This is a genomic window from Pseudomaricurvus sp. ABR4_320, from assembly GCF_056159445.1.
Genome location: NZ_JBSWVF010000004.1, coordinates 288,357 through 403,699, shown reverse-complemented (window position 1 = coordinate 403,699; position 115,343 = coordinate 288,357). Strand labels below are relative to the sequence as shown.

Sequence of the window (115,343 nt, the reverse complement as noted above, 5' to 3'; positions counted from 1 at the left end):
AAGCTCGCATACGCGATACCGGATTAACCATGGTCGCCTAACCCTTCAATGAATTCGCCATGAACATCATATTTTACATGACACCCGGTTCCTGCAGCACCGGCATTCATCTACTGCTCGAAGAATTAGAACTTATCTTCGAAGTTCAGCTTGTTAACCTCCTCGCTGGCGATCAACGCCAAACTGAATTTCTCGCAATCAATCCTAAGGGAAACATTCCGGTTTTAATTACCGATACCGGTGAACCTCTGACGGACTTTGTTTCTATCTGTTGGTGGCTCGCAAATCGCTACCCTAAAGCGAACCTTATTCCCGACGATAAACTGGCCCAAGCGAGGACTCTTGAACAAATTACCTACGCCGTCTCTTATCTTCACGGGGAGGGCTTTACTCGAATATTCACGCCAGAACGCTATCTGTTTCACGAAGAGGATCGCGAACGCCTCGAAAAACAAGGCAGGACAATCGTTAAAAAGGGTCTAACTTGGTTCGATACTATTTTACAAGACAGAGAATATTTAAGCGGTGATTTCGGCATTGCCGATGCTGCTCTCTTTTATAACGAATTCTGGGCCAACCGGATGAAGATACCTTTGCCTTCTGCTTGTGAGAGGCATTTCCAACGCATGCTGTCACGCTCAGCGGTGCGTCGCGTGATGGCCGAGGAAGGCTATCACTCAATACTATAAAGGATGAAATAAGCCATTATGCAACTCAGAGAACTTCTCAGCGATTTACCTTTTAAAGAAATGGACGTTGTTCCAATGGCACTGCAACAGCTTTTGCAGCAACCGCTGGACGTATACCAAGATAAACACCGAACTGAGCGGCTGCTTAAAGATGCACGACTGGCCTTTCCTGAACGCCTGGAACTCAGTGTTGCCCTGTTCAAACTCTACGCGTACAACAACCGCTTTGCTGAAGCTTTGGAATTGATTGATGACGTACTGCACAAAACCGCACTGGTCATCGGTTGCCCCACCAACTGGCGGCAACACAAACTCGATCGCCATCTATGGGACAACGCATCAGGAGCACGACGACTTCACCTTTATACCATGAAAGCGTGCGGCTTCGTAAACCTTCGCCGAGGAGACCTTGGGACTGCGGTCGAAGTGCTGGAAAAACTTGCCCATCTAGATCCCGATGATCAGGTTGGTGGATCTGTGGTATGGGAAATGGCTGAGCGGCTAATGGAATCAGACTATTAACCACATGTATAAATGCACCTATGGTTACTGACGGGGCCAAGGTGCTGCTCGCTAGCACCGCTCTAAGCCCCGTAGCCCTTTTTAGAACTCTCTCAAAAAACTTATCAGGAGTTGCCCTACTGAGTAGATTCCGCCGTATCAAACTCAATGGCTCTGAATTTAGCACAATGCTCGAAAACGTCCATCGTCGGCGATTGCTGCCGAAACTCACAAAAACGTGCCACCAATTTCGCCAGACCTTTAATATCACGACCGCTGGTATCAGGAAAATGCATCGCGAGCTGAGCCTTTAATTCAGCAGTGATCGGCAAACCAAATTGCGCCGCCATAACAGACCAGATTTGTTGCCGCTCTTCGACATTAGGCTGTTGATACCGAATCATCGCAATACAACGGGAAATAATCGCCTCATCAATATCATCGATCCGATTTGTGGTCATAAATAACAGACCATTAAAATACTCAAGCACTCGCAGGAATACACCGACAACGGCGTTCATCGTTAAGTTGTCATCACGGCGCTTGATATAAACGTCGGCCTCATCGATGAGCATCACAGCCCCCCACCGCTGCGCACGGATCAGCACATCCTTTAGACGAGTTTCCATCTCCGCGACACTGAGACCGAGCTGGCCGGAGTGAACTCGATAAAGCGGCCTCCGAATAATTTCCGCGTAGACCTCGGCTGTCAATGTTTTACCCACTCCTGGAGGGCCGCTGCACAGTACGGTGGTACCACCGGACTTGCCCTCTACAATATCTTCGACCAACAGCTCCATTTCAGCGGTGAGAATATCGATTAATTCAACATGCTCTTGTGGAAGGACCAGCTTATCTTTGAGTTCTGGCTGATACTCATAGGGCTCAATATTATCCACATGTACCCAGACGTGATGATGCAGTTCAAGATGAAACATCAGAATAAAACCGTGCACAGGAATATCTGCACACACATCTTTTGCCATGGCGTCCGCCAGCTTCAGCAACGCTCGCTCGGTCTCCAGCTCGAATGGCGATGTCCGATCGATCTTCTTCAGTATGGGGCGCAGAACCGAGGAACTCTGCCTAAGAGTCAGCTCGCGATTCTCAATAATACCTTCATCATTGACCAATCTTGCAGGCGTACCTGACGTAGAAAGAATGATGCGAGGCTTCTTTGTCCAGTCTGTATTACGCTGATTGGATGCAGGGTCTTCGGCATAAATGCCTGTTCCCAGTCCGGAAAATTGCTCCCCACTATTCGCGCGCCATTCTTGGTATCGCTCACCGGAAAGATCAAATTGCTCAAGTAATAGGCGGGTTTCCCGCAGATACCCCTTACTGGCGAGCAATTCAACGGCCGTCACTTCAGCCAGTTCTTTATCGGTAAAAATAATCTGTCGGGTCGTCAGCTTTCCGCGACTGTTTGCTTTTATTTCAATCATGATACGTGCTTGATCTTCACCGCTCGCGCCGGAGAAATCGATTCGACTGATTGCGAAAGGTAACAGACTGCCGCCTGCATCGACACTGAAAAGCCAACCACGGCTCACACCCAACAGCAGGTAATTTGAGAGAAACAGGAGCAAACTTTCCAAATCCTCGCCGTTGAACGTCGGTGCTTGAAATGTCTCTAAAAGCGCATTGATAACGGCGTATTTATTGGGGTTGGTTTGAGCGTAACAATCCAACAGAAATCGCAATTGCTCCTGAGAACACTCCTGAAAACCAATTTCCAAGCGCCCTGCCAACTTGAGCTGCTCCTCAAACCGTTGGGTTTCCGGGTAGGCACTCATGAGTGCCAAAGCAACCTCCCGCTCGATACGCAATTTCATACCAACTGCTCCATGAAGTTCGATTAGATTCAATAGTCAATCAGCAACCTTCACACCAAGATAGTCAGCAAAGAAAGATGCACAATCTTGTAATTAACTCTTACGAAAATCACTCGGCACAACAGGCGGCATCTTGAGATCAAGCTGCAGTAGAATAAGAACTAAAAAAATTCCGACATTGCAACGTCCATTGGCCTGTTGCTTGATTTGTCTCAATACTGACAAAATTGTATGAACTGCACGCCACAGATTCGCCCAAAGCAGCGATAGTCACTGGATACAGCCAGGAACAGCATTTGCTACCTCCCCTAGGTGGAATGCGTCACCACCAGTTTATTCCTAAAGACTACAGCACTCGACGAGCGCCAGCCGTCTGCATCAATCGCTAATGAAAGGAGCAAAGCATGGCCATCACTTTTGAACTGAAAACTAATGAAGGCATTTTTCAGTTTGACACATTGGATAAAGACGGCAATTTACTACTGACGAGTGCCGAATTCGCCAGTCGTAGCGAAGCCGATCAAGCCATTCAAGATGTTCGCATTGGTTCGATGATGAGCCAACAAATCGCCGTAGGGGAAAGTAACGAGGGTGAGAAGTTCTTTGTCATCAAAAGCATGGCTGGTCAGCCTCTTGTAAAAAGCGTTCCCTTTGCCTCTGAAATGACCTTCAACAATGCCCTGCACTCGTTTCGCGAAGGTGCCTGTATCGCAAAAATTACAGACTTGACATAAAAGTTAAAGCCAGTAACGGCCGATTAAATTACATTTCTCTATTCCGTCATCAAAGACCTGAACAGTGCTCACAGCACAAAGAAATGGATCAATAAATCATGGGAACCGAGTTTAATATTCTGAAGGAATTATCGACAATTTGCGCCACAGCCAGTGAGCTAAATGCCTGCCAACAACTCATTTTGGAAGAGATCACGACGGCAGATTTTGGCGATAGTTTCCGTGATCTTATGGACGATATTCTCGACAGCTACCTAGTCGTCACCGAGCGCCTGACGCCATTCACAAAACTGGGAGACGAACACATATTTCAAGAGCAATTTGTTCCTTTAGCGCGGCGATTTTCTGAATCATACCTCTCAGATATCGCCAAACCCAGAGCCAATGCAGAGGAAACCTATCACAAGTATTTGGAATTCTCGAAACGACGCGAAGTGAAAACCAGCTACCCTTTGCTTAAAAAAACCTTCGCTCGACTCCATGATTACAAGGATAAGTGGCTTGATAATGATATCTATTTGGCGATGACTATTGATATCCTCTTCAAACTTTGGCAGAGGTATTGCACTGACATTCAAGATCTAAACAGCAAAGACTCTGAACAAGCTTGGCAATTATTTCACAGTACGACAGAGACCATTAAACCGCTGCTAAAGTTGCTTAAAGATCATATCGGGGCAATGCAACCAACATCATCAACCTTGTGTATATCGGGCCAAGCGCAAGCGTAGCCTTCGGTTATCACGCTTCAAAAGATCTATCTCCTGCAACAGGGTCAATGCCAATGCCACACCTGGCCAGTCGACATGCAGCTGTCGGTGCAACGAGACCGCCCGTCTTGTCACCAGCAGCATATCATTATCAAAACGCCAGCTGTCTTGCCCCCAACCGATAGGTGCGACGATTCCCTCCTCAACGATGGCAACCAATTGGTCTTGGGACAACTTAAGCAGCTGGCATATCTGCCAAGAGCTGAATTCGTGGGTATCACTCATCGCCCTTACCTCCATTGATGCCGAGGATCAAAATCCGTTGCCGAAGAAAGCTGTTGCCAATACCCGCGCGCCTCTTCAGGAAGCGTTTTCGGCATAACAATTTTTATATCCGCCAACAAATCGCCTCGACTACCGTCTTTTTTCCGCAAACCTTTACCTTTCACGCGCAGCCGACTTCCGGTAGAGCTACTTTCCGGAATGGCCAGACGAATATCTCCATCGAGAGTCGGCACCGTAATCTTGCCACCGAGAGCCGCCTCCCACGGTGCAACAGGAACCGTCAAAATCAGATTATCACCATCCACATCGAATACTGGATGGGGCACCAACTTGATATTGACATAGAGATCACCTGCCAGGGCGTCACCAACACCAGTCAAGCCCTGGCCGCGTAAACGAATTTTCTGCCCATCACGAACACCCGTTGGCAGCGCCACTTTTAACTTTTTACGTTGAACGCCACTCGCTGTCGGCAAGTCATATTCCAGGTTTTTTTCGGTGTTGCTTAAGGTTTCTTCCAGGAAAACAGGAAGAGTGATTTCTACATCTTGCCCTCTTTCAGAAAATCCGCCGCGGCTGTTAAAAGCGTGTTCTCTCCCCCCGAAAATCGAACTGAAAAAGTCCGAGAAATCGCCTTCAGAGTAGTGACTATAGCTATCACCTGAAGCCTGCTGTCGTCCCCAGTTCGGAGCCCCCTGAAACTGCCCCCGGGCATTCAACTGACGCAATTGATCGTATTCTGCACGTTTTTCTTTGTCGTGCAGGACGTCGTAGGCTTCCGAAACCTCTTTAAAACGATCCTCAGCGTTTGCTTCCTGGCTGACATCGGGATGATATTGCCGCGCCAGCTTACGATAAGCGACTTTGATTGCTTTGTCGTCGGCTTCAGGAGCAACGCCAAGGATTGCGTAGTAATCTTTAAACTCCATCGCCAATCCTCATTAACCGTCAACTCACCCTATAGATATGAGGCCTTTTGAAGAAAAAACAATCTGCGGTTGTTCACACAAGCTGTACCAATAACAGATTCCGGGCTATAAAAAAATGCCTCCGGTTGGAGGCATTACTTGTAGGTTTTATTGATTTGTCGCGCGTAACATCCACGCTGTTTTCTCGTGAATTCGCATTCTGTCGGATACCAGCGAGGCGGTGGATTCATCATCCGCCTCCTGAGCCATTTTCAAAACCTCTCGACAAGTTTTAACGACTTGCTCATGTCCTTTTGTCAAAATATCAACCATCGCCTGGGCGGAAGGAACACCGTCGACCTCTTCAATTGCGCTTAAACTGGCGAATTCTTTGTAGGTCCCTGGAGCAGCAACGCCCAATGTACGAATTCGTTCAGCAACCTCATCAACCGCAGTTGCCATTTCCGTATACTGTTCTTCAAACATCAAATGCAGTTCTCTAAAGCTAGGACCGGTGACATTCCAGTGAAAATTATGGGTCTGCAGGTAGAGCGTGTAGGAATCCGCCAAAAGGCGTTTTAGAGCGTCAGCAATAGCGACGCGACTGGTTTCATCAATGCCAATATCAATACGACGTGTCATAACAGTGACTCCTTTAGTCAATGGTCTTCGCTGAACACCTCGCTTGGGCGCAGCCTATTCACAGGAGTTACACTACAATGGGCGCGAAAAGCCCACCAATTAAACCTGTCTATAAGCTCTATAGATTTCCTTTTCCGGCGTACCAATCCAGGTATTCACTACCTCGTTTTCATAGGAATGATGCGCTTTAGGCCCGTCGATAATCCTTGCTGTAAATCAAGACCAAAGAGTTATTCGCGAAATATTTTATTTAAGCTAGCCTCACTATGGGAAATAACTCGTATAACAGACCGTTGTTTTTGGTTATATCTTCACCATCAGGAGTGAATATGAATAAATTACTGGTCGTACTTGGCTGTTCCGCGGCGCTTTATGGCTCCTACTCCCATGCGGAAATCGACGCGTGGAAGATCAAACCGGGGTTAAGAGCGCTTTACTATGATGATGTCGGACGATCGCTGGAGGATGAACAGGTCCGAGGCTCTCTAGGCCTGGAATACCAAAAAAATCACTGGGGTATAGAGCTTCAGTATTGGCAGGATGACACCAAAATCGACCCGACTCGTGAAGAAGTCGATGTTCAGGGTGGATTTCTAAACGGCTATTTTTATGTGAACCCGGAGAGCAAGTTCACCCCTTATTTTGTCTTTGGTGCTGGCCACGCTGATTTTGACAGCAGCGCCTATGACGCGGCGGAAACTCAAGCCAATGTCGGTCTCGGTTTTCAACATAAGTTTCACGACAATTGGGCTTGGTGGGCCGATATTCGTGAAGTGCATGGCTTCGACGACTCCACCAATGATACGGCGCTGGGACTCGGCATTACGTTCATGTTTGGAGATACGGGGTCATCAGAGCCCGTTGCTGCGGTCGCAGCACCGGTCGCCGATACTGACGGCGATGGCATCAATGACGACCTGGATCAGTGCCCAGGATCCAGCCCAGGCGCGCGCGTTGATAGCCGCGGCTGTGAGTTGGACGACGATGGTGACGGCGTTCTTAACACCCAAGACCAGTGTCCTGGCACAGCTTCCGGTATTGGCGTGGACAGCACAGGCTGCCCAATGGACAGTGACGGAGATGGCGTCATCGACTCTTCTGATCAGTGTCCGGATTCAGAACCAGGTGAAATGGTCGATACCGTTGGCTGCAAGGTACAATCCACACGCGTAGAGGAAATTCGGCTGGAAGTTCTTTTTGCCAGCGGCTCCACAGATCTTCAATCGCAGTATTTACCCGAAGTTGAAAGGCTGGCGGACTTTATGAATGCCAATCCAGAACTCAACGTCGTCATTGAAGGCCACACGGACGACACCGGACCCGAAGCGCTGAACGAGCGGATCTCCAAAGCCCGAGCGGATGCTGTCGCCGCAGCACTCATCAGTGAATTCGGCATCGACGAAGGTCGTGTCAGTACGGAAGGCTACGGAGAAAGTCAGCCTATTGCCAACAACGATACAGCTGAAGGGCGTCGCGAAAACCGGCGAGTGGTTGCCGGCCTGACGAAGACCGTCACAGAGTAATACCAAAACGCTAGACAGTGGACAGTTGCTATAGCTGACCACTGTCTATAAACAGCCTCTGGAAACGATTATTCGTCTGGATCAACCTGAGGCTTCTCGTCATCCAGCTCTGATGCTGCAATGCGAAGGCAATTGCGTCCGGCATTTTTGGCATCGTAGAGGGCGCCATCAGCCTGTCGCAGTAATTTCCCCAAAGAAACACCATGCCGAGGAAAAGAGGCCAAGCCGAAGGACAACGAGATGGAGACGTCTTCGTCCTCAACAAACGATAAAGCGAATCCCTGCAAACGGAGCTGTATTCTGCGAATCATGGCATAGGCTTCGTCGAGATCACTTTCCGGCATTAAAAGAAGAAACTCTTCGCCACCATAACGACAGACGGTATCGGAAACACGCGCCTCTTCTATCAACAAGTTAGCGACTTCGACCAGCACTTCATCACCCGCAATATGCCCCCAGGTATCGTTAAACGCCTTAAAATAATCGATATCGCAAAAAATAACGTTGAAGCAATGGCCGTAACGCCGAGACCGCTCAATCTCTTCGAGCAATCGGCTTTCCATATACCGTCTATTAAAGAGACCGGTTAAACTGTCACAGCGAGCCAAACGCTCTAACTCTTGATTCGCGGTGAGGAGCTCTTGCGTAATTGCGTCGGTAAAATGCTGAAATCGCGACAAAATTCGCGCCTGTTTTAGCTTGGCGGTCCCCGGAGAAGGCAAGCATGTGATAGCCGGCGCTTGCGAGACCGCCCCCTCATCGTCAGATAGCGTTTCTTTAAATCCAACCAACACTAATGTCGAGTTCAATACCGTGCTAAACGGACCGGCATTGAAAATTTCTCCGAAGGTAAAAAAGCCCGCTGTTTCCGCCAGAGTCTGTAAGGGAGCTAACTCCATGGCGACATCATCTCCCAGGAGAAAATATCGCACGCCACAGGAATAACACAGGATTCCCTGCGGACCAAACGCTTGCATGGTTGACGTCTCTTCATCAACGTGAGAGGCAAAGGATTCAAGATTCGCATAACCAAAACTGATTGCCTCCCCCTCGCGAATATCTCCGAGAAACTGAACGCTCAGGTCTTCATTCACCAAGTAGGGTACTCGGGCTATCGTGATCCCCTCTCGCTCCACCAGCAGGGGGAACTCCTGGGCATCCTCAAAAAAATACCCCTCATTGGTTAACCCCAGATATCGGTGATAGATATCAAACGCCGGACGACCATCTATGGCGTAGACCTTGCGGTTGTCCGTAGACGTCGCTTGCAATTGCTTGCCTAATCGCTCCCAACCGAGAAACATACTTCGAGTAATATGCAAGTGCTCACTACAGAATGCGACAATCACCAAGCCTTCCGTGAGTAATTCGCGCCCGTGCAGCACCCAATAGTGATCCTGGTAGTTATGGTCCCCAGCGAGCCCACCAAACAAAGGTAATTCTGGATCGGCCCGATGTAGCGCAGCGAGCAAGCAGCCAATATCAAAGTTGCGTGACGCGGCCAGCATCAACAGACCTTGCAAAGAATCAAACGGAGCGAGAAAGCGAGTGATTTCATCGACCACAGGCGCTTCTTGCTGATGAGAAATATGAATACTTTGGCTAGCCAAACGTGTGGCTTTAAACACCATCAGAGATATAGCCAATGACGCCTGTGCGGCCCTTCCGGCAGAAATTTCCGCATATGACGAAGCACCAACGATCACAGCATCGGGATAGAGTTCAAGCGTACTGGTAACCGCTTGCCCACTTAATGAGTGATCGGAATTACTGCAGAAAAGCTGGACCAAGACAGCGCTGGCGCCACAGCACGCGTCTTTGACGTCACGGCTATTGAAAAACGCGCCAAGCTGATCGTCGGCCGTAATAATGGCGGAAAAATGCTGCATAGGATGGCAAAAACGCCTCAACAATCGAAATCACACCACCTACCGTGAAATCAAGGCGACGTTTAACTTTAGGGCGCAACAGGAAAAGCGTCCTGCCTCAACCTATAGCCTTTGTTCGATAACAGGATATTCATCCTTATAGTGTAGTGCTCAATGGTAATAATGCCATTGACGCGTGAGGCAACATAAAAACCAGAATCCGCTCGAAACCACAACAAAACCCTCTACCGATCTCGAATGTCTTCCTAAATTCAGGCTAATGGCTTCCTTAATTTAGGCTAATGACGAGCCAATGCCTGTAGGATTTTTTCCAGCGTCAATGGCTTAATAAAATGCTCATCAAAACCGGCTTGCTCTGCCTTGGCAATGTCTTCACGGCTCCCCCAACCCGATTGGGAAAAAAACAATCTCTGGTTTGCTCCCGGCTGTGACCTAAGTATTTTACAGAGATCAAAACCGTTTATGTCTGGTAAACCGATGTCCAAGAAAACGACCTGAGGTTGAAACTGTTGATATTGCTGAATCGCATCATTGCCATTACTTGCGACTTCTACCTCAAAGCCCGCATGGGTTAACAGCATACTGTACAGAGATAAAATATCTTCATTATCATCCACAAATAATATTTTTTTAACGCTGCTCTCTGGTACAAAACCAAGATCAGGCTTTCCATTTGAGCCAGTATTTACGACGGGGAATCGCACCGTAAATTCACACCCCTTACCGAGCCCGTCACTTTTTACAGAGACCTGGCCCCCATGCAACTTGACCAGTTTGCTGACTAGGGTCAACCCAATCCCCAAGCCACCTTTGGTATGCGCAGCATGATCTTTTACCTGAGAAAACATGGTAAAAACATCGTCGATTTTATGAGCAGGAATTCCAAGACCATTATCGCGAATGCGAACGACAGCCTCCCCCCCTTCTCGCTGTAGCGAAATGTGAATTTCACCGCCGGGATCCGTGTATTTCACGGCATTCTGCAGAATATTCGCGAAGACTTGAGAGACACGGCCTCGATCGCCTTCAATCGTCATAGGCTCTTCCGGCAAGTCAAAGGTAACTCGATGCTCCCGTTCTTTAACGCCAGCATCAATAACTTCAGCCGCTTGCTCCATCGCCTCTTGTAGCGCGAAGACCTCCTTCGCCATCTGTATTTTTCCACGAGTGACACGGGCGACATCCATCAGGTCGTCGATGAGTTTCGCCATGTAACGGGACTGCCTTCGCAACGTGGTCAATACCTGTCGCCGAACCTCTTCGCTGACCGGACTTTCCAGAACGTTAATGCCTGCTTCAATGGGAGCGAGCGGATTGCGCAGCTCATGAGCTAGAGTCGCCAGAAACTCATTTCGGTTCTTATCTTGCTGCTTTAACTCTAGAAGATGACTGTGCAGCCTTTCCTGCTGATCGAGAGAGTGGACTAAAAACATGCGATTAAGTCGGCTGGCCATATCGATGTCGTATTTGTCGAAAGGAAGGCTGCGTCCTACGACTTCTCGCACATTCACCTGAAAGGATGCTCTTGGCGTTAAACGCTGAGACTTCGACGACTCTGCGTCATCCTCTTTAGGTAAGCCAGCCCACTTCTGACGCTGCCGCTTTTCTCGACGAAACCAAGCCGTGAAGTAATTCTTTCTCTCCGCCAGAGGAATAACCATGATGCCTGCTATACCGTTTAGATTCCCAACCGGATACTGCTCTTGCAATTGTTCATTAATATAGGGAAAAGAACCTTCTTGGTTGGCGAGCCTGAATATTTCTTTTACGGTATCAAAGTCAGGACTGTCTCCGAGGACAATCGTCTCCTGTTGCGAATGGTAGATAAAACCATGGGATTGCATGGCTTCGAGAATTTCACCGTCCGACTCCTGAAACACTTTTACAATCGGGTTAGTCGGTGTGACCTTTTCCAGCATACGATTTATTGCCAGGTCAGTACTGTCTTTCTTCTGCTTGAGAATTTCTTCTTCTTTGGCAAGCAAATGCCAACTGAATAACTGACTCAGATTCTCGCATTGCAATCGAATATCCTGAGGTAAATAGGTCGGCTGACGACTGTGACAGGATATTAAACCCCACAGACGATCGTGCGTGACAAGCGAAATAGAGAAAGACGCCTGCAGTCCCTGATTGCGTATGTACTGTAAATGGATCGGAGACATACTGCGCAATAATGAATGCGTAAGATCCAAAGGATCTCGCCCCACATCCGACGCCTGAGGAAACAACGGAGACGCATCCAGATCGACATTGGGCGTCAAGCGAACCCAATTTACCCGATACAGTTCTCGCGCCTGGGCGGGAATATCAGACGCGGGATAGAAGAGATCCAGATAGGACTCAATGTCTTCGTTCTTGGCTTCAGCAATGACCTTACCCGAGTTGTTGTCATTAAACCGGTAGAGGACCACCCGCTCCATATTCGTAATGTACTTAATGGTCTCAACAATTTCTTGAGCCATCATCACCAAGGATGTAAATTGTTTAAAGCGTGGCGCAACACTCAGCGCGTAGAGCTTGATGTAATGCTCTGCACTGTAGGTTTGTCGAAAACGCGTTGCAGGCTCTAGCTCCACAAGAAAATGAGGCCCGCTGGCATGAATAACGGCTAAGAATTCACAGTCACTGCCAGGACAACACGCTTCTTCATGAAAACCAATTCTAACGGGCAACCGCGTGCCTTTACTTTTGGCCCGCTCAACGGTTTCTTGAACCAATGCCCTGCTTTCTTCATCACCAATTAACTCATAAAACGAGCGTCCGACAATCTCTTTTCCCAATCGCAAAATGTCACAGACATTTTCACTGATGACTTCAACCGTGCCAGACTCAGCATTCAGCGCAAACAGGTAACCGTATCCCTGTATCGATTCTGGAGTGTGGATCGGCTCATCTTCACAACGTTCAAATTTCAACGCGTCGATATCAAGCGCCATAAGAAACCATTTCAATTACACGACATCTCGAGGAGCTTTCCATGACGAGATGCTCAACCTGTATTAGGAATAAAAATTTGGTACTGGAGGCTCTTGAGCAAAAAGCGTACCTTGATCAAGAGTTCAGGCAGGGCCGACAATTACCCGAGTTATTGCGAGGTTTTATAATCTATGAGCGCAATAACCACGATTCAGGGAATGCAAAGCTATAATTTCTACGAGACAAGGACGATGATCTGTAAGTCTTACAATTCACCTGTCGCGAAAGCAGGCTCGAAAAACCGTTAACGAACGTTAATAAAGTGCTGCGACGATCTGAAGAGAAATCAGATCATCGCAATAGAGAGACAATGACTAGCGGCGCCAGTTAGGAGGCGGCTTCGATTCCTTGAGACATTTGCAAATTGTCCTTTATCTTAGCCATGACCTGAGCAGTTCGACGAATATCGTCTGCCGATAGACCTTTTAAGATTTCCTCATTTGCCTCCAGAGTGATATTACGAATCTGGCCAATGATTCGCTTTCCTTTTGCCGTCACAAAGACATTATTGACGCGGCGATCAACAGAATCTGCACGACGTTCTATCACCCCAGCAATTTGCAATCGGTCGATCAACCCACCCAGCGCAACTTTGCCCAAACCCATTTTTTCCGCAAGCGCGGATTGGGGCACGCCTTCGTTTCGACTCAAATAGGCCAATAACCATGCTTGAGACCGGGTAATTTTCAGCGGCTTGAATTTTTCGTCCATCACAATACGCCGCAAACGCGCGACATCATGAAAAAGAAAACTTAAGCGAATCGCCCAATCATCATCTGCCTCAGGGTTTTGACGCGACAAAGCCGCATTAAAATCCGTGACCTTTCCGCCCATACGAAATCCTCCAGAATATTAAAGTAGAAAAATCCTTACCTTGTTGCGACGCTGTATCCAGGCTCCGGATCAAAATCAACACGACTACTCTCTGAAGGAACGGGCAAGACGGGGAATGAGTCTCGATCAACTTTCACAGTTCAGGACAGTAGACTGCCACCTAATTTGATTGGTATACACCTCTGACGACATCAGGGGCCAGATATTTATCAGTGTTAGAACAATCAATACGCACGCGTATCGACCACCCTATTTCGCAACTGCATAGTTACAGAGCTGAAGGTTAGTTTCGACACCTTAAACAAAAATTAATCATTCGTACTTTTTTTACGAAACCGCTGAAAGAGTATTTTTATTTAGCGACTGAACAATCTTCGTATTTGTTGCGTAGCGTCAATTTGCCAGGTTTCTCTGTTTATCATTACACCGCAATTCGTGACATACTGATGATATGGAAACCGCAAGAGAACCGAAGGTGACCACCGATAAACGCTTAACGTAGGGTATTTCTAATAGATGACACCGGTGTCACCGCGCCCTTAACAAGAGGATCTCGACATGCAAAAGACGCCCATTCAGGCTTACGACACACAGGTTCCGGAGCAACCCGGCAAGCATCCTATGTACAATGCCCTAGCAGCACATCCGGAGAAAAAAGCAGCGCAAGTTACCGCCCCCAGCGAGGCGTCTGGGCGAAATGAACGACGACATGAAAGCGTCGCCGGAGAAGAGGATCCCGGCGCCGCGTTAGAGGAAATGAGAAATTCGGACTAGCGGAGACGCCCAGGTACGCCCTATTTCGGAGTCTCGACAGGAATTTTCTGAATTTCGGCCAGCCAGACACTGGCCTCGCCATCGCTCGGCGCCCGCCAATCACCACGGGGCGACAGTGACCCGCCCGAGCCGACCTTAGGCCCGTCCGGCAAGGCAGACCGTTTGAACTGACTGGTTTTAAAAAAGCGAAAACAGAAGACTTCCAACCATTGACGTATTTCAGCAAGGGTATAGCTGACCCGTAATGCCTCTGGTACTGTCGCTGGCCAGCGCCCCTGTTCTGCATCCTGCCAGGCATGCAAGGCAAGAAAAGCAATTTTTGCCGGACTAAAGCCATAGCGGCTGACGTAATAGAGGTTAAAGTCCTGCAGATTATAGGGTCCGATCCGAGCTTCTGTTTTTTGCGCCGGCTCCTCCCTGCCATCACCCGCCCCCCCTGGCACCAGCTCAGGCGATATTTCTGTGTTGACGATATCCACCAAAACCCGATTCGTCGCATCTGAAAACTGATCACTGTCTGCAATCCAGCGAATCAAATGCTGGATCAGTGTCTTGGGTACGCTGGCATTGACATTGTAGTGGGACATGTGATCCCCAACACCGTACGTCATCCAACCCAAAGCAATTTCGGAAAGATCCCCAGTACCCAATACGATCGCGTTCTTGTGCCCTGCCAAACGAAAGAGATGAGACGTGCGCTCTCCAGCTTGTACATTCTCGAAAGCAACATCGTAAACCGGCTCACCGTTCGAAAATGGGTGGCCAATATCCCGGAACATCTGTTCGCAAGAGGGGCGAATATCAATTTCTTCGCGCGTAACTTCCAGACTTTCCATTAACAGCCATGCGTTACTGCGGGTTTTCTCACTGGTCGCAAACCCTGGCATGGTATAAGCCAGAATGTTCTGCCGAGGCAACCCGAGCCGATCCATGGTTTTTGCCGCAACAATCAGCGCCTGAGTCGAATCCAGGCCACCCGACACGCCAATGACCAATTTTTTGAAGCCAGAGCCGTCAAGACGACGCGCCAGACTCTCAACCTGGATGTTGTAGGTCTCAAAACAACGGGTCTCTAACGTCTGCGGATCACCAGGTACGAAGGGATAGCGGTCCACATCGCGGCGCAGAGGCAACTCTGCCAAACCGGGCTGCAATTCAAAGCGAATTCGCCGCACCTTTGAAACCCGCTCGCGATGTTCGCCCATGGCATCGTGGAAGCTGGTGAGCCGCATTCGATCCTGAGCCAACCTTTCCAAGTCGATATCGCACACCACTAGCTGCTCATCATGCAAGAACCGCTGGGTTTCCCCAAGCCTCTCACCATTCTCATACACCATGGCATGCCCATCCCAGGCCAGGTCCGTCGTCGACTCCCCGTAACCGGCGGCGGTGTAAAGATAAGCTGCCACACAGCGACCGGAGTGGCTGGCGCATAAATCCGCTCGATACTCGGCTTTGCCGACGGTGATATTACTGGCAGACAGGTTCGTTAACACTGTCGCTCCGGCCAGAGCCGCGTAGGTACTGGGCGGGATCGGAGTCCAGACGTCTTCGCAGATTTCTGTGTGCAAAACAAATTCTGGCATATCCGATGCCTGATAGATTAAGTCTGCACCGAAAGGCACAGAGTCTCCCAGCAGTATAATTTCTGAACAATGAGAATCTCTGCCAGAACAAAAGTGCCTCTTTTCGTAAAACTCACGGTAATTGGGGAGATAGGATTTTGGCGTTGCGCCCAGAATCTGACCGCGATGGATTACCACGGCGCAATTGAACAGGCGACCATCAACCCTTAATGGCGCGCCGACAATAATAAGTGGACGCAGATTGATCGATGCCTGCTTGAGCTTGGCGATACCATCCAGACAGGCATCCAGCAGAGCTTCTTGATGGAAGAGATCTTGACAGGTGTACGCGCTGATTGAGAGTTCGGGAAACAGGCACAGGGCCGATTGTTGCTCATCTGCGCGCCTGACCAAATCCAGGATACGATCGACGTTGTAATCGGGGTCAGCCACCCGAACAAAGGGGATACCGACCGCAGTCCGAATAAAGCCGTGATGATAGATATTATGAAACTGAAATAGATCGCTGGACATAAATCGTCTCTATTGTGACTCGTCGACGAGAAAAGCCTGCAGTTTACCACCAACTCGGCTATGGGCCGATTTTCGCGACGCCTGTCGACACTATTCCTCTATATCGGCTTTCGCCTCATCAACCAGCCACCGCTGAAACCACTCGGTAAGCGCAGCCAACTCACCCGGCTGCGGCTGTTTCCAACCGTGACCCTGGCCTTCTTCTATAACGAGCTTGGCAGGAACATCAAACTCTCGAGCTTTTTCATAAAAACGCTGGGATTGAGAAACGGGAATGAATCTGTCTTCGCCACCATGAAACAGAAGCACGGGCGGGAAATGGCTTGATAAATGATAAATGGGAGAAATGTTTCGAAACACCTCCTCCAAACGAGAACTGTCAGTAACTCGCTCATATCGATGAGACTCCGGGTTCCAGTCTTTAAAGTCAAAGGCCGCAACGCCGTCAGCACCTTTGCTCCGAAAATAATCCGCGATTGTCATTCCATCATCGCCAATGTTCAAATTATCTGTTCCTGCAAAGAAGGCCACGACAGCCCCTACCGACGTGCCATCACGGCGAGCTTTGCGCCCTTCCAACGGAGCGCTTTCGCCTTCATAGCCGCTCGCCGCCAACAGACTCAACTGCCCCCCAGAAGAATATCCCAACAAACCAAGTCTTCCAGGCTCCACGCCAAACTTTTCTCCAAAGGTTTCGATATACTCAATCGCTTGCGGCAAGTCTGCACTGATCTCATTGACGGTAAACCGAGGCGAACAACTGTGAGTGACCGCAAACACTGTGAATCCTGCTTTGAGCAACGCTTGAACTTCTGGTCGGCGCGCGGTTCTTAGAGCAGATTCTCTTTTTGATACCATGCCGCCCGATAACACTCGAATAACGCCAGCACCATTTGCAGCTTCACTGGGGTGCAAAACTGTCATCACTAGCGCCATACCATCTTTATAGCCGTAGACTAAGTTCTCTTCAAAACTGGCAACCGCGGCGAGGACCGCTGAAGAACTTCCAAGAAGTGCTCCAATGACTGAAAACATGCGAAAGAACTTATTAAGGTAGCGAGATTTACTTAAAAACATAGATTAACAATCCAGACAGTTTCAGCAGCTGCACATCTTATTCGTCAGCAGCGACATAGGTATTACATTTAAAAAATACGGTCGTCTAAAGTACTTTAGGTAAATTTAACGGACAAAACCTGCCAAAAATTATTCCTTTTCAACTGTTCACTAACATTTAGGGATAAATTCTGGCTTAAAAGTTGTCATATTGGCAGGATTTTCTGTAGCGTCTTGCCTTGACTCAATCTAGAATTCGCTCAGCTGAGATCCCACGCACTGCTGATAAAGTACGTCCAACGGATACTGAGTCCCCCTCTAATCAGGACCATTGGCTTCCTTGCCAGCAATTGCCCATACCGATCGACTACTATTTTAATGTGGGGACATTTCCCTCTAATGAATTGTGGTCGGCCGCTCAATGGATTGAAGACAAAATCGAAGGAATGAGGTCCGCTGGTACCGAACGACACCAGCCGGGTAGCTGCCAGATTGCAGCTGGATTTCCCTATCGGAGCAAATTTCTTCTCATGAATGTGCATGACGTAAACGCACAGGAATTGCCTGGCACACCGACTTCTACAGAGACACCGCAGAGGCAGAATTTCACCTTCACGCCAAGCAAGTTCTATCTGATTGTAGGCATCCTCTGCATTTTCGTTGCCGTGGCAGGTTTTGGCCCACCATCCATCCGTCGCGTATTAGATCACGATCTGGCAGTGCCTTTAATCATACATTTTCACGCATTTATCTATCTGATGTGGCTATTCTTATTTTTAGCCCAAATATACTTCGCCGTTACGGGACGAATTCGAACTCATATAAAATTAGGACACGTCTTAGTAGGCTACGGTATTCTCATGCTTATTACAGGGCTTTGGGTGACCATCCATCGCTTCAACTATCAGGTATCGCAAGGGGATTTAGAACACGCACGGTATCTCGCCCTGGCGCCTGTAACCGATATGATATCGTTCAGTTTGTTTTTTTCTGCCGCGTTGTTGTTTCGCAAACACCCGCAGATACACATGCGTTTAATGGTACTTACAGCGACCGTCGTCCTCTATGCGGCAGCTGTAAGGGCATCTTATATCCCTGGGGGATTGTACTCAAAAATACTACTGTGGTTGCTACCACTCTTTGCGGCTTGCGCTCATGACATATACAAATATCGCCGCCTGCATCCCGTCTATATCATTGGTGGCAGCATTTTGGCGGTATTAGGATTTCGCTCAGCACTGTTTTACGACTCAGCGCTCTGGCAGAACTTTACCAACTGGTGGATTGGCGCAGTGAGTTAGCTATGTCACATTCTCCTCGTTTGAATAGCTGCCTCTCGACCTGCTGGATTTGAGCTGGCACACTGATCCGTGCATGTGTTACAGGGATCGCAGCACGGGTAAGCTTACCAAACCCTTGCAGGTACTTTGTAGCTGACGTTTCTCGCAAGCTGAGCAGGATACGCGAAATGTCGCTTCCAGAAGGGTTACAACCCTATTACGTATTATCGTTAATTGTTCTGGCCGCACTGGCCATGGCCAGCAACAGAATTCGCTACGACTTTATCGCTCTCACCACCATTCTGCTGTTGGTCGCAGCCGACATACTGCCGCTCAATGATGCGCTGTCTGGCTTTAGTAATTCCGTCGTCATTCTCATAGCGGCACTGCTCGTGGTCGGAGAAAGCCTAGATCGAACGGGTGTGGCACGCTCCGTCGGTGATTGGATACTCACCCGCGGAGGCGCTAAAGAGTGGCAGTTGCTGGCTTTGATCATGATCAGCAGCGCCCTACTGAGCGCCATTATGAGTTCAACAGCGGTGGTTGCCATCTTTATTCCGATCATCTTGAGAATCTGTCAAAGATCCGGGCGGTCTGCATCCACCCTATTATTACCCATGTCTTACGCGGCACTCGTTAGCGGTATGTTAACGCTCATTGCAACCCCGCCTAATCTGGTGATCAGCAATGAATTGGATCAGCGCGGATATGAGCCCTTGGGCTTTTTTACATTTTTTCCGGTAGGCCTGATTGTGCTTGTGGCAACGATCATTTACATGCTGGTGATCGGTCGACGACTGCTGCCCAATACTCATTTCAGGACTGGCGCCAATATGACCGAGCGCACGACTCAGGAATTGTGGCAGGCGTTTAACAGCCAGCGGTCATTGGCCTATCTACGCTGCTCAAATGACTCTCCACTAGACACCATCACCATAGGTAACAGCGGCCTCTACAAAGAATTTGGCATCCGCATTTTGGCGATCTTTCGAGCCGTCAACGGTCGAGAGACGTTTTTGACCAATCCGGATGCCACAGTTGACCTACATCGGGGGGACCTTCTTTGCGTCACCGCCCCCCAGGATGGGCTGCCAGAGATTCAAGCGCATCAGGGTTTGGTTCAAGAAACACTGAACAAGCGCCAGCAACAGTTACTGCAGTGGGAGCATGGCCTGGCAACGCTGATGATCCACCCGGACTCAGGGCTGATCGGCAGGACATTGCGAGATATTGAATTTCGCCGTCGCCACGATCTGGACGTGCAAGGCATCTTGCGCCAGGGCCAGCCATTAACAGACTTTGAAAACGAGAAGCTGAACGCCGGCGATACCCTTCTCGTCGCTGGATCCTGGCAGCACATTCATCGGCTTCAGGGGTATCACCACGACTTTGTATTGCTAGAAAAACCGCGGGAACTCAAGGAGCGTCCACCGAGCTATCAGCGTCGGTGGGCGGCGCTGAGCATTACAGGTGCCATGATCCTTTTTTCTATTATTGGCGCTCCGTCTTTGGTCATGGTGGTTCTTATCGCCGCCATGGCGGTGGTCGCCTGCCGCTGCCTCTCACCCAAGCAGGCATACGATTCTATTCAATGGAGTAGCTTGGTTCTGCTTGCCGGAATGCTGCCTCTGGCGGATGCGTTACAGCGCACTGGCGCTACTGAAATGATCGTCGACGGCATGTTACATTCTGCAGGATCCAACAATCCGATGGTCATGTTAAGCCTGCTGTTTTTCCTCACGGCGGCATTGACGATGGTGATTTCAAACACCGCCGCCGCCGTGCTAATGGCGCCGATTGCCATAGATGCCGCCATGCAACTGGGTGTTTCACCCTACCCCTTGGCACTGACCGTATTGTTTGCCGCCTCCTCAGCTTTTCTTACCCCCGTAGCATCGCCGGTCGTCACTATGGTGGTCGACCCGGGACGCTACCGCTTTATCGACTTTTTGACATTGGGTACGCCACTCTTGCTACTGGTTTACGGGGTTTGCTATTTTGTTCTGCCGCGGGTTTTCCCCTGGTAGTTAAAAACCACACTCCACAATAACGGCGACCGCTCAGAAGCTTACTCAGATGTCACTTCAAAAAAAACCTGCCGTCTTTGGCATCGTTGGCTGGAAGAACAGCGGCAAAACAACTCTGGTCACTCGGCTAATTCACTGGATGACGACGCAGGGGATAAGGGTATCCAGCATAAAGCATGCACACTGTCAGTTTGATATCGACAAGCCCAATAGCGATAGTTTTCGCCACCGAGAAGCCGGAGCAGAACAAGTCATTCTCGCCTCTCCCTATCGCTGGGCACTGCTGTCTGAATTGGGCGACCAACCAGAGCCTTCTCTTGACGAGCTGATCGTGCAGCTTAAAACCGTGGATCTGGTGTTAGTGGAAGGCTACAAAAGTGAACACCATAAAAAGCTGCTGACCGTTCGCCACGAGAATCGTAGCGACCCCTTTCCTCCCGAGGGATCCTCCATCCTTGCCATCGCCAGCGACCAGCCGCTTTCTCCCTCAGACTATCCGTGCCTTGGCCCAAGATTTCATCTCGACGATGTCGACGCAATCGGACGATTTATTCTCACTGAGTGCAACCTCCCCCCAGCGATCTGAAACATATCGATTACGCCAGAATGCTGGCGGCTATTACCTCATACCAATTCATGGGTTTGTAATTACTGTGAAGTCGGTCAATTGACATTCTTTTACAAATCGGGTGATCTTAAGCCTGCTCAATTTGACGTTGCGCAGCCGATTTCTTGAGGGAACTCTAATACGTTTTATAGCATTTTGATCGTCGATGGCGCTCAACAGCTCATTAGAAATTCTCGCGTTAAAAAATGAATGACATCAACGCTGCGTATCCTGCTCCACAATGAGCAGTCGCTCGAACCTCACAGTACCCAGGATGACTTATGGCACGGAATACCCCTCATACCCTGCAGTATGTTCCCAAATATGCCCGAATGTTGATAAAGCTCGCCTGGACGGTGGAAGTTATCGCTGTCTTGATTGGCTTTACTATCTCCATTGTGGTCGCCATCTCCGCGTATTACTCCTTTGCGGATGAGACCAATCGCGGGCTGATCAGTGGCACATCATCCATTCTGGTAGCCGCACTGCCCTTCCTACTGATCGCGGTTGTCGAACTTTGTAAAATCCCGCTCACGTTTACCTTTATGGTGGTCAGACACATTGGCTGGCGTATGTTGTTTATGGCCTTTGTGCTTTTTCTCTGCCTGATCACATTTGAAACCATGTTCAATGGATTCGAACGAAATTTTTCGAATCTCAATCGAGCCATTGATGTCCGTCGCAATGAAATGCAAAACGCCGACTCCCAAATTGCCCTACTGGAAAAGCGCCGCGATCATATCGTCAAGTTTACCGAGGACGAGCTGGTCTCAGAGGTCGATGGAAATCGAAGTCAAATCATCGATGATTATCGTCGCTCGACAGCCAGCATCGATCGCAACACACAGCAAATGTTGAGTGAAATTGATTACGCATTTAAAGATGAACTGGAAGATGAAATTGCGGAATTAATGACAACCCGCGATCAATACTATTCCGACTGGGCCCAGGAAACAGACGATGCAGAAAATCGGTATTCCGTCCTACTGCTAGGCAACATCAGTGGTAGCTCTGATGAGCGAGAGCGCTTACTCGCAGAGCTTGAAGCCCTCAAAGCCGAATTTGAAGATAAAATGCGCGCGGCAAACTTCTTCACACGGGCGACCGTGGAAAATAAATACCGCCGTCTTATCAGTGAAAAAGAAAATCAATTGGGGACGATTACGACGGGATACCTCGGCGCCGATGCGATTGAAAAACAATCCAGCATGGAAAATCAACTGCGCCAGCAACTTGAATTTATCAATGCTAAATATACGCGACGCATTGACGATATCAACGATCGAATCGAAAACAACAAGAGAGAGATCGAAGAACGCCTGGCCCACAATGCCAACCTCGAAAGCAGTTTGATCTCCAAGGCATCTACAGAAAAAGCACGTTTTGCCCGCATTCGCACAGAACAGAGCACCGAACTCGACAGCTACTACAATACCAAGCTCGATGAATTAGAGGTTATTACGGACAAATCCTTTGGAATCGATGAACAAATCTTTGAGCTGAACAACCAGAAACGTCTTCTACAAACAGAGATCAATCATTTGATCAATCAAAATCAAATTTATCGCCTCGCCATGTATGCCTACAATCATGAGCAAGGAACCGATGTCAGCCGCGGTGAGATTGGTATCGTAGCGATCATCTGGTTCGGCTCTCTGTCGTTGATTTCCTCGGTATGCGGAGTCATGCTCGCCATTGCGGGTTTCTATCTGCGTCGCTTTGAGGAAACTGAACTCGCGGAAGAGCGGCAGGAGTCACTCCCACCGCCGGAGACGCCTATTTGATAAAGCGGGCAACCGTTGTGCGCATCGGTTCTGTCGGGCGATGCAAAACCTGACTCAAGGTTAGGCTGTTATCATACAGTCCGCCTTGAGCGGCACCGGCCTCAGATTCTGACAGCATCGCAGCGATTGCCTCTGGCAGACCGGCATCTCTCAGCAAACCGGCATAAGCTTCGCGGTCAAGATTTTGATAGCTGACCGTTTTACCGGAAATCTCGCTGACCAAAGCCGCCAATTCCGTCAGGGTATAGGCCTCATCCCCCGCCAATTCATAAATCTGACCCGCCGGATTTTCCGATGTCATGATGCGCGCGGCCGCATGGGCGTAGTCGACGCGGGGCGCTGAGGCAATTTTACCGTCACCGGCACAGCCAACCATTGCGCCGCGCTCTACCGCTGCGGGTAAGCCGGCGGCGTAATTTTCACTGTACCAGCCGTTGCGCAACAGCACGTACGGAAGTCCAGAATCCGCCAACAAATCTTCTGTTGCCTTGTGCTCCTGCGCCAGAGGCAGAGGAGAGGAATCACAATGCAAGATGCTCGTGTACCCAACCAATCGAACACCCGCTTTCTTTGCGGCAGCAATCACATTGCCATGCTGCACCTCTCTTTGCCCCACTTCGCTGGACGAGATCAATAACAGTCGATCAACACCAGACAACGCCTCCGCAAGGCCGTCAGAATCGTTATAGTCAGCCTGCCGAACGGTAATCCCGCGCTCGGACAAATCTGTCACGCTGTCGGGGCTGCGCACCAGGGCGACAAGCTCAGTTGCTGCCACAGTGTTTAACAATTCCGCCATCACCAGTCGACCCAATTGTCCAGATGCTCCAGTAACCGCAATCATAACCTTCTCCTAATCGTTGTTGACTTGCCAAACCAGTGACGTAAGAATATCGCTTACACTTTACTTTAGTAAGTACGTACAAAAAGGTAAGTATGGAAAAGCCTGTTGCACCAATGGAACCCAAGATCCTGAAAGCCGAGAAAAACGAGCTTGGTCGCGGCAATCTGTTCGCCCGCCCCTGCCCGTCGCGAGAAATTCTGAAACACGTTTGCAGTCGTTGGGGCGTTTTGATTCTCGTCGCACTGAGGGAAAAGACTCTTAGATTCAGTGATTTGAGACGTAAATTGGATGGCGTTAGTGAAAAAATGCTCGCACAGACACTGCAGTCCCTGACCCGTGATGGATTCGTACTCCGGCAATCGAAGCCAGTTGTTCCCCCTTTCGTGGAATACAGCCTGACGCCCATGGGGAATGAAATTTCAGACTATGTTCTCGGAATCACAGACTGGATTGAGGAAAACCTCTCTCGGGTTGCCGAGGCGCATGAGCAGCACGACCAGCAGGAAGCGCTATGACTGAAGGGAAGAGGAGCAACCTCGACTAACCGTATCGATCACCAGAGCTCAATGGCTTTACCCTGGGAATGGAAATACTGCTGATGGGCCCTGGCTTTCCAATGTAATACCCCTGTCCGTGGGTTACGCCCAGCTTCTCAATCATTGTTAGCGTCGCTTCATCCTCGACAAACTCAGCGATGGTTTCCATGCCAAATGCCGTAATCATCGCCGCCAGAGATTTCACAAAAACCTGATCATCGAGATTATCTGTAAGGTGCCGAATGTAGGAGCCATCGAGCTTCACATAACTGAGCGGCAACTTCTTTAAATAGGTAAATGACGAGAAACCAACCCCAAAGTCATCCAGGGCAACTCGTACCCCCGCATCGGTAATGACACTTAAATTCTTAAGAACCTGCTGAAAATTCTCAATGTAAGCCGTCTCGGTCAATTCAATGATGATTCGCTCTGGATCGATGCGATACTTACCAATAATGGAGAGAACCAGCTCGGGAAAATCATTGGCCTGCAATGTTGGAGCGGAAATATTAACCGCAAAATTCACCTCAATCGAACGATCAAGCAGCATTCGTAACGAACGCATTGCGTTATCAAGCACCCATTCGTCAATGTTGCGAATCTCCCCGGACTTCTCAGCAATGGGAATAAATAACCCCGGAGAAACCACCCCGCCGGACTCATCGTACATGCGTAGCAGGACTTCGTAATGGCAAATACTGTTGTCGGCAATATCCAGAATGGGTTGATACAAGAGTTCAAACGAGCCGGTCTTTAAGGCATTGGTAATGGTCATGATCAGGCGATAGTCATTCTTCACCTGAGTGACCCGCTCATCCGCGGCATCGTACAAATGCCAATGACCCAGACCTTTCTTCTTGGCGTGGTACATGGCCATATCGGCGTTAACGACAAGTGTTTGAGGATCCTTTCCGTGTTCAGGATATAACGCCGCGCCTACACTCACCGAATAGTGAATGACTTTTCCGATATCGACTCGTAGCGTGCCATTGAGGCCATTGGTGATTTTTGACAGAACAGACGTAATGTCACTGTTGTCGATATTGGGCAACAGACAAGTAAACTCATCTCCGGCAAAGCGGCTGATAATATCACTGCTGCGGGTGAGTTCTCTCAGCGCGGTGGCGATATCGACTAACACCTGATCACCCACATTGTGACCATAGACATCATTGATCTGTTTAAATCGGTTGACGTCGATAAAAATCAACGCTCCCGAAACCCGGGCAACCAACAGCTCTTCGAACGCACGATTAAAAGACCGACGATTGCCAATACTGGTCAAACTGTCGTGATTCGCCATCCAGCGCAAATCATTTTCAGCATTTTTTTGCTGAGTCTGGTCCATACCTATGGAAAGTACAATTTCATTGCCGCGCTCATCTTCCACCAGAGCATGATTCCAGGTAATGATGAGCGATTCGTTCTCTTTGTGCAGCAGATTCAACTCCTGCTGAAATGCATCGACTTTATGGCGGCGCAAATCGTCAATATTTAAAGAAAAGGTTTCAAACTCATTTTCATCCCGAATCAATGACTCGAAGCTTCGAGGCGTTTTGGTGTAGAGAGATTCAAATTTCTTATTGGACGAGAGAATATTAAAACGAAAATCTTGCGTGATAATAAAAATCTGGGAATTATCAAACAAACGAGTCAAAAACCCTCGAGAGCGCGTCAAGGCATCCACTTGCTGTTTTAACGATTCGTTTTTAACGCTGATCTCTCGGTGTAACGCATCCAATTCGGTAGCGACTTCTCGTGTACTTTCCTCCAGATTCGTCAGCTCGTCTCGAAACACTTTGCGCCGGCTACTCACTCTCTCTATCGCTTTTTTAAACTGCTGCTGAGGTAAAAGATAAAGCGCATCCACGACATTGGATAAGCGTCGCATTTCGCGAGAGACAACCAGCAGTAAAATGGCTTCAGCGCACAACCATCCAAAAAAGCCGGCAAGTATGCCGCGCTCGATATTGTTCCGCATGACCTGATACTCTTCGGTTTTGTCCATAACCGAGGCAAAACGAATTGGCATACCCAACCTCTGAAGGTTGCCATACGGCAGTTCTTTTACCAAATATCGGCGCCCTTCAATATCGATCAGAGAAAAGTCGTCGTTGGCGATACCAGCATAATGATCAGCAAACTCGCGAATGACAGGAAATGTTGTTTTAAAATGACTGACAGCCCAAGCTTGCATCGACCAAGCATCGAGATAGCGGCTGCTTTTCTGATTCTCCGTCGCAGGATTTTTTTCGATCAAAATGCCAAGCTCTGACCCAGTAAATTCATAAAAACCGCGAACCACATCCGCCATATTTTGCGCTAACGCAAGAGTGCCCAGACGCCCCTGATCATTAATAAAGGGTTCTAACACCACCTGCATGCACGTTCGACTGCAGAAAATTAAGTTTCTGGGCTGGTTTTTCTGAGAGCTTTCCTTCAGCTCTTGCGCCAGTGCAGAATGAAAGTGCTCTTCATTAAGAAGCTCCGGCGATGCAATTTCAGCAATACTGTTTAATCCCCCATCAAACACGCCGAGATAATCAAATCCGAGATTGATACTGTAAGACAACCAGTCCCTTTCGAGCGACTCTTTGAGCACCGCCCGCCCAGGATCCGTGTCGAGACTTTCAGCGATAACCTGCCTCGCAGAAATGAGTTGAGCGAATTGTGATAGCTGTACAAAATTATCATCGAGAATCTCTGACAGCAGAGCCCCCTGCATAGAGTGATCCTGACGTAATTTATTTTCAAAATTGCTGAGCTGCTCGACCACAATCTGCCAGGTCCACAACGCCGTGGTCGCCAACACAACGACGCTGATAAAGATGACCGCTTTCCATTTTACACTGATATACACGCTATTCTCTTAGCTTAAAAATGAAACGAAAATTGCAGCATAAGCAGATCCCAATTCTCTTCAAAATCACCGTAGTCCTCGACCTCCTGACCGGTTAAAAAAGCCACCCCTTTATTGTGACTGTACTCCAGTGTTGCCGAAAAATGGTTGTTTAAATACCACCTGGCTCCCGCCGTAACCGCCTCACCATACTGTGTTATGGGACTGGCACCCGTTCGCTCGGAGAACTCGCTGCCATCTTTATCGTCTTTGTCAAAATAGAAAGCTTCGTAGCGAGAGTACACACTGATGGAATCTGTTGCCATCCACTCTGCCTGTAGGTAGTAGGCTGTCGATATGTTGTGGCGCCGACTGGTCTGCTGCGAGAGGATGTCGATATTGGTATCTGTGTGGATACGCAAAAATTCTCCGGTCAGTGTCCAGGGGCCGCTGACATACTGAGCCGAGTACAAATCGAGAATAGAGTCTATTTCAATTCCCGTGATATAGTCCGAAAATGCCCTAGGATTTTGCGCTAACCGCAACGCACCCTGATAAATGTCGAAGGGTGATAGTTGCTGTGCATCTTCAAGCGCCATGGAAATATCTACGACCGTAACCGCCAGTGCGAGTTCATCCAAGGCGCCAGGGTGCAATTCAGCCCGCAGACCAAGCACATCCACGTCATCAAACTGACCCGGGATATCCTTTTGAAACAGTTGATATTCAGCGGCACTCGTTTCCATCTCCGTCTTTCCAGCGAAGACATCAAAAGAAAAATCACCAAACGCACTAGCCGAAGACAAATAAAGGTCGACGCCATCCAGCGAAAGCAGAGCATCTCGGTAGGTTTCAAAATAAATGGACTGGGGGACAAACACTCCTGGCCTGGCGTGAGGAACGTCCCGCGTGGCGTTGTAGAGTCCATATGGGTTTTTCACTCGCCCCAGCCGAGCGCCTAAATGGTGGTATTCTTCCGCCCACAATGTGGCATCCAGAAGTAAAAAATCGATTTCCGGATCACCGTCTTCCAGAAAACCGGCTTTACGGGAAAGCAGCTGCCCAGCAAAACGCATACGATCATTGACTTGCCAGCTTGCATTGATGGCCGCTTCGCGGAAGTCCAGACTGGTGCCAGCCTCTTTTGTAAAGAATGGATTATCCTCGGACATAACCGCTGTCTGGCTTAAAAAGCCATGAAACTGCCAATCACTGGCACGAGAATCCGCAACGAAACCGACGGCCAGGGGCAAGCACATTATGGCGGCGTGTCGTTTCATTGCTGCGTACCCAGCAACATTGAGGCATTGACCATCGGCGCCATATTCACATCGATATAGCCTATCGCCCCAGGCGTTGAAGATACCGCCTCGATCATTGCCTCGTTGGTAAGAACCTGTTCAGGTGGCGTACCCGTACCGCTGAATATCAATCGATTCCACATACGATCGATTCGATAGGGATTCAAACGCAAATAACGAATCACAAACTCCCTGTGAATTGGGTCATCAGCCGGCAGACGAAAGACTTTGACGGGCGTTCCATCAGACCAAACCTTCATCTGCATCGCGTAAATTCGAAGCAGACTGGACCGTGTCAAACTCTGTTCGGGGACACTGGCGTTCTTAATCAATAATGCGTCGCTGTGTACCAAGGGACCATACAAGCTCAGCAACAGGATTATCGACAGACGAAAATACCGCACCCCAAGGCTCTGAGACATCATAAACTATTGGGCACTCGCCACGGTTGACAGGGCTCATGCCACAACCCCAGCCAACAAGGATAAGAAATCACTGCACAGAGTATATGGTTATTCCGATTGAATTGCATGATTAACACGCCAATCAAAAAGAACTTCTGAGCAATTTGAACATGCGGTTGTCGTTATTAGACCCGCGCGAAGGATGCATTCTTACGGTGACTCCTTTCACAAATTATTATTTATTGACAGAGTTGGCGCGCAATAGATCTCGCACCAGAAATTATATTCGCGCCAAAACGTAAACAGTCATGGTTTGTCGTTAAAATGTGTTCAAAAACAAGCCGTAATTACTGTCTCCCGGTATGACCCCAATGCATAGTAGTGCCACAGACAGGCTGCTGACAATCACTCACATATGATCATACCTGTGCCCTAAAAGTAATGGAACTCGCAGAATAACGGCAACAAAAACCGCGACAGCCAGGTTACGCACGCCCCCTACCCTCACGTTCGAGACAGTTGGTGGGACACCTAAAAACTGCCATTTACGGGAATTGCAGAAAACAACGAAATCGGGCGGTTTTGACAAAAGCTGTGAATCGAACGAAACGAACGGTCTGGTTCGGGTGAGAGCTGGCTTCGTGACTTATGCGCCAAATCCGCTACTCAAATGCCTAAATTGACTAAAGAAAGAATGCCTTTAGACCTTCACACGTAAATCATCTATCGAGAGACTTGCTGGGGCTATGATATCAGCGTTGACGATTGCAGAGGCAAAAGACACGGAAATAGCGGGCGAAAATATAACACCGCGTTGACCAACGACACGCTTAAGACAGAGAAATTGTCTCAGTTAACATGAATCACTTTACAACCGAATCCGTTTAATGAATGGCCGGATTAACAAAAGCGCCGTCAATGTGCCCGACTAGGCTCGATGCAGCATCCCTGCTGCCGATGGTTTGCGCCGATGCGTATTCATTTCGATGGATGAGTAACAAAAATACACTCGACACGGCGAGGGAGTTTTAATGGCTTAATCATTTTTTTCTGATACAAGAAAATGCGCAAGCCTGTCGAGCTCATTTGTCGTTACAATCGTGGGCGTGATCGCCGGCATCGCATTAAGCCCATGGCGGACAATGTATTTGACATAATCTGCCGTCAGATCTTTGCGCTCGAGAAGTATCGCTAATTCACGACCTCGCGTTGCCGTTAATTGAAATGTACCCGAATGCTCCAGTCCGGGTGCATGACAGGCCGCGCAATGCGACTTGAAGATGTCCTCCCCGGTTCGGCCTGTCGCCAGACAACTGATGGGCATAGAAAAACCAAGAAAACAGGTCAGGAAAAGCCAATTTCGCTTGAAAATCATTTCGACGCCTCCCGCAAGTGCTTCGGCCAAATGCCCGATTTCCCCGGCGCCAGAACCCCGTTAGGATCAAGAGCATCTTTGAGTGCTTGATTCATTTTCAGCAGTGCATTGTCATTCCAATTGTACGTATTCGCGATACGATCCATATATTTGATGTGTGTACGGTATTCACCGTAGCCATCTCTGGCGGCGTCATCCACCAGGAGATTGAACACGTCGTCCAAACGCTGCCGCTCTTCCGGGTTGTTTTTATCGTAAACAATCGTCGTCACATGATGCAGTTCTCGATAACCTATGGCCATCAAACCAAGATAATCAAAATCGTAGTCCGATAAGCGATCGCGAACCATATGGAATTGCTTCAAAGCATCGGCGCCCAGAATCGGAGATACCGGTGAAAACCCAACATGGCCACCACCTCCAGTCCAATTCAGGAAATTGAATTCCGTCAACTTAGGAACGCCCTTCATTGTTTCAGCCCGGTGCAAAAGTATGTCGAACTCGTTTTTTCTATCCTCTGGAAAATAAAACTTAACTCCGGGGATAGAGGCAAACGCGTCATGAATCGCCGACCACAGAGCATCCGTTACCGCCGGGGGGCCATAAAGAGCGCCGCAGAAGTTCCAACTCCCCATTTGCAACTCAGACTTCATTTTTTGTTTCACTGAATCGGGCAGTCGCCCCTTGCCCTTGTACCATTGATTACGGGTTGTCGTGATGGCCGCATCGAGAATCAAGTTACGAATTGTCGCACCATTTTGAATGACGCCAGAGACTTTCAAGGGTCTAACTCGCTCTACAGCAAGCTCAATATCGTCCTCTTTATCAAAGGTAATCATATAAGGGCGATATCCGGCGGGCTCAGGCATTAACCAAATGCCCATTTTGGTAACAACGCCAAAATTTGACTGAGAGAAAATGCCGTCAACGTAAGGCCCGAACCCGTACTTGAACAACTGCCACGTATTGTTACCGGGCATGGCCCCCATGCCCGTGCGCACCAACTCACCGTTTCCCAGTACGACCTCCATGCCGCATTGCATCGCAAAATGATCTCCGTAAGGGGTATAACCAACACCATGGTCCAAGGCATTTCCCACCACACTTCCCCAACCGGGGTCCGGTACATCCAACCAGAGCTTCAGCCCCCTTTCCTGCAAATAATCATAGAGCTGAAAATAACTAACACCTGGCTCTAACAAGGCATAACCGAACTCTTCATTGACCTCGATAATCTTATTCATTCGATTCATATCGAGCACAATGGCTCCCGTCATCACCGGGGCAGCACCACCGTAAGCAAAATTCTTACCCCGAGAGACCGGCCAAAGCGAAACGCCAAAGTCATTCGCGATTCGCACGACCTCCTGTACCTGCTGCGCATTTTCAGGTGCAACGGCGGCGTAGGCTTTATAGTCCTCATTGTTATTCGATATGGTGTAGGGATCTCGATAGCTGGCAAGGTCGTTATTTGCTGTAAATACCCAATCGGCGCCAACGACTCGCGCCATCCGAGTTAATGCATCGTTCAATGAATCATTTGCCATATCACACTCTCCATCCAGTTCGCCAAGACGGATCGGTAGCAATCGTCCATGCCACCGTATCAGGATTCAAGCGGTGAACATCACCTTGTGAAACGACAACAGGCTGTAGCAGTTGCGTCAGACAAAAATGAAAGGACTCTGTCGTTACACCTTGCATCATCAGTGATTGTTGAGAGGAAGAATCCTGTAAACCGCCTCGCCACAGGGGCGTTACATCACTGCCTACAGAGATAAAATGCAGGGGAAATAAAGACGTCGCCATGAACGGAGAAGGATCGAAAAAACGCGGGTCGTAATAAAAAATCCGTTTTTCCCGACGAGGCTTTGGGTTAGTGGAAGCTGACAACGCAAGACCAGGAGCGAACAATATCGCCCCCAAACCTGCTTGTATTAATCGACGTCTTTCCATAGAGCACCATTCTTTACTGTTATTATTCAGCGGTGTTGTAAAGGCATTCAGATCACCTAATGAAATCGCCAATGTGGCCTCAGCCGATACTCATCAACCGGTAACTTCAAGCGCTTCGAATCGGGCATCTAAAATTATTTTATGCCTATTTTTCAAAGAATTACCAACTTTTTTGGCCATGCACTGACAGCCTTGTAGAGATGCACAGACAGACCAGAAAAAGCACTGTCAGACAAGATTGAGTGCAGCGAGAACGGCTAGAGATGTTTTACATTCGGCAGTGTTTGATTTTGCCGCCGGTAGAGAAGCGTGCCGGAGGCGCCTCCGGCATAAACCTCAACTGGCGTTTGTAGGTAATCCCGCCACACGTAACTCTGGCAGCTGACCGCCGATAAATTCGACGCTTTGGGTGGGGAAAGCAAACTCAATGTTGTCTTTTTCGAACGCTTCCATCAGCGCAAGGTTAATGTTCTGCTGCACATCCATGTAGAGAAGATAGTCGGATTGAGTCACGAAATAGACGACTTCGAAGGTCAGCTGATAATCGTCAAACGCGAAGAAATGCGCTCGGTCAAATCTCACATGGTCCAGTGATTCGATCACTGATTTTACCGTGTTGCCAATTTGCGCGACCTTTTTCCGAGGGGTTGAGTAAGTGACTCCAAACTTAAACACAATTCGGCGTTCGTTCATTCGTTTGTAATTGTGAATGGTTTGCTGCAAAAGAATGTTGTTCGCCAAAACGACCTGCTCACCGCTCAGACTACGAATTCGAGTAGTACGCAATCCGATGTGCTCAATCGTGCCGGCAATGTCATTGAAAACGACGAAGTCACCAATCTCAAACGGTTTATCAAAGCCAATCGATAGAGAGGCAAAAAGGTCGCTCAATAGGGTTTGTACCGCGAGCGCTACGGCGATACCGCCCACGCCCAAACTCGCGACCAGCGCCGAAATATTGACTCCCATGTTCGCCAATATCGACAACAGCATCATGGCCCAAACCAAAATTCGCAGCATAATGCCTACAATCGTGGCTGTTACTGGATTGCGAATGGTCTTGGTATCGGTCAACAGTCCGTTCAACCAAAGGCGAATGCCCCCATCGACCCACAGGGCGACCTGCAGCGCGAGCGCGATAAACCAGCCGTGAGAGATAGCGCTGCGCCAACCTTCCGGCAACTCCACAAATTTCACACTGATCAGCATGGAAAAAATAAACAGCAACAGGTGATTGGTGCGCCCGAGCATCTCTACGGCAACACCGAAGAACTTTGAACGCTCAGCAGATTTCCACGATTTCAACCGTCGGGTGGCAAAACCGATAACGCCCAATAATATCCAATATAAGACCAGCGTTATGGCCGCACCTATACCGATCTGCATCCACAGATCCTTCTCCAGCAACCATTGCAGAGACTCTTTGGAAAACCATTTATCCAACATTAATCCAAAACCTCATTTAATTTTTCATGACCGACGATCGCCATCTTCACACTACCTTTTTAGCCAGTTACTTGATGTAGGAAATTGCATCAGTGGTACGCAGCGACAACAATTGAGGCCCAACGCGACAGAGTTTCAGCAAATGCTGACGCCCTAAGGTCGAGTTACTACAATGGCGGGCTAATAACGATATAAAACAGGACAGACTATGATCAGTATGATCGGACTCTTAGGCGGGCTTATCCTGCTGACGCTGCTGGCTTTACGAGGTTGGAATCTCTTCATCGCGGCACCTTTATGCGCGCTGGTCATCAGCCTATCGAGCAGCCTGCCTGTGCTTTCCAGCTCAGCGGAACAATCCATGGTAACCACGTATATGGATGGATTCGCCAGCTTTGTCAGTGCTTGGTTTCCGATGTTTCTGCTAGGAAGTCTGTTTGGTAAATTTATGGAAGACACCGGCAGCGCCGATGCGCTCGCCCGTGCCATCGTAAACCGACTCGGTATGCAACATGCGGTACTTGCCGTTGTACTGGCCTGCGCCGTGTTGACCTACGGGGGCGTGAGTGTCTTCATTGTAGCCTTCTCCGTTTACCCTATGGCGCTCGGTCTCTTTCGCGATGCTAATCTCCCTCGCCGCTTTATTCCTGCCGCCCTATGCTTCGGGTCAGTGACCTTTACCATGACCTCCGCCGGTTCGCCGGAAATCCAAAACTGGATCCCCATAAAATATCTGCATACGACTCCGTATGCGGCTTGGGGCGTCAGCTTGATTGTCGCTGTCGTCATGGCCCTGGCAGGATTTTGGTGGCTTTCCATCATGATCAAAAAGGCCGTCGCAAGAGGCGAACATTTTCAGGCATACAGTCGCGATCCGGAAACGACAGAGCGACGCTATCCTCACCCAATAACGGGTCTGGTGCCATTACTGGTCGTACTGGCCGTTTCCTTTGCCTTTCATGAACGCTTCCAGCAATACGCTTTATTGCTGGCACTGCTGTGCGGCTGCCTGAGTATACTCATCCTGAATTTCCGGTACTTTCTAAACCTCAGCGGCGCAGTTAATGAAGGCACCACCGGCGCCTTGATCGCCATTGGGAATACCTCAGCCGTCGTTGGCTTTGGTACTGTGGCCAAGGCGACGCCCGCATTTACCTTGGCCGTAGAAGCCATGACAGCCATTCCTGGCAACGAACTTATCGGTGCAGCGGTCGCTGTTACCGCCATTGCCGGCTTAACGGGATCTGCCTCTGGAGGACTGTCTATTGCGCTACCTGTACTGGCCCCCCACTACACCGCGCTAGGCGTCAACCCGGAAAACTTACACCGAATATCGTCGATTGCGTCAGGGGCTCTGGATTCTTTACCCCACAACGGTTACATCGTTACCACCATTCGCGCCATTTGTGGCGAGAGCCATCAGCGAGCCTATTGGCCCGTTGCGGCACTCACTGTCGTGGTGCCGTTGGGAGGGCTAATATTGGCCATCGCATTAATGATTTGGCGGTAACCTAGCGAGCGCTAACTACGAACGATTTCACTGACCTGAATCGTCGGAGCGACGTTTGTATAATTTGGCACGTCGTTCACGATGGCGTCGATATTTGGCCCAAACGCAGCCTGATAATCTGCCATTGAAGAAAAACACAAATGACACAACGCCAGAAAAGGCTGCGAAGGTTCCCCCGCTTGCGCCTCAACGGCAGTATCGATTTCCACTTTTTGCAGCAGGCTGCCAAAGAGTTCTTGCACCATAGGAATATGCGATTCCAGATAGTAAGACGTATCGAAATGACTGCCTTCCGTTGCGGGATAAACCACAGTGACGCGTAACATAAAACACTCCCATTGATTATTGTTGTTGTTCGCTTTATGAATAAACAGTGTGCTGGCTAGACAGCTCAAGTACGCCGAATATTCATGGGTCAAAAGCTAACGCCGTCCGGCTGACATGGCAATGCTTTTTATTGAGTTTCACCTTCCCGATACCGCCCTTCGGAAGCTGCTTGAGAGACATATTAAGGCTTGCTATATTACGCGCCCAGCGGGATTCGGAGTGTAGCTCAGCTTGGTAGAGCACTGTCTTCGGGAGGCAGGGGCCGGAGGTTCAAATCCTCTCACTCCGACCAATAAAAACAATACCTTGCAAGATTTTTCACTTTAACAAGACCACTAGAAACCGAACTGGGTCGACAATTGGGTCAACAAGCTGAGTAGAGTTATAGATAGCATTATCTAATGGCACTAGGCGACTACAGATAGAGATCTGGTTTTTTCTGTACAGGAAGTTATCTATGGCGAGTTCATGGATAGAGGTTGTTGATACTGCCGTCAAAATTGGGCTTGGTGCTACCATCACAGCACTGAGTGCAGCATTTCTATCCAAATACAACCACGACAAATCTCTAGAGAAAGACTACCTAGCCAATGAACGCCTTATCATTGAACAGATTACCGGAGAGATAGAGGCTGTCACTCATAGCGTATTAAAATATTGGTCCTATCTGACCGACTGGCTAGGAACCAATCAACAAAATACAGACTACCTAGATACAAAGATACAAGAATCAAGAAGCGAAGTTTTCCAGTTGTTTAAAGGAATGAGTGAATCTGAGGGGAAATTACTACTTTTGGGGTTCGACAAGCAGCAAGAGCTTTTACGCGACTACGGAGTACTATTATCAGAGTTCTTTCGTTACGCTAAGCGTTCAAACATAGAGCTCAATATAGAATCTTTGGCTGATTGGAGGCTCCGAATTTTGGATAAACGAAAGCAATTTTACCAGTCTGCTCACAAAGCGTATTCTCGGAAAAGCCGGCATTAAAAAAAAGGCCAATTTACCATCATATGGAACCTAGAAAGCCAATCCGACCAGAACGACTCTATTTGGTTTTATTAACCTTTCCCGTACTAGTTTTAGGGTTATTGATGTGGGAGAGTTTCAAACCGTCAGGCGATATAAAAGCGCTAGAAAGCTGGGTCGATTTCGCATCAGTTTATAATGGCATACTCACACCAATTATTAGTTTTACCGCCTTCGTCGCTCTTTTGACCTCTATAACTATTCAAATTGCTGACTTAAGACGCTCGGAAAAGAATCAAAATGAGCAAATCTCTTTACTTATTGCTGAACAGAAAAGAAATGACTCAAATAGAGTAATCGAAAGTATCATTAGAAGAGTTGATGAAATCATTGACACTCCAATTACTGAAATGTCAAAACGAAAAGATAACTCCATTCGGAAAGCTGTATCAGGCAACAATGATTTAGATACGGGGCTTACTGCATATCCTGACATAATTTCCGAATACAAAAGAGTTTATACGCAGACGAGGTTCCTTTTCGAAAACCTTGAAAACTCTCTACTATTGCTTAAAAAAAATCTAGTCGAATACGAAACCATTTCGGAAAATAATGGACTAGAAGTCACTGCCTTGACGCGATACTACCGAAGTGAATTTTCCGAGTTGATAGCGCCTTACGCACTAGTATCTCTATTAAATGATGAAGTGACTAAATACTTCTGTAGTAAACACAGCCTTGATTCCGCAAGGAGTAGACTTAAAAACCAATAATATTTGTAGAAACTAATTTAACCTTTGTCTTAGCGACGCAAGTATTGCATTTGCGTATCCATAGGCTGCAAATATTGTCTTAGAATCAGTCACTCCAACATAGCTAAATGCAACTCTAACCTTTTGCAAGTCGGTGTCGGAAACCTTTTTCCCCTCCATTGCACTCATGAATGAAAGTAGTACTTTCTGAACTGGAATTAGATCAATCGAAAGCTTTTTTGCTAGCTCATTTCCAGCGTACCAATGTAAAGAAATTAAGGCGGAGTAGCTCGCTTTACAGCCTGATCTTTCTGGCTTTTGGTAGGGCATTCCTGCATGCTGCCAATTTCTGATTGTGGTACGGTCTACGTCAAAAAGGTCCGCCAACTCCTGCTGACTTAACTCGTTAAATTTTCGTGGCATGTTGTTGTTGAACCTTAGAAAAACTTGATGACTAGGAATAGCCCGGGGTGCGACATACCCTCGGTATGAAGCCCCCGGAAGGACCCGTTTATGCTGAATGTATCTCTGCGAAGCTTTCCGGATGACGAACAGCCACATCACAGTCCTGAAAAGCGACAACAGTGACACTGCCTGATTTTGCGTTGGTGTAAGGGTCAACAACCAAGTCGATACCGCTCCATAAACCAATAATCAGATCCACCCAATTCCCGAATAATAGATACCCTGCTGGAATGAGATTGGAGGTTAACGCCTTGTGTCCATTCATCCGCCCTTCACCTTGCTTCCTACCCTCTGACCAGATCATCTGTCCAGTGGTAGCAACGGTTTCCGTCTGCTTGAGCGTTGAAGCCAGTAGAGCCGGGCAGGCATAGGCCAACGAGCCCAGATCTGCATCTGCAGACGACAGAGAGCCCTCCAGGTCCACCACATCACCAAAGCTCGGGGCGCCACTGTAGGTAGTACTGCCAATACCCGGAGTGTTAAGGATGCCCGTAGGGCGATTTCCCGCCCCATCGCCGCTTACGGACACGCCGTCGATAGCTCGAGACAAACTACCAATGATTGACTGTCGAATAAGCATTTCAATATTGGGATCTGACTGTAGAAGCGTCTTTCGACTAAACGTTGACGCAGCACCAACCGTATGAGGCGACAAGGTCACTTGGTCAAACGCAGGATCACTCTCAGTAACCTCGTCACTACCATCCCCCCCAATCCACTCTGCGGTAACATCCGCGGTCTGCCGTGGAATGGCAATGTCACCTTGTAAACCGGGCATGATGCGCGCACCTAGTCGACCAAGTAGAAGCATTTCCCGTAGGGTGGTAATGAATTGACCGCCCAGGTGATCGGTTCCAATCAGATTGCCACCACTTCCTGCTTTAGACACGTCGCGGAAAAGCATTTCCGAAGGAATGGCGATGCCATCAAAGTGCCGGTTGCCACGCCTACGGCGAACGTCGTCAGCAATTTCAAATTCCAAACCGGCATGACGTGCGTGTGAGGGGTCAATAGACGCCGCAATGGCGCGTTGCAGGCTGTATCTATCCGCCACTGAATCATATCGACTGCCAGGTTGACGGAAATCTGCAGGCGCAGCGGCTGGTGTATGGGGGGATTCAATTCGAGGTTCGCTTTGTAAATTGCGCATATTAAGTACATCCGTAAAGTAGGCTTGGCGAGACGAATCGGTGCCATCGTTAATCGCCTTAAGCAATTGGTTGTCCAGATTTTCCAAGTGATGCAGCTGATAGTCTTCAAGACTGTTTTCACTGCCCTTGTGGTACTTCTCATAGATGTGCCGGAGCTCATTCCAGCGGACAAACCGCTCTATCTCTACGGGAGTACGGGGTAATTCACCCGCCATCAGCGATCGAGTGAGGTTTCTCTGAATGGTTGCTGCAGGATCCGCAGGAATCGGCACCACAGACGCCTCATACAGCTCCCATTGCGTCACTCGGTACACTTCTTCTTCGGTGTGTTCAGGGTGGGCTTCTTCGATTTTTTTGATTCGATAGCCAATCGACATACTGAGAGCGTGCCCCTCTTCAATGTCCTTCGCAATGTCTCGAGCCCGCTGGGAATTACCAAACTTTAAGCGCCCGCGTAGAACACCGCCGAACACTCTGACATTGTCTACTGTGCCGATGGGGGTGTTTGGATCGTGATTGAAGAGAAGCGGCAGGCCATTCACTGTACGTGACAGATCAACGCCCTCCTCCTCTAGAGACAATACTTCGGTCCACGATCCCCGGCTAACTGGGTTTTCAGTAGTGAGAATGGCCTCAAGGGTCTTGGTGTCTTTCTGGAATCGTTCAACCGCCAGGGGTGACGATCGTTTAAGCGCGGTGACTCGATTGATGTCGAGTGCGCCCTCAACTTCCCGGTATCGGCGTTCCAGATCAGGAAAGTCCCGATCAAGCCAGTCTTGCAGGTTTTCTATCATAGGAATTGGTCCCTTTTTAAGCTTGAAGCCGTCAGCCAGGCGAACGGAAACAAGCGAGTTAAAAAAACGCTTAGGTCCTATCGCTTCCTAGCCGTATCAGGGACAAAGACGCCGGGTATCAACCGACGAGAGGAGCAAATTGGAAAACACCCGGGTATCAACCGGACATTCAAATTATAGGGAAGCGCCCACTCATTTTTCAATTTTTTTGTTGCATCTGTTTTTTCTTCGCCATCTCAACCATAACCAGAGCGGTCACGGTGAGCCCCTGTAAAATGTCTTCAATCTCCTCGACCGCGACATCATTCCAACCAATACACCGGCCCGTTATTGGATCAACCACCATCAACGTACCTTCGTGGGGACAGTAGTAAGCTTCGGACCCGTTATAAGTTGCAAACCGTTTTGTAGAGCATTCCGGACACAGAAAAATACTGTAGCGATTATTTTGCCTGGCATTCATTTTCAGTCTCCATTCCACAAGCAAAATCAAAAAATTGATAAATCGGTTGACTGCCCAGATTTTTAGTCAATAGATCCCTTGGGTGGCGCACATCGTTTTTATGGCGAGCAGCGATGTCGCTTTCAGAGAAGTGGAGCCATAGCCAAATGCTCTCTATATGCTCAGGGGTATAACCGGTGACTTCCAACAAACTACGAACGCTTTCACCCCAGCTGGACTCATCCAACTCTCGCATGTCCTGACCTGCCGAAGCGGAAAGACTTAATAACTGACTTGTTAAAGACTGGACAACAGCCTCATCAACCGAGGAGCTTTCATCCTGTAAAACAATTTGTTGGCTATCTTTTTTTTCTTCATGCTCTGTAATGTTTGAAGAATTTCTACCTATTGGGTCCTCGTTAGGGAAATATTTAGGGTCATAACTTGGGTTATATATAGGGTTATTGTGAGCCAAATTGGCACATGTCATAGCCCAATTTGGCTCAGCTCCAGTGTCAGATTGGCTCAGGTACGGATCAGATTGGGACTTCTCTAAGATCAAATTGGATTTGCTCGTAGGGGCAAAAAAATCTGGAGTTTCGGCTGAAGGGCCAGATTGGTACTTCACGTCCGGTGAAGGGTCAGATTGGCCTATCACTCGATGAGCCTCCCTTACCTTCAGAAATCGCTGCAACTTTCCTTTTTCAATATTTACTGAATAGCAGCTCGAACGATCTGTCCGATACCATGAGATGTACCCTTGATTTTTTAGACTGTTCAATGCTCGTTGGACGGATTGCACGCTACAACTCGCATTTATTGCAAGCCATTGCCTAGACGGATAAATTCTATACTGCGAACCATTAGCCTGAACAAAGTTCGCGAGCAAGATAAGAATTAACTTCTCTGTCGGGTTATTGAGATTTTGTTTCATAGCCCAGAATACAGGGCTACTCGAGTTCGAGCTCTCTCCCTTTTCATCGTCCACGCCTAATCCCTCCAGCCTCAAAGGGTAGGCTCTCAAGCCGCCAGAGATGCATCTGAGTCTTCTCGCCAAACCGGTTTTTGAGCTTTTTCTTTGGTAAGTAACAACTCACATCAAGGCCTACTTGATTGAGAAATGGCCGTACTTTTCTTGCAACGTGTGAGATGTTGTTTATGGCACATTCGCGCTCTATTTCTACCGTTGAACTGTCCGGGTGCGCGGACAGGTACAGTAACAAGCGTTGTGCTTGAGGCGATTTGATAAGCTTACAGATTTCCGAGACACGAGCTCGCACCTCGGCTTGGGAAGCGTATTGATCGCCCCCGCCGTGAGAGTCATAATTCATGGTTGCAAATACTCTAAGATTGGCCGCCCTCGGGCGGCATTTTTAATGCCCGAATGGCAATCGTGAGTCGAACTGGTCTACAGGCTTTTGTGTTTGCATCAAAACGAGCTGAAGAATTAAGTTTTGCTCTGCCTCTGTGAGACGACGGGTCAGTTCTTGGACTAACGCCACCGGATCGGCGCGCTCCCAACCTCTAAGATGTAATTTTGCTAGTGAAGTAAGCTCAGCCATTGGAAGCTTTCTCAACTCGTCCGGCGTTAGTTTCGTAGAGGAAGTCATTGTTTATCTCCTCCCACGCTCCGTTTTGAAGGGATTTTATCGTTCTCCTGTGGATCAACACGAAAAGCAGCTATCGCTTGAAGCACTCTTTCCCTAGCTTCAATTGAATAGAAGTTTTTGCCATTGATAACGTAATCTGGAGGCGGGACCCGGCCATCCCTTTTGTGCCGCCACCATGTTGTTTTACTTTGATTTCCGAATTCCTTACGGACATCTTCTTCCGCCGTCAGAAATTGGGGGCGTTGCTGACTATTCTTTTTCATACATGCCTCAAAAGTTCAAGAAAATCCTTGGCTTCTATTGAATGGTTCTGAGACATGATGCTAAATCGGTGCTTGTAAGAATCCGCCCAAACTTACAATTTTTTCGAAAATTTTTTGAAGTACTGAACTCTAAAGGAGCCGCGAGTCAATTTTTCATGTTTTCCGGTTTGATCCGAATCCGCCCAAATTTCGCCCTTTTGAGGATTATTTTCTTCGTATACAACTTCTAGTTGATATCCTGCAAACTCCTTACCCTCTACAAAGTTCCCCAATTTCATCCAGATCATTGAAAACGAATCGTTAGGAAATTTAGTAGCTACAGCCTCAGCCAGATTCTGAGCCCAGAGCTTGCTCTTTTTCCTTGGTCTACTTTTTTCGACAGCGATTCCTCTGATTGCAGCCGCCTCTATACCCAATGTAAAAAGAAATTGGTTATAAAGGGTGGCTGCGTCCATTGCGTGCCCCATGCGAACATCTACAGAATTTTTCCCATTAAGAGCAACTTTTGCGAAATCCGCCGCGCGTTTAGCGAGATACTCGGGGGATCCTTTATCAAATTTTCCTGATCTACTTAGGCCATGCTCGGCAAGATACAATTCCCCATATTCTTTAATCGCGCGTAGCCTTGCGTCGGTACTGGTCGCGAATTCACCAACAATGGATTTAAAGTCTTCAATTGATTCAGGCTCATATTCCACATAACTCAGCAAACCCTGTTTATTAGGTCGATCTCCTTTAGAAGGTATTGCTCTACGTATCGTCTTTTTTTTCATACCGGCGTCCGCTCGATGTAAGTGACATTCGCTTGCGGCCGCACAGCAAGCGAAACATACTCCGCCCAGCGGGTCATCGCCTGCGCTCGCTCCTCGAAGTAGTCGCCGCGGTCATAGGTTTGAATAATGGTTCCCAGGGAGTGATTGAGGCACAACTCCGCGATGTGGGGGGCAACATTGAGAGTTGAGCCGAGATGGGATCGCATGGTTCTACGCAGGTCATGGGGAGAGAATTTGGCGACATCAAGTAAAGGCACTTTATTACCCACGGCATCAGAAATTTTTTTCTCGAACAATCGCCTCACGACTTTACCAAGAGCCTTTTCGTCATAGTGTCCGCTTGCAGACGAATCGCTGCAGAGCACCCAGTCTGAACCGTTGCTGAGTTGCTTCAAGTGACAGAACTGCTCTTTGGCGAAGGGTGCCAACGGAATGACAAATGGTTTCGCTGTTTTAGCTTGAGAGAGCGTCAACTTCTGATTGGCCACCGGAATTGTCCAGCGCGAGGCCTCAAAATCGACATCAGGCCACTTTGCAAGTCTCAGCTCCTGAGAACGCACCCCCGTTAGAAGTAATAATTTCAGCGCCAACTTGGTCCGATCATCGACACGTGGGACCTCATCAAGCACTCGCCAGAAGGCAACAATCTCCTCTCGCCTAAGCCATCGATCCCGGGAAGTAAATTTTTGCACGCCTAGCGCCGGCCCCTTCAATGATGAGGCAGGGTTATGCGGAAGGTGGCCAGATCCGACGCCATACTCAAACATCTGCTTTACGAGGTTTAGAACCTTCCCGGCATGTACCGGAGCGCCTCGAGCTACAATCTGTTTGATAACGGCACCGATGACTGGAGGGTGCGGTGGCGGATTCAGGGGTAAGCGCCCGAGTTTTGGCAGAATCTCTTTTTCGATCATCTGCCAGGCTTCCTCTGGCCGCTTTCTCGTTGTTTTTAGGAGAGAGAAGAAGTCGCGCGCCAAATCACCAACTGTTTTTAACTCGACATAATGATCAGCACCGAATGCCCGTTTTTGGCCCAGGCGCTGTTTTTCTTCTTCAAGCATACGGCGGGCCTGTGCCAGGGACAGCTCTGGATACTTGCCCAGTGTCAACAGCTTGTGCTTGCCGTCAACGCCACGATACTGCCATCGCCATGTTTTGATCCCCCTAAGCGACACTCGTAAAGTGAGCCCTGGACAACCCAAGTCACGGTAGTCCACTCGCTCACGTCCCGGTTTAAGCAGGCGGATTGCCCGATCTGTGAATATAAATCTTCGATTGCTCTGGTCCATGCGACCCCTGTCAAAACTCAAACTGGGTTAACAACTGGGTCAACATTACGGTGAAATTCAACGAATTTCAATGAAACCAAAGACTGAGAAAAGAAAGAGAAAAAACCTCTATATTTTTGGTTTTATTAGGTTTTTTATAAGATATGAACTTGATTTAAATCTGGCGAAAATTGGAGAAGAGCGCTTCGGGAGGCAGGGGCCGGAGGTTCAAATCCTCTCACTCCGACCATCATTTGTCGTCTATCACATTCCACAAAACGGTTTAAAAGACACACCTTCAACTCAGGCTGTGTATATCCTGGAATTTCCCCTGATCGTCAAATTCGATCCGAAACTGCCCGCTAACGCCAGCACGCGTCACATAGCGTTGTAAAATCCTCGCGGGAAACTGCACTCGACGCCCGTCACTGGCAAGACAGGAGACATTATTCGCCACTCCGGCATACAGCTTCTGATATTCTTCCGCTGAAATCGTTAAACTGACAATGATCGACGGCATCACATTCAACCCAAAACACCAAAAACAACAACGGCGCCACTCGCAGAAACAAGGAGGCAAGCCGAGACCTTTCCGGTTGCCACTGGCACTCATTTCTTCCAGAAAAAGACTCTTCAAACGATAGTCGACAGGACCGCTACTTCCAAGTAGAAAATGTGCACTAATCCACATTTATTTTAAGGTCAATTCTTAAAAAACCGTCACCTGTGTCGCTAAACGCCTTCGCAGCTCACCTTTCAGAAGGATGTAAACATAAAATGTGGGACGAACGTCAGCGAAAACAGCAACAATCACAACTGAAGATATCAATCTGGGTTGTTACCCATAAAGTTTATGATTACTATCACTGCGCTGACATGAGGAGTTTAATCATAACGGCGCCTTGTTTTTCTGAGGTTTTGCATCGAAGTCATCCGATGCACAAGCTGGCTCGTTTTTTTAATCTTCATCAAAATATCTGGTCATGAACACATCTAACAACGAATCCGAAACGGTTGAAGGTAAACAAAAAGCTGCGAGCAATCCGCTGATGCCTTTTACACCACAACAGTCCAGCAATTCCACGACAAACAGTAAGGATTAAGCGAGCGTTCCGCAAAATCACCTGGAATCATCACAATTGTCACTTGACGATCAAGGTACTGATGAGATTTATTAACACTAAAATACTTCCGTCAGAAAATTCAGACAGGTTTTGCGCTTTTGGCAGCAACAGCAAGGATGCATAAATACAACAAGACAGGCACCAGTGCTATGCCTGATAAGGAAAGATAGAACCATGATTTCCTATAACCCCGCTGCAGAAGACGACCCCAACCGTCCTTTCGCTGTCGGCATTGGCTCCTCTGCTGGTGGCATCGAAGCGCTCAGCCAATTGGTGGCGGCCTTACCTGTCAACAACAAAGTTTTTTACGTCGTCGCCCAGCATTTGTCTCCCAACCATAAGAGTCGCCTGGTAGAAATTCTTGCCAGAGAAACTGAGCTGGAGGTCAAGGAAGCTGAGCATGGGATGCAACCGAAGACCGATATAATTTATATTGCTCCGCCTAAAGTCCATGTGACTCTCGAGCAAGGACACTTCGTTCTCTCCACCCAGCCAGCTGATATTTCGCCGAAGCCATCGGTTAATTTGCTGATGGATTCACTCGCCAATGAATTTGGCGATCACAGTATCGGAGTCATACTCTCTGGCACAGGCAGTGATGGCGCACTGGGATTAAAAGCCATTCGTGCCGCCGGCGGCGCGGTATTAATTCAGTCCCCCAATTCCGCCAAATATGAAGGCATGCCAAAAGCCGCCATGCAAGCCTTGGAAGAAAGCAACACAATGCCGCCGAGCGAGATGGGGCCTGAAATCGGTCAGCTGACCAACAGCCTGTTTCGCCCGACGGGACAAGGACAATCCTCCCATGGCGAGAAGTTTATTGCCGAGCTCTACGAGCTGATTCAAAAAGAAACCCGAATTGATTTCAGCTCTTACAAACGATCGACCATTTTACGTCGATTGCAACGCCGTATGAACACGTTGAGGATTGACACCGAAACAGAGTACCTGTCTTACCTTCGGGATAATTCGGATGAAGTCCATACACTAAAGCGGGAAATTCTGATTTCCGTAACGGATTTTTTCCGTGACGTAGAGTCTTTCCAAGCCCTTCGCAATATATTCGCCACCATCGTCGATCGCAAACAGGAAAACGGTGAAATTCGCATGTGGGTTGCCGGCTGTGCAACCGGCGAAGAAGCCTATTCCATAGCGATTTTGCTCAGCGAAGTTATTGAGCAATCCGGCAAATCCTTAAAGATGCAGATTTTTGCGACGGACGTTGACGAAGCGGCACTCGCGAAAGGCCGCCGTGGCCGTTACCCAAGCCATGCTCTTGAAGCCTTGGCGGATTCTCTTAAAGAAAAATTCTTTACCTACAAAGACAACTATTTTTCCATCTCAAAGCGCATTCGCGAAGCCGTGACCTTCTCTGTCCAGGATGTCACCAAAGACACGCCTTTCGTCCATTTGGATTTGATTTCCTGTCGCAACCTGCTGATCTATTTCAACAGCGAATTACAAGCGAAAGTGATGAACGTATTTCGCTACGCCCTGAGGGACGATGGCTATTTATTTTTAGGAAAGTCGGAATCCATCGGTTCTGAAAACGAACTTTTCGCGACAGTAAATCGTCGGGCACGAATTTTCGCTGTCGAGGCAACGTCTCAACGGCCTCATCACCTCAAAGTGATTCGCAATCACTTTGTCGAAAGTAAACGGCCGAAAAGCGATGCCACCATTCATGAGGATCTGTTTAACCGTGCACTGCGCATCCAATCTGGCCCATCCTTACTGATTGATGGGTTTTACAACATTCTTTTTACAGCCGGCAACCCCTACCCGCTGCTCAACTTCCCCGCTAACGCGACCGAGTTAAATGTCTCGCGCTTGATTGTTCCCGAGCTGGCGGCAGAACTGATTTCGACCATCAATCGAGCGAAAAAAAATCAGCAGCCAACCCAGAGCGGCGTCCGCGCCATTCCCAGAGATCAGGACCAGCAATGGCGATTGACCATTACGCCATTGATTGAAAAAGAAGGCGACTTTTTTCTGGTAACCTTTCAAAAACCGCCAGTTGAAGCGACTACCACGGAAAAAGCTGCGGCAGCCCATGATCGCGATTTAGATTTTGGCGAACTCATTAATGCTCGCGAGCAATTGCAAAGCTTGACGGAAGAAATGGCCGCCTCTTCGGAAGAGATGCAAGCTCTCAACGAAGAAATACAAGCCACCAATGAGGAGCTACAAGCCAACAACGAAGAGCTGGAAGCCGTTAACGAAGAGCTGCAAGCCACCAACGAAGAACTGGTCACATCTAACGAAGAGATTTCCCGCAAAACACGGGAACTGGCTGATGCTAACAGTGAACTGGAAGGGGTTTACAACACCATTGGCCTCCCTCTTCTGGTTTTCGATGAGAGCGCAAAACTGAAACGCGCCAACCGAGAAGCAAACCAGCTTTTCAACTTGTCCAGCGAACTCTACGACGAACCCCTGGAGAGATTAAAACTGCCGAATTATTTCCTGCAGGCACAGAGTAAAATGCAGGAAGCCATGCGCTCCGGTCAGCGCCAGAGCCTAAAAATTGATACAGAAACCAATCAATCTGTACAACTGCAGATCGCGCCGATACTCGATATTAAAAAGAACCATCAAGGCACCGTGATCGCCATGATCGATAACACCGAGCTGATTAAAGCGCAGCAGCAAATTGCGCGCAGCCAGGAACAGCTCCTGTCGATTATGGATAACTCTATTACCTTGGTAGCTTTGAAGGATACGGCTGGGCGCTATGAATACGTCAACATGCGCTTTGAAGAAGTCACCGGTTTCAGTAACGATCATGTTATCGGAAAAACCGATTTACAATTGTTCGGCGCGGATAACGCGAAGTTCTTGCGGGATAAAGATCTCGACGTCATGCGAAATCTGTCTCCCACAGAATCCATCGATAAAATCGCCATTGAAAAAGGCACGCTCACACTGCAAAGTGTTCGCTTTCCCATCTTTGATCGAGATGGTGCAGTACAGTTTATCTGTACTCAGGCTAATGACATTACCCAGGCAAGACATGCCAACGAACAGTTAAGCCTCGCTGGCAAAGTCTTTGACCGAGCAGGTGAATCCATTTTAATTACCAATGCTTCCGGAGAGATCCAAACCGCTAATCACGCCTTTACCGAGACCAGCGGTTATCGATTGGAAGAAGTGATCGGCAAGAACCCTCGAATTCTTGCCTCGGGTAAACACTCGGATACCTATTTCTCACAATTCTGGAATGCGCTTCTGCAAAAAGGCCATTGGCAGGGCGAAATCATCAACAAGAAGAAAAGTGGCGAAATCTACCGCGAATGGTTGACCGTAAATTCCGTTCGCGATGGGAATGGTGACATCACCAATTATGTCGCTACCTTTAGCAATATCAACGAAATCAAAAACATTCAACGCAAAATAGAATTTTTGGCAACTCACGACGAACTCACTAAACTGCCGAATCGAAATACGTTGATTGAGCGTTTGCAACTTTCCATTAATCAAAGTAAACGTAAACGTTCACAATTCGCTCTCTTGTTTATCGACCTGGATAACTTCAAAAATATTAATGATACCTTGGGGCATCATATCGGCGATGCCCTGTTGAAAAAAACCACATCACGCCTGCAACAGTGTATTCGTGATATCGACATGTTGGCCCGCCTGGGTGGTGATGAATTCGTGACCTTACTGGCGGATACCACCATTGATGAAGTGCACATGATCTCACAGCGGATTATTCAGGAAATTAACCGCCCTTTCATGATTCAGGATCACTCCCTGTTTGTTACCGCCAGTATTGGCATCAGCGTCTTCCCCGATGATGGCACAGACAGTGTCTCGCTATTGAAAAACGCTGATACTGCCATGTACAGCTCCAAAGAGGCGGGGAAAAATCAGTACCACTTCTTTACTGAGAATATGAAAGACCAAGCCGTGTCGAAAATGAAGATCGAGGCGGGCCTGCGTAAAGCGCTTGAAGAAAATCAGTTATATTTGGTCTTTCAACCCAAGGTAGACGTTTACACGGGTTCCATGATCGGAGCCGAAGCCCTGATTCGCTGGGAATCGCCAGAAGAAGGCAAAATGTATCCAGCGGTCTTTATCCCGGTTGCTGAAAAATCGCAACTTATCGATAAGATTGGCTTGTTTGTGTTTGAGTCTGCGTTGACCAACATCAGCAAATGGCTGCGAAAAGGCTACCAGGTTCCCCAAATATCCATTAATGTATCTCCACGCCAATTGCGCCAAAACGATTTCGTTTCGCAGGTCAGGCAACTCCTCAAGAGCTTTAATGTTCCCGCGGAGTATCTGGCGCTAGAAATTACAGAGAATGCGTTGGTTGAAAATATGGCGTCTGCCCGGGAGATGCTAACCGAAATCTCCAAGATGGGGATTGGCATCAGCATCGATGATTTTGGCGTTGGTTATTCTTCGCTCAGTTATCTTCGTCAATTACCCATCAACGAACTCAAGGTTGATCGCAAATTTGTTGATGGGCTCGTCAATGAGCCAGATGATAAGGCCATTACACGAACGATTATTACTATGGCCCACGCGCTCGGCTTAAAAGTCGTCGCCGAGGGTGTAGAGTCGGAGCAACAGCTCCAGTTACTTCGGGAAGAGCACTGTGAGATAGTGCAGGGTAATTTGTTTCATCTGCCAATGATCACATTGGAGTTCGAAAAACTACTGACAAAATCCAGTTAACGAAAGTCACGAGGCTACCAACAACCAACCTCTTGAAACGATTTGCATCAGATCAGAGATTTAAGGAGAGCGCTATTACTGGAGTTCGTAACGACACTGCCAGTTTTTTAGGGAGTTTGAGATTTTACATGCGAAAAACCAATCATCGATCGACCTCCTCTGTAACCATAAACCGCCAACGGAATGACGGCTGAAAATCAGATTAACATGACGAATAGCCAGGAGTTTATTTCTCCGGAAGACATAGGAAACTGTGAAAAAGAACTTTTACACCTTTCCGGAGAAATCCAAAGTTACGGTGCGCTCCTGGTGGTGGATTCTCACTCGCTTCTTATAAGTCATGCAAGCCAAAATATTGAGCATTTCACCGGCGATGCAGCCCAGACTTTGTTGGGAACGCCCCTATGGGAACTTGCTTGGTTTCCAGCCAAAGATGAATTTGACCTGCCTTCCGGCCGGGGGGTCTCTAAGAGATTCCACAATGTCAGCTCTCCGCTTGCAAATATTCACCTAGATATCGTCTGCACTCACTCAGTCGACACCTATTTAATTGAATTCGAAATGGTCCATCGCATGGATCAGGCGGCGCGAGCAGCACAACCCAACAGCTATAGACAACTCTTTAAATTTTCACAAAAGGTTGAAGAACAGGATTATTTTTATACCCTTCTTCAGAACCTACAGGCAAACACACGCTGCGAGCGAGTACTGATTTACCGCTTCGAACCCGACTGGACGGGGGAAGTCGTTTCTGAAATCAGTACCGATTTTAAACCTCTCTATATTGGCCTGCATTTTCCAGCTTCGGATATCCCTGCAATCGCTCGACGCCTTTATTATGAGAATCCTTGGCGATACATTCCCGATACGCTATCACCTACGGTTCCTCTTGCTGGTTGCAGTAAAGAGCCACCTGACCTGACCTACGCAAATCTTCGCAGCGTTTCACCAGTGCATTTGCAGTACCTCAAAAACATGAAGGTCGCTGCCTCATTTTCAATTCCAATTATCATATCCGGGAAATTCTGGGGATTGGTTTCCTGCCATCACAGCACCCCCCACCGCATCAGTTTGCGGATACGTCGCCAATGTGAAAACCTGGTGCAACAGTTTTCTTTGGCATTCTACTCTTATTTGGTCAACAGTCGCTTCAGCATGCTGTCATCACTGGAGAAAACGACCTACGACATTATGCAGACCTTGCAGGAAGCAGGTAAAGAAGACAAAAAGACGGAGCGCTTTATGGCGAAAGCACTCAATGCGCTTGCTGGAGATGCCGCCATACTCTGTATTGACAGCACCGTGTACCACATCGGCAGTGATATCGACAACGAAACCATTAATGCTCTCGACGCTTGGTTTGTCTCTATCGAGCTACCCATCTACACGTCGGACAATATCGCATATCTCGAGAGCATGATGCCAGGTCTTACCCAAAGATATCGGGGGCTGATGGCTATGTGGATCAAATCCATACACCGGGATTATCGCCTCTACATTTGTCGCTTAGCGGAACCCATCACTGTCGACTGGGCCGGCAAGCCGGAAAAAATTGAGGACACAACGGAAGCGGGTGAAAAAATTCTGACACCGCGTCACTCTTTCGAACGCTGGACAGAAGTAAAGGCCTATGGCTCCCCCCCTTGGGAGGAGCACCAGTTATTACTTGCCAAGAAAATTCGCCACCGATTGTTTAAATCTCCAATTTAAACAATCGGTTTTTCCGCAACGATTTATTTTTTCTTTGAGCGTTTGGCCGACTCTTTTTCGCCTTTTGATTTACGTGCTCGTACCGCAGTCTTAGCCGGATCTGTCGCATCGGTATCACCATTATCCAACAGCTTTTTCACACTCGGCAAAGCGGCGGACTCCAGATCTTCGATGGTGTTAGCCGGGTCGGCAAAGCTGCTGTGCTGGCTCGCTTGGGCCAAATCAAGTAATTCACGGAGAGCCACCGAGAACATGGCGAAATCGGTTCCCGGCGCACCTTGTAACTCACTCAACATAGACTGCCAGCGCTCGACCAACAGAGCCTGCCGCTCCTTCCACTCTTCAATGACTTGCAAAATATCTGAATCCGGACCGGTGAGACGAATCAGAGAGCACGCCAATGTACGCATTTGAGATTCTAAGTCATCGATAAACGTCTCTCTAGCCATCGCTTGCCAGAAGGTATCGACTCGCACTTCGCTGATCTGATTGGCAAACCACTGCAATCCTAATTCATTACCCAGTGCGAAATACACTTTCGCCACAGACAGTGGATCGGAATTGGTTACCCTTGCCGCTTCAACGATATTAATTGGCGAATAAAGTACCGATGGCAGCGCCGCCTGCCCCGCCAGATCTTCAGGAACCCCCTGTTCGACCAGCTTGTCTCGCTCAGCCGCCCAGGCATCCTTCGGGCTGCCACTTATAACGGCGGCGATATTTCCCAGGAAAGCACTGACCGGCTCATAGAAGGTTGCAATTTCCTGCTCCGGATTGAGCATGCCGCGACGGTTGCGCAGAAACCATCGGGTTGCACGACGCATGCGACGCATCATTTTTGCCAACAGCTGGTATTGCAGGTGACTGTCGATTTGATGATCGAGCGCTTCAACGCGCTCAAAGTAATCGTGCGTGCCGCAAATATCACGGGCAATGACATAAGCTTTGGAAACATCGACGGCGCTGGAGCCCGTCGATTCCATCAATCGTCGGGCAAAGTTAATGCCCATATGATTGACCATATCGTTCGCCAGCTGAGTGGCGACGATTTCCCGCCGCAGGCGATGCTGATAGATCTGCTTTTGGAATCGATCGCGCAACAATGCGGGAAATGCCGATTCAACCGCTTGCGACATATAGTCATCGTCGTTCAAAACGTCGTCAGCCAAGGCTTCTTTCAGCTCTACTTTTGCATAGGACACAAGAACGGAAAGTTCAGGGCGCGTCAGAGATTTGTTCTGCTGTTGACGCTCATTGAAAGTTTCATCATCGGGCAGAAATTCCAGCTGTCGGTCCAGTCGACCGGACTCAACCAACTGATTGATGAAACGTCGATATTCACCAATACGCGTTAGCGATTGAATTTCTGCAAGAGAAATGGCCTGGGTTTGTTTGTAGTTATTGTCGAGAACCAGCCCGGAGACCGCCTCTGTCATTTCCTCTAACAAGCCATTGCGTTGTTTTTGCGTCAAGTCACCGTTACTGACCAAATCATCCAATAGAATTTTGATGTTGACTTCATGGTCAGAACAATCCACACCACCGGCATTATCAATAAAGTCTGTGTTACACGCGCCGCCATTAAGACAAAAATCTATCCGGCCAAGCTGGGTCATCCCCAAGTTGCCGCCTTCACCAAAGACCTTACAACGCAACTGGCCACCGTTAATGCGGACACTGTCGTTTGACTTATCTCCCACGTCGCCATGACTTTCTGACGCAGCTTTTACGTAAGTGCCAATCCCGCCATTCCAGATAAGATCGACAGGCGCTTGCAGTAATGCATGAATCAACTGATTCGGCGTTAACTTATCGGCGTCTATCGCAAATCGCTCTTTCATTTGAGGGGAAATCACGATGGATTTCGCTGCCCTTGAAAAAACACCACCGCCTTTCGATATCAGGTCTGTATTGTAGTCTGCCCAGGTAATACCCTGGGTCGCAAACATCCGCTTGCGCTCTTCATAACTCGGTGCTGCATCTGGACTGGGATCGATAAAAATATGTAGATGATTAAACGCAGCGGTCAGACGAATATGAGGAGACATCAGCATACCATTGCCGAACACATCTCCGGCCATGTCACCGATGCCCACCACGGTGAAATCTTCTTTCTGAACGTCTATACCCTTTTCTTTAAAGTGGCGTTGTACAGACACCCAGGCACCTCGCGCAGTGATCCCCATTTTCTTGTGATCGTACCCCTGGCTCCCACCGGAGGCAAAAGCGTCGCCCAGCCAATGGCCATACTCCGCAGAAATTTCGTTAGCGATATCTGAAAATGTGGCCGTTCCTTTGTCTGCAGCCACCACCAGATAGGGGTCATCCGAATCGCGGCGAATCACGTTTTCCGGTGGCTTCACCTCACCATCAACAATGTTGTCGGTAACATCCAGAAGACCCCGAATAAAAGTACGATAGCAGGCAATACCTTCCGCCATAAACGCCTTCCGGTCGGAGGGCGATGGCAATTGCTTACCAACAAATCCACCTTTGGCGCCGTTGGGAACAATAACTGCATTTTTGACTTGCTGTGCTTTCACCAGGCCAAGGACTTCAGTACGGTAGTCCTGGAGCCTGTCTGACCAGCGCAAACCACCACGAGCGACCGTTCCTCCGCGTAAATGAACGCCTTCAATCCGCGGTGAGTAGACAAAAATTTCGTACAGCGGACGCGGCTCTGGAATATCGACAATTGTCCGCGGGCTCAGCTTGAAGGAGATATAGTCTTTCGCTGTACCATCCGGCAGTTGCTGAAAAAAGTTCGTGCGTACGGTTCCCTGCATGAGATCCAAATAACGACGAATAATCTGGTCCTCGTTGAGATTGTCGACAGCGTCTAAACTCTCGAGAATCTTCGTTCGCAAACGTTCTGCTCGCTCGCCCTCCTGTCGCGCAGACGTTTTCACTCGGGGATCAAACATCGATTTGAACAACGCGACCAAGTTACGGGTAATCGACAAATGATTTGCCAGTGTGTTGGCGATGTAGAACTTACTGAAGTTGAACATCGTCTGCTTCATGTAGCTGGCGTAGGCTCGCAGTACCGCAACCTCTCGCCAACTGATACGCGCCCCTAACACCAAGCGGTTAAAGGCATCGTTATCGGTCTGCCGATTCCATATCGCGGCAAAGGCATCCTGAAAATTGTTTTTCGCACGCTGGGCATCAATTTCAATATCCAGCGTCGAGCGCAATTCAAAATCATGCACCCAAACTCTGGTGCCATCGCGATTTTTAATTTTGTAGGGGTGCTCACTGACAACTCGCAGCCCGAGATTTTCGAGGACGGGAACGACGTCTGACAGCTCAAGCTGACCGCCGTAATTGAACACCTTAAATTTCATGGTGTTCTTATCCGCGCCCGCCGGCTGGTAGAAAGACATCGCCAGCGTATTGTCTTTATCAAGACTTTCGATACGAATCAGATCCTGTACCGCAGCACGGGGTTGATGAGTCTCCTGATAGCCGTAGTTAAACCCATCTTCATATTGTTTGAACAGGGTTGCCGCCCGCTCTTCCCCATAGCTTTCCACCAGAGAATCATAGAAACGATCCTCCCAAGACCGAGTGATATCGATGATTTGCCGCTCTAACCGTTTTACATCGAGATCGATATCTGCCAGGGGGTCAATACGGAAAACAATGTGGGTGCGAGCTAGAACAGATTCGGAAAAATACGTCGTAAATTCATGCTCATGCGCATTGATCGCCTCGGCGATAAGATCCTGAATCAGCTCCCGAACATGGGTGGAAAAATCATCTCTCGGAACGTAGATAATACAACTGACAAATTTGCCGTAAGGATCACGGCGCATCAGCAAGCGCACCTTGTGACGCTCCTTTAAGCGCGCGACACGCAGCACCATACCGTAGAGCTCTTCGTTGCTCGCCTGAAAGAGCTCATCGCGCGGAAACGTCTCCAGGATTTGGCGCAACCCCTTGCCGTCGTGGGACATAGGGTCCAACCCAGAAACCTCCATCACGTGATCGACCTTGCGTCTCACATGGGGAATCCGCGTGGGTGATAATGTATAAACTGGCGATGTGTAAAGCCCAAGAAAACGGCTTTCACCACGCACACTGCCGTCGTCGTTATAAAGCTTTACCACTACGTAATCGGAATAGGCGTGCCGATGGACCCGCGAGCGCACCGCCGACTTCGTAAACGACAGCACTTGGTTGGATTCATGAAAATTGGCCATCCCCGCATTGAAATCCTGAATTTCAACACTGGCCGCCCGAGTGCCGTAACCACAGAATAACCCCAAGCGTGAATCCTTACGCTCAACCAGACGTCGACCTTCGCTGTGATCTTCAAATTCGTATTCAACGCTGCCAAGAAAGGTGAAGTGACCGTTCGATAGCCAATCGAGAAATTCAGATGCTTCAGCGTGCTCAACAGAATCTGGATTATTCTCCAGTCCGGCAGCCACGTCCCGGACTCGGCGCAACAGTGGTTGATAGTCGCGCACAACCATTTCGACATCGCCGAGAACCGAAACAATGGAATCGCCGAGATCACGCATTTGCGCCTCGTCGGTGTGCAGATTGATTTCCATATAGATGAGCGCTTCACGCTGGAATCGCTCATCTTCATCTTCCGCCGAATCACGCACTTCCAGCAACTTGCCATCTGCATCACGCGCAACCGACAGCACCACGCTCTTCAAGGCATGCAGATCGATATTATGGCGATTGATTTCGATGCGTATGGAATCCACCAGAAAAGGCATGTCCCTCTGCAAAACCGCGACGACGGTATGACCACACAGCCAGCCCTCTTCATCCAGAGTCGGATTGTAGACCCTGACCTTGGGCTTGCCCTCCTTCTTCTGCTGCAATAGATTCCAGAGCGCGTAAAGGCCGCCGACAACATCGGTCACCACCTTGCCCTCCATCTCTTCGAGATCGACTTGGCGGTAGTACAGGTCGGCAAAATGGCGCACACTGGTCGCTTCCGGCTCCCCGAGACGCTCATCAATGGCCTGTACTAATTGGGAATGGAATGCTTGCGGGGTATCCGCTGAAATCTGGGATATCGCCACTCTTTACACCTCTCTGACAAAGTATTCGTTATATTTTCAATAGCTTAACTCTAAGCTTAGTTGAAGCCCAGCACTAAGGCGTGGAACCACACTCAATCACCATGGTCTGAGCTGGGCGTAATCCAAACCAGCACTTGATAAACTCCGTACAGTGTTTAACATTCAGTGGTAATTCAACAACTTACGTCAGGCCTCTGAAACGCCTGAAAATCGCCTTCGCGGGAGTCTCAGCTACACCATGAATCACTTATCGGCCCTGACAGCATTACGCGACTGGCTGCAGTCGCAAATTATTGGCCAGGAGCATCTCGTAGACAGCCTGTTAATAGCCCTGCTGGCCGATGGCCACCTGCTCGTTGAGGGCGCTCCAGGGCTGGCCAAGACCAAAGCGGTAAAAACGTTATCTGACGGCATTGATGGTGATTTCCACCGTATTCAATTTACGCCGGATCTGTTGCCAGCGGATGTCACTGGAACAGATATTTATCGCCCCGAAAACGGCACGTTTGAATTCCAGGCTGGCCCCATTTTCCATAATCTCGTGCTCGCCGATGAAATCAACCGAGCCCCGGCAAAAGTTCAATCTGCCCTGCTGGAAGCCATGGCGGAACGGCAAATCAGCGTCGGGCGCTCAACCTATCCTCTGCCCGACCTATTTATGGTCATGGCGACGCAAAACCCAATCGAACAAGAGGGCACCTATCCTCTGCCGGAAGCTCAACTGGATCGATTTCTTCTGCACGTCAATGTCGCCTACCCGAGCGCCGATGCCGAACGCCAGATTTTACGCCTGGCGAGAAATGAAGCGGCCGAGCATAAGCCCGAGGCGCCAGAGGTTCTGTCACAGCAAGCTTTGCTGGACATGCGCAAAGAAGTTTTGGATCTCTACATGGCCGACACAGTGGAGGACTATATCGTTAACCTCACTGATGCGACTCGCAACCCCGCCAAGTACAGCTCGCAGCTGGCTGAGTGGATCGAGTTCGGAATCAGCCCTCGTGGCACTATCGGTCTGGATCGTTGTGCTCGTGCCCACGCTTGGCTCGGTGGCCGAGATTTTGTGAGCCCCGACGATGTCCAGGCAATCGTTGGGGATGTTTTTCGTCACCGTTTAATTCTCAGCTTTGAAGCTGAAGCCAGCGGCATCAAGGCCGATGACGTGATTGCTGAACTGATCAAGCAGGTGCCCACGGCCTGATGAGCCTTGATACGCGTTTTCGGGAGCCGCCACTGGGCGCATACACCCAACTGGAAGATCTGTTGGGACTGAGGTTTGCCGCCCGCGAACTGACCCTATCTCCCAAGCGACAGAGCCGAGCCCAACAGAGCGGTGGGTTCCGGGCGCGATTTCGTGGACGCGGCATGGAGTTTGAGGAAGTCAGACACTACCAGGCTGGCGACGATATCCGCAATATCGACTGGCGGGTAACGGCTCGAACCGGCACCGCGCACACCAAAATGTTTCGCGAGGAACGTGAGCGCCCGGTCATTTTGGTTGTGGATCAACGCAGTTCGATGTTTTTTGGTACTTCCCACTGCTTCAAATCTGTGACAGCCGCGCACGCCGCCGCACTTCTTGGCTGGGCGGCCCTAAGCAACAACGACCGCGTTGGCGCGCTGATATTCTCAGACAAAGAAGAAGACGACATTCGGCCGAAACGCAGTCGCCACACACTGCTCGCTATCCTCGATAGTTTGCACCGTTTTAACGGAGCCTTGACGTCGCCCATCAGTAATACTGAAAGTCTCCCGCTCGACCAGCGCCTGCGCGACCTGCGTCGCATCGCCAGACCCGGCAGCGCACTGCTGATACTGAGTGACTTTCACGACGTTGACGACGCCAGCGAGGAACAGCTTTTCCAACTCGCGCGTCACTGTGACATTACGTTACTGCCGGTTTCGGATCCTTTTGAGCAGCAATTGCCCCCCAATATGATGCTCACCGTCACCAACGGTCGCCAGCGCAGGATTCTGGATACCCGTAATCGGGAACTCGCCAATCATTATCGTTCCAGTTTCACTGCGCATTTTGAGCGTCTGCAAACTCTGTCGGCCCGCCTCGCCCTCCCCCTTGTTACACTGCCCACCTGCTACGCGCCGCTGCAGCAGTTAAATACCGTATTCGGGAGGCATTCATGGCGGGGGTAGCTCCGGATCCAGCAATGGGAGGGGATCCCCTGGCGCAATTGCGCGATATCCATTTGCCCGATAGCGTCCCCTGGTGGCCACCGGCACCCGGCTGGTGGATATTGGCAGGCCTGTTAATCGCCACATTATTGGGGCTCGTTGTGTGGGCATTATTACGTTATCGACGCGACCGTTATCGTAGAGAAGCCCTGCAAATGCTGCAGGATATTCAGCAACAAAAATCCAGCGCTGAACAACTCTGTCGCGAAATTAATCGCCTGCTAAAACGCGTCGCCATCACGGTGTACCCACGACACGATTCCGCAAAGTTAAACGGTGCAGACTGGTGCGCCTTTTTGCACCACACAGCGCCCACTGTAGATCAGGATCCGAATCTGATACGGCTCCTCGGTGGTGAGATTTACCGCAAAGACGTCGACGAAGAGCAGGTCAAACGACTGGCAAAATACGCCAAATCCTGGATACGCGGACATCGTGAACGGCGTTCATACAACAGGGAGCCACTGGCGTGCTGACAGTAACCTGGCCCTATGTCTTTGTGCTGCTGCCGCTGCCATGGCTTGTCTATCGACTGTCACCCAGCGCTCGCCGTGAAGACACCGCTCTGCTGGTGCCTTTTTTTGCACGGCTGCCCGGTGACGATCGTCCCTCTGCAAAAGGCGCAACCATTTACTGGCTGCGCTGGCTCTTGCTGCTATTAATCTGGATCTGTTTACTCGGCGCAGCCGCCCGCCCCGTTTGGGTTGGCGAATCCATTGCGCTACCGGCCAGCGGCCGCGACCTCCTGCTCGCAGTGGATATCTCAGGCAGTATGGAAACCCCGGATATGACGTGGAAAGGCCAAGCGTACGACCGCCTCACCGTGGTCAAATCCGTGGTCGGCGATTTCGTTGAGCGACGTCGCAGTGATCGTCTCGGACTGATTCTCTTCGGCACACGAGCCTATTTACAGGTGCCCCTCACCTTCGACCGGGGCACGGTGAAAAGCATGCTGACGGAAGCGCAGTTAGGCTTCGCCGGAGAGAAAACAGCCATTGGTGACGCGATTGGCATGGCCGTCAAACGCTTGCGCGATCGGCCCGAGTCCAGCCGAGTACTGATTCTGCTCACCGACGGTGCCAATACCGCTGGCCAAGTAACCCCCCTCAAGGCAGCCGAGCTGGCCGCGAAAGCCAAGGTGAAAATTTATACCGTTGGGGTCGGCGCCGACGAGATGATTACCAACGGTCTATTTGGCAGTCCCTTTGGCACACGCAAAATCAACCCTTCGGCAGATCTCGATGAAGAGACCCTGACCGCCATCGCCCAACAGACCGGCGGTCGCTATTTTCGCGCCAGATCGCCGGAAGATTTGGTCGAGATCTATCAGGAACTCGACCGCCTCGAACCCGTCGATCAGGATGCCGAATATTTTCGGCCAACTCAGTCATTGTTTCACTGGCCTCTGGGGCTGGCGATGATTCTCAGCGTACTCTGGGCTTTAACCAAACTGCTCATGCGCCATATACAGACTCCGCAAACTCTGCGTTCAGCATCAACACCTTCACAGGGAGGCTCCAGCGATGCCTCCTGAATGGTCTACCATGATCGAGCATTTTCATTGGTTGCGACCTTGGTGGTTAGCAGGCATACCGCTGTTACTTGCCCTGACTTGGCTCCTGCTCAAATCTCAAGCATCCGATAACCAATGGCGCCGGTTGATTAATCCAAGCCTGCTCCCGCATCTGATCCAGGGCAAGCCCAGCCGTCAACAAAAACTACCCTATTGGTTTCTCGCGGTCATGTTTACTCTGGCGAGCATAGCAATGGCAGGCCCAAGTTGGGAAAAACTGCCACAACCGGTACACAAGTCCGAGAATGCCATGGTGATCTTGTTGGATCTGTCACCATCGATGGATGCCCAGGATCTTTCGCCTTCGCGGCTGGTAAGGGCGCGCCTGAAATTGATTGATCTTCTCGCCGCGCGGCATGAAGGCCTCACCGCATTGATCGCCTACGCCGGAGAGGCTCACGTCGTGACGCCGCTCACGGATGACACAGACACCATCGCCAGCCTGCTGCCAAGCCTGTCACCAGAAATTATGCCTCTTCCCGGCAGCAACACCGAAATGGCCTTAGATCTGGGCATCAAGCTGATTCGAGAAGCCGGCTTACCCAGAGGGGAATTTCTTCTGGTAACCGATGGTGTTACGGACACAGCCCGCGATTATTTGACCCGAACAATTCCATCCGGCTACCGCTTGTCCGTCCTGGGCGTAGGCACCCGCGAGGGCGCCCCTATTCCGCTGAGGGGCGGTGGTTTTGCCAAAGAACCAGACGGCGATATGATGCTTGCACGGCTGGACACCGATCAGCTGGCAAATCTGGCCCAGTCTTCTCACGGCGTTTATGAAACCCTGACCCCATCCGATAAAGACATCGACGAGCTTCTTGATCAGCCACCTCTGATTAACGAGCAGACCCGCGAGCTGCAACGGCAATATGACACTTGGCAGGATGCCGGCTTCTGGCTGTGCCTGTTGCTGTTACCGCTCTTTGTCGGCGCCTTTCGGCGCGGTTGGCTCCTTATGCTCTTCTGTACATTGTGGCTGCCGCAGCCCAGTCAGGCTTTAGAATGGCAGGACTTATGGGCCACCCCCGATCAACAGGGACAGAAACTTTTACAAAGCGAAAAACCTGCCGCCGCGGCTGAGAAATTCGAGCGCCCAGATTGGCGTGGCACAGCCCAATACCAGGCAGAAAATTATGAGGGCGCCATCGACGCCTATCGTCAGGACAACAGCCCTGAGGGCCTCTACAACCTCGGCAATGCTCTCGCAAAGACCGGTAAACTTAAAGATGCCATCAAGGCTTATGATGACGCCTTGCAACAAAACCCAAAACTCGACGACGCCCGCTTCAATCGCGACCTGGTGCAATCTCTGCTGGATCAACAGCAAAACTCACAGCAAGATTCCTCCGGCCAGGAAAACTCCGATCAGCAACCGAGCGACGGCGACAATGCCAAGAACCAGCCTCAGAATGGTTCCGGTAACAACGATCAAGATGACGCCCAGTCCCAGCCAGGTGACACGCCACCGGAAGGCGAGAGCGGCGGGGATCAAAACGCTGACGGCGAGCCCGAACGTCAGGGCGACGAACAAAACAGGAATCCGGAAGATTCCACAGGGGAAAACGGAGAGCCTCAGGACCAACAGAATTCTGATGAAGACGACAATTCGTCAAATGCCGGATCACCGGAGCAAGCAGGCGAAGAAGAGTCTGAAAACGCGCAAAACGCTGCTGCCAGTGCCGCCGAAGCACCCGAGATGAGTGATGAGGAGCGCCAAGCCATGGAACAATGGCTGCGTAAAATTCCCGACGATCCCAGCGGCCTGATGCGTAAGAAATTTCAGTACCAGTACCGTCAGCGCCGCAAAGAATACAGCATGGGCACATGGCAACCGCCGGAAAACGACGCGAATAAACGCTGGTAGGCCGGGTACTCATCCCCGCCTATCAAGCGTGTCGTTTTCAGCTCCCAAACAACCGACTTTCGATTTTATGGTTATCGAATGGGCAATATAGTCAACAACTTCTCTTCAAGGTTCTTTTCTTGCCGAGCAATCCATTCGCCAGGAAAACACCGCCTATCACTCAGGCATAACACAGCCCTCGTGGGATTATTCCTGCTATTCCTGGCTGGAATTTCTGGCGCGGCTCAGTCTGCAGAACTTACGGCATCCGTAGATCGCAATGAGATTAGCTTGGAAGAGACGCTGTCGCTCACCGTTCGCTACTCCGACCAGGTCATGTTTGGCGAACCGGACTTCAGTGCCCTGGAAGAGAACTTTGATATTCTTGGGAATCGTCGGGCCAATCAGTATCGCAGCATTAACGGTAAAGCCGAATCCTGGACACAATGGACCCTGGTCGTCGCGCCCAAGTCGACGGGAAAGCTGCTGATTCCATCGTTCGAATTTGAAGGGGTTTTCAGTGACGCCATTGAAATTGACGTCGCAAAGACAGCGCCGAAAACAGATCTCCCCTCAGAACAGCCTGTGTTTCTTGAAACGGAATTGCAAAAGCCCGAAGGCTATGTCCAAGAGCAATTTCTCTATACCATCCGCCTCTACACGTCTGTTGACCTAAGCAGTCTCAACAGCGAAGAATTTTCTGTTGCCGATGCCTTAGTCAAACAGGTTGCCGAAAACCAGTATCAACGCACCATCAATGGCCGCCGGTTTGGCATTGTCGAAGTGACTTACGCGATCTTCCCTCAACGCAGCGGCAAACTCACCCTGCCCTCCACACTGTGGAATATTACGATTCAGTCGAGTCAAAGCTATAACTACGATCCTTTCCTCGCCCGCAGCGGCAAACGATTGCGTTTGCGAACCGAAGAAAAAGTGGTGGATGTCCAGCCTCGTCCCGCAGATTTTGACGGCCAACAGTGGCTACCTGCCAGCAATATCAGTCTGACCCAAAAGTGGAATCGGGATCCTAGTGAATTTCGGGTCGGAGAACCCATTACTCGGACCATTTCCATCGACGCAAACGGGTTACTCGCCTCTCAATTGCCGCCTCTAAAGCTGGAAGAGGTCGACGGAATTAAGTACTACCCGGATCAGCCCCAATCCGATGAAACTCTGTCCGCAGAAGGCGTTAAAACCCTAAAGACTGAGAGCTACGCCATTGTTCCAAATCGCGAGGGAGAATTTACATTACCCGCCATCAACGTGACCTGGTGGAACACGCAAGAAAGCAAAATGGAAACCGCGAGCCTTCCAGAGGAAACCATTACCGTCGCCCCCGGCACAGCTCCGGCCACGCCGCCGCCCGTCGCGCCAACGGAAAACAGCACAGACGAAACCACCTCGGCTCTTCTGCCCAGCGGCAACATCTCCTTACCAATCGACCAACCCGCCCTGCCCGTTGCGTCTTACTGGGTCTCTCTCACAGGCGTCTTTGCGGCGACAACCCTCTTATTTGCGATTCTCTGGTGGCGAGCTCGCGGTCGGATTCCTGTGCAAAGATCCCTGTCATCCCCCGCCAGAAATACTTCGCCGAGTGAAGCCGAAACGTTTCGCCAGTTAAAAACTGCAGTACAGGAAAAAACGCCTCAGCAAATTCGGACGGCGCTGATGGCCTGGGGTAGCAGCCGACAGAGAGAAACCGTAACGGCATTGGGGCAATTGCGCAATCCTCATCTGCGCGTCGCGGTGAGCCATTTGCAAACCTGTCTATACGGCGCCGAAACGCGCGAGCCGGATAGAACCCTGTTGCAAGAGGCCATAATGAACGCTCGACGCCACAAAGAAAGCGCTGAGGGTGCGACAAGCCACGAGGTGATCGCGCCCCTCTACAGTTAACCGGCCTGCGTCGACTGAGACTTCTGATGATGCTCGCGCAATTCGCGGCGGATGACTTTACCGACCACAGATTTCGGCAATTCACTGACGAATTCTACACGAGAAGGGACTTTGTAAGGCGTTAGGGACAAGCGACAGAATTTCAACACCTCATCCTCTGTTAGTGTGCTGTCATCCGTCACCGCATAGAGCTTGACGACTTCGCCCTTAGCGGGGTCGGGAATTCCAATCGCGGCAGCTTCGGTGATGCCAGGATGCTTGCAGACCTCTTCCTCAACCTCGTTGGGATAAACATTAAATCCAGATACGATGATCATATCCTTTTTACGGTCCACGATACGAAGATAACCGTCATCCAGTCGTTCGGCGATATCACCAGTCGCCAACCAACCGTCCTCGGACAAGACCTTTCGAGTTTCCTCCGGTTGTTGCCAGTAGCCCTGCATGACTTGAGGCCCACGTACCAATAACTCACCCGCACAGCCATTGCTGACATCCCGCCCTTGTTCATCGATAAGGCGTATGTCAGTGAAGGGAATAGGACAGCCAATAGAACCTATTCTAATACTTCCTGGGGGATTGAACGCGACAACCGGGGAGGTTTCCGTCAGACCATAGCCTTCCAAAATTTCGCAGCCAGTGACGCGCTGCCAGCAGTGCGCCACGTCTGTCGTTAACGCCATACCGCCAGATGTGGTCAGCTTTAATGCCGAAAAATCTAAGGACCGAAAGCCTTTATGTCGACACAAACCATTAAAAAGCGTGTTCAATCCACAGAACCCGGTAAAACGAACTTTTTCCAAGTCTTTTACCAACGCATTCAAATCCCTGGGGTTGGGAATTAACAAGCTGCACGCTCCCAAACTGGGCAAAAAGAGGCAGTGAATCATGAACGCGTAAATATGGTAGAGCGGTAATGGCGAGACAAACAACTCTTTACCGGGGGTTAACACCTTCTTCAATAAATAACCAACCTGATCTGTATTAGCCGTCAGGTTAGCGTGAGTTAACACCGCCCCTTTCGCGACCCCCGTGGTGCCTCCGGTATATTGCAACACCGCAATATCGTGAACCTGCGCATCAACAGGCTGGTAACTCATCGTCGAGCCACTGCGCAATACGTCACGCAGACCTATTTGCTGAGGAAATTGAAACGATGGAACCATCCGCTTGACGTAGCGAATGATGGCATTAATCGCTAGCCGCTTGATTGGCGGGTGCAGATCGGCAATCTCGGTGATCACTACCTGAGTGACCGATGTATCCTGGATCACTGCTGCCGCGCGATCGGCAAGGTTTGCCATGATGACGAGCAAACGAGCGCCGGAATCCTTTAACTGGTGTCGAATTTCTCTGGGGGTATAGAGCGGATTGACGTTAACAAGAATCATACCCGCCCGCAGCACACCGTAAACGACAACAGGGTATTGCAGAATATTGGCCATCTGAACGGCCACTCGATCACCCGGCTGCAACCCGGATTCATTCTGTAACCAGGCGGCAAATGCCTTACTTAATCGTTCGACGTCACCATAGGTGAGATTGTGTCCGAGACAAGCAAATGCCGGACGCTCAGCGTACTGGTTTGCCGCCCGTTCAATAAGCGACGTAATATTTTCTTGTTTTAGGCCCATGGTCTTTTTATTGTGTAAGCCTTAATGATAATTCCCTACCGATCACCTGCTACTCCAAACGTTTAACATCGTCTCCAAGACTCTACGTAACAGGTACGTCTGATGTTAAGAATAGGACGAAAAACCATCGCTGTTAACGGCTTCTTTCGGTTTAACGTCGCAATAGCTTCTGCAGCCCCTTAAAAAGACAGATCGTCAGGAAGGCACCTAACATCAACGTAAAAATCAATCCCAAACTGATCAATAGGAACTTAAGGGCATCGGCGACCGGCAGGTCCCAGGCCCAGATGGCCGCCGCAATAAATGCCAAGCATGCCAGCATCGCTGACGTCGCCACCGACCGCGAACCACGTTTGCGAAAAAACAACATAGTGTCAAAGCCCGTTTAGTGTGATCCAGCGCTCTATTACTGCAGCGACGCCATCGTCCCAGACCGGCAGCGTTTCAATTTTCGCGATGTCACGGATACCCGCTTCTGCATTCCCCATCGCAACGCCAACTCCTGCCTGCTGCAGAAACACTCGATCGGAGCGTGCATCACCAAAGGCAATGACCTGAGCAGGCTCAACTTGGTGGTACGCCAGTAGTTGTTCAAACCCCTGCTGTTTACACGCCGCTCGGGAAATTACGCTGGCAAAGAGATAATCCGGGCGTGACACCATTCTTGCATAGGCAAACTCTGCCTCAGGAAACTGCCGCTCTAACGCATATAACGACTCGTGATCCTCACTCTTCTCCACGGCGAAGATCAACTTAAGCGCCGACTCGCGTATCGCCAGGGAGGCGAGATCTGCGATATCCGGCTGAATTCGTAGATGTTCTGCATGAATTTCCGCAAGGGATGTCATGCGCCAGGTGTAATAGTGTTCTGCCGTGTAGACTTCCGTGTAGATATTGGCAGCAGCAGCGGCTTCTACCAATGATCGACAAAGCTCGGCGTTCAGAGGATGTTCTACCAGTGAGTTTCCGGATGCTGGCTCGTAGAGCAAAGCGCCCGTATTGAAGAGACCGGCAGCGTCAAGCCCCAACTCGTCGATCAAGAACTGCGCTGCAAATCGCGGGCGTCCGGAGGCAACCGCCAATTTAACGCCCGCAGCGCGCAACGCGGCTAAGGCTTGTTTCACCCGAGCACTGTAATTGGCATCCAGGCCCACCAACGTCCCATCAATGTCGAAAAACGCCAATTTAAGATCACGCCGCAACAACTCTGATGCGGCATCACTGGACAAAGGAACGCTCAAACTCTTCTCCAACGCATACACTCAGGATAAGTCACCAAAACGGCCACCAGCCTTTTTTCCGCAGACGTTCTTCACAGCCGTACAATTGCTTTTGATACATCGCGGCTCGGTTATTCACTTTTGATGCCACACCGATCAACCAGGATTTTCCACGATAAGTACCGCGAGAATACCCTCCATGCCCCTCATGATAGGCGAGATACAACGAGTAGGCGTCATCTCTCCGAATGCCATTGATGGTGTGACTCTTGTAGTTATACCAACCAACAAAATCCACTGCGTCGGCAAAATCCGAACGATTGGATGCCCATCCTCCGGCCTCTTTTAGATACCAATCCCAAGTGCTATTTTTTGCCTGGGAATAGCCATAAGCACTGCTTTGCCGCTTCCAGGGAATCACCCACAATAACTTTGTACGCGGCGGCCTAGCCTTAGCTTCAAAGCGAGATTCCTGGTAAATGATCGACATGGCTATGGGAATGGGCGTACCCCAGCGCTTTTTAGCTTCTAGAGCATCATCGTACCAATCATCTTTTTCATCAAAAATATCGCAAATATTGTTCAGCTCCACCGGTCTGGAAGTGGCACAACCATTCAATAACAACAGAGCGATTAACCCTAGCAATAGGCGGCTGCCTTTAAACATCGGCGACACCATATTGACGCAACTCTTCAATTAACTCATCTTCGCTGATAACTGAAATACCCAATGCAAGAGCATCCCGGTACTTACTGTTATTTTCCACGCCGCTACCAGCCACCACACAGTGGGTTTTTGCAGACACGGAACCGGAGACCTTCGCTCCCAGATTTTTCAGATGCTCGGTCGCATCTTTGCGACTAATTGTCGAAAAGCTACCGGTGACGACATATGTCTTACCTGCCAGCGGTGCTTCAAAGGCCTTTTCAGGATCTTCCCCCTCCGACTCAGGCCAGTGGATACCCGCCTGTTGCAATGCCGCTATTGCCTCAAGGGTATGGGGCTGCTGAAAAAATTCGGCAACGAAATGGGCAACCACAGGCCCTACATCGGGGACTTCCTGCAATTGCTCTTCGCTGGCATCTTGCAGTGCCTGCAAGCCTCCAAAATGGCGACTGAGCGCACGAGCGGTCGCTTCCCCGACCTCCCGAATACCCAAAGCAAACAGAAAACGTTCTAGGCTGGTGGATTTGCTGTTTTCCAGAGCTGTAACCAGATTGGCCGCAGATTTTGCCGCCATACGCTCAAGACCAGCAATCTGCTCCACATCCAATCGATAGAGATCGGCGACAGAATGAACCATGTCGCGATCCACCAGCTGCTCGACCAGCTTATCTCCCAGACCGTCGATATCCATGGCCCGGCGGGACGCAAAATGGCGGATTGCCTGTTTGCGTTGAGCGGCGCAAATCAAACCACCGGTACAACGGTAAACCGCTTCACCCGGTACGTTTTCGACAGGAGAGTCACACACAGGACACAGCTCGGGAAACGCAATATCGCGAGCGTCCTTCGGTCGCTTCGATTCAATGACGGAAACAACCTGAGGAATAACATCACCAGCGCGCCGAACTATGACCGTGTCGCCCACTTTCACCCCGAGCCGAGCGATTTCGTCCCGATTGTGCAAGGTGGCGTTGGAAACCGTGACGCCTCCGACAAAAACAGGCTCTAAACGCGCAACAGGCGTCACCGCGCCGGTACGCCCGACCTGAAATTCAACATCGAGCAACTTGGTCATCTCTTCCTGGGCGGGAAATTTATAAGCCATTGCCCAGCGCGGAGCCCGTGAGACAAACCCGAGGGTTTCCTGTAGGGCCAGGTCGTTGACTTTGAATACAATGCCATCGATTTCGTAATGAAGAGTCAGACGCCGCTCCGACAATTGCCTGGCATATTCCACACAAGCTTCGATAGATTCGGCGACTTTCATTTCCGGATTGATGAGAAACCCCCAACGATGCAGGGCGTGCAACATCTCCGTATGTCGAGCGGGCAAATCAGCGCCACTGATACGACCGACACTGTAGGCGCACATTTGCAACTTACGGGTTGCGGTGATACGGGAATCCAACTGCCGCAAACTACCCGCCGCCGCATTCCGCGGATTTACAAAGGGTTTACTTCCCTCCTTCCGAGCCAGCTCGTTGAGCGCCTCAAAGCTCGACTTCGGCATGTAAATTTCACCACGGACTTCAAGCAGCTCAGGAAAGTCCGTTCCCAGCAATTGCATGGGGATCGAACGAATCGTACGGACGTTCTGAGTGATATCTTCACCCGTAGAGCCGTCTCCTCTGGTCGCCCCTCGCACCAGTTTTCCCCGCTCATACAATAAGCTGACGGCAATGCCATCAAGCTTGGGCTCGCAAGCGTATTCTATGGATTCAGTGCGCTTCAATCGATCTCGAATGCGACGATCAAATGCCAGCAAATCGTCGTCATTAAACGCATTATCGAGCGACAACATTGGCACTTCGTGCGCAACTTGAGCGAAGGCGCCCAGCGGCGCAGCGCCGACTCTCTGAGTTGGCGAATCCGACGAAATCAAGTCGGGATGCGCCGCTTCCAATTCCTGCAAGCGACGAAATAAGCGATCGTACTCTGCATCGGGGACAGACGGGTCATCCAGTACGTAATAGCAATAGCTGTGGTGGTTGAGCTGCTCACGCAACTGCTTTATCTGTTCTTCGATAGAGATGGTTTCAGACATCAGTTTTTAAGTACGGCGGCGTTCGGTTGTGACAGAAACAAGTGAGAGCACAACACCTGCTCCCACTGATCAGAGAAATGACTGCGACTAACGCGCCGCCAATTGACGTCGGCGTTCATACTCGCTGATGCGCTGACGGCAGTGCTCTAAGGTTTGATTGGTCATTGCACTGCGGGTTTCGTCCTTGAGCTCGCCTCCAAGACGATCGGCAATCGCCATTGCAGTACCGGCCATGGTGTCAAAGGCGTCCATACTGTTGGATTTCATCGGCAGAGTCATAAATAGACTGACGCCAGGTGTCGAAAAATCATTCATTGAATCCAGGTCAAAGGTGCCTGGAATGACCATATTGACCATGCTAAACAAGAGAGGGCCGTCACCGCTTTGTTGCTCATAGCGGTGAAAGATCTGCATATCACCAAACTTCAGCCCGCACTGCAGGGCAACCTGCTGGAGCTCATCACCGGGAAATTGCTCACCTTGAGATGCCATGACATTGATGACCAGAACCTCATCTGGATCAGCCTCGGCTTCTTCCTCACCGGACTCAGCCACCAGATGTTGGGGCTCGTAGGATTCTTCGGTGAATTCCGTTGTTTCAAAGGCCTCGTCTTCTGCCGCTCTGTGACGCTCCTCGGGAAACTCTTCCGAAGGATAGGTCTCTTCCTCGCTTCCCCCTTGATGCTCGTAGTGTCCGACCTCATCAGGCAGCTCAGCGGTGAACGCCTCTGTTGACGTGCCTTCAACGGCCTCATGGCGATCCTGCTCGCGAGCCGTTGGCGCAGCCCCCGCCCCTGGAGACGCAAACAGCGGATCCATGTCATCGTCGTAATCATCAAAGGCAAAATTGTCCGTTTTTTGAACCTCAGGTTTCGTGGCCTTACCTGCGGACCTTGTTACACGGTCTTCCGCAAAAGTCGGTTCAACACGTGACAGCGCCTTGATTCGGCTGGAGCCAACAACCAGTGACTCACCACCGTGGCCATCGCGATCGACGACGCGGGCACCACCGTTGGGCAGCTCTACATTGTTGCCGTCTCCACCCGTCACATCACCACTTGCCGAATGCGGCATGTTCCGGGCGAAACGGACTGCCTGCTTACGGGTCTGCCGCATTCTGCGGAAACCGTCCAACAGCACGCCTACGATGAGTAAAACGATAATGGCGATCAGCCAATTACGCATGCCAAAATCCATAAGTTGTCAACGCCTCTATGATCTTACGCTTGTGCGAGGTTCGGCGCGGAACTGCCTCTGCCTCGTCATTTATAATCCAATTGCAACAGCCATTACATGGCAGCAAGTTCCGCAGCTTCATCGACGTCTACCGTCACCAGCCGTGATACGCCAGGCTCGTGCATGGTAACGCCAAGTAGCTGATGTGCCATTTCCATGGCGATTTTATTGTGGGTGATGTAGATAAACTGCACCTGATCGGACATTTGTTCAACCATTGAGGCGTAACGCCCCACGTTGGCATCATCCAACGGTGCATCCACCTCATCCAACATACAGAAAGGCGCCGGGTTCAACTGGAAGATAGAAAAGACCAGTGCGATGGCAGTGAGCGCTTTCTCGCCACCCGACAACAAATGAATGGTACTGTTTCGCTTGCCCGGGGGTCTCGCCATAATTGCGATACCCGTATCGAGCATATCTTCGCCGGTAAGTTCCAAATAGGCATGACCACCGCCAAAAACCCTGGGAAATAAATCTTGGAGACCGTTGTTAACCTTGTCGAAGGTTTCCTTGAAACGCGAACGGGTTTCCTTGTCGATTTTGCGAATGGCATTCTCGAGTGTTTCCAACGCCTCGACAAGATCGTCGTTTTGCTGATCGAGGTAGGTTTTACGTTCGGATTCCGTTTTGTACTCATCGATCGCTGCTAGGTTAATGGCTCCCAGTCGAGCGATACGATTTGAGGTGCGTTCCAGGGCTTGCTGCAACTCCCCCTGATCGGCATCCTCGCCAAGTTGTTCTAACAGCGTTTCCAAATGAAAATTTTCGGTTTGCAATTGCTCAAGCACTGTCGAGCGCTGCACTTCCAACGAGTTGGCATCCAGACGCGCCTGTTCAAGACGGCTGCGATGTTGCTGTAATTCCTGCGCAACTTGATTGCGTTCCTGTTCGGTGCGCCGCAGATCCTGCTCAACCTGATCAACGGCTTCACGCGCCTCAGCCAGCCGTTGCTCGATGGCCATCCGCTTTTCAAGCAGAGCTTCGAGCTCCAGTTGATTCGCATCCGACGGATCTTCCGACAGCAGCAGGTTTTCCTGCAACTCCTCACGACGGGCTTGAAGGCGCTCAGCCTGCTCTTCCAATCGCGCCAGACCCGCCCGCAATGATTCCACTTGGGTCTTTAGATTCTGGTATCGCATTTCCAATTGATGGGCTCGATCACGATCGTGACGGGCCTTTTGGCGGGCTTCATCCAGCCGATTACGCAAGGTGTCACGTTGACCTTGAAGCGTTTCCCGTTCCGCGGTGCTCTGCTCCATTGCATCGAGAGCGTCCTGCAAAACAATTCGGGATTCCGCTAAAGACTCACCTTCTTGATCCAATTGCTCCTGTAACTCACCGACCTCTTGGGTTAGCCTCTGCCGGCGCTGGATAACCTGTTCCTGCTGTACTTTGCGAGCACTGAGCTGGGCGCGCAATTCACCGACACGCCGCCCTTCATCGGCACTCTCCCGCCGCAACTGCTCACGCTCAGCTTCGAGGTCTTTGAGCGACTGCCGCGCTTCCTGCAGTTCTGTGGCCATGGTCTGGGAGCGCTCGTAATCGGCAGCAATGGCAGCTTCTAATTCCTGCAGCTCCTGCCGTCGAGCGATCACACCACTCGCCGCGTTAGAGCCACGCCGGAGGCGGAACCAATTGGCACTGAGCCAGAGTCCATCCCGCGTAATGACCGACTCACCAACAGCAAGCTGCTGACGTTGAGCCAGCGCATCTTCCAAGCTTTCCGCCAGCCGAATCCCTTGCAGTAGGCCACCGAGATCGATACTGGCGGTAACTTTGGCGCCAAGGTAATCACTTCCATTTTCCATTGAGGACAGGTAAGAAGCTGTGTCGAGCAACACCAACTCCCCCTCCTGTAAACCCGCCGCAGACAACACCTGCTGATCGAAACCATCAACACAGATGGCCTGTAGAGTTTCACCGAGAACGGTTTCTACCGCCGTATCCCAGCCGTCACTGACGCTGAGACACTCCGCCAGACGTTGACTATCGGCGATCCCCTGAGTCGACAGCCAATCGGCAGAAACCCCTTCACTGAGAGCAGCCTGCTGCAAGGCTTCCAACGAAGAAAAACGCCCGCGCTGGCTTTGCAAACGACTGCGCACATCATTGAGCTGGTCGCTCAACGCCTGGATCTGGTCTTGCCTGCGAGCAATATGATCATTGACGGACTCGACCTTCTCGGCCCGAGCTTCCTGCTCCAGATCGGCTTCCGCCAGCTGCATAGACAAGAGTTCGATGTCTTCGTCGGACTCTTCCGGAGCCAACTGCTGTTGCTCGCCCTGTAGCTTATGCAAACGATCCATCAACCGCGATTGGGTCTGCTCCAAATGCATGATTCGGGAGCGTTCGACTTCCGCTTGGCGCTGAGGTTCGGCGGCACGCTGTCCAAAGGCTTCCCAGCGTTGCTGCCAATCCTGCATCGCCTCTTCTGCAGTGCGCAGGGTATCGCCGGAATCCCCCTCCTGACCGCCCATCATTTCAATCTCGGGAAGCAGCTCTTCAATTTCAACTTCCCAGACCTCGATCCGCTCGCGGTCAGCGCGCATGCTTTCATCGACATCGGCAGAATCTTTTTCCGCTCTCGCCAAATCCTGTTGCAGCTGCCTGGCTCGCTCCTGAGTCATTTGGATGGTTTGCTCAAGGCGCGCAATATCGGAACCCAGGCTGTAAAACTGCGCCTGAATTTCGTTGAATTTATCACCCTGTTCCGTGTGACGCAGGCGTAGAGTCTCGATTGAAGACTCTCTCTGAACCTGCCGTGTGACGGCTTCCTCCACGGCCAGTTCTAGCTGACTGATCGAGTCGCGATATCCACCTACTTTTTTATCAAGGTTGCGGAACGTCAGTGCCTGAATTTGAGCTTTCAGTAGACGCTCTTCTTTCTTGAACTGAGTGTACTTTTCGGCAGCTTCCGCCTGACGTGCAAGTCGTGTTAGCTGCCTTTCAAGCTCCTCCCGTAAATCCGTCAGTCGCTCTAAGTTTTCCTGAGTCCGACGCATGCGATTTTCGGTGTCCCGGCGCCGGTCCTTGTATTTGGAAATACCGGCAGCTTCTTCGATGTAGATGCGGAGCTCTTCAGGCTTGGCCTCGATCAAACGGGAGATCATGCCCTGCTCAATGATGGCGTAACTTCGAGGCCCGAGACCGGTACCCAGAAAAATGTCCGTAATGTCACGACGCCGACATTTGGCGCCGTTAAGATAGTAGGTATTCTGGGCATCCCGGGTAACCTTCCGCTTGACCGAAATTTCGGTAAACCCAGCGTACTCCCCAACTAAGGTGCGATCGCTATTATCGAATACCAGCTCAATCGACGCCTGCCCCACTGGCTTGCGATTTCCCGAGCCATTGAAAATAACATCGGTCATGGACTCGCCACGCAGGTTTTTGGCGGAGGACTCCCCCATAACCCAGCGCACGGCGTCGATAATATTGGATTTCCCACAGCCATTCGGCCCCACAACCGCGCCCAAATTACTGGGAAAGTGAACGGTCGTCGGATCAACGAAAGATTTGAATCCAGCCAGCTTAATGCTTTTTAGCCGCATAGATCTGTATTACCCGCAGCGGAATCGGTACCACTCATATAAATTGATTTTTCAGATATACCGGGAATCGGACGGATACATTTTTAAATATGATCCGATTAACTCTAATAATAGCATCGGTTTTGAGGGTTCATGAGGATAAACCCTTTTTTCTTGATGCTCCGGATGACTTCAGAATATCCACCAGATTTTACACGGACCCAAGCGGGGTGAAAGCCCCCACCTGAAACCTCAGACGAACAGGCTTGTCAGGGAACCTGTTCAGTGATCGCCAGCGTTAACGGCTCCGCGACGTCAGCCAAGCGGACAGGCCCTAATGTCGCCTGCCAATCACCACTTTGGGGTACCGGTTCACCGCTGGTTGACACCCTGGCAACCAACTCGAGTTGATCAGCAGAGCTTAACGTCATCCCCGGCGCCATGGCCATAGCATCGCTCAAAACGACGGTACGAGGTAAATCTGCAACCGTCAAACGCGTGATGGCCAGCGGCATTTTGGGCCCCTGCCACGCTCGAGCGTAGACAAACACTGTCGCGTCTGCCGGCAGGGACACACCATCGCCTATCTCGATATCGACGCTGATCTCCGCTTGATCTACCTCTGTTTGCTCTGAAGGACCAGTCGGTACAGCGCCAGACTCTGCCAGCAATTGTCGCGCTCGGTTGATGCCCATCACCAGATTCTGACCTCCTGGAGAATCCGTCCCTATCAGTGCCACCGCTCGCTGCCAAAACCCTATGGCCTTGTCGTATTGCTGCTGTTCGAAGGCATCAATTCCCGATAGCCCCAGCGACGTCGTTTCCCGCGGGTCCAACTCCAGTGCACGACCGGCTAACGCCTTCACTTCAGGAGTAATACGATTTCCCGATGCCAGAAACACGGCCTGGGCAGTTTCACCGATGATGTAAGCCGGCGGTTCACCACGGGAGATTATGGCTCCATATTCCCTGACCGCATCACCATAGCGGCCCTGTTGCATATAACTGCTGGCCAGAAGGTAGTGGTTGCCGACATTGTCTGGATCCCTCTCCAGACGCTGCTCCAATTTTGCAATTAACGCATTGAGTGTTGCGTCACTCTGACCTTCAGCAACCTCAGCCCCCTGCATAGCCGCGACCTGCTCCGCCATGAAGTCGCTGCGCAAATTGGCGATTTCCACATCGTCGATGGCACCGTAATGCAGGTAAAACGCGACGCTGGCTCCCAGCACTAAAACAGCAAGCCCGCCCATCAAGACGATGGGTTTACGACCGGCATTGCCTCCATTGTGAGGTTCAGCCAGCGCATCGCTATCGGAGGAATCCTCCAGCAAAGACAGCTCAGCCTCTCGTAACAATCGCTCATATTGCTGATCCGACAGATCGCCCTGCTGATGCTGGCGGCGCAGCTCAAGTCGATGCTCATTGAACAAGTCGAGATTCTGCTGTCGTCGATCGACAACGGACGCCAGTTGTGCGGGACGCCACAATGGCCAAAGTAAAAACACAGCGGCCAACAAGCAAAGCGCGATGATCCCCCCCCAAAACGCTAGCATGGGAACACCTCCAACACAGACTTCGGCAACTCAATCGTAATTCTTGTCAAACAAACCTCTCAAGCAGGGAAACCAGGGCGGTCACTTGTCGCCAGTTCTCGACGCATCCTCCAGGCGATCATCAGCCTCTTTGAGTAAACGTGCGAGTTTTTGCTCATCAGCCCCATCCGTAGCGTCCAACGAATCCGCGCCACGACGCTTGAACACAATGAACAGAGCCACCAGCAAACCCAGCAACAGCAATCCCGCTGGCAATAACCAAAGCACGAGCGTATTTGACTGTAATCTCGGGCGATAGAGCACATAGTCGCCATAGCGGCTGACCATAAAATCCACAATTTCGTCGTCTGAACGCCCCTCACTGATCAGGCGTCGCAACTCCCGTCGCAGATCCTCTGCAATGGGGGAATCAGAACCGGCAAGATTTTGATTCTGACATTTAGGGCAGCGCATCTCGTCAATAAACATCAGATAACGCTGACGCAAAGATTCATCGTCGAACTCGTAGACCTCAATCGCAGCAAAAGCCTGCACATGTAACAGCAGACTGGCTACTAGAGACAGCATAACAATCAATGTACGCGGCATCGGCATCGGCCCCCAAAAAAACGGCCCAGATTATAACAGTGAGATTACGGCCTCAGCTAGGCGCTTTCGCCCCTGTAAACTTCAGAGCTTGATCAGACCAAAATATTTGCAACACCTCGATCTGAGTTATTCACCCTCTGACACCAGACTCAACACCAGATATCCCGTGGCTTTATCCCAATTATGAATGCCGGGTTGTAGCGAAGCAAAACCACACCCGGAAAAAGTCTTTTGAAATAATTTTAAAATAATCGTTGACGGCAAAAAAATAATCGTTATCATACGCCGCCACTGACACAGCGGGTGGTTAGCTCAGCTGGGAGAGCATCGCCCTTACAAGGCGAGGGTCGGGGGTTCGATCCCCTCACCACCCACCAGACTTTAATTACTGAACAATTAAGGTTATGCTTGTCAGCCCTTTTCGCGGACCGGTAGTTCAGCTGGTTAGAATGCCGGCCTGTCACGCCGGAGGTCGCGGGTTCGAGTCCCGTCCGGTCCGCCATTTTCTCAGATTCATTAGATGAATCACTTTCCTTTTAAGCGAATTAAACGGAAAGTTTTCTGGTTAGAGTTTTCAGCCCATTCACTGCTCAAGATTGATACGTCAGAGCATTTGCGCACGTTAAATCCTCTGCCGTCCGGCAAAGTCACCAAAGTTCCTCGAGCAGATCCCTCCAGAAAAGCGTCATTCGCAGTTGCGCGAAGAGATACAGCCGCAACACAGAGAGACGCTTACAGAGAAACGTTGTAGAGCTATCGATATATGTTTTATGTTCTCCCTCGCACTAAATCACTGCAAAGTGAAAGTGTTAGCGGCAAGAACAGGCATGACAGCAGGCTGTCAATTTTCATAAAGATACCTCAAAGCTCCCCTTTTTCTAAATGATTAAACAAACTGGAACTACAACGCCTGAACAAGACTTCTTAACGCGAAACCGCCCGTCCAAACAACAGGTTGCACGAGTTATTACCGCAGTTCGCCCATTTTTTTGGCGCGCTCAATAAATAGGCACAGCACTTTTCGCTAATAATACGCCCGCCCCGTAACGATTAAATTCATTTGGCTTTTGCACATCAGTGCCACTAGACCTGACTGGTGCCATACGCCATGCTGCCACAAGGCATCAACGACATTAAGGACACCAATGAATTATTGGGTGCAAGCCATCAGACCGAAAACCATTCCTGCCTCTCTCGGGCCAATCTTACTTGGCACCGCACTGGCCAGCGAGATCGAAGCGATACACTGGCCGATCTTTTTCATCGCACTGATTTGTGCGCTGTCCCTACAGATTGCAGTCAATCTCGCGAACGATCTGTTCGATGGTCTTGCAGGAATCGATACTGAAGAGCGGCTTGGTCCACCCAGAATGGTTCAATCTGGATGTATCTCTGCCAGAGCCATGAGTATCGCACTAGCCCTGGTTACCGCACTCGCAATCACAACGGGATTGTTGCTGGCCGCGGCTACCCACTGGACCCTGCTCTTAGTAGGATTCGCCTGTATTGCGGCTGTGTTTGCCTACAGTGCAGGCCCCTGGCCATTAGCCTCATTAGGCTTGGGAGAAGTCGCCGTACTGGCATTCTTTGGATGGGTTGCCGTAGCTGGAAGCTACTGGCTACAAACCGACAACGTTAGCATGAGAGCTCTGGCTTATGGCACCAGTGCCGGACTTTTCAGCGTCGCGCTCCTGTTAGTCAATAACATTCGCGATATTTCCACGGATAAGACCGCAGGCAAGTATACTCTGGCGGTCAGACTCGGAGAAAATCGCAGCCGCGCCGGTTATGTTTTGGTAATGATGGGGGCATTGCTGACCCACTTGGCGACAAGCCTTCCCGATCTCTGGCTAACCGTCATTCCACTACTCGCCTGCGGACCCGGAGTTACTTGGTTGGCGCAACGTATTCGCACCACCCGAGGCAGAGCGCTAAACGCCCTGCTCGCCAGAACCGCTCAGATCGGATTACTCTATTGTGGGACTACCGCTCTATTGCTTACGCTATAAAGTGAAGAGAAACGTTGGACTTAATGACTCTTTAAATATTTCACTTCCCCACCGCGATAGACCGGCCCCTGCACCCGATTGCCCGTCACAATATTCGTCTGATATTGCTGGCTGACACCGTTCAGGGTATTCCCGTCAAGCTCGATACGCATCATGGCAAACCCGGCGGAGTCCAATGTCATAGGCTGGCTTTTGCCATCAAACAGAGCTCGCTTTTCGGCGTCTGGCACCAAGTCTCGAACGCCACCACTGATGCTTAGATCGAGGATTAACTTGCCAGCTCGCCAGCGCCCAGATCCCGTGATGCCAAGCTCTGCATCATCAAGCGTGAGCGAGCCGGTCAACAGATAATCGGCCATCGGCGTCTGCACAAAGCCGATACGCATGCGTCCCGCCTCCTCCGCCAACCGCAGCATCCATTGCTCTTCACCACGCCATACCAAAGCATCCGGCGCGGGGATTGCCGCAGCGATCTGTGATTCCGCGGACACCTGCAAGATTGACCACAAGCCCATCACCAGCATCACCCCTTGGAGAAACTTTTTATGCTTCATCTTACTTACCCCAGCGATAGTTCACCGACGCTAAAATCGTGCGGTCCGTACCTACGCCACACGTGCTGGTCGAACAGCTCACAAAGTATTCCTTGTCAAAAACATTATTTACGTTGATGGCAAAGCGCCAATGGTCGAGATCGTATCGCACCATCGCGTCGAAAGATCGGTGAAAGAGTTTTCCAGCGGCAGACGAATCAAGCGCGGTGCGAAAGGCTTGTAACGATGGGATAGATCGTCTGAATGTATGTCAAAAAACGTGGCGCCGGTCTCGTGATCGAAACCCACAATGACATAACGCAAGGTGACACTTGGATCGAACATTTGTGAAGCGAGGTAATCCCCGCCGTTGACGACAGCACACAGGCAGGGGCTACCGAGCAAGGTTTCATCTTCGTCCGGCAAAGCACACTGCAGCCGACCGTTAAGCAACAAAATGAGCTTTACACCTTTGTGCAGCGCTTCTGTTTCACGAGCGGCCGGAGGTCTTGACACAATTCCACCGGACACATTGACATGAGTAGATGCAGAATAGCACCAGGAAGACTCGCCGCCAGGCACAAGAGGTTCACAATTTTTCATTTAACGCCCTTCATTTCTGTTACAAACAGGACAATGAGACCACGGCGGCAAAAGAGAAAACGCGCTAAATTCTTTGTTTAGCGATCGCCCTAGAATGATACCATGGCGGCGGCGAGAATGGTTCTGACGGAATCTTGAATTGGGATCGGCCGCTCCGAGATTCGATCAACAAAGACGTGCGTCATGGTGCCGTGAGCACTCGCTTCCGGATCTCCCACGCGAAAAATGCCGATACCGTATTCCACAGAACTGTTGCCGATACGATTTACCCGAAATCCCCCTTCAATGTCATCAGGGAAAGACAGAGAGCGGCGATAAAAACATTCGGAATGTACCGTAAGTCCAATGGCATCACCGCGCCGGACGTCCAACCCGCAACGATTGATCAAAAAGCTGTTGGCGACTGTATCGAAGTATGAGTAATAGTGGACGTTATTGACGTGACCATTGATATCATTATCCATCCAGCGAATACTGAGAGCTTGAAACCACGTGTAATTGTCACGATTGATCAGACGCGTGTTGGCCGAAGACATTTATCCACCAGATTTTCGTTATCGTTTTATGGGAAACGGATGACATTGTAGGCAAAGGGATAATGCCAGCGAATTGCCATTTTCCAGATGAGCGTGTTACACATCCTCTTTAGTGTACTGATATGACTTTAGGAAGGAAATACAAGCGCCTCGCAAAAATTCAACGTTAAGTGGATCTAGGGCTTTCAGGTCCGTAGACTCACACGTAGACCGGCGAGGATGATTGGGAGCCTCATCTCATAGGGACGCCCACCTTGTTTCCCGGAGAACTAACGCCATCAGAAAGAAGCATCGATTATGGACATTGCTACACCAACGGAAGCCCGATTGCTCAGCGACTACCCCCACCACTACCGCCAGGATACCGAATTCGGTGATTTAGATGCCCTAGGCCACGTCAACAACCTGGCAATAGGCCGCTTCTATGAAAACGCCCGCGTACGTTTGATGCAAATGGCCATTATGGGCAATACCCAATTTGCGGGCAGTGAGGCGCCCGCAGCGGTTTTAGTGAAATTAGAAATTACCTATCTAAAAGAGGTTCGTTTTCCGGATCAGCTGATGATCGGCAGCGCTGTTAGCCACATTGGGAACACGTCGTTTCGACTACAACAGGGGCTTTATCGAAACGACAGCTGCGTCGGTTTCAGCGAAAGTGTGTTGGTACACACCAGCGGTGGCCAGCCCCATACAATCTCGTCGACACTGCGAGAAATCATGCAGGGCTTTATGATTGCCCGCTAATTACGATAACGCCACGGATCGAGCTTAACCAACAAACCAGCGACTGCTTTGCAGACGCTCCCAGAGGCGGGTTATCACTCGATCACTGGCCGTTTCAGCGGCGATTCCCAGCCTTTCTTGTAGGTTTTTCTTGAAGACATAACTGACTTCATAGACATCCGCTTTTGCGATCATATCGACCAAATATTCATCACTGGTTTTTAGCTCATCGACCAGTTTTTGCTCAAGAGCACGGCGACCGAACCAGACTTCTCCCGTCGCTACAGACGCAATTTCCACCACCGGTCGATGTTCCGTCACGAACGATTTAAACAGCTCGTGGGTATCTTCCAAATCTTCGATAAATTTCTGCCGCCCACTGTCGGTGTTTTCACCGAATACCGTGAGCGTCCGTTTGTGCTCGCCCGCCGTCAGTAGTTCAAAATCAATGTTGTGTTGTTTTAAAAGTCGGTGGAAATTCGGCATCTGAGCAACGACACCAATAGACCCGAGAATCGCAAAAGGCGCTGCGACAATTCGGTCCGCGACACAGGCCATCATGTAACCACCACTAGCGGCGACTTTATCTACACAAACCGTCAGGGGAATATTGTGTTTTTTGATACGATCCAATTGGCTCGACGCCAATCCGTAACTGTGAACAAGGCCTCCGCCACTTTCGAGACGAACCACGACTTCGTCTCCCGAGCGAGCCATCGTCAAAACCGCACTGATTTCTTCGCGTAAACTGGCAACCGCAGACGCCCGAATATCACCATCAAAATCCAGCACAAACACACGCGGACGTTCCTGCTCGGAGTCGTCAGCCTTGCCTTTTTTCGCTGCTTTTTTCTTCTGCTTTTGCTCGGCTTTACGCGTTTTTTGCTGCTGCTTACGCTCGTGCTTGATCACTTCCGGGTCGAGCACCGCCCCTTTCATGGCATCTTCCAAGCCTTCAAATTTCTCATTGAGCTGCACCACTTCGAGATGCCCCTTGTCTTGGCCTCGTTGGCGCTGACCAAAGGCAACGATTAACGCCATGACAACACCAACGGCCACAATCACCGTGAGGGCTTTAGCCAAAAACAGGCCGTAACTAAACAGAAATTCCAAAATTCCTCCAGAAATAGATCAAGGCCAATGGCGCAATGCTTGTGCCGCCGGCGAATTAACAGGTCTTGCAAGTAAGCCGAAATGCGTCAGGTACACGTCAAAATCCGCCCCATCTGCCATCGGTGCATAAACAGCGTTACCATAAGTGGCATCGAGCCAGGAAACACTTTTCTCTGTGTCGTGAGCCCATCGCCAGATATCCACAGGCGCCTTTCCCTCGGCAATGGCATACACAGATCGCGGTCGCTGACGCTCATGCTCTAACAGACTGTACCGACCAGAAATACGTTCCAATCGATAACCTGGCTTTACACCTAGCCTGGCGACCCAGCCCTTCCATTTAAAGATTCGGGCATCCACCATCCATTGATCACCCGACAACTCAAAGTTATGCGCGTCGCCATTGGTTTCGGTTACCGTAGCCAGATAGGACTGATCGCCCAATTGGCGGAAGCTGACTCGGGCTAAAGGCTCTTCATCCAGCAACTCACGGTAGCTGAGCAGATCCCAGGCGATACCGCCGAGTAAAATCGAGCCGCCAAGTAAGAGGATTCCCGAGGAGCCTCGCAACCACAGAAACAGCCAGCGCCCTTTGAGAAGGGTTCTACCTGCCCCCAGTAATAGCAGCAAACTGACTAACAGTAAGATACCGGCAATTAGCGGATAACCCAACGATCACCTCGACATCATACTGACAGTATTAACAGGAATCATGTTCGGAAACGATTGACGAACTCGTTGATCAAACGGCCGGCTATCGTGTGTGGCGGAGGAATCAATGGAAGTTCATCGTAGCGATACCAGTTGGCATGATCGATTTCGACACCGTCGACACGTATATCACCCGACTGATATTGCGCATAAAAACCAATCATAAGCTGATCCGGAAACGGCCACGATTGGCTGCCGAAGTAAGTTGGCGAATCTACGATTACCCCAACCTCTTCATGCACCTCGCGACGAAGAGCCATTTCGATGGTCTCTCCGGGTTCGATAAACCCTGCCAAAGTGCTGTAGACTCCCTCCGGAAAGCGAGCATTGTGGGCTAGCAAGCAGTGATCCCCGTTGACCACCAGCATAATGACACAGGGCGATAAACGTGGATAGAAAAGCCGATCACAGTGAGAACACCATTTGGCCATTTCATCGCGATGTACTTCGGTTGCCTTTCCGCAGCGACCACAGAACTGGTGATCCAGATGCCAATGGACAATCTGCAATGCCCGGGCGGCCATCTGATAGAGGCTTTCGTCCAGATGTGTCAGCACCGAGCGCAAGCTACCCCACTCATAACCCGCCAACTGAAAATCCTGGTCAACTTCGACAGCAATACACGGCTGGTCGCGATAGTGACCAATACAGTGCTGAGCTCGATTTAATGATCCGCCAAGAGAGCCCCACTCAGAGACACTGAAGGGCGACCAACCTTGCTCAGAGAGTAGAAGCCGGCCTTTGGAAACCGGCACGACGATCCCGCCAGATAGGTTGTCGGCAGTTTGAAAATCCAAGCGAAACAAAGCTTTCTCCATAACCCGTTGCTGTGCAGAGCTTACACCTTAAAGCACGCACAGTAATGCAACGGTAGGATTGGATTCAAGAGCCACACAAGATGGTCTCAATCAGTCACAGCGTACAGCAGGCTCAAATTGAAGGTGCACAGAATATCGCCACCGGTCACGCGGCCTGTACGCCAAACCCCAGCGCCTGCAAGCTTTCTTCTGCAAACGACAGTACGGAATCGTCACAATCTTTTTCCGTTTTCAATGCATCCAGATAGTATTCCAAACCGATCACAGCATCGGCGAAGGTTTCCAGTAACTGTGGTAAGGCTGCCGGAGGATCACTGGCCATTAAGCCTTCGTCAATAAAGCGTTCACAGGCTTGCACGATTGCCGCTGCGCGCGGCAGTCCAAGAACCAGAAACGCGCCTCGAACCGGAGACAGCTGCTCTGCCAACTCGCCGATTTGGGAGTTATCGTATTCCAGCTCAGCGTAATTACCCAACGACTGCTTGATCGATGTCAGCCCAGCCTCGGCCTCTTGAATTAAGACCAGCTCCGCTGAGGCAAGTTGCGATGACGCAATGATTTCTGTACGACTGCGATTGTTCAGCTGTTGCAGCTGCTCGCTGGACAAATTCAGCCCCTCCAGTCCCGACAAGGTTCCCTCGACATAGAGCAACGCATCGGCAATATCCATCAACGACAGTCGATTGCCGGTTCCTTCCAACGCTCTAATCTTGGCCTGCTCTTCCCGCAAGGATTCGCTGGGAGCAGACAGGCCTACCATTGCCAGAATATCCGCCAGCTTGCCTAGGCCAGATGCAACTTCAGCCTGCTCCTGGTCACTCTCTGAGGAGGCTTCAGAGATTCGTTCCAGCAATTCTTTGATGCCGAGCATTTCTTCTTGCAGCACCGTAGCAACCGACGCCACTGTGTCGGCCCCCGGCCCCATTAAACGCTGCGCTTGTTCTTGTAAATCTCGATCACAGTAATCCAGAGGTGCCAACTTATAAGACTCAAGCAGCCCCGAGATTCGAGCACTGGATTTATCCGCCAGCGCCGCCAAGTAGAGACTGGGTCGGACCAACTCCACGTCTGCTGCCAACGCGAGCGAGGCCTCATCACTTTTGCAGAGAGCACGAAACTGCCGATCGAACGACGATAAGACAAGCTTACGCGCCCGAGTCATCTCCATTCCATCCGCACGCAGAGCCTCCAGCGCAGTTCCCGCGGCGTAAAAGACGCCAGCAGGTGGTCTGCCACTTAGCAAACGGGTGATTCGATCCATGGCTCGCTGCATGAGCACCAGAGAGCTGCGGACCTGCTTTCCCTGTAGCAGGGCTAGCAACCCCACCTGATACATGTGTCGCAAGCGGCTGGCCACAGACATCAACTCTGAGTATTCCTGGGTTTCATCGTTAGCGCTTGGCGGAGCAGAGACCTCCGTCAAAGGCACCCGGTAAAAGGCCGATTCGGCTATAGGAGCCAGACGGCGATCCTGACGGAGATCGTTGATAAAGGGTAACAACAAGACCGGCTGGCCTCGGCGGCGGCGCTGCACCAGCTCCAGATAGTGCGAAAGAACGAATAGCCCCTGTATCACATGCCCCGCCAGATGATCATCCTCCGACAGTTTTTCTGCAACAGGATCTCGCAGCCAGTCCGCCACTTCCCGAGCGAGCATGTCGGCGCCATGGAGTTGTACCATCTGAAAGGTGCCAGCAATCTGCTGGATTTCCTCAGCGACTTCGACGATCAGCTCCTTGTTTTCCTGATCCCCTACCACTTGCTCGAGACGAGTCATCGCTCGACTGATACTGCCAGCCAACTCCTCTTGCACCATCTTCAATGAGGAAACATTAATCTCTTCAGTTGTGACCACGGAACAGAACCTTCCTGAATTTATGAACCAGTCATTGCCATTGTCGTCAGGCTTGATAAGCTGCCGAACGACTTAACCGTCGTTGGCATTGCGAACTCGATCGCCACCCTCCGAACACCGGCATTAAGAACTAGCCGGATATCACAGGTGACAACACGAATCTTAAGCCGCCATTATCAAATATAGACTCTAGGATGAGGTCTGTGGTTATAATTTCGCGGGGCTAGAAATCGTTGCAAAACTGTCCGTTATTTGCTTGATTTTTCTACTAATGCTACTAGTTTGAACAATTATTCAGCAATTTCGGAAACATCGGTCTAAACAGGAATGTCGCAACTCTATCATTGCCACAAGCAGTGAATACCCAAAATTGAATTAGAAAATACCGCTTTGAGCAAGGGAGTAAGCATGGCGCTTTCTACGACACAGGCATTTGTTGCCAATTTTCTTGGCCCAGCGCCTGACTGGTATAAGAAAACCATTCTGGCATTTTTGGTTTTAAATCCCCTCATTTTGCTGGTCGCCGGGCCTTTTGTAACTGGCTGGCTATTGATCGGCGAATTCATTTTTACACTCGCAATGGCATTAAAGTGCTACCCGCTTCAGCCTGGAGGCCTTCTGGCCATTGAGGCCGTACTGCTGGGAATGACCAGTACCGAGACGGTATACCACGAAGTCGAAGGCAACTTGGAAGTCATTCTACTGTTGGTCTTCATGGTTGCAGGGATCTACTTTATGAAATCCCTGTTACTGCATGTATTTACCAAATTACTGATAGGCATTCGCTCTAAAATCGTCTTGTCGGTGCTGTTTGCGATTGTTGCCGCCATCCTGTCGGCCTTTTTAGATGCGCTGACCGTCACGGCTGTACTGATCAGCGTCGCCGTCGGCTTCTATGCCGTTTACCATAAAGTGGCCTCTGGCGGCGAAGTTCATGTTGAATCTCACGACCACTCGGATGACGGTAAAGTTCTGACCTACCATCGTGAAGACCTTGATGCTTTTCGGGCATTTTTGCGCAGTCTGGTCATGCATGGCGCCGTGGGCACCGCACTCGGCGGCGTCTGCACCATGGTTGGAGAACCTCAGAACCTTCTGATTGCCGAGCGGGCCGATTGGGAATTTGTCGAGTTTTTCCTGGTTATGGCGCCAATCACCATCCCGGTTTTTATCTGCGGACTGCTCACCTGCGTCGCCCTGGAGAAGTTCAAACTGTTCGGATACGGAGCACAACTTCCTGACACAGTGCGCCTGGTATTGGAGGAGTTCGCCTCTCAGCAGGAGGCAAAGCGCCAACCGACGGACACCATACAGCTTATCGTTCAAGGTATCGTCGCCCTATTTTTAGTTATCGCTCTAGCGTTCCATCTCGCAGAAGTCGGCTTGATTGGCCTGATGGTTATCGTATTGCTGACGGCATTTAACGGGGTTATCGAAGAGCATCAAATTGGCCATGCTTTTGAAGAAGCACTGCCCTTTACCGCTTTGCTCGTCGTTTTCTTTGCCATCGTTGCCGTTATCCACGACCAGCACCTTTTCACCCCGATCATTGATGCCGTGCTGGCCATGGACAAAGGTATTCAGCCGGCCATGTTCTTCCTGGCAAACGGCATACTGTCGATGATCAGTGATAACGTGTTTGTGGCAACGGTTTACATTAATGAAGTTCGTGCAGCCTTCGACGCGGGCACCATTGACTTGGAGCACTTCAATCACTTAGCAGTGGCCATCAATACGGGAACCAACCTGCCCAGTGTTGCAACCCCTAATGGACAGGCCGCATTTTTGTTCCTGTTGACGTCCGCATTGGCGCCGCTAATTCGGCTGTCCTACGGACGCATGGTGATCATGGCACTCCCCTACACGATCGTCTTGGGGGGAATCGGCTTAGTCTTGGTGGCTTTCTTACTCTAACCCGCAACAATCCGTATGCCTCTGGCGGTGTTCAGCGCCGCCAGAGACAGCCTTCCCCGAGCGCATTCAATCGCTCTTCATGTCTTCCCAACTCTTCTGAATTCGCGCGAATCACCGGAATTTTCGCTCTCTCGGCCAAGCGCCGAATACCTCCAACCACTTCATTATCTGAGTCAGATTCGGCTTCTCCACTGCCTAGCGACAAGCGCGTTTGACCGCCCGTCATCAGCAGATAGACGTCGGCTAGAATTTCCGAGTCGAGCAATGCTCCGTGAAGATCCCGTTGGGAGTTGTCAACGCCGTACCGCTTGCACAGAGCATCAAGATTGTTTTTCTGGCCCGGATGTTTCTGCCTCGCCATCTGCAAGGAATCAATAATCTGACAACGGGTATCGATTCCCGGCAGCTTCGGACGCAACATCGAGAATTCATGATTGATAAACCCGACGTCAAACGGTGCGTTGTGAATAACCAGGGTTGCGCCGTCGACAAACTCCCGGAACTCTTCGGCAATTTGATGGAATACCGGCTTGTCCGCGAGAAATTCATTGGTAATCCCGTGAACCGCAATGGCCTCTTCTTCGACTTCTCGCTGCGGGTTGATGTATTGATGATAGTGCCGTCCCGTCAAGCGGCGATTGACAAGCTCAACACAACCAATTTCGATAATACGATGGCCTTGAGACGGTTCTAGGCCAGTCGTTTCTGTATCCAGTACTATCGTTCTCATATAGCCTTACTCCCCCCTAGTGAAACTGGCGACAGACTGCTGTCAATCGTCATAATTCCTCAATACCCCGATTGGCGAGAGCATCTGCCATTTCGTTTTCCGGATGCCCGGAATGTCCCTTAACCCAGCGCCAATCGATTTTATGCTTGGCAGCTTCAGCGTCCAAAGCTTTCCACAAGTCATCGTTTTTAACGGGTTTCTTGGCTGAGGTTTTCCAACCGTTCTTTTTCCAGCCTGTCATCCATTCGGTAATCCCCTTACGCACATATTGGGAATCCGTCGTCAAAACCACCTCACACGGTTTTTTCAACGCTTTCAGCCCTTCAATGGCTGCCATCAATTCCATTCGGTTATTGGTGGTATTTTTTTCACCCCCCCACAAGGTTTTCTCATGCTGACCTGCACGCATCAGAACCCCCCAACCTCCGGGTCCAGGGTTACCTTTACAGGCACCATCTGTATACAACTCTATTACTGCCATAAATTTTTTCTAATTGAATAAATGGCCGCGCAACCTAACATCATAGGAACGTCTTCTCAAAGAAGAATTATGTAAACCAGGAAGGCGGCGGATTTTAGTGAAGTTTATCTCTTCGACTGCATTGACTGACTCTTGGCGCCGGCTCTCCCATGACCAATCCCGCCACGGGATTGAGCTTGCTCCATACGGGCTTTATCGGCGTCAAAGTGAGACAGTCCTTACGGGCCAGCAACACATAATACCCGCCAAGGGGTAAGCCAAGTGAGCGTCCAAGCTTTTCAAGAGGGCTGCAGGCAGACAGGAGTCGCTCACTGTTTAAAGGTGGTCGATAAAACCCTCTTTGCAGAGACACCAACTCACAATCCAACACTTGTAACCAATCCACCAGGCGAGCGGGCCGCAGAGAATGGCGCCGCCAAAATGCTTTACGGCTAAACCACTGAGCAACAAACTTACACATACCTTGCAAGCTGTAGGGATTAAAACCAACGATGACGACATAACCCCTTGGGATCAACACTCGGCTGGCCTCACGCAAGACCTGATGGGGATTCGATGTAAATTCCAAGAGGTGATGCAGCAGAACCACATCGATCGAATCATCAGGCAGTGGCAGCTGATCGAATTCCGCCACGCCTTCTGCACCGAAACCTTGTGTCGGGCTCATACGAAAGGTGTGTCCGATGCGGGTACTGGTTTGCATCGCTCCCTTGCGCAAACTGCTCAATTCCAACATATGGTAGCCGAACAGGTCGCCAAGAATGTCCTGCAATTGCTCTGCCTGTTCCTGTAGTACCGCCTTGCCCATCGGAGTTTCAGACCATTCGTGCAGTTCCGCCAGAGACACATCTAACGACTTAGGACGCTTGTGATGAACCGCCGCTTTCAACAATCTGTTCACTGAACTTAGAAAAGCCATAGCTTCATTCCTCTGGCAGAAGGCTCAATTATAGCCAAACCACGGCCAGTGGATAGGCTTTGGCGAGCTTGTTGGGTATGATAGTCGGAAAGCGAAAATCAAGTGAACTATGCTGACAATCCTGCCGATACCTGCATTTTCTGACAACTACCTCTGGCTGCTCCATGAGAGGGACTCCACGACTGCATTTGTGGTGGACCCCGGAGACGCCACACCGGTTGAAGCTGCCCTTCGACGTTTACAGCTTGACCTGAGAGGCATCTTAATCACTCACCACCATAAAGATCACACCGGCGGCATAGAAGCGTTAATCGAACACAGAAATATCCCTGTTTTCGGCCCCCGCTCAGCAAAAATCCCCCAAGTCACTCATCATCTCAATGACGGTGACCAACTGCAGTTACCAGATTCAAACATTCACTTTGAGGTGCTTTGTGTACCCGGCCACACCTTGGACCACATCGCTTACTACTCAGCGGCGGCGTCGGTGCTATTTTGCGGCGATACTCTGTTTGCTGGTGGCTGCGGAAGAATGTTTGAAGGAAATCCCAAGCAAATGCATCAAAGCTTACGGCGCCTCGCCGATCTTCCACCGAATACTCGCGTATATTGCGCCCATGAGTATACTGCAGCCAATCTGAAATTCGCCGCTGCAGTTGAGCAGGACAGTCCAGAGGTGCAGGCACGCATTACCAAAATTAATGAACTGCGTTCAACCGACACACCCTCAGTACCTTCTTTAATACGTGACGAGTTAGCCACCAACCCATTCCTTCGTGTGAATCAACTCACAGTCCGGTCTTCAGCCGAAGACTACACTGGTGTAAAGCTCGATCAACCTTATGATGTTTTTGCTGCATTGCGGCGCTGGAAAGATGATTTCTGAATGCAATAATAGGACGTAGATCGCATCGCGCAGCCTAATAGCCGGGCTAGCCATTACAGGAAACCATCGTCTAGAAACACCTTACAGGGAAACCTTTTCCGAATGAAATTGACTCGCACTCTGTTGCTTTTGCTGCTCAGCTGCTCCTTTAGCGCGGGCGCCTGTATATCCGGAAAATCATCATCCGCAGAATCCGGAGTCTGTGTAGAGGAAGCCCAGGACACCACACAAATTTCAGCCAGTGACGACCTGTGGGACCGCATCCGAGCTGGTTTTCAGTTGACCGAGCTGGACAACACCAAAGTCGATGTCTACGTCAAATCCTATCAACGGCTACCCGGTTATTTACCAAGAGTCACAACCAGGGCACGCCCATTTCTTTATCACATCGTTGAAGAACTGGAAAAACGCGATATGCCGTTGGAAATCGCTCTTTTACCCATTGTTGAAAGCGCGTTTGATCCTTTCGCCTATTCCCATGGAAGTGCCGCAGGTATGTGGCAGTTCATCCCAGGCACGGGTCTCCAGTATGGCCTCAAGCAAAACTGGTGGTATGACGGTCGCCGTGACGCAATTGCCGCAACCGAAGCTGCTTTGGATTTTTTAACCGACTTGCACGATCGCCTGGACAACGACTGGTTGTTAGCATTGGCCGCTTACAATTCGGGTGAAGGTAATGTTCGTAAAGCCCGTCGAGCGAACAAACGTCGTGGCAAACCTCTGGATTTCTGGTCGCTCAACCTACCCAGAGAAACACGCAACTATGTTCCGCAACTGTTGGCGCTTAGCCGCATGGTGCGAGAGCCAGAAAAATACGACGCTAAACTGACCCCAATTCCCAATACGCCTTATTTTGATATCGTCGACACCCTGTCTCAAATTGATCTCGCCCAAGCGGCCAACATGGCCGATATTCCCATTAAGGAGCTCTACCAACTTAACGCGGGCTACAACCGCTGGGCAACGGACCCCACCGGCCCACATCGACTGGTCATTCCAAAGGAACACGCGAATACCTTTCGCGAACGCTTAGCGATGCTTGGAGATGACCGTGTCATATGGGAAAGCTACAAAGTTAAGTCTGGAGATTCACTGATTAAAATTGCCAACAAATTTGGCACGACTGCGGAAGCCCTGCGCCACAACAATGCTATCCGCGGCAACATAATACGCCCAGGCCAAATCCTATTGATCGCGAAAGCCAGTCAACCAGCCGATTTTTACGTTAACAGCCAAGACCAGCGCCTAGCAAGAAAGCAGGCACTTGGCGCAAGCGATTCGAATCAGCGCATTGAATATTCCGTCAAATCCGGCGACTCCTTCTGGAGCATCGCCAAACAATACAATGTGAAAGTCAGCGAGCTGACCCGGTGGAATGGAATGGCCCCCAAGGACACTCTACGGCCGAGACAGAAACTGGTGATCTGGACCAGTCCAGAGGGCGGGCCAAATCGAGCCGCCAACGGCAAACCTGTCATTCGAAAAGTTGCCTATAAAGTACGCAATGGCGATTCTTTGGCTCGCATCGCAGGACGCTTCAACTTATCGGTAAACGACATTGTTCGCTGGAATCCTATCGAGAAATCTGAATATATCCACCCGGGCCAAAGACTGACACTTTACGTGGACGTCACTCAAGTGAGCAGTCTTTAATTGCAGAACCATTAGCGTTTGCGCTGCTCAGCAATAGAGCGCAAACACATTTCTGTTTGAATCATGAAGTGACGAAAGCTGAGGAACTGATCCTCGCGCAAGTCCCCTCCCAGAGTCCAGCGATCTGCATAAAAGACGGCTATACAGCGCTCACGTAAGTGAATTCCAGAAACGAAGCAAGGCAAGCCTCCGGTAACCTTAGTAATCTCCTGAGGACATAGCCTTGGAGACTGCTCGAGCATCTCAGGATTTATCCACTGGGGCTCACGGCTTTCAATCGTGCGTGCAAAAAAATTCTGACTGCGACTCCCACAGCTAAAGTCAAACCGGTCGCGCCACGCGTCTGTCCCGCTCCCCAGGATAAACTTCGCTGAGACTCGATTCTTCTGCACAAACCCCAACACCACCCTCTCCAGTCCAACACCACGATGCAGCCCCTCCAAGACCATTTGCAGCACTGTATTCACATCCAATCGATCTGCAATGGCATTTGAGAGATCACGCAATACGTTTAATTGCACTTCATGATTGGCCTGAAGAGGTTTTTCTGGTGTTTTCTCCACCTCATCACGCTCCTCCTGAGTGCTGCTCGGAATCAGCGGACAGATCTGTGGGGCACCGTAGGTCAATGCAAAGGTCGCAGCCTCCTCCGCAGCCTCTTCCAGTGCTTTACGTGTTTCTGCAACACTTTGGCCGGTGTAGTGTGCAACCTTACCGATAACCGATGTCATTCTTTGAGATTTCCATCCCTCCAGCGCCGCCTGGCTGACCTCCTCGCCCAGACACACAGCAACCACTTTTTCAGACGGTTTTTTCGGGGGATACAATGCCTGCTCGAGAGTTCCCCCAAGCTTCCAAAGTTGCGCTAACGACTTGGTCAAGGATTTAAACGTGCAGCCTAGCAGCTGATCCGCAATCACTTTGGGGTCTTCATTCCCCTTATCGAGGCGGGCATCAAACTCGTCAGCCGTATCTCCTCCCGAACTCCAAAAAGCCATTTCGCCAAGGTGATAAAGCAAGCTGGCAACGAAAACTTCCTCTTGGACAGCGGCATTGGTTTTACGGCACAGGGCTCGCGCCTGAACTGCACTGTGGAAAGCTTGGGCCATCTGACTCAAGAGCCGACTGCGGGGATTTCCCCCCAGGAGAGAATCGATCATGATGACGCCGATACAAATTGCTCGAACACCTTCAAAGCCGATCATTACGATGGCTCTACTGACCGTGTTTATTGGATAACTGGTAACGTTGTAAGTAACGCTGTTAGCAATTTTAAGAACCTGAGACGTCAGGTTCGGATCTTTCAAGATCGCGTCAGCCAACTGATTGACTTCAGCATCATCGTCGCCGGTCAGCTCGTTCAATTCTTGAACGACATTCGCCAAGACCGGCAGTTCTGACTTTCCCAGGCGTTCCACCCAAGCATCAAGACCTTTAGTCGTCATTATTGCCGTTTTATTTGTTTTGCTGCTAATCAGGGTTCAAACATCTGGGGCAAAACTGTAATCCAAGGGCGAGCAACGCCTATGATGGCCGCCAAGTTCGCAATTCATCAAACAGGGATTTATCTGCCAACCACACCCTACAAGTGTAGTTCAAAATAGCTCGTCAACGGGGGATTTCGTATTCAGGAGGGAAATTATAGTAGCGAGGCTCCTTGGCGGAGCCCCGGACAGCAACAGCGAAACGTTATCTAGTAAACCTTTATTTCCGCCGCTTCACTTAGAGAATTTTGGTATACAGCCAGCTCAGCGTCTCCGTTTTGAGAACCCAGCCGCTCCAAGATACCGTGTAATTGTTCCTTGTCCAATTCCGGTGTCTCGCCTTTTTGTACATCCGTTAACAGGGCAAAGCCAAAGTCACCGCCCATCAGTTCAGCAGATACAGCAACTGGAGCACCACCAGGACGCGGAGCGGCAAATACTTCCGCTAGCAATCCAGGAGGAAGCTCGGCGTCATCACGCAACGCTTTATCTGCAGATTTCACTTCTAAGCCGCGCGCCTCTGCGACCTCATCTAGGCTAGCGCGATCGGTAACCGCTTTCTTAATTTCAATGATTTCGCTATCTAACTGCTCACGAGTACGCTCTGCCGTTAGGAGGTCTGTGATTTCTTCGCGAGAATCCTCCAATGACTTGGGCTCAGCAGGACGATATTCTTTCTTTTTAACAACGACGACGTGGCGGTCACTCAGCTCGATCAAGTCACTTGCAAGATCCTCATCGAGCACCTGTCGACTGAAGGCAGCACTGACCACTTTAGGTTCGGCCAATACGCCGTCACCACCTTGACGACCAAATAAATCGGACTCATGCACCTCAAGCCCCAGCTCATCCGCCGCTTCTGTCAGACTGGCGACACTGTAGGTAGCATCCGGCAGTTCGTCGAGCAATTCCACATATCGGGATTCTGCCTCAGCTAGCTGCAACCGCTCGCGAATAGTTTCCTCTTCTTCAGCGAAGGTCGGAGGCTCCATTTCCTTCGTATCCACCAGCTTAATAAAATGGGTACCGGCATCGGTTTTAACCGGAGCGGAGACTTCTCCGGGTTGAAGATTGGCTAATGCTTCCTCAAAAGGCTGCGGAAATGCAGTGCCATCGGTATAGCCCAGATCACCGCCCAAATCCCGAGAACCGAAGTCGTCAGACTGTGTTTTTGCGACTTCCGCAAAATCCTCACCATCGGCAAGGGCTTTTTCAATTTCAGCGATTTTCTGATCCGCACCTTCACCATCTTCCACAAGAATATGGGCCGCGTGTCGTTCGATACCTGATGGGAAGTTTTTCACTTCCTGCTCGTACTGAGCACGAATCTCATCGATGTCTACGTCAATAGTTGTCGCCAAATCATCCAGATTTATCTCCAAATACTCAACGGACACCTGCTCTGGGTTCATGAAATCCTGGCCATGATCATCGTAGTAAGATTGAATTTCGTCGTCGGACAGCTCGATCCCCTCTCGAACTTTCTCCGCAGGTAATACGATGTAGTCAAAGGAACGAGTTTGGCGGCTTAACGCAGACAGGCGCTCCAAATCAGCCTTCAAGGCAAAACCGGTATCGGTGATGGCCGTTGCATGCTGGCTGACCAGAATGTCTTCCGCCATTTGCTGCTTATAGGTTACCGGTGAAAATCCAGCATTGCGCAACAATTGTGTATAGAGTTCTGGACTGAATTTACCGTCTACCTGAAATTGCGGCGTTTCGACAATAAAGGAGTCGAGAGTTTTTTCACTGACGGCCATACCGCCGTCCAGTGCCGCCTGGCGTAAAAGCTCCCGCTGCTGCAATTGCGTCAAAACCGGTCCGCGCAGACTCTCATCGGACAACATCTCTGTCGGAACCTGATCTCCAAAACGCTCTTGCATCTGCTGGCGCTGCATCTGCAACTGCCGCTGCAGCTTTGCCTCAGAAATCGGTTCTCCGTTAACTTCCGCTACGTTGCCTGAAGCAGAGTCCTGCATAAATAGCGATTCCACCCCAAATAGTGCAAAAGGAATGATCATTAATCCAACAATGATGATCGCAACGGTGCCTTTAAGATTATCTCTGAGAGCCTGTAGCATAACGAGTCAGTATGAGTCCTGAGAAGCAGACAAATGAAAGAGGTTGCCAACATAAGTGGCAAAACCCCTAGAAGAAAAAAGGCGCAGAGTTTGCGCCTTCCATGCTAATCCTTCAGTGCCTTCCAGAGGCTTAATTTTTTAATTCCCACCGTCACCAAGCTTGGTGATTAAAATAAACTGCATTAATGGGTGGGAAAAACAAAATTAGTTAACAGCGTCCTTGAGAGCTTTACCTGCTTTAAAGCTAGGAATTTTAGCCGCAGCAATCTCGATGGGAGCTCCGGTCTGTGGGTTACGGCCAGTGCGAGCCGCTCTCTCTTTTACGGAAAAGGTTCCGAAACCAACCAAAACCACTTGGTCGTTTTCCTTCAGCGCTTTGGTCACAGCATCGACCATCGCATCTACAGCGCGACCAGCAGCTGCTTTCGGTATATCAGCAGACGCAGCTACAGCTTCAATCAGCTCAGATTTATTCACACTTAACCCCTTTTTATAAAGAAAAAATACAAGAACAACCGGAAGGATATTGCAGGAATGTGCTTAAAGATTTGATCCCCAGCCCTCCCTGATACAGGAGAGGGCGATTTATACCAAGTGGCTCATAACCGGTCAAGGTCAGTTTAACGAAACCTCACACAGGCCGGGGCCAGAGATCAAATATAGAGCGAAACGAACAAATTCCAACCAGCCAACTTACGCTACCTTACGTATCAGTGAGTACTGATACGTGTAGATTTGCCAGAATCGCCATCGGCCTCTGCTTGCAGAGCCTGAAACTCTTCATCGGTAAATGGCTTGGGCATATGCTGAAGCGCAACTTCTAGGACTTGATCAATCCACTTAACGGGGATGATCTTGAGATCACATTTAATGTTCTCAGGAATTTCCTTGAGATCGCGCTCGTTGTCAGCAGGAATCAAAACCGTCTTGATTCCACCCCGATGGGCCGCCAGCAACTTCTCTTTCAGACCACCGATCTTCAAAACTTCTCCCCGCAGAGTAATCTCCCCTGTCATCGCGACATCCGCTTTAACCGGGATCTGCGTGAGAATAGATACCAGTGTAGTACACATAGCGATACCTGCACTGGGACCATCTTTTGGCGTTGCGCCCTCAGGAACATGGATATGAATATCACTCTTATCAACAAAATCCGGAGCAATTCCTAAAACTTGAGATCTCGATCGAACAACCGTCAGCGCAGCTTGTATGGATTCCTGCATCACATCGCCGAGAGAGCCGGTTTTGATGATACGACCTTTGCCCTTTACAGCCGAAGACTCAATCGTGAGCAGCTCACCCCCTACCTGGGTCCAGGCAAGGCCTGTTACCTGACCAATTTGATTTTCTTCCTCTGCAACGCCAAAGTCGAACTTACGAACGCCCAGGAAATCCTCCAACATTTCAGGAACAACAGTATCTGCAGAGATCTTGTTGTCTCGCACATGACGAGTAACGATCTTGCGACAGAGCTTGGCCACTTCCCGATCCAAACCTCGAACACCAGCCTCTTTTGTGTAGTAGCGGATGATATCGCGAATCGCGTCATCAGAGACGGAGAATTCATCCTTCTGAAGACCGTTATTTTTCATCTGCTTAGGAATCAAATAGCGGCTGGCAATCTTGAGTTTCTCATCCTCGGTGTAGCCAGGAATCCGAATCACTTCCATTCGATCCAACAACGGGCCGGGGATGTTCATCGAATTAGATGTACAAATAAACATCACTTCGGACAGATCGTAATCTACCTCAAGATAATGATCATTGAAGGTATTGTTCTGTTCGGGATCTAAAACTTCTAACAAAGCTGACGCCGGATCACCCCTGTTGTCCATGCCCATCTTGTCGACCTCATCCAACAAAAAGAGAGGGTTTCGGACTTTGACCTTGGACATTTTTTGAATCAGTTTACCAGGCAACGAACCAATATAAGTTCGTCTATGACCACGAATTTCTGCCTCATCACGTACGCCCCCCAGGGCCATACGAATGAATTTACGATTGGTTGCCCGGGCAATAGACTCACCTAAAGACGTCTTACCAACGCCAGGGGGGCCAACAAGGCACAATACCGGTCCTTTAATTTTTTTGACCCGCTTTTGAACCGCCAAGTACTCGAGGATCCGCTCTTTAACTTCTTCGAGACCATAGTGGTCTTCTTCCAGGACCTTCTCTGCACGAGCCAGATCGTGCCTAACCTTGCTGCGTTTAGACCAGGGCACATTGATCATCCAATCAATATAAGCCCGCACCACTGACGCCTCAGCCGACATTGGCGACATCATTTTAAGCTTGGTCAGCTCAGCACGTGTTTTGGTCTCAGCCTCCTCTGGCATCTTGGCTTCGGCGATCTTGTTTTCCAACTCTTCCAGCTCGTTGGGCTCATCGCCAATTTCGCCAAGCTCCTTCTGGATGGCTTTCATTTGCTCATTCAGATAGTACTCGCGCTGGCTTTTCTCCATTTGCTTTTTCACCCGACCACGGATGCGCTTCTCGACCTGAAACAGATCGATCTCGGCTTCCATCAGTCCCAGCAAATGCTCAAGGCGCTCACGAATGTCAGCCATCTCGAGAATTTCCTGCTTTTGCGCCAACTCGAGAGACATATGGGCTGCGACGGTATCGGCCAACCGGCCCGGCTCATCAATACCAGACAGAGACGTCATAACCTCTGCAGGCACTTTTTTGCTGAGATTCACGTACTGCTCAAACTGGCTCATAGCTGAGCGCAAGAGCGCCTCAGACTCTTTGGGCTCAATATCGTCGGACTGGAGAATGTCGACATCTGCGCGAAAGTGGGTTCCGCTTTCATCGATCGCTTCAACTTTTGCGCGATCCACCCCCTCGACCAACACCTTCACGGTACCATCTGGGAGTTTCAGTAATTGCAAAATCGTAGAGACAGTTCCGATGGTATAGAGATCGTCACTGCCTGGGTCATCATCAGAGGCATTTTTCTGTGCCAGCAACAAGATTTGTTTGTCTGCAGCCATGGCGTGCTCCAACGCCTGTATAGATTTTTCCCGGCCGACAAACAGAGGAATGACCATATGTGGATAGACAACCACATCCCGCAAAGGCAACAGCGGCATCTGGTCAGCAGCGGTAGAAGCATCGCGATTTTTACTCATCATTTCACCTACACTGTTCATTCTTTACTAAGAATGGGGTCAGCAAGCAAGAAATGCAACGTTGAAAAACCGTGAAATAAAAAAAAGGAAGCCTTAGCTTCCTTTTTCAATAGACCATCGTCAAATATCGGTCATTATTCATCCGGAGCTGCTTTCGGCGCCTTTTTCTGCTCAGGTTCGGCCTCTTTTTCCGCTGTTTCATAAACCAGCAAAGGCTCTGCCTCTCCTTTGATAACGGAGTCATCAACAACAACTTTGCTGACACCCTTTTCCGACGGAATCTTATACATGGTATCTAACAACACAGATTCCATGATGGACCTCAAGCCACGCGCCCCTGTTTTCCGCTCCATCGCTTTGTTGGCAACAGCCTCCAACGCGTCCTTACGGAAATCAACTTCCACACCTTCCATCTCAAAGAGCTTGGAATACTGCTTGGTGAGCGAGTTTTTCGGTTCGGTAAGAATTTGTACCAATGCCGCCAAATCTAACTCTTCGAGAGTTGCAATAACAGGCAGACGCCCCACAAATTCAGGAATCAGCCCGTAGCGCACCAGATCTTCCGGTTCGAGGTCTTTAAATGTTTCACCCACATCTTTTTTGCTGTCTTTACTTTTGACGACAGCACTGAAGCCTATGCCACTCTTCTCGGAACGATCGCGAATGATTTTATCCAATCCCGCAAATGCTCCACCACAGATGAAAAGAATGTTGGACGTATCGACCTGCAGGAACTCTTGCTGCGGATGTTTGCGCCCGCCCTGAGGAGGAACGGAAGCCACCGTACCTTCAATCAACTTCAACAACGCCTGTTGCACACCCTCGCCAGAGACATCCCTTGTTATGGAAGGATTGTCCGATTTGCGTGAAATCTTGTCGATTTCATCAATGTAAACAATGCCTTGCTGCGCTTTTTCTACATCGTAATCACATTTTTGCAGCAATTTCTGGATAATGTTCTCAACATCTTCACCAACATAACCAGCCTCAGTGAGCGTTGTGGCGTCAGCGATCGTAAAGGGAACATTTAACAAGCGTGCCAGCGTTTCCGCTAGAAGTGTCTTACCACTACCGGTAGGACCAACCATCAAGATGTTGCTCTTACCTAGCTCCACCTCATCCTTGCTGCGCTTTTCACCTGCGCGCAATCGCTTGTAGTGGTTATAAACCGCAACAGCCAAAACTTTCTTTGCGCGGCTCTGGCCAATCACATAATCATCGAGAATCTCGGAAATTTCTTTCGGTGTCGGCAGCTTTTCACTGCTGCTCTCAGAATTACCTTCCTGGATTTCCTCCCGAATAATGTCATTGCACAGATCCACACACTCATCACAGATGAATACGGATGGTCCGGCAATCAGCTTACGCACTTCATGTTGGCTTTTGCCACAGAAAGAGCAGTACAGCAGTTTCCCGTTGTCATCACCGTTATCGTTTGTGTGGTCGGTCATCAAACCTCTCCATAAATCATCTTCATTGTTACTAGTATAACAATGCTTTCGTCGACTTCATTTTTCAAGCGACTTTATAAATACGTCTTATAAAATGTGAGGCAATTGGACAACATTGCCCGCAGATAGCCACGAAAAAGCAAACAGTTCTTATAAATGCGGCCAATTCTGGTCTACTTCAATCGTTAGGCCCCAACAGCAGCCTGTTAAAAAACGTAAACCATCGAAAAGAGACACAAAATTGGGCTGATCAACGGCCCCAGAAACTGAAGCCGTAAAGGTTATTTTAGCAAGAGTTACGCCGGTGCAACCCGATTGGAAAGCACATCGTCCACAAGACCATACTCTTTTGACTGCTCAGCACTCATAAAGTTATCCCGCTCAGTATCGACCGCAATTTTGGCGACATCCTGACCGGTATGAGCCGCCATAATCTCATTGAGACGCTCGCGGGTTTTGAGGATTTCCTGTGCGTGGATATGGATGTCACTTGCCTGCCCCTGAGCCCCGCCACTGGGCTGGTGAATCATGGTGCGAGCGTTAGGCAAAATAAAGCGCTTGCCTTTGGCTCCCGCCGTCAGCAAAAACGCTCCCATGCTACACGCCTGGCCAATACACATAGTGCTGACATCTGGCTTGATAAATTGCATGGTATCGTAAATCGACATTCCGGCCGTGACCGAGCCACCCGGCGAGTTAATGTAGAGGTGGATGTCTTTGTCGGGGTTTTCAGCTTCCAGAAACAGCAGCTGAGCAACGACCAAATTGGCCATGTGGTCTTCGACCTGACCAACTAGGAAGATAACTCGCTCTTTCAGTAAGCGAGAGTAGATATCAAAGGAGCGCTCGCCACGTGCAGTCTGTTCGATGACCATCGGAACAAGACCACCAGCATTGCGAATATCGGGCGCTTGAGAAAAAGAATCAAAGGTTGCCATGCGATTTTAAAACACCTCTTACTGAATTGGCTCTTAGGCGAGGAGGTAGTTACGCTTACCACTCCCACTTTGGTGGGATGGAGCTTACCCCCTGTTCTGAAAGGAATCCAGAGTCGACTACCGCTATTAGCAAATATTCCTTTTGTCAATAGCGGCTTACGCGAAACAGACGAACTAAATCGCTGGCAAATTGATCAACCTTCTTGCGAGGCAGGTTTTACCGCGTCCTCGTAACTGGTTGACTTTTCAGTCACTGTCGCCTGCTCCAAAATATGGTCGACAACCTGGTCTTCCAGAACAGCTGACTCAACACCACTGAGCAGCTGCTCATTAGAATAGTAGTAGTTAATGACTTCTTCCGGGTCTTGATAGGTCGATGCCAACTCTTCAACCATCGCTTTTACGCGATCACCATCGACTTTAATCTCAGCGGACTTAACCAACTCAGCGACAATCAGCCCCAGAGCCACCCGCTTATCGGCCTGCTCTTTAAACATATCGTCTGGCAACAAGGATTTAAGATCCAGATCAGGACGCGCACCACCGCCGAACTGCTGCATCATTTGCCCACGCAGGCGGTCAATTTCCTCAGCGACGAGAGCTTTTGGCAAATCAACACTATGCGCCTCAACCAACTGGTCCATGACTTGGTTCTTAACTTTGGCGTTTACCGCATTTTTGAGCTCACGCTCCATATTCTTGCGGACTTCATCGCGGAACTCGGTTTCGTCTTCCGTCTCGATACCAAATTTTTTGTAGAGATCTGGATTTAACTCAGGCAGCTTGCGCTCTTCGACTTGATGCAATTTGATCAAGAACTCAACACTTGCGCCCTTCAAGTCTTCTGAATGATAGTCTTCAGGGAAGGTCAGCAACAGAGTTTTCTCTTCACCGGCGCTCATACCAACGATGCCGTCTTCAAAGCCCGGAATCATTCTGCCCGATCCCAACTCAAGCTTTTGATTTTCAGCAGACCCGCCTTCAAAGGCCTCACCATCGCGAGTTCCGGTGAAGTCGATGGTGACCTGATCACCATCGGCAGCAGCACGCTCTACAGCTTCCCAGGTAGCCTGCTGCTTGCGCAGAGTTTCGATCATCGTATCGATGTCTGCGTCTTCAACGGTTGCGGTCGGTTTTTCGACACCGAAACCCGTTAGATCACTCAACGCAACTTCTGGGTAAACTTCAAAAGTAGCGATGTATTCGAAGTCTTTACCTTCCTGGATGTCGCCCGGATCAATTTCTGGCTGCCCAGCAGGACGAACTTCTTGCTGCTGCACGGCGTCGAAGAAGGATTTATTGACAACTTCGCCGATAACTTCCTGGCGCACACCGGCACCGAAGCGCTGCTTAACGACTTTAAAAGGCACCTTGCCTTTACGAAAGCCGTTGAGACGAATAGTTTTGGCCGCTTCTTGAAGACGCTTGGTAACCTCTGATTCCACTTGATCAGCGGGGATCCCAACGGTCATTTTCCGCTCTAGGCCACTAGTCGTCTCGATTGAAACCTGCATGTTCATCCTCGTAATTTTTGCGTAGGCGAGTCATGTGAATGATGAGCGCCATTCACGCCTCTGGTGTAAATTTCAGAAAGTGGTGCGGACGGGGAGACTTGAACTCCCACACCTTGCGGTACTAGAACCTAAACCTAGCGCGTCTACCAATTCCGCCACGTCCGCTCAGCCAAAGGCCATGAAAACCTGAAAAGGCGTTTTAACTTATTGTTTATAAAGGGAAAAACAATAGAACCCAACGACCTGTCTGGCGAGGGGCTGGGATTTTGCCACAGTCGTTCAATGGGTTCAATAGATCTGTCGCTTTAGATGCAATTTCTCTGCTTTTTTCACCCCTCCCGCCTTCCAATGACGAGAGGAGGAAAGCGGATGGGAGCGCTATCCGTAGTAGCTTTTTCCGGCTGACGCCATCTCCCGCTGTTTGTCCGTTGCAAAATACAACTTACCCAACGCTTTGTAGGTGTCACACAATTCGACAAATGCAGAGATGCCAAGACTGTCTACCCAACGTAGACCCCCCCCTCGAAATCGCGGGAATCCCACGCCATAAATCAGTGACATATCCGCCTCGCCCGCGGTTTCCACAATCCCCTCTTCTAGACAGCGTGCCATTTCTGTCGCCATGGGGATCATCATACGGGCGATGATGTCATCGTCACTAAACTTGCGAGTCGGCGCACTGACGGTGGCAATTAAGTCATAAGCGTCCTTATCGACCGCTTTTTGCGGGCGCCCCTTACCATCGGCGTCGTACCGATAAAAACCCTTGCCATTTTTCTGACCGTAGCGATTGTTTTCATACAACACATCCGCGGCGGTCTTGCTGGCTTTGGCCATACGATCGGGAAATCCCTCTGCCATCACCTCTTCGGCATGATTACAGGTATCAATGCCAACAACATCCAGCAGATAGGCTGGCCCCATCGGCCACCCCCACGCCTCCATGACCTGATCAATGTGTTGGAAGTCCGCCCCATCTCTCACCAACCCGGCGAAGCCGGCCAGGTAGGGAAACAATACTCGGTTCACCAGAAATCCCGGGCAATCTTTAACGACAATGGCCTTTTTGCCAAGAGAGTTCGCATAAGCGACTGTACGTGCCACCGCCAGATCTGAGGTTTTTTCTCCTCGAATAACCTCGACCAGAGGCATGGCGTGTACCGGATTAAAGAAATGCATGCCACAAAAATTTTGTGGCCTTTGTAAGGTATCAGCCAGGCTGGAGATCAAGATGGTCGACGTATTAGAGGCAATTATGGCGTCGTCTGAGATTTTCTCTTCCACTTCAGAGAGCACAGACGCTTTGATTTTCGGATTTTCAATGACCGCTTCAACAACCATATCGACAGATTCAAACCCAGTGTACTCTAGGGTTGGCGTGATTCGAGCGAGGGTTTCCCGGCTCTGTGCCTCGGTCATCCGCCCTCGACTGACCTTTTTAGCCAGCAGCGACTCGGCCTCCGACATCCCCAGATCGATCCCTGGCTGAGCAATATCCTTCATCAGAATTGGCGTGCCCGTCAGCGCCGACTGATAGGCGATTCCACCGCCCATAATACCGGCCCCTAAAACAGCGGCGGTAACAACCTTTTTATCGGCTTGCTTTTCCCATTGCTTGGCGCGCTTCGACAACAATTGATCGCTGAGAAAGATACCAATCAGAGCCTTGGCAGAATCTTCCTCGGTCAGCTGCAGGAATGTCTCCTGCTCTAATCGCAAGGCTTCTCCACGCTCCGAGGTGATAGAATGCTGTATGCAGCGTATGGCCGCGAGAGGCGCCGGATAATTTGGACCACTGACTTTCATAGCCGCAGCGGTGGCTTGCTCAAAGACAGAGGCATCAACGGCTTCTGCTGGCGATGTCTTCAAAGCGCGGCGCCGAGCAACATTCGCGGGGGTTTCGATCAGCTCCTCTAACAGAGCCTTGGCTTCTGTGATCAATTCGTCGGGTTCAGCCACCTTGTCGACTACGCCAGCAGTTGCCGCCTGAGCAGCACTAACGGGCCGCGCACCTGCGATCCATTCCAGGGCAGCTGCACAGCCAGCCATCCTTGGTAGACGAACCGTACCGCCCCAACCGGGAATGATACCGAGACTGGTTTCCGGCAAGCCGACTTTCGCAACACTGCTAGCGACCCGGCCATCACACCCGAGACAAACTTCGAGTCCGCCACCGAGGGCAAATCCATTGATCGCCACCACCACCGGCACGTTAAAATCTTCCAGACGATTGATGTTGTCCACATTGCGCTGAACAAAGCTCCGTGTCGCAGCAACGCCCTCAGCAAACACGGGTAGAAATTCAGTGATGTCCGCACCGACAATGAACACGGATTTACCACTGGTGAGCAACACTCCCCGAAGCCCCTCTTGCACCTCGAGAAGATCCAGCACCTGAGTTAATTGCGAGACAGTCTCCGCATTAAATTTATTAACGGACTCTCCCTGCAAATCGAACGTTACTTCGGCAATGCCATCAGCCCCTAGGTTGACGGTTAACGCAGATCCCTCAAATAGCATGCTGATCCCCATTCGGATGTCATAAAATTGAAAGCCATAGATAAACGCCAACAGAGTGTCGACGCATCCGCGTCATAGTAACGTCAGCACGCAAGCTGCCGCTACCGCCAATTGAGAGAGGGTCACCACCTCGGAAAGACCAAAAACAACTCAGACGTCAAAACAATGAGATGGAGACTAATCGCAGCTAGCAAACAGCCATTTGGCACCGATCACCAATGGCTCAACTTGATAGAGTGTCCCTGGGGAAATCGAAACAGCGCCGCCATAGCTCAGCGCCATTTCAGCGGAAAGGGTTTTACACAAAACCTCGCCAGCAGAAACCAACAGCAGCGTCTGGCGCGACGCAATAAAGCGCAGGGCTTGCGCGTCTCGCTCTGCTTCACTGTCGTAGGAAAAAGACTTCACTTGAAGTTCAGCGAGACCACGATCCAAAGGCAGCTCGGCCCTTAACTGAGTAAAGCCATCTTCCACCAAGGCCACAGAATCCAACCTGGCAAGACCTTGGGAACCGACTTTCAGAGTGAAAAAATCCGCCAAGGTGAGCGGGAAACCGTTGAGTACTTTCTCAAGAGAAACCACCGAAGGGCTGACCGAGCCTTGCTCAATCACAGAGATAGCGCTATTGGGGACCCCTGCTCGCTTGGCCAGCTCCCGCTGTGACCAACCGTAAAATTCACGAACTGCCTTTAGACGAATTCCCAACTGTGCCGCTGAAACCATGGGTCAGGACTCCGTCCCTTCCCACATCAGGTTAAATCCTCGTAACGGCTGTCCACGATCGGAAATTGAATGGGGTTTTCATAACCTGGTATCTGCATGCTTTCGGCGTGGAACTGAATCGCCTCATCGTCGATCATATCTTCACCGAAGCGATAGACGACATCCAGCTGCCCGTGCATAGCCCGCTCTTCGTAGGCGGCCATGGCCTCAGCACTGGCTTCAGCGCGCTGCTCATAGTCAACCATAGCCTGCTTACCGTAACGTTTTTCAAGCAGACGACGTACCGCCAGGGGCGACAACAACACACCGGTAGCGTTGTTGCCCCCGAACCCCTTGGAGTTGATAAAACAGCACTCCAGCGCCGAGTACTCGGAATCCGTTAACGAGATGCCCAGGCGACTTTGAATCACATCGGCCGCAACAGCATCAATGGTTTTAATTCCAGGAACCAGGCCACTGGCGAAGCTGCCGAGCGCGGCGACAACCTGATCGCCACTGGCCGGCCCAAGTGAATGACCCACGTACGCCTTGACTGCTGCAATAGGCCAGTGCTCTATACCGAACGCCTCAGCGACTCGGCTTAATAGCGAGGACTCCGTTACCCGGTTGGCCGGTGTGCTAGAGCCGTGAGCATGAACGAAACTGTGTTTCTGAACCGGAGCATCGCCAAGCAACGCTTTCGCGGCAGAGACGGCCTTAGCCATGGTGATGAAATTTCCGGCACCAGGCGCAGAGATGGAACGCTTATAACCATCGGCGTTAACAAAGACATCGGTGGCAGCACCGTGAATCTGGGCGCCCATGTCCATCGCCAGAGCGTCATCCATAAGCACCACAAACTGTGCAGATTCGGCAATCGTGAATCCGCAGTTTTCACCAAATGGCCGACTGGAGCGTCGTAAATCCGGAGTCTCAGTGCCTTCGATTTTTTTGAGACCATCGTAACTGCCCAATGCACTCATGGCAGCAAAGCCATCAATAACTTCCTGGGACAGAGGCGCTTCGGCGTTACCGACAATGGCCACTCGCGTACGACCGGATTGAATATCGGAAATGGCCAGTTTTAGGTTGTAGAGAAAGGTCGCGCAGGCGCCGGTCATACTTCCGGTACTCCCAACGCTCCCAAGCACATATGCATTGATAAAGTCGGCCGACATCGTGTTCAAGCCGAGCGGCAACTGCTTCGCCTGAACTCTATGGCCGCGCAGCCGAGACTGCATCATCCCGGCAATGCCGAACTGGTCCGCCTGACCGAGAATATTTCCCGAATAAACGGCGACCTGATCCGGCCCGACGCGATCAAGAATGTCTTGCCAGGGAATTCCCGTAGAATAAAGCGCATCGCTGACTCCGGTAACCGTCATTTGCAATGCACGGGGATGAAAATGAGAGTTATAGAATTCGCCTGGATCAAACCCCGTCGGCAACTGGCCAGCGGACTTCACCGGGAAGTCTCGCAGAGAATCCGCTCGCACTTCGGCCCCGGCAGGCAAGGTCACGTGTACCTTTTGCCCCTCTTTTTCGGTCACCACCCAACCTTCCGGCAGTGGCTCGGGCAGTTGCCGTCGGCTGAGAGTAAATGACACCCCCTCTTCATCGATCGACAGGGACTGCTGCCAAGGAGCGGCATCGACATCAAACACGCTGGGTTCAATGCGTCGTACCAATGTGGCGCTTAAAATTTCATTTTCCAGTGCTGCGGGGAACTTATCCATAGAAATTGGAGTCCCATCGGCTAGGCTGTAACGCCCATCTGCGCCGACACGAAGCAATTTTGTCATCACCCCCAACCCGGTCAGAATACGAACCTTACTGGCTGAAGGCAGGCTTTCAAACACCATTCGTTTAAAGCCGTGATGACAGGAACTTCTGCCGGCCGCGTTATAACCGCCGAAACCAACGATCAAAGGTAGAGCAGTCATGGGCGTCCTCGATGAAATTATTGCTACAAGTTAAGCAGTTTATTCCCAGTTCGACCACACCTTCACTGTCAAACCGGTCACGATTACCGCATTATTAGCCAATTTTTTGTTTATACTCGTTTTACTCCAATAATTATTGCACCAGGGATTCATGAAAAGACGTTTGGGAGCCACGTTTATAACGATCGAAGGAATGCTCGCGACCAGCTTGATTCTGCCCATCGAGATGATGCACGCTGCGGAAAATGCCGCAAAAGCGCGCGACAGCAAAGCACCACGATTGAACATTGCGACAGCCTCGGTGGCCGACAGCAAGGTCAGCACCCTGTCAGGCCTGTCCTTTTCTCCGGATCTGACGCTAGACGACATTGCATCGACCGACATGGTGATTTTGCCGTCACTCTGGCGTAACCCTCGCCCTATCGTTCGAAAAAACCAGGCACTGCTGCGGTGGCTCGCACAACAGCATGAACTGGGAACTCGTCTGATTGCTGTCGGCACCGGTGCTTGTTTTCTTGCAGAAGCAGGAGTTTTGCGAGGGAAAGCCGCCACGACACACTGGCATTATTTCGATCAATTTCAACGGGATTACCCCGATGTTGATTTAAAACGGCAGTACTTTATCACTCAATCGAGCAATGTGTACTGTGCCGCCAGCGTCAACGCCGTCGCCGATTTGACGGTGCACTTTATTCATCGGATTTATGGCAATGACGTTGCCAATCACGTTCAAAGAAATTTTTCTCACGAAATTCGTCGTCCCTATGAAACCACCAGCTATTTTGACGACAAACATCACTACCACCCCGACGAAGATATTGTGCAAGCGCAGATTTGGATTCAGGACAATATCGATCGTGATTTTCGACTCAGCGATGTGGCAGTCCGCTTTGGCATGAGTGTTCGAACCTTTAATCGGCGTTTCAAAGACGCGACCGGGAAAACACCACTGCAGTATGTTCAGGAATTACGCATCGATATGGCAAAAGATCTACTGCAGACGTCGAATCTATCGATCACCGAAATCGCTTACAAGGTGGGCTATCAGGATATTGGGCATTTCTCAGCCCTCTTTAAGAAACAGCTGGCAACGACGCCCAGTGGCTACCGCTCCACGGTAAGAGCCAAGCTCTTTACCGCCGACTGTTAAACGAGATACATCAAAAAATATAAAAATGGCGCCCGCAGGCGCCATTTTATGTGGTGAAGAGACGACTTTTAGGCCGCATTCACATCGTTGCTGGCATCGCCGGACTCGAGTCGATTCTCCTGCTTGCCATCCAGGGCCTCATTGACCGAAATCTGAATGGTACGTGGCTTCATCGCCTCTGGAATTTCTCTTACCAGCTCCACATGCAAGAGACCATTTTCCAGTCTCGCAGACTCAACTCTTACATGGTCTGCCAGTTGAAAATGCCGTTCGAAGTTGCGTGCCGCGATCCCCTGGTGGAGAAACTTTCGGTCCGTATTGTCACCACCATGCTGGCCTTTGATTTTCAGAACATTTTGCTCTGTTTCAATGCTCAGATCCTGCTGGCTAAAACCCGCAATAGCCATGGTGATGCGATACTCATTCTCGCCCAACAATTCAATGTTGTATGGAGGGTAACCGCCCTGTGTCTGCTCCACCCGGGTCAGGTTATCGAGGATGTTTGCCATACGGTCAAAACCGATTGCAGTGCGATAGAGTGGTGAAAAATCTGTATGTCTCATGATTCATATCCTCATTTTTAAGCAATATGTTGTTGCGACCATCTCATGGCCATAAATGTAATGCGACCGGACACCCGCGTCGCTTTATAAGCTCCTCTCATGAGCAAGCTTGATAACTAATGTGGGGTGATCAAAAAGAGTTTCAAGGTTTTTCTACATTTTTTTGTCACTCAAAATCTCCTGATAGCTGTTTGGAGTGAACCAAATTTGCTCGATTTGAGGACTCCCTACGTATTTCTTAATGGGTTAAGAAAATATCTGCATAAGCGGACCGACTTTAGGGGTTTTTTGCATGCGGAGCCTGTGACACACTGACCTTACAAACGATAACAGGAGAATAATGATGCCCCGCTATATACTCGCTATCGACCAGGGAACCACCAGCAGCCGGGCTATTGTCTTCGACGAAAAAGGTCAACGCATCAGCCAAGCGCAGGAAGAATTCCGCCAGATCTTTCCAGCCAATGGCTGGATAGAACACGACCCGGAAGATATCTGGTCCTCCACGCTTAACGTCTGCAAAGGCGCCATTCTCGAAGCGGGCATCTATGCCGACGACATTGAATGCATAGGCATTACCAACCAACGCGAAACCACCATCGTATGGGATGAAGATTCGGGTAAGCCCATTTACAACGCCATCGTCTGGCAAGATCGGCGCACCGCTGATCGCTGCGAAGAACTGCATTCACAAGACCTCGAGCCACTGATCACCAAGAAAACAGGGCTCATCATCGATCCGTATTTTTCGGCAACTAAGCTGGCGTGGATACTTGAAAATGTCGAAGGTGCGAGGGAAAAAGCCGAACGTGGCAAACTGAAATTCGGTACGGTTGATGCGTTCTTACTCTGGCGCCTGACCGGCGGCAAATCTCACAAAACTGACGCAACCAACGCCGCTCGCACCATGCTCTTCAACATTTACGATCAGCGCTGGGACCCTGAATTGCTGGAATTACTGGGCATTCCAACATCCGTTCTGCCGGAAGTCTGCGACTCTGCATCAAATTTCGGCGTAACGGATCCCTCCCTTCTGGGGGCCGCTATCCCCATCACGGGAATTGCAGGTGATCAACAGGCAGCTCTCGTGGGACAGGCGTGTTTTGAGCCCGGTATGGCCAAAAGTACCTACGGGACTGGCTGTTTCATGATTCTCAACACCGGTAATAAGCCTCTGCAATCTCGTAATCGCCTGCTGACGACCGTTGGCTACCGATTGAAAGGCGAAGTGACCTACGCGGAAGAAGGCAGTATTTTTATCGCGGGAGCGGCAATACAGTGGCTTCGAGACGGACTCAAACTGATCGAAGATGCCTCTCATTCGGAAGATCTGGCGAGAAGTGCAAATCCTGACGCCAGCGTGTATTTGGTCCCAGCATTTACCGGCTTAGGCGCACCTTATTGGGACCCGAAAGCCCGCGGCGCCATTTTCGGTTTGACCCGAGACACGGGTATTCAGGAAGTCGTTGCTGCGGGTCTGCAATCGGTTTGTTATCAGACCAAAGACCTGCTGGAAGCTATGAAAGACGACGGTTGTGCCGACTTCGAGCGACTGCGTGTGGATGGCGGCATGGTCAAAAACAGCTGGGTCGTGCAGTTTCTCGCCGACTTGCTCGACTTGACGGTTGAACGCCCCACCATCACCGAGACCACCGCGCTGGGAGCCGCCTATCTGGCCGGCCTGCAAACCGGAATTTTTTCCAGTCTGGAACAAATCAGCGAGCTTTGGCACTGCGAAACCGCCTTCCAACCCAATATATCGACGACCGATCGGGAAAAATTCTACAGCGGCTGGAAAGATGCCATTGAGCGGGTGAAGACAAACTAAATTGTGGGTAATATCGCGCCACTCCGGTCACAAACACGTCTTGTCGCGATATGACTCATCGAGCTGATACCCAGGACTACCGCCAGCTGTTTCTGAACAGTGCACCCATCATGGATGTACGAGCGCCCGTGGAATTCCACCAGGGCGCTTTTCCAAACGCGATCAATGTGCCCTTGTTGGATGACGTGCAACGTCACGCCATTGGTTGTCGATACAAAGACCAGGGACAGCAGGCTGCCATCGACCTCGGCTGGGAAATGCTCACACCGCATCTTGATAATCGAGTTGCCCAATGGGCGGAATTTGCCAACCAGAACCCGCAGGGTTACCTCTATTGCTTCCGAGGCGGTTTGCGCTCTCAGTTAACACAGAAAATCCTACGCGACCGAGGTATCGACTATCCCCTTATTACAGGCGGCTACAAAGCCATGCGCCGGTATTTGCTGGAGGAACTGCGCAACAATATCGCAACGATTCCCTTTATCGTGATCGCCGGCCGAACCGGATGCGGGAAAACACGCGTTCTACAACAGCTACCCCAGGCCTGCGATCTGGAGGCATTCGCCGGCCATCGCGGATCCGCGTTTGGGACTCGTTTATCCCCTCAGCCAGCGCAAATTGATTTTGAAAATGCCATCAGTGTACGGCTTCTCAAGCTCGCGGCAGAAAACCAACACGGAGTGCTTGAAGACGAGGGTCGGCTGATTGGCAAAATCAATCTACCGCCAGATTTGCAAACGGCCATTGCCAACGCGCCGCTCGTCATATTAGAGACGCCTCTAGCCGAGAGAGTAGCCTATATCGTTGAAGATTATGTCTTGCAACCCCTGCAAGACTATATTCAGCGTGACGGCAGACAACAGGGCGAAGACAGTTTTCGCCGATTTTTTCTCGGCAGTCTCTACAAGATTCGCAAACGTTTAGGTGGTGTGCGATACCAAGCGCTTCACGATACCTTTGAAACGGCGATTAACCGTCTCATCAGCGAAGGTGACAGCGATGCGTTCACATTAGGAATAGAACGGCTACTCATCGAGTATTACGACCCCATGTATGACTATCAACTTAAACGTAACACCCGCCCCATACTCTTTTCAGGGAATGCAGAAGCTGTTACCCATTGGCTGTCGAGCTATCACCCCTGAAGGATCAGGACACTTTTAATAACGCTTTACCAAGGAGCACGAAAATGCGTTATTTGTTGCTAGTTTTTACACTTCTCAGCGCCATAGCTGCCACCGTAGCAAATGCTCAACCGACCTTTCGATTTACCGCAATTCCCGATGAAGATGAATCTCGCCTAAAAGCCCGATTTACACAGGTCGCCAATTATTTTTCCGAGACACTCGGTGTGGACGTGGAATACATTCCGGTAAAAAACTACGCTGCAGCGGTGACGGCTTTTCGAAACAATGACGTGCAGCTCGCCTGGTTTGGGGGGCTCTCTGGTGTACAGGCGCGACAACTGGTGCCCGGCAGTCATGCCATTGCGCAAGGGTACGAGGATCAGTTTTTTAAAACCTATTTCATTGCCCACAAAGCCAGTGGGCTGCTGGATTATCGAGATCCAAAAGTTTTCCCTAAAGCAATGTCCGGTAAAACCTTTACCTTCGGTTCTAAGGGGTCAACCTCTGGTCGCTTGATGCCCGAGTTTTATCTTCGCCAAACTTTCGATAAAGCGCCGGAAGACGTATTTTCTCGGGTGGGCTTTAGTGGCGACCATAGCCGAACATTGGCATTAGTCGCCGCAGGATCTTATCTGGTGGGCGCACTGAATTATCAAGTCTGGGAGTCTGCTGTCGCCGACGGTAGTGTAAACACCGATGAGGTCAACGTCATTTGGGAGACACCGACCTACCCGGACTATCAGTGGACTTTGCGAGGCGATGTTGACAAGACCTGGGGAAAGGACTTTTCCAAGCGGGTTCAAGAGGCACTGCTAACACTGCAAGACCCAGACATCCTCGCCGCTTTTCCACGTAAGTCTTTCGTTCCTGCCAGCAACGACAACTACGCCCCTATCGCAGATACCGCAGTCGCTATCGGGCTGATCGATGCGCGATGATAGCAACGAATAAATTTGGTGCGGCAATCGAATCCTCTGTCGCACCTTTGTTTTCCCTGCAAGACGCCGACGTAGGCTACCCAGACCATGTCGTTTTGCAGCAAGTGACCCTTTGCATCTATCCCGGAGAGAAAGTCGCTCTTTTGGGTCCTTCGGGCTCCGGCAAATCAACCCTACTCCAACGCTTGCGCATCCAGCAACCGATGACTGTCTCCTGGTGTCCTCAGGAGTCCGGACTGGTACCCATGCTGTCGGTGTATAACAATATTTATATGGGAACCCTTGAGCGCCACTCAACGTGGCGTAACCTACTCAATTTGATCAAACCGCGACGCGCGATGGTCAATGAGGTTCGCGAACTCAGCGCATCTTTAGGCTTAGAAAACCTCCTATGGCGACCTGTCGAACAGCTATCCGGAGGGCAACAACAGCGTGTCAATATCGGCAGAGCCATCCTGCAGCAGGGCGACTGCCTGCTGGCGGATGAGCCTGTCTCCGCTCTAGACCGACAACAAGCGACCGAGATACTCACACAGCTGCAGCAGCGCTTTACCACCCTGGTTATCGCCCTGCACGATGTACAGCTGGCCGTGTCGACCTGTGACAGAATCATCGGCATAAAGAATCGGCAAGTCTGTATTGACGCCCAGGCCGCCGAGGTGGATGCCGCTGATTTACAAAGACTGTATGACTGAAGCGATATCCGCACCGAAAGCATCGATGCGCAAGACCAGCTTACTGCTTGCGACGATCGGCTTCCTTTGCTTGATTTTCTCTGATATCGCTGTAATCGGTATCTCACCCTGGCGGGAACTGCAACGCATAGGCGCAGGCCTGCTGCAGCCCAAGGTCATGGAGTGGTCTGAGTTTTTCAACGCAGCCCTTCAGACACTGGCATTTGCTCTGGAGGGCATCTTCCTTGCCGGTAGCGCCGGCTTTCTCCTTGCGCTCGGTTACCAAAAGCGATGGATTCGCTGGTTATGTGCTTTTTTGCGATCCATTCATGAACTCTTCTGGGCTCTGATTTTTCTACAGCTGTTTGGACTCTCTCCCCTTACCGGCGTGCTTGCTATAGCAATCCCCTATGCCGGAACTCTGGCAAAAATCTACGGTGAGCTGTTAGAGGAAGTGGACGCGAGACCTCGACTCAGTCTGAGGCAGCCCAATCGGTTATCCGCGTTTTTCTACACCAGTTTACCACTCGCCTGGCACAATATGAAAAGCTATACCAGTTATCGCATGGAATGTGCATTGCGCTCCAGCATTGTGCTGGGTTTTATTGGATTACCTACCCTGGGGTTTTATTTAGAGTCAGCGCTGCGTGAAGGCCGGTATCATGAAGGGGCCGCCTATCTCTACGGGCTCATCGGACTTGTGGTAGCTTTAAAGTGGCTCTTACACCCTCGATTGCTGACGATCTTAATCGCCGCCGCGTTTCTATACCTGCCCCCGCTGGCGACCATTCATGCTGACAATATCGTTCGATTTTTCAGTCAAGATATCGTACCGGCGCCGTTGCGCATGGGCTGGCAAGACGGCAGCACGTTGGCCCTGTGGAGCTGGTTGGTTGACCTCTTTAAAGATCAGCTTCTACCGGGAATTACCAACACACTGCTACTGAGCCAAAGCGCTTTAGTCCTAACAGGATTACTGGCACTTCTCTGGTTTCCGTTAAATTCCAGTCATTGGCTTAATGGCGTATCAAAAGTTGGCGGAGATAGCTTTCTCATCCTGTTGCGGAGTTTGCCAGAATATCTTTTAGCGT

Annotated in this window: 92 protein-coding genes and 4 tRNA genes (2 of these 96 cut by a window edge); 37 read left to right on the top strand and 59 right to left on the bottom strand. The window is 50.3% G+C overall.

The window, feature by feature from the left end; genetic code table 11:
* The 3 genes in view from ACXAFR_RS10840 to ACXAFR_RS10830 are tightly spaced (at most 18 nt apart) and all read left to right on the top strand, a layout consistent with a single transcriptional unit that may run on beyond the window.
* Positions 1-41 carry the end of a hypothetical protein gene (locus ACXAFR_RS10840; RefSeq protein WP_475176579.1) on the top strand. 307 nt of this gene lie to the left of the window's left edge, so the window shows 41 of its 348 coding nt (coding positions 308-348); the start codon falls outside the window, past its left edge; it ends in the stop codon at positions 39-41.
* An 18-nt stretch (positions 42-59) separates the two neighbouring features.
* Positions 60-689, top strand: a complete 630-nt coding sequence (locus tag ACXAFR_RS10835) for a glutathione S-transferase family protein (RefSeq protein ID WP_475176576.1) — start codon at positions 60-62, stop codon at positions 687-689.
* A gap of 18 nt (positions 690-707) precedes the next feature.
* Positions 708-1,211, top strand: a complete 504-nt coding sequence (locus tag ACXAFR_RS10830; protein ID WP_475176573.1) for a hypothetical protein — start codon at positions 708-710, stop codon at positions 1,209-1,211.
* Between the two features lie 116 nt (positions 1,212-1,327).
* On the opposite strand, the gene ACXAFR_RS10825 is transcribed toward ACXAFR_RS10830, so the two are convergent.
* Positions 1,328-3,025 carry an AAA family ATPase gene (locus ACXAFR_RS10825; protein ID WP_475176572.1) on the bottom strand — a complete coding sequence of 566 codons (1,698 nt, stop codon included), beginning with the start codon at positions 3,023-3,025 and terminating at the stop codon, positions 1,328-1,330.
* Positions 3,026-3,429: 404 nt separating this feature from the next.
* Between ACXAFR_RS10825 and ACXAFR_RS10820 the strand changes: the two genes are divergently transcribed.
* Positions 3,430-3,759 (top strand): YegP family protein, encoded by a 330-nt coding sequence (locus ACXAFR_RS10820; protein ID WP_475176568.1) that lies wholly within the window; start codon positions 3,430-3,432, stop codon positions 3,757-3,759.
* Between the two features lie 98 nt (positions 3,760-3,857).
* Positions 3,858-4,490, top strand: a complete 633-nt coding sequence (locus ACXAFR_RS10815) for a hypothetical protein (protein WP_475176567.1) — start codon at positions 3,858-3,860, stop codon at positions 4,488-4,490.
* On the opposite strand, the gene ACXAFR_RS10810 is transcribed toward ACXAFR_RS10815, so the two are convergent.
* The 3 genes from ACXAFR_RS10810 to ACXAFR_RS10800 form a co-directional block, all read right to left on the bottom strand.
* The gene (locus tag ACXAFR_RS10810; protein WP_475176565.1) at positions 4,455-4,754 is read right to left on the bottom strand and encodes a chaperone modulator CbpM; all 300 of its coding nucleotides are present in this window, start codon (positions 4,752-4,754) and stop codon (positions 4,455-4,457) included. The two genes, ACXAFR_RS10815 and ACXAFR_RS10810, sit on opposite strands and share 36 nt — an antisense overlap.
* 5 nt (positions 4,755-4,759) lie before the next feature.
* Entirely contained in the window at positions 4,760-5,683 is a 924-nt protein-coding gene (locus ACXAFR_RS10805; protein ID WP_475176562.1) for a DnaJ C-terminal domain-containing protein, read from the bottom strand.
* Positions 5,684-5,830: 147 nt separating this feature from the next.
* Positions 5,831-6,304, bottom strand: coding sequence for a Dps family protein (locus ACXAFR_RS10800; protein ID WP_475176561.1), 474 nt, complete (start codon positions 6,302-6,304; stop codon positions 5,831-5,833).
* A 329-nt stretch (positions 6,305-6,633) separates the two neighbouring features.
* Between ACXAFR_RS10800 and ACXAFR_RS10795 the strand changes: the two genes are divergently transcribed.
* On the top strand, positions 6,634-7,827 hold the full coding sequence (locus tag ACXAFR_RS10795) for an OmpA family protein (protein ID WP_475176559.1): 1,194 nt from the start codon (positions 6,634-6,636) through the stop codon (positions 7,825-7,827).
* Positions 7,828-7,895: 68 nt separating this feature from the next.
* Here the strand turns inward: ACXAFR_RS10795 and ACXAFR_RS10790 are convergent, their stop codons facing one another.
* From ACXAFR_RS10790 to ACXAFR_RS10780, 3 genes are all read right to left on the bottom strand, one after another.
* Positions 7,896-9,716, bottom strand: coding sequence for a sensor domain-containing diguanylate cyclase (locus ACXAFR_RS10790; RefSeq protein ID WP_475176557.1), 1,821 nt, complete (start codon positions 9,714-9,716; stop codon positions 7,896-7,898).
* A 278-nt stretch (positions 9,717-9,994) separates the two neighbouring features.
* Positions 9,995-12,670, bottom strand: coding sequence for an ATP-binding protein (locus ACXAFR_RS10785; protein ID WP_475176556.1), 2,676 nt, complete (start codon positions 12,668-12,670; stop codon positions 9,995-9,997).
* Positions 12,671-13,022: 352 nt separating this feature from the next.
* Positions 13,023-13,529 carry a MarR family winged helix-turn-helix transcriptional regulator gene (locus ACXAFR_RS10780; protein WP_475176553.1) on the bottom strand — a complete coding sequence of 169 codons (507 nt, stop codon included), beginning with the start codon at positions 13,527-13,529 and terminating at the stop codon, positions 13,023-13,025.
* 558 nt (positions 13,530-14,087) lie between these two features.
* Between ACXAFR_RS10780 and ACXAFR_RS10775 the strand changes: the two genes are divergently transcribed.
* A complete protein-coding gene (locus ACXAFR_RS10775) occupies positions 14,088-14,303 on the top strand; it encodes a hypothetical protein (RefSeq protein ID WP_475176552.1) in 216 nt (71 codons plus the stop codon).
* A 20-nt stretch (positions 14,304-14,323) separates the two neighbouring features.
* On the opposite strand, the gene ACXAFR_RS10770 is transcribed toward ACXAFR_RS10775, so the two are convergent.
* Entirely contained in the window at positions 14,324-16,402 is a 2,079-nt protein-coding gene (locus ACXAFR_RS10770; RefSeq protein ID WP_475176551.1) for an NAD(+) synthase, read from the bottom strand.
* A gap of 90 nt (positions 16,403-16,492) precedes the next feature.
* A complete protein-coding gene (locus ACXAFR_RS10765; RefSeq protein ID WP_475176548.1) occupies positions 16,493-17,479 on the bottom strand; it encodes an alpha/beta hydrolase family protein in 987 nt (328 codons plus the stop codon).
* Positions 17,480-17,988: 509 nt separating this feature from the next.
* On the opposite strand from ACXAFR_RS10765, the gene ACXAFR_RS10760 reads away from it, so the two are divergent.
* From ACXAFR_RS10760 to ACXAFR_RS10745, 4 genes are all read left to right on the top strand, one after another.
* A complete protein-coding gene (locus ACXAFR_RS10760; RefSeq protein ID WP_475176546.1) occupies positions 17,989-18,759 on the top strand; it encodes a hypothetical protein in 771 nt (256 codons plus the stop codon).
* 167 nt (positions 18,760-18,926) lie between these two features.
* Positions 18,927-20,765: an SLC13 family permease gene (locus ACXAFR_RS10755; RefSeq protein ID WP_475176544.1), complete on the top strand. Its 1,839-nt coding sequence runs from the start codon at positions 18,927-18,929 to the stop codon at positions 20,763-20,765.
* Positions 20,766-20,814: 49 nt separating this feature from the next.
* Positions 20,815-21,351 carry a molybdopterin-guanine dinucleotide biosynthesis protein B gene (gene mobB, locus ACXAFR_RS10750; RefSeq protein WP_475176542.1) on the top strand — a complete coding sequence of 179 codons (537 nt, stop codon included), beginning with the start codon at positions 20,815-20,817 and terminating at the stop codon, positions 21,349-21,351.
* A gap of 302 nt (positions 21,352-21,653) precedes the next feature.
* On the top strand, positions 21,654-23,156 hold the full coding sequence (locus ACXAFR_RS10745; protein WP_475176541.1) for an MATE family efflux transporter: 1,503 nt from the start codon (positions 21,654-21,656) through the stop codon (positions 23,154-23,156).
* On the opposite strand, the gene ACXAFR_RS10740 is transcribed toward ACXAFR_RS10745, so the two are convergent.
* Positions 23,149-24,000, bottom strand: a complete 852-nt coding sequence (locus ACXAFR_RS10740; RefSeq protein ID WP_475176539.1) for an SDR family oxidoreductase — start codon at positions 23,998-24,000, stop codon at positions 23,149-23,151. The genes ACXAFR_RS10745 and ACXAFR_RS10740 overlap by 8 nt on opposite strands.
* Positions 24,001-24,092: 92 nt before the next feature.
* Here ACXAFR_RS10740 and ACXAFR_RS10735 point away from each other — a divergent pair, with 92 nt between their 5' ends.
* The gene (locus ACXAFR_RS10735) at positions 24,093-24,515 is read left to right on the top strand and encodes a winged helix-turn-helix transcriptional regulator (protein ID WP_475176537.1); all 423 of its coding nucleotides are present in this window, start codon (positions 24,093-24,095) and stop codon (positions 24,513-24,515) included.
* 25 nt (positions 24,516-24,540) lie between these two features.
* On the opposite strand, the gene ACXAFR_RS10730 is transcribed toward ACXAFR_RS10735, so the two are convergent.
* The 7 genes from ACXAFR_RS10730 to ACXAFR_RS10700 form a co-directional block, all read right to left on the bottom strand.
* Positions 24,541-27,396 carry a bifunctional diguanylate cyclase/phosphodiesterase gene (locus tag ACXAFR_RS10730; protein WP_475176534.1) on the bottom strand — a complete coding sequence of 952 codons (2,856 nt, stop codon included), beginning with the start codon at positions 27,394-27,396 and terminating at the stop codon, positions 24,541-24,543.
* A 14-nt stretch (positions 27,397-27,410) separates the two neighbouring features.
* Positions 27,411-28,655, bottom strand: coding sequence for a porin (locus ACXAFR_RS10725; RefSeq protein WP_475176533.1), 1,245 nt, complete (start codon positions 28,653-28,655; stop codon positions 27,411-27,413).
* Positions 28,652-29,101 (bottom strand): hypothetical protein, encoded by a 450-nt coding sequence (locus ACXAFR_RS10720; protein WP_475176530.1) that lies wholly within the window; start codon positions 29,099-29,101, stop codon positions 28,652-28,654. The genes ACXAFR_RS10725 and ACXAFR_RS10720 overlap by 4 nt, the downstream gene beginning before the upstream one ends.
* Before the next feature lie 1,015 nt (positions 29,102-30,116).
* Positions 30,117-30,485, bottom strand: a complete 369-nt coding sequence (locus ACXAFR_RS10715) for a c-type cytochrome (RefSeq protein ID WP_475176529.1) — start codon at positions 30,483-30,485, stop codon at positions 30,117-30,119.
* The gene (locus ACXAFR_RS10710; protein ID WP_475176527.1) at positions 30,452-32,002 is read right to left on the bottom strand and encodes an FAD-binding oxidoreductase; all 1,551 of its coding nucleotides are present in this window, start codon (positions 32,000-32,002) and stop codon (positions 30,452-30,454) included. Before ACXAFR_RS10710 ends, ACXAFR_RS10715 begins: the two co-directional genes overlap by 34 nt.
* Before the next feature lies 1 nt (position 32,003).
* Positions 32,004-32,411, bottom strand: coding sequence for a hypothetical protein (locus ACXAFR_RS10705; RefSeq protein ID WP_475176525.1), 408 nt, complete (start codon positions 32,409-32,411; stop codon positions 32,004-32,006).
* Between the two features lie 336 nt (positions 32,412-32,747).
* Positions 32,748-33,857: a mechanosensitive ion channel family protein gene (locus ACXAFR_RS10700; RefSeq protein ID WP_475176524.1), complete on the bottom strand. Its 1,110-nt coding sequence runs from the start codon at positions 33,855-33,857 to the stop codon at positions 32,748-32,750.
* Between the two features lie 208 nt (positions 33,858-34,065).
* On the opposite strand from ACXAFR_RS10700, the gene ACXAFR_RS10695 reads away from it, so the two are divergent.
* Positions 34,066-35,367 carry a GntP family permease gene (locus ACXAFR_RS10695; RefSeq protein WP_475176522.1) on the top strand — a complete coding sequence of 434 codons (1,302 nt, stop codon included), beginning with the start codon at positions 34,066-34,068 and terminating at the stop codon, positions 35,365-35,367.
* An 11-nt stretch (positions 35,368-35,378) separates the two neighbouring features.
* Here the strand turns inward: ACXAFR_RS10695 and ACXAFR_RS10690 are convergent, their stop codons facing one another.
* Positions 35,379-35,693 carry an EthD family reductase gene (locus ACXAFR_RS10690; RefSeq protein WP_475176520.1) on the bottom strand — a complete coding sequence of 105 codons (315 nt, stop codon included), beginning with the start codon at positions 35,691-35,693 and terminating at the stop codon, positions 35,379-35,381.
* A 216-nt stretch (positions 35,694-35,909) separates the two neighbouring features.
* On the opposite strand from ACXAFR_RS10690, the gene ACXAFR_RS10685 reads away from it, so the two are divergent.
* The 3 genes from ACXAFR_RS10685 (at position 35,910) to ACXAFR_RS10675 (ending at position 37,434) form a co-directional block, all read left to right on the top strand.
* Positions 35,910-35,986 (top strand) — tRNA-Pro (locus ACXAFR_RS10685).
* 165 nt (positions 35,987-36,151) lie between these two features.
* Complete coding sequence (locus ACXAFR_RS10680) at positions 36,152-36,682, top strand: hypothetical protein (protein WP_475176518.1); 531 nt, start codon at positions 36,152-36,154, stop codon at positions 36,680-36,682.
* A gap of 104 nt (positions 36,683-36,786) precedes the next feature.
* On the top strand, positions 36,787-37,434 hold the full coding sequence (locus tag ACXAFR_RS10675; protein WP_475176516.1) for a hypothetical protein: 648 nt from the start codon (positions 36,787-36,789) through the stop codon (positions 37,432-37,434).
* Positions 37,435-37,446: 12 nt separating this feature from the next.
* Here ACXAFR_RS10675 and ACXAFR_RS10670 read toward each other — a convergent pair whose 3' ends face one another.
* The 9 genes from ACXAFR_RS10670 to ACXAFR_RS10630 form a co-directional block, all read right to left on the bottom strand.
* On the bottom strand, positions 37,447-37,836 hold the full coding sequence (locus tag ACXAFR_RS10670) for a hypothetical protein (protein ID WP_475176515.1): 390 nt from the start codon (positions 37,834-37,836) through the stop codon (positions 37,447-37,449).
* Between the two features lie 88 nt (positions 37,837-37,924).
* Positions 37,925-39,823, bottom strand: a complete 1,899-nt coding sequence (locus ACXAFR_RS10665) for a phage major capsid protein (RefSeq protein WP_475176514.1) — start codon at positions 39,821-39,823, stop codon at positions 37,925-37,927.
* Positions 39,824-40,022: 199 nt separating this feature from the next.
* Positions 40,023-40,286, bottom strand: coding sequence for a hypothetical protein (locus ACXAFR_RS10660; RefSeq protein WP_475176511.1), 264 nt, complete (start codon positions 40,284-40,286; stop codon positions 40,023-40,025).
* Positions 40,267-41,253, bottom strand: coding sequence for a helix-turn-helix domain-containing protein (locus ACXAFR_RS10655; RefSeq protein WP_475176507.1), 987 nt, complete (start codon positions 41,251-41,253; stop codon positions 40,267-40,269). Before ACXAFR_RS10655 ends, ACXAFR_RS10660 begins: the two co-directional genes overlap by 20 nt.
* Positions 41,254-41,638: 385 nt before the next feature.
* The gene (locus tag ACXAFR_RS10650; RefSeq protein WP_475176505.1) at positions 41,639-41,875 is read right to left on the bottom strand and encodes a hypothetical protein; all 237 of its coding nucleotides are present in this window, start codon (positions 41,873-41,875) and stop codon (positions 41,639-41,641) included.
* A complete protein-coding gene (locus ACXAFR_RS10645) occupies positions 41,872-42,138 on the bottom strand; it encodes a hypothetical protein (RefSeq protein ID WP_475176502.1) in 267 nt (88 codons plus the stop codon). Before ACXAFR_RS10645 ends, ACXAFR_RS10650 begins: the two co-directional genes overlap by 4 nt.
* Positions 42,139-42,230: 92 nt before the next feature.
* The gene (locus tag ACXAFR_RS10640; RefSeq protein WP_475176500.1) at positions 42,231-42,911 is read right to left on the bottom strand and encodes a hypothetical protein; all 681 of its coding nucleotides are present in this window, start codon (positions 42,909-42,911) and stop codon (positions 42,231-42,233) included.
* Positions 42,908-44,200 (bottom strand): tyrosine-type recombinase/integrase, encoded by a 1,293-nt coding sequence (locus ACXAFR_RS10635; protein ID WP_475176497.1) that lies wholly within the window; start codon positions 44,198-44,200, stop codon positions 42,908-42,910. The genes ACXAFR_RS10640 and ACXAFR_RS10635 overlap by 4 nt, the downstream gene beginning before the upstream one ends.
* Positions 44,201-44,477: 277 nt before the next feature.
* A complete protein-coding gene (locus tag ACXAFR_RS10630; RefSeq protein ID WP_475176494.1) occupies positions 44,478-44,870 on the bottom strand; it encodes a DUF2835 domain-containing protein in 393 nt (130 codons plus the stop codon).
* A gap of 607 nt (positions 44,871-45,477) precedes the next feature.
* Between ACXAFR_RS10630 and ACXAFR_RS10625 the strand changes: the two genes are divergently transcribed.
* Both ACXAFR_RS10625 and ACXAFR_RS10620 read left to right on the top strand, forming a co-directional pair.
* A complete protein-coding gene (locus ACXAFR_RS10625) occupies positions 45,478-49,989 on the top strand; it encodes an EAL domain-containing protein (protein WP_475176490.1) in 4,512 nt (1,503 codons plus the stop codon).
* A gap of 207 nt (positions 49,990-50,196) precedes the next feature.
* Positions 50,197-51,699: a GAF domain-containing protein gene (locus ACXAFR_RS10620; protein ID WP_475176488.1), complete on the top strand. Its 1,503-nt coding sequence runs from the start codon at positions 50,197-50,199 to the stop codon at positions 51,697-51,699.
* Positions 51,700-51,722: 23 nt separating this feature from the next.
* Here ACXAFR_RS10620 and ACXAFR_RS10615 read toward each other — a convergent pair whose 3' ends face one another.
* Positions 51,723-56,747, bottom strand: coding sequence for an NAD-glutamate dehydrogenase (locus ACXAFR_RS10615; protein WP_475176486.1), 5,025 nt, complete (start codon positions 56,745-56,747; stop codon positions 51,723-51,725).
* Between the two features lie 238 nt (positions 56,748-56,985).
* Here ACXAFR_RS10615 and ACXAFR_RS10610 point away from each other — a divergent pair, with 238 nt between their 5' ends.
* From ACXAFR_RS10610 to ACXAFR_RS10585, 6 genes are all read left to right on the top strand, one after another.
* Positions 56,986-57,945, top strand: a complete 960-nt coding sequence (locus ACXAFR_RS10610; protein WP_475176484.1) for an AAA family ATPase — start codon at positions 56,986-56,988, stop codon at positions 57,943-57,945.
* The gene (locus tag ACXAFR_RS10605) at positions 57,945-58,895 is read left to right on the top strand and encodes a DUF58 domain-containing protein (protein WP_475176481.1); all 951 of its coding nucleotides are present in this window, start codon (positions 57,945-57,947) and stop codon (positions 58,893-58,895) included. Before ACXAFR_RS10610 ends, ACXAFR_RS10605 begins: the two co-directional genes overlap by 1 nt.
* The gene (locus ACXAFR_RS10600) at positions 58,883-59,410 is read left to right on the top strand and encodes a DUF4381 domain-containing protein (protein WP_475176477.1); all 528 of its coding nucleotides are present in this window, start codon (positions 58,883-58,885) and stop codon (positions 59,408-59,410) included. The genes ACXAFR_RS10605 and ACXAFR_RS10600 overlap by 13 nt, the downstream gene beginning before the upstream one ends.
* Positions 59,404-60,468, top strand: a complete 1,065-nt coding sequence (locus ACXAFR_RS10595) for a VWA domain-containing protein (RefSeq protein WP_475176474.1) — start codon at positions 59,404-59,406, stop codon at positions 60,466-60,468. Before ACXAFR_RS10600 ends, ACXAFR_RS10595 begins: the two co-directional genes overlap by 7 nt.
* Positions 60,458-62,371, top strand: coding sequence for a vWA domain-containing protein (locus ACXAFR_RS10590; RefSeq protein WP_475176473.1), 1,914 nt, complete (start codon positions 60,458-60,460; stop codon positions 62,369-62,371). Before ACXAFR_RS10595 ends, ACXAFR_RS10590 begins: the two co-directional genes overlap by 11 nt.
* Before the next feature lie 180 nt (positions 62,372-62,551).
* A complete protein-coding gene (locus ACXAFR_RS10585) occupies positions 62,552-64,246 on the top strand; it encodes a BatD family protein (protein WP_475176471.1) in 1,695 nt (564 codons plus the stop codon).
* On the opposite strand, the gene ACXAFR_RS10580 is transcribed toward ACXAFR_RS10585, so the two are convergent.
* From ACXAFR_RS10580 to ACXAFR_RS10540, 9 genes are all read right to left on the bottom strand, one after another.
* Positions 64,243-65,880 carry an AMP-binding protein gene (locus ACXAFR_RS10580; protein WP_475176469.1) on the bottom strand — a complete coding sequence of 546 codons (1,638 nt, stop codon included), beginning with the start codon at positions 65,878-65,880 and terminating at the stop codon, positions 64,243-64,245. The genes ACXAFR_RS10585 and ACXAFR_RS10580 overlap by 4 nt on opposite strands.
* Positions 65,881-66,031: 151 nt before the next feature.
* Positions 66,032-66,250 (bottom strand): hypothetical protein, encoded by a 219-nt coding sequence (locus tag ACXAFR_RS10575; protein ID WP_475176467.1) that lies wholly within the window; start codon positions 66,248-66,250, stop codon positions 66,032-66,034.
* A 4-nt stretch (positions 66,251-66,254) separates the two neighbouring features.
* Entirely contained in the window at positions 66,255-67,121 is an 867-nt protein-coding gene (locus ACXAFR_RS10570; RefSeq protein WP_475176466.1) for an HAD-IIB family hydrolase, read from the bottom strand.
* Between the two features lie 31 nt (positions 67,122-67,152).
* Positions 67,153-67,767, bottom strand: a complete 615-nt coding sequence (locus ACXAFR_RS10565) for a transglycosylase SLT domain-containing protein (protein WP_475176462.1) — start codon at positions 67,765-67,767, stop codon at positions 67,153-67,155.
* On the bottom strand, positions 67,760-69,811 hold the full coding sequence (gene ligA / locus ACXAFR_RS10560; protein WP_475176458.1) for an NAD-dependent DNA ligase LigA: 2,052 nt from the start codon (positions 69,809-69,811) through the stop codon (positions 67,760-67,762). Before ligA ends, ACXAFR_RS10565 begins: the two co-directional genes overlap by 8 nt.
* A gap of 87 nt (positions 69,812-69,898) precedes the next feature.
* Complete coding sequence (gene zipA / locus ACXAFR_RS10555; RefSeq protein WP_475176455.1) at positions 69,899-70,996, bottom strand: cell division protein ZipA; 1,098 nt, start codon at positions 70,994-70,996, stop codon at positions 69,899-69,901.
* Positions 70,997-71,100: 104 nt separating this feature from the next.
* Positions 71,101-74,601, bottom strand: coding sequence for a chromosome segregation protein SMC (smc, locus tag ACXAFR_RS10550; RefSeq protein ID WP_475176452.1), 3,501 nt, complete (start codon positions 74,599-74,601; stop codon positions 71,101-71,103).
* Between the two features lie 248 nt (positions 74,602-74,849).
* Entirely contained in the window at positions 74,850-76,136 is a 1,287-nt protein-coding gene (gene ccmI, locus ACXAFR_RS10545) for a c-type cytochrome biogenesis protein CcmI (protein WP_475176450.1), read from the bottom strand.
* 81 nt (positions 76,137-76,217) lie between these two features.
* Positions 76,218-76,724, bottom strand: coding sequence for a cytochrome c-type biogenesis protein (locus tag ACXAFR_RS10540; RefSeq protein WP_475176449.1), 507 nt, complete (start codon positions 76,722-76,724; stop codon positions 76,218-76,220).
* 301 nt (positions 76,725-77,025) lie between these two features.
* Here ACXAFR_RS10540 and ACXAFR_RS10535 point away from each other — a divergent pair.
* The 3 genes from ACXAFR_RS10535 to ACXAFR_RS10525 all read left to right on the top strand — a co-directional run bounded on the left by ACXAFR_RS10535 (position 77,026) and on the right by ACXAFR_RS10525 (position 78,733).
* Positions 77,026-77,101: transfer RNA gene (locus ACXAFR_RS10535), tRNA-Val, on the top strand.
* 48 nt (positions 77,102-77,149) lie between these two features.
* A tRNA-Asp gene (locus ACXAFR_RS10530) sits at positions 77,150-77,226 on the top strand.
* A gap of 643 nt (positions 77,227-77,869) precedes the next feature.
* The gene (locus ACXAFR_RS10525) at positions 77,870-78,733 is read left to right on the top strand and encodes a 1,4-dihydroxy-2-naphthoate polyprenyltransferase (protein WP_475176446.1); all 864 of its coding nucleotides are present in this window, start codon (positions 77,870-77,872) and stop codon (positions 78,731-78,733) included.
* 20 nt (positions 78,734-78,753) lie between these two features.
* Here ACXAFR_RS10525 and ACXAFR_RS10520 read toward each other — a convergent pair whose 3' ends face one another.
* The 3 genes from ACXAFR_RS10520 to ACXAFR_RS10510 form a co-directional block, all read right to left on the bottom strand.
* A complete protein-coding gene (locus tag ACXAFR_RS10520; RefSeq protein ID WP_475176444.1) occupies positions 78,754-79,287 on the bottom strand; it encodes a hypothetical protein in 534 nt (177 codons plus the stop codon).
* Positions 79,288-79,395: 108 nt separating this feature from the next.
* Entirely contained in the window at positions 79,396-79,869 is a 474-nt protein-coding gene (locus tag ACXAFR_RS10515) for a hypothetical protein (protein ID WP_475176443.1), read from the bottom strand.
* 89 nt (positions 79,870-79,958) lie between these two features.
* Positions 79,959-80,405, bottom strand: coding sequence for an acyl-CoA thioesterase (locus ACXAFR_RS10510; protein WP_475176442.1), 447 nt, complete (start codon positions 80,403-80,405; stop codon positions 79,959-79,961).
* Positions 80,406-80,702: 297 nt separating this feature from the next.
* Between ACXAFR_RS10510 and ACXAFR_RS10505 the strand changes: the two genes are divergently transcribed.
* The gene (locus ACXAFR_RS10505; RefSeq protein WP_475176441.1) at positions 80,703-81,149 is read left to right on the top strand and encodes an acyl-CoA thioesterase; all 447 of its coding nucleotides are present in this window, start codon (positions 80,703-80,705) and stop codon (positions 81,147-81,149) included.
* Positions 81,150-81,173: 24 nt separating this feature from the next.
* Here the strand turns inward: ACXAFR_RS10505 and sohB are convergent, their stop codons facing one another.
* The 4 genes from sohB to ACXAFR_RS10485 form a co-directional block, all read right to left on the bottom strand.
* Positions 81,174-82,241: a protease SohB gene (gene sohB / locus ACXAFR_RS10500; protein WP_475176438.1), complete on the bottom strand. Its 1,068-nt coding sequence runs from the start codon at positions 82,239-82,241 to the stop codon at positions 81,174-81,176.
* An 18-nt stretch (positions 82,242-82,259) separates the two neighbouring features.
* Positions 82,260-82,913 carry a cation/multidrug efflux pump gene (locus ACXAFR_RS10495; protein WP_475176436.1) on the bottom strand — a complete coding sequence of 218 codons (654 nt, stop codon included), beginning with the start codon at positions 82,911-82,913 and terminating at the stop codon, positions 82,260-82,262.
* 38 nt (positions 82,914-82,951) lie between these two features.
* A complete protein-coding gene (gene nudC, locus ACXAFR_RS10490) occupies positions 82,952-83,770 on the bottom strand; it encodes an NAD(+) diphosphatase (protein ID WP_475176433.1) in 819 nt (272 codons plus the stop codon).
* A gap of 145 nt (positions 83,771-83,915) precedes the next feature.
* Positions 83,916-85,625 carry a FimL-related protein gene (locus ACXAFR_RS10485; RefSeq protein ID WP_475176432.1) on the bottom strand — a complete coding sequence of 570 codons (1,710 nt, stop codon included), beginning with the start codon at positions 85,623-85,625 and terminating at the stop codon, positions 83,916-83,918.
* Between the two features lie 408 nt (positions 85,626-86,033).
* On the opposite strand from ACXAFR_RS10485, the gene nhaB reads away from it, so the two are divergent.
* The gene (gene nhaB / locus ACXAFR_RS10480) at positions 86,034-87,539 is read left to right on the top strand and encodes a sodium/proton antiporter NhaB (protein WP_475176430.1); all 1,506 of its coding nucleotides are present in this window, start codon (positions 86,034-86,036) and stop codon (positions 87,537-87,539) included.
* Positions 87,540-87,570: 31 nt separating this feature from the next.
* On the opposite strand, the gene dnaQ is transcribed toward nhaB, so the two are convergent.
* The 3 genes from dnaQ to ACXAFR_RS10465 form a co-directional block, all read right to left on the bottom strand.
* The gene (gene dnaQ, locus ACXAFR_RS10475) at positions 87,571-88,269 is read right to left on the bottom strand and encodes a DNA polymerase III subunit epsilon (protein ID WP_475176428.1); all 699 of its coding nucleotides are present in this window, start codon (positions 88,267-88,269) and stop codon (positions 87,571-87,573) included.
* A 49-nt stretch (positions 88,270-88,318) separates the two neighbouring features.
* A complete protein-coding gene (gene rnhA, locus ACXAFR_RS10470) occupies positions 88,319-88,750 on the bottom strand; it encodes a ribonuclease HI (RefSeq protein ID WP_475176423.1) in 432 nt (143 codons plus the stop codon).
* Positions 88,751-88,844: 94 nt separating this feature from the next.
* Entirely contained in the window at positions 88,845-89,669 is an 825-nt protein-coding gene (locus tag ACXAFR_RS10465) for a class I SAM-dependent methyltransferase (RefSeq protein WP_475176422.1), read from the bottom strand.
* Positions 89,670-89,778: 109 nt separating this feature from the next.
* Between ACXAFR_RS10465 and gloB the strand changes: the two genes are divergently transcribed.
* Complete coding sequence (gene gloB / locus ACXAFR_RS10460) at positions 89,779-90,555, top strand: hydroxyacylglutathione hydrolase (RefSeq protein ID WP_475176421.1); 777 nt, start codon at positions 89,779-89,781, stop codon at positions 90,553-90,555.
* Positions 90,556-90,657: 102 nt separating this feature from the next.
* Positions 90,658-92,208 carry a LysM peptidoglycan-binding domain-containing protein gene (locus ACXAFR_RS10455; protein ID WP_475176418.1) on the top strand — a complete coding sequence of 517 codons (1,551 nt, stop codon included), beginning with the start codon at positions 90,658-90,660 and terminating at the stop codon, positions 92,206-92,208.
* A gap of 11 nt (positions 92,209-92,219) precedes the next feature.
* Here ACXAFR_RS10455 and ACXAFR_RS10450 read toward each other — a convergent pair whose 3' ends face one another.
* The 11 genes from ACXAFR_RS10450 to ACXAFR_RS10400 form a co-directional block, all read right to left on the bottom strand.
* The gene (locus tag ACXAFR_RS10450) at positions 92,220-93,653 is read right to left on the bottom strand and encodes an HDOD domain-containing protein (protein ID WP_475176417.1); all 1,434 of its coding nucleotides are present in this window, start codon (positions 93,651-93,653) and stop codon (positions 92,220-92,222) included.
* Between the two features lie 248 nt (positions 93,654-93,901).
* Entirely contained in the window at positions 93,902-95,773 is a 1,872-nt protein-coding gene (locus tag ACXAFR_RS10445; protein ID WP_475176416.1) for a SurA N-terminal domain-containing protein, read from the bottom strand.
* 204 nt (positions 95,774-95,977) lie between these two features.
* Positions 95,978-96,250 carry an HU family DNA-binding protein gene (locus ACXAFR_RS10440; RefSeq protein WP_475176413.1) on the bottom strand — a complete coding sequence of 91 codons (273 nt, stop codon included), beginning with the start codon at positions 96,248-96,250 and terminating at the stop codon, positions 95,978-95,980.
* A gap of 233 nt (positions 96,251-96,483) precedes the next feature.
* The gene (gene lon, locus ACXAFR_RS10435) at positions 96,484-98,904 is read right to left on the bottom strand and encodes an endopeptidase La (RefSeq protein ID WP_475176411.1); all 2,421 of its coding nucleotides are present in this window, start codon (positions 98,902-98,904) and stop codon (positions 96,484-96,486) included.
* Between the two features lie 134 nt (positions 98,905-99,038).
* The gene (clpX, locus tag ACXAFR_RS10430) at positions 99,039-100,355 is read right to left on the bottom strand and encodes an ATP-dependent Clp protease ATP-binding subunit ClpX (RefSeq protein ID WP_475176410.1); all 1,317 of its coding nucleotides are present in this window, start codon (positions 100,353-100,355) and stop codon (positions 99,039-99,041) included.
* 296 nt (positions 100,356-100,651) lie between these two features.
* Positions 100,652-101,293 (bottom strand): ATP-dependent Clp endopeptidase proteolytic subunit ClpP, encoded by a 642-nt coding sequence (gene clpP, locus ACXAFR_RS10425; RefSeq protein WP_475176406.1) that lies wholly within the window; start codon positions 101,291-101,293, stop codon positions 100,652-100,654.
* A 194-nt stretch (positions 101,294-101,487) separates the two neighbouring features.
* Positions 101,488-102,807 carry a trigger factor gene (gene tig, locus ACXAFR_RS10420; protein ID WP_475176402.1) on the bottom strand — a complete coding sequence of 440 codons (1,320 nt, stop codon included), beginning with the start codon at positions 102,805-102,807 and terminating at the stop codon, positions 101,488-101,490.
* Positions 102,808-102,887: 80 nt separating this feature from the next.
* A tRNA-Leu gene (locus tag ACXAFR_RS10415) sits at positions 102,888-102,972 on the bottom strand.
* Positions 102,973-103,185: 213 nt separating this feature from the next.
* Positions 103,186-105,327 carry a fatty acid oxidation complex subunit alpha FadB gene (gene fadB, locus ACXAFR_RS10410; RefSeq protein ID WP_475176400.1) on the bottom strand — a complete coding sequence of 714 codons (2,142 nt, stop codon included), beginning with the start codon at positions 105,325-105,327 and terminating at the stop codon, positions 103,186-103,188.
* A gap of 177 nt (positions 105,328-105,504) precedes the next feature.
* Positions 105,505-106,050: a helix-turn-helix domain-containing protein gene (locus ACXAFR_RS10405; RefSeq protein WP_475176399.1), complete on the bottom strand. Its 546-nt coding sequence runs from the start codon at positions 106,048-106,050 to the stop codon at positions 105,505-105,507.
* Between the two features lie 26 nt (positions 106,051-106,076).
* Positions 106,077-107,972, bottom strand: a complete 1,896-nt coding sequence (locus ACXAFR_RS10400; protein ID WP_475176397.1) for a beta-ketoacyl synthase — start codon at positions 107,970-107,972, stop codon at positions 106,077-106,079.
* 151 nt (positions 107,973-108,123) lie between these two features.
* On the opposite strand from ACXAFR_RS10400, the gene ACXAFR_RS10395 reads away from it, so the two are divergent.
* Positions 108,124-109,122, top strand: a complete 999-nt coding sequence (locus tag ACXAFR_RS10395; protein ID WP_475176395.1) for a GlxA family transcriptional regulator — start codon at positions 108,124-108,126, stop codon at positions 109,120-109,122.
* Between the two features lie 68 nt (positions 109,123-109,190).
* On the opposite strand, the gene ACXAFR_RS10390 is transcribed toward ACXAFR_RS10395, so the two are convergent.
* Entirely contained in the window at positions 109,191-109,685 is a 495-nt protein-coding gene (locus ACXAFR_RS10390) for an Hsp20 family protein (protein WP_475176393.1), read from the bottom strand.
* Between the two features lie 340 nt (positions 109,686-110,025).
* Here ACXAFR_RS10390 and glpK point away from each other — a divergent pair, with 340 nt between their 5' ends.
* The 5 genes in view from glpK to ACXAFR_RS10365 are tightly spaced (at most 50 nt apart) and all read left to right on the top strand, a layout consistent with a single transcriptional unit that may run on beyond the window.
* Positions 110,026-111,513 (top strand): glycerol kinase GlpK, encoded by a 1,488-nt coding sequence (gene glpK / locus ACXAFR_RS10385; RefSeq protein WP_475176391.1) that lies wholly within the window; start codon positions 110,026-110,028, stop codon positions 111,511-111,513.
* Positions 111,514-111,563: 50 nt separating this feature from the next.
* Positions 111,564-112,658 carry a tRNA 2-selenouridine(34) synthase MnmH gene (mnmH, locus tag ACXAFR_RS10380; protein WP_475176389.1) on the top strand — a complete coding sequence of 365 codons (1,095 nt, stop codon included), beginning with the start codon at positions 111,564-111,566 and terminating at the stop codon, positions 112,656-112,658.
* 44 nt (positions 112,659-112,702) lie between these two features.
* The gene (locus ACXAFR_RS10375) at positions 112,703-113,578 is read left to right on the top strand and encodes a putative selenate ABC transporter substrate-binding protein (protein WP_475176387.1); all 876 of its coding nucleotides are present in this window, start codon (positions 112,703-112,705) and stop codon (positions 113,576-113,578) included.
* Positions 113,575-114,273, top strand: a complete 699-nt coding sequence (locus tag ACXAFR_RS10370) for an ATP-binding cassette domain-containing protein (RefSeq protein ID WP_475176386.1) — start codon at positions 113,575-113,577, stop codon at positions 114,271-114,273. The genes ACXAFR_RS10375 and ACXAFR_RS10370 overlap by 4 nt, the downstream gene beginning before the upstream one ends.
* Positions 114,266-115,343: the 5' portion of a PhnE/PtxC family ABC transporter permease gene (locus ACXAFR_RS10365; protein WP_475176384.1), read on the top strand. It continues 416 nt past the right edge of the window; only the first 1,078 of its 1,494 coding nucleotides appear in the window; it begins with the start codon at positions 114,266-114,268; its stop codon lies beyond the right edge, outside the window. The genes ACXAFR_RS10370 and ACXAFR_RS10365 overlap by 8 nt, the downstream gene beginning before the upstream one ends.

Excerpts from the sequence above, each read along its gene's own strand:
- ACXAFR_RS10580 (WP_475176469.1), bottom strand. The coding sequence starts at position 65,880 with ATGGGCCTAAAACAAGAAAATATTACGTCGCTTATTGAACGGGCGGCA.
- ACXAFR_RS10620 (WP_475176488.1), top strand. The coding sequence starts at position 50,197 with ATGACGAATAGCCAGGAGTTTATTTCTCCGGAAGACATAGGAAACTGT.
- ACXAFR_RS10640 (WP_475176500.1), bottom strand. The coding sequence starts at position 42,911 with ATGAAAAAAAAGACGATACGTAGAGCAATACCTTCTAAAGGAGATCGA.
- ACXAFR_RS10755 (WP_475176544.1), top strand. The coding sequence starts at position 18,927 with ATGTCGCTTCCAGAAGGGTTACAACCCTATTACGTATTATCGTTAATT.
- ACXAFR_RS10635 (WP_475176497.1), bottom strand. The coding sequence starts at position 44,200 with ATGGACCAGAGCAATCGAAGATTTATATTCACAGATCGGGCAATCCGC.
- zipA (WP_475176455.1), bottom strand. The coding sequence starts at position 70,996 with ATGCGTAATTGGCTGATCGCCATTATCGTTTTACTCATCGTAGGCGTG.
- ACXAFR_RS10800 (WP_475176561.1), bottom strand. The coding sequence starts at position 6,304 with ATGACACGTCGTATTGATATTGGCATTGATGAAACCAGTCGCGTCGCT.
- ACXAFR_RS10770 (WP_475176551.1), bottom strand. The coding sequence starts at position 16,402 with ATGTCCAGCGATCTATTTCAGTTTCATAATATCTATCATCACGGCTTT.
- fadB (WP_475176400.1), bottom strand. The coding sequence starts at position 105,327 with ATGCTATTTGAGGGATCTGCGTTAACCGTCAACCTAGGGGCTGATGGC.
- ACXAFR_RS10450 (WP_475176417.1), bottom strand. The coding sequence starts at position 93,653 with ATGACGACTAAAGGTCTTGATGCTTGGGTGGAACGCCTGGGAAAGTCA.
- ACXAFR_RS10405 (WP_475176399.1), bottom strand. The coding sequence starts at position 106,050 with ATGGTTTCAGCGGCACAGTTGGGAATTCGTCTAAAGGCAGTTCGTGAA.
- ACXAFR_RS10565 (WP_475176462.1), bottom strand. The coding sequence starts at position 67,767 with ATGTTTAAAGGCAGCCGCCTATTGCTAGGGTTAATCGCTCTGTTGTTA.
- ACXAFR_RS10540 (WP_475176449.1), bottom strand. The coding sequence starts at position 76,724 with ATGCCGCGTACATTGATTGTTATGCTGTCTCTAGTAGCCAGTCTGCTG.
- ACXAFR_RS10835 (WP_475176576.1), top strand. The coding sequence starts at position 60 with ATGAACATCATATTTTACATGACACCCGGTTCCTGCAGCACCGGCATT.
- ACXAFR_RS10370 (WP_475176386.1), top strand. The coding sequence starts at position 113,575 with ATGATAGCAACGAATAAATTTGGTGCGGCAATCGAATCCTCTGTCGCA.
- ACXAFR_RS10815 (WP_475176567.1), top strand. The coding sequence starts at position 3,858 with ATGGGAACCGAGTTTAATATTCTGAAGGAATTATCGACAATTTGCGCC.
- nudC (WP_475176433.1), bottom strand. The coding sequence starts at position 83,770 with ATGGAGAAAGCTTTGTTTCGCTTGGATTTTCAAACTGCCGACAACCTA.
- ACXAFR_RS10760 (WP_475176546.1), top strand. The coding sequence starts at position 17,989 with ATGAATGTGCATGACGTAAACGCACAGGAATTGCCTGGCACACCGACT.
- ACXAFR_RS10680 (WP_475176518.1), top strand. The coding sequence starts at position 36,152 with ATGGCGAGTTCATGGATAGAGGTTGTTGATACTGCCGTCAAAATTGGG.
- smc (WP_475176452.1), bottom strand. The coding sequence starts at position 74,601 with ATGCGGCTAAAAAGCATTAAGCTGGCTGGATTCAAATCTTTCGTTGAT.
- nhaB (WP_475176430.1), top strand. The coding sequence starts at position 86,034 with ATGGCGCTTTCTACGACACAGGCATTTGTTGCCAATTTTCTTGGCCCA.
- ACXAFR_RS10795 (WP_475176559.1), top strand. The coding sequence starts at position 6,634 with ATGAATAAATTACTGGTCGTACTTGGCTGTTCCGCGGCGCTTTATGGC.
- ACXAFR_RS10515 (WP_475176443.1), bottom strand. The coding sequence starts at position 79,869 with ATGAAAAATTGTGAACCTCTTGTGCCTGGCGGCGAGTCTTCCTGGTGC.
- ACXAFR_RS10740 (WP_475176539.1), bottom strand. The coding sequence starts at position 24,000 with ATGATTGCGGTTACTGGAGCATCTGGACAATTGGGTCGACTGGTGATG.
- mnmH (WP_475176389.1), top strand. The coding sequence starts at position 111,564 with ATGACTCATCGAGCTGATACCCAGGACTACCGCCAGCTGTTTCTGAAC.
- ACXAFR_RS10670 (WP_475176515.1), bottom strand. The coding sequence starts at position 37,836 with ATGCCACGAAAATTTAACGAGTTAAGTCAGCAGGAGTTGGCGGACCTT.
- ACXAFR_RS10780 (WP_475176553.1), bottom strand. The coding sequence starts at position 13,529 with ATGGGCGGAAAGGTCACGGATTTTAATGCGGCTTTGTCGCGTCAAAAC.
- ACXAFR_RS10825 (WP_475176572.1), bottom strand. The coding sequence starts at position 3,025 with ATGAAATTGCGTATCGAGCGGGAGGTTGCTTTGGCACTCATGAGTGCC.
- ACXAFR_RS10690 (WP_475176520.1), bottom strand. The coding sequence starts at position 35,693 with ATGTTACGCGTCACTGTGGTTTATCCCGCAACGGAAGGCAGTCATTTC.
- ACXAFR_RS10720 (WP_475176530.1), bottom strand. The coding sequence starts at position 29,101 with ATGATGTCTCAGAGCCTTGGGGTGCGGTATTTTCGTCTGTCGATAATC.
- ACXAFR_RS10790 (WP_475176557.1), bottom strand. The coding sequence starts at position 9,716 with ATGCAGCATTTTTCCGCCATTATTACGGCCGACGATCAGCTTGGCGCG.
- ACXAFR_RS10645 (WP_475176502.1), bottom strand. The coding sequence starts at position 42,138 with ATGAAAAAGAATAGTCAGCAACGCCCCCAATTTCTGACGGCGGAAGAA.
- ACXAFR_RS10445 (WP_475176416.1), bottom strand. The coding sequence starts at position 95,773 with ATGCTACAGGCTCTCAGAGATAATCTTAAAGGCACCGTTGCGATCATC.
- dnaQ (WP_475176428.1), bottom strand. The coding sequence starts at position 88,269 with ATGAGAACGATAGTACTGGATACAGAAACGACTGGCCTAGAACCGTCT.
- ACXAFR_RS10505 (WP_475176441.1), top strand. The coding sequence starts at position 80,703 with ATGGACATTGCTACACCAACGGAAGCCCGATTGCTCAGCGACTACCCC.
- ACXAFR_RS10805 (WP_475176562.1), bottom strand. The coding sequence starts at position 5,683 with ATGGAGTTTAAAGATTACTACGCAATCCTTGGCGTTGCTCCTGAAGCC.
- tig (WP_475176402.1), bottom strand. The coding sequence starts at position 102,807 with ATGCAGGTTTCAATCGAGACGACTAGTGGCCTAGAGCGGAAAATGACC.
- ACXAFR_RS10830 (WP_475176573.1), top strand. The coding sequence starts at position 708 with ATGCAACTCAGAGAACTTCTCAGCGATTTACCTTTTAAAGAAATGGAC.
- ACXAFR_RS10675 (WP_475176516.1), top strand. The coding sequence starts at position 36,787 with ATGTGGGAGAGTTTCAAACCGTCAGGCGATATAAAAGCGCTAGAAAGC.
- ACXAFR_RS10600 (WP_475176477.1), top strand. The coding sequence starts at position 58,883 with ATGGCGGGGGTAGCTCCGGATCCAGCAATGGGAGGGGATCCCCTGGCG.
- ACXAFR_RS10745 (WP_475176541.1), top strand. The coding sequence starts at position 21,654 with ATGGCACGGAATACCCCTCATACCCTGCAGTATGTTCCCAAATATGCC.
- ACXAFR_RS10590 (WP_475176473.1), top strand. The coding sequence starts at position 60,458 with ATGCCTCCTGAATGGTCTACCATGATCGAGCATTTTCATTGGTTGCGA.
- ACXAFR_RS10820 (WP_475176568.1), top strand. The coding sequence starts at position 3,430 with ATGGCCATCACTTTTGAACTGAAAACTAATGAAGGCATTTTTCAGTTT.
- ACXAFR_RS10650 (WP_475176505.1), bottom strand. The coding sequence starts at position 41,875 with ATGACTTCCTCTACGAAACTAACGCCGGACGAGTTGAGAAAGCTTCCA.
- ACXAFR_RS10660 (WP_475176511.1), bottom strand. The coding sequence starts at position 40,286 with ATGAATGCCAGGCAAAATAATCGCTACAGTATTTTTCTGTGTCCGGAA.
- ACXAFR_RS10575 (WP_475176467.1), bottom strand. The coding sequence starts at position 66,250 with ATGTTGTTTTTTCGCAAACGTGGTTCGCGGTCGGTGGCGACGTCAGCG.
- ACXAFR_RS10700 (WP_475176524.1), bottom strand. The coding sequence starts at position 33,857 with ATGTTGGATAAATGGTTTTCCAAAGAGTCTCTGCAATGGTTGCTGGAG.
- ACXAFR_RS10705 (WP_475176525.1), bottom strand. The coding sequence starts at position 32,411 with ATGGAAAGACGTCGATTAATACAAGCAGGTTTGGGGGCGATATTGTTC.
- ccmI (WP_475176450.1), bottom strand. The coding sequence starts at position 76,136 with ATGCTAGCGTTTTGGGGGGGGATCATCGCGCTTTGCTTGTTGGCCGCT.
- ACXAFR_RS10665 (WP_475176514.1), bottom strand. The coding sequence starts at position 39,823 with ATGATAGAAAACCTGCAAGACTGGCTTGATCGGGACTTTCCTGATCTG.
- gloB (WP_475176421.1), top strand. The coding sequence starts at position 89,779 with ATGCTGACAATCCTGCCGATACCTGCATTTTCTGACAACTACCTCTGG.
- ACXAFR_RS10395 (WP_475176395.1), top strand. The coding sequence starts at position 108,124 with ATGAAAAGACGTTTGGGAGCCACGTTTATAACGATCGAAGGAATGCTC.
- ACXAFR_RS10455 (WP_475176418.1), top strand. The coding sequence starts at position 90,658 with ATGAAATTGACTCGCACTCTGTTGCTTTTGCTGCTCAGCTGCTCCTTT.
- ACXAFR_RS10775 (WP_475176552.1), top strand. The coding sequence starts at position 14,088 with ATGCAAAAGACGCCCATTCAGGCTTACGACACACAGGTTCCGGAGCAA.
- ACXAFR_RS10810 (WP_475176565.1), bottom strand. The coding sequence starts at position 4,754 with ATGAGTGATACCCACGAATTCAGCTCTTGGCAGATATGCCAGCTGCTT.
- ACXAFR_RS10610 (WP_475176484.1), top strand. The coding sequence starts at position 56,986 with ATGAATCACTTATCGGCCCTGACAGCATTACGCGACTGGCTGCAGTCG.
- ACXAFR_RS10630 (WP_475176494.1), bottom strand. The coding sequence starts at position 44,870 with ATGTGGATTAGTGCACATTTTCTACTTGGAAGTAGCGGTCCTGTCGAC.
- ACXAFR_RS10625 (WP_475176490.1), top strand. The coding sequence starts at position 45,478 with ATGATTTCCTATAACCCCGCTGCAGAAGACGACCCCAACCGTCCTTTC.
- ACXAFR_RS10735 (WP_475176537.1), top strand. The coding sequence starts at position 24,093 with ATGGAAAAGCCTGTTGCACCAATGGAACCCAAGATCCTGAAAGCCGAG.
- clpP (WP_475176406.1), bottom strand. The coding sequence starts at position 101,293 with ATGGCAACCTTTGATTCTTTTTCTCAAGCGCCCGATATTCGCAATGCT.
- lon (WP_475176411.1), bottom strand. The coding sequence starts at position 98,904 with ATGAGTAAAAATCGCGATGCTTCTACCGCTGCTGACCAGATGCCGCTG.
- ACXAFR_RS10605 (WP_475176481.1), top strand. The coding sequence starts at position 57,945 with ATGAGCCTTGATACGCGTTTTCGGGAGCCGCCACTGGGCGCATACACC.
- ACXAFR_RS10765 (WP_475176548.1), bottom strand. The coding sequence starts at position 17,479 with ATGTTTTTAAGTAAATCTCGCTACCTTAATAAGTTCTTTCGCATGTTT.
- ligA (WP_475176458.1), bottom strand. The coding sequence starts at position 69,811 with ATGTCTGAAACCATCTCTATCGAAGAACAGATAAAGCAGTTGCGTGAG.
- ACXAFR_RS10525 (WP_475176446.1), top strand. The coding sequence starts at position 77,870 with ATGAATTATTGGGTGCAAGCCATCAGACCGAAAACCATTCCTGCCTCT.
- ACXAFR_RS10520 (WP_475176444.1), bottom strand. The coding sequence starts at position 79,287 with ATGAAGCATAAAAAGTTTCTCCAAGGGGTGATGCTGGTGATGGGCTTG.
- rnhA (WP_475176423.1), bottom strand. The coding sequence starts at position 88,750 with ATGGCAGTAATAGAGTTGTATACAGATGGTGCCTGTAAAGGTAACCCT.
- ACXAFR_RS10375 (WP_475176387.1), top strand. The coding sequence starts at position 112,703 with ATGCGTTATTTGTTGCTAGTTTTTACACTTCTCAGCGCCATAGCTGCC.
- ACXAFR_RS10510 (WP_475176442.1), bottom strand. The coding sequence starts at position 80,405 with ATGTCTTCGGCCAACACGCGTCTGATCAATCGTGACAATTACACGTGG.
- clpX (WP_475176410.1), bottom strand. The coding sequence starts at position 100,355 with ATGACCGACCACACAAACGATAACGGTGATGACAACGGGAAACTGCTG.
- mobB (WP_475176542.1), top strand. The coding sequence starts at position 20,815 with ATGTCACTTCAAAAAAAACCTGCCGTCTTTGGCATCGTTGGCTGGAAG.
- ACXAFR_RS10710 (WP_475176527.1), bottom strand. The coding sequence starts at position 32,002 with ATGGCAAATGATTCATTGAACGATGCATTAACTCGGATGGCGCGAGTC.
- ACXAFR_RS10390 (WP_475176393.1), bottom strand. The coding sequence starts at position 109,685 with ATGAGACATACAGATTTTTCACCACTCTATCGCACTGCAATCGGTTTT.
- ACXAFR_RS10465 (WP_475176422.1), bottom strand. The coding sequence starts at position 89,669 with ATGGCTTTTCTAAGTTCAGTGAACAGATTGTTGAAAGCGGCGGTTCAT.
- ACXAFR_RS10400 (WP_475176397.1), bottom strand. The coding sequence starts at position 107,972 with ATGACTGCTCTACCTTTGATCGTTGGTTTCGGCGGTTATAACGCGGCC.
- glpK (WP_475176391.1), top strand. The coding sequence starts at position 110,026 with ATGATGCCCCGCTATATACTCGCTATCGACCAGGGAACCACCAGCAGC.
- ACXAFR_RS10725 (WP_475176533.1), bottom strand. The coding sequence starts at position 28,655 with ATGAAACGACACGCCGCCATAATGTGCTTGCCCCTGGCCGTCGGTTTC.
- ACXAFR_RS10695 (WP_475176522.1), top strand. The coding sequence starts at position 34,066 with ATGATCAGTATGATCGGACTCTTAGGCGGGCTTATCCTGCTGACGCTG.